Below are 112,483 nucleotides of genomic sequence, written 5' to 3' on the forward strand. Positions count from 1 at the left end.
ACAAGCGCCCACATGAATTACCTGATCGATTGTTAAAGAGCATCTCGCTGTTGCCGTCGTGTCCGGCCAACTTCTTGCGAAGCGGCGGTCTCGCCGGCGCCCTGCGAGGAAGGCGTATTCTACCTGATCGGCGTTTCTTGTCAACCCTGCGAGGCGTTCCGAAGAAGCGAAGCGGGCGACCGAAACCTCGTTGCGCCGAAGCGCTTCGAATGCCGATCGAGTGGCGTGCATTCTACCGAATGCGGCGAGTTCGTCAAGCGGGAATTTTCAAAGCATCTTCGAAAAACCCAAATGGAAACAAGCACTTCTGCCACCATCACCGCCTGCAACGTTTGCCCGTCGCCGGCAGCGGATGCGTACTTTACGGATTTCCCGGGGGCCGTGCAAGGCCTTCGTGAAGAAAAATGTCAGGGGCGTGTCGCGAGCGTGACGCGGCGATGACAACCACCTTATCCACAGCGCCTTGCGGCGCCCGCTGCGACGACCGGCTGTGGATCGATTGTTCGCCCTCCAGAGACACGAACGCCCGCGCTAGGCGGGCGTCGTGACGGAGCGAGTCTAACGACTCAGCTGGCGGGAGGCGAGTGCCTCAGCTTGCGCATCAGTGCCATCACCGGGCCGGAGGCCACGTAGGTGCCGAAGAGCAGCAGCAGCATCACCGAGGGCTCGATGGAGATCACCACGAAGCCCAGCACGATGGCCAGCAGGAAGACAAAGGGCACCGGCCCCTTGAGGTCGACATCCTTGAAGCTGTAGTAGCGGATGTTGCTGACCATCAGCACGCCGGCGGCGCCCACCACCACGAGCATCAGCAGCTTGAAGCCGAAGGCCTCGGCATCGAAGCTGTGGAAGGTCCAGACGCTGGCCGCCACCAGGGCCGCGGCCGAGGGGCTCGGCAGGCCGATGAACCACTTCTTGTCGACGCTGCCGATCTGCACGTTGAAGCGCGCCAGGCGCAGGGCGGCACAGGCCACGTAGAGGAAGGCCACCACCCAGCCGGTCTTGCCGATGTCCTGCAGGATCCAGATGAAGGCCACCAGCCCCGGGGCCACGCCGAAGGAGAGCATGTCCGAGAGGGAGTCGTACTCGGCGCCGAAGTCGCTCTGGGTGTTGGTCATGCGAGCCACCCGGCCGTCCAGGCCATCGAGCACCATGGCGATGAAGATGGCGATGGAGGCCGCGGTGAAGTCGCCGTTGACGGCGGCCACCATGGCGAAGAAGCCGGAGAACAGCGCCGAGGTGGTGAACAGGTTCGGCAGCAGATAGATCCCCTTGCGGCGAATCTTCTTGCCGCCCTCCTCGGCCTCCTCGATGACCTCCGACTCGCGCACGAAGGTCGTCGCCAGGTCCTCCTCGCCCGTCTGGCCTGGCTCATGCTCGCTGCTGTGCGGATCCCGACTCATCTGTCTCTTCCATCGCCTTGGGTGTCATTCCATTCTACACACACCGTGACAAAACACTCACGGGGGACCGCCCTCGCGGCCCGATCCGGCCTCTCCCGGGCCCCAGACGCAGCGAGGGCGCGGATGTCCGCGCCCTCCTGTCTGTCGAGACGAAACGTCGCGATCAGTTCTTCGACTTGTCGACCAGCTGGTTGGCGGCGATCCACGGCATCATGCCGCGCAGCTTCTCGCCGACCTGCTCGATCGGGTGCTCGGCGTTGAGGCGGCGACGCGCGGTCATCGAGGGGTAGTTGGTGTTGCCCTCGTTGATGAACATCTTGGCGTACTCGCCGGTCTGGATGCGCTTGAGCGCGTTGCGCATGGCCTCGCGAGACTGCTCGTTGATCACCTCGGTGCCGGTCACGTACTCGCCATACTCCGCGTTGTTGGAGATGGAGTAGTTCATGTTGGCGATGCCGCCCTCGTACATCAGGTCGACGATCAGCTTGAGCTCGTGCAGGCACTCGAAGTAGGCCATCTCCGGCTCGTAGCCCGCCTCGGTCAGGGTCTCGAAGCCGGCCTTGACCAGCTCAACGGCACCGCCGCACAGCACGGCCTGCTCGCCGAACAGGTCGGTCTCGGTCTCGTCCTTGAAGGAGGTCTCGATGATGCCGCTGCGACCGCCGCCGATGGCCGCCGCGTAGGAGAGCGAGAGCTCCTTGGCGTTGCCGGAGGCGTCCTGATGGATGGCGATCAGGTCCGGGATGCCGCCGCCGCGCACGAACTCGGAGCGCACGGTGTGGCCCGGGGCCTTGGGCGCGATCATCACCACGTCCAGATCCTGGCGCGGCTCGATCTGGTTGTAGTGGATGTTGAAGCCGTGGGCGAAGGCCAGGGTGGCGCCCTGCTTCAGGTTCGGCTCGATCTGGGTCTCGTAGATCGCCTTCTGGTTCTCGTCCGGGGCCAGGATCATCACCACGTCGGCGCTCTTGCTGGCGTCCTCGACGGAGGCGACCTTGAGGCCGGCGGCCTCGGCCTTGGCGGCGGAGGTGGAGCCGGCGCGCAGGGCGACGGTGACGTCGACCCCGGACTCCTTGAGGTTGTTGGCGTGGGCATGGCCCTGTGACCCGTAGCCCACGATGGCGACCTTCTTGCCCTGGATGAGGGAGAGATCGCAGTCCTTGTCGTAGTAGACGCGCATGACGTGCTCCTGAAGCGAAAAGTGGTGTCGTTCGATGTTCGAGTTAACGTTCAGCGTTGATGGCCACCCGTGCCGTCTGACGCGGCACTGGGATTCGATGCAGCCGATGGAGTCACCTTACGCCAGGGGTCGCGTTGCGTAAAACGCGATATTTGCAATACCACATGCCGATTTGTGCAATAATGCCAGCCATGGACATGCGCCCCCTCAAGCACTTCCTCGCCCTGGCCGAGACCCTGCACTTCGGCCGCGCCAGCGAGGCCTGCCACGTCAGCCCCTCGACCCTCTCCCGCACGATTCGCCAGCTGGAGGAGAGCCTCGGCGTCGCCCTCTTCGAGCGCGACAACCGCCATGTCGCACTGACCCGCCAGGGGCGCACCTTCCAGGCCTATGCCCGCGAGGCCCTGGAGGAGTGGGAGGCCCTGCGCCAGTCGCTGATGAGCGAGGCGCGCACCCTGACCGGCGAGATCAGCATCTACTGCTCGGTGACCGCCAGCTACAGCTTCCTCTACGAGCTGTTGAGCGAGTTTCGCACCCGCCACCCGGGCATCGAGCTCAAGCTGCACACCGGCGACCCGGCCCAGTCGCTGCAGCGGGTGCTGGCCGGCAACGAGGACATGGCGATCACCCCGCGGCCACGCCAGTCCCCCGACGCGCTGGGCTTCAAGTCGCTGACCCGCTCGCCGCTGGTGTTCATCGCCCCCCACGCCGCCCACGACTGGATCCCCACCACGCCCGAGTCCCCCTCGGCGGAGCAGTGGCGCGAGGTGCCGATGATCCTCTCCGAGGCCGGGCTCTCCCGCCAGTACAGCGACACCTGGTTCCGGGCGCTGGGCGTGGCGCCCCGCATCTACGCCCAGGTGGCCGGCCACGAGGCCATCGTCAGCATGGTGGGGCTGGGCTTCGGCCTCGGCGTGGTGCCGCGGATCGTGCTCGACACGAGCCCCCTGGCGGAACGGGTGCGGATCCTGCCGGTCAAGCCGGAGCTGCCCCACTACGACGTCGGCCTCTGCGTGCTCGAGCGCCGACTGAAGAGCCCGCTGATCGCGGCGCTGTGGAACGAGGTGGCGGAGCGCTTCTGAGCCGCGGCCAGGCGGCCGGCCCTGCGAACGAAAAAAGCGCCGCCCCGAGGGGCGGCGCTTGGATCGAGCAGGCGGCATCGCCATCCGCTCCGGGACGTGCCGAGGCTAGAGGGAGAGCACCTTGTCGCCCCGGGCGATGCCCGAGACCCCGGTGCGCGCCACCTCGAGCAGGCCCACCGGCGCCATGGCCTGCAGGAAGGCGTCGAGCTTGCCCGCATCGCCGGTGATCTGCACCGTGTAGAGGCTCGGCGTCACGTCGACGATCTGCGCGCGGAAGATGTCCACGGTGCGCTTCACCTCGTCGCGGGCCGCGCCCAGGGCCTTGACCTTGACCAGCATCAGCTCGCGCTCGATGTGGTTGCCTTCGGTCAGGTCCACCAGCTTGACCACGTCGATCAGCTTGTTGAGGTGCTTGGTGATCTGCTCGATCACCCGATCGTCCCCCACGGTGGTCACGGTCAGCCGCGACAGGCTGGGGTCGTCGGTGGGCGCCACGTTCAGCGTTTCGATGTTGAAGTTGCGCTGCGAGAACAGCCCCACCACGCGAGACAGGGCGCCCGGTTCGTTTTCCATCAGAATCGAGATGATATGGCGCATCAGGTCCGCTCCGTCTTGGAAAGCAGCATGTCACGCATGGAGCCCAGGGGCACCTGCATCGGATAGACGTGCTCGTGCGGGTCGACGATGACGTCGAGGAACACCAGCTCGTGCTTGTCGGCAAAGGTCCTTTCCAGTGCCGGCTCGAGATCCGCCAGTGTCTCCACCCTCAGCGCGGTGAAGCCATATGCTTCGATCAACTGCTGGAAGTCGGGCAGCGACTCCATGTAGGAGTGCGCGTGGCGGGACTTGTAGTTCAGGTCCTGCCACTGGCGCACCATGCCCAGCGAGGCGTTGTTGAGGTTGATGATCTTCACGCCGCCGCCGAACTGCTTACAGGTCGACAGCTCCTGCATCATCATCTGGAAGCTGCCCTCCCCGGTCACGCAGATCACCTGCTCCTCCGGGAAGTTGTGCTTGATGCCCATGGCCGCCGGGAAGCCGAAGCCCATGGTGCCGAGCCCGCCGGAGGTGATGAAGCGATTGGGCTTGTCGAACTTGTAGTACTGGGCCGCGAACATCTGGTGCTGGCCCACGTCGGTGGTCACGTAGGCCTCGCCGCGGGTGGCCCGGCAGACCGCCTCGATGACCTCCTGGGGCTTGATCGGCTCGTCGGGCTTGGAGGGCTCGTAGAGCCGGCCGCGGCGCTCCTCGCGCCAGCCGTCGATCTGCGTCCACCAGTCGGCCAGCGCCTCGGGGTGGGCGATCTCCTGGCCCTGCACCAGGCTGATCATCTCGTTGATCACGCTCCCCGCCGGGCCGACGATCGGCACGTCGGCGCGCACCGTCTTGGAGACCGAGCTCGGGTCGATGTCGACATGGACGATCTTGGCGGTGGGGCAGAACTTCGAGGTGTTGTTGGTGACGCGGTCGTCGAAGCGCGCGCCGATGGCGATGATCAGGTCGGCGTGGTGCATGGCCATGTTCGACTCGTAGGAGCCGTGCATGCCCAGCCACCCCAGGCACTGTCGATCACTCTGCGGATAGGCGCCGATGCCCATCAGCGTGGTGGTGATCGGATAGCCCAGCCGCCGCACGAGGTCGGTCAGCCCCTCGCAGGCGTTGCCGGTGACCACGCCGCCGCCGGTGTAGAAGACCGGGCGCCGGGCCTTGAGCATCAGCTCCACGGCCTTCTTGATCTGGCCGGTATGGCCGCGGGTGACCGGGTTGTACGAGCGCATCTTGACCTTCTTCGGGTAGACGTACTCATAGCGTTCGGTGGGCGCGGTCATGTCCTTGGGAATGTCCACCACCACCGGACCGGGACGCCCGGTCGCGGCCAGGTAGTAGGCCTTCTTGAGGACTTCGGGAATCTCGGTCGGGTGCTTGATCGAGAAGCTGTGCTTCACGATCGGCCGGGTCACGCCGACGATGTCGGTCTCCTGGAAGGCGTCGTCGCCGATCAGGTGGCTCATCACCTGGCCGCACAGCACCACCATGGGAATCGAGTCCATGTAGGCGGTGGCGATGCCGGTGACGGCATTGGTCGCCCCGGGCCCGGAGGTCACCAGCACCGTGCCGGGCTTGCCGGAGGCCCGGGCATAGCCGTCGGCGGCATGCGTGGCAGCCTGTTCGTGGCGCACCAGGATGTGCTTGACCTTGTCCTGACGAAACAGCGCGTCGTAGATGTGCAGCGCCGCCCCGCCGGGATACCCATAGATATATTCGACGCCCTCATCTTGGAGGAAGCGGGCAATCATGTCTGCGCCGGAAAGCAGTTCCACAGATGTATCTCCCCTGGAGGTCTCGAGTGCGATCCGTGCCCGCCGTCGGGACACGAAGTCGAGTGCGGCGGTATGCCGCTGCCGGCCGTGCCGGCACCTGATGCCAAACCCTGGCAGTAAGGGCCCTGTTGGGGCCTGCACTCTCATCACGGCGGGTCGCCGCGTCGGGGCGTTGGCCAGGCCGGGCGGTTGGCCCGGACCCGGAAGTCCTTCGGCGGGTAGAGGCACTCGGCCTACCCTTCGCGCGGGGATGGGGGATTGCCCGCTGGCATCCGCGCCCGTTATCAGGAAGGCTCAAGATTCCATTAGCGTTGTTGGCGTGTCAACCGCGGAAACTGCGTGAGTAGCCCATGACGGGCCATTAGGCAAGTCGGGGCGATCACGGTGGCGTCCCTCGCCTGGCGGCCAAAAAAAGAGCCCGTCGGCTCGCGGGGAGCGACGGGCAATGGGGGTTACAGGACGCAACCTGATAATCATTCTAGTCCGTTGCCGCCCGCGCGCCGGGCGACAACGGTAACGGTTTGTGGCGGTTTGTGGCGGTTTGTGGCGCCCGGCGAGGCCCGGTTATCGGGGCTCGTCGGGCCCCGCGCCTCAGCTCTGGAACACCAGCTGGTCGCCTTCCGCCTCGACGTGGATGACGTCGCCGGGCGAGAACTTGCCGGCCAGCAGGTCCTGGGCCAGCGGGTTCTCGATGCGGCTCTGGATCGCCCGCTTGAGCGGACGCGCGCCGAACACCGGATCGAAGCCGACCACGGCCAGCTGCGCCAGGGCCGCGTCGCTGACCTCGAGCGAGAGGTCGTGCTCGGCGAGCCGCGCGCGCAGCCGCTCGAGCTGGATGCCGGCGATGGCCTGGATCTGCTCCTGACCGAGGGCGTGGAACACCACCACCTCGTCGATGCGGTTGATCAGCTCCGGGCGGAAGTGGTCGGCGACCACCGCCATCACCATCTCCTTCATCTGCGCGTAGCTGCTCTCCGCATCGCCGCTCTCGTCGCCGCCCATGCGCTGGATGATGTCCGAGCCCATGTTGGAGGTCATCACGATCACGGTGTTGCGGAAGTCCACGGTACGCCCCTGGCCGTCGGTGAGGCGACCGTCCTCCAGCACCTGCAGGAGGATGTTGAAGACGTCGGCATGGGCCTTCTCCACCTCGTCGAGCAGCAGCACCGAGTAGGGCTTGCGGCGCACCGCCTCGGTCAGGTAGCCGCCCTCCTCGTAGCCGACGTAGCCGGGAGGGGCGCCGATCAGCCGGGCCACGGAGTGCTTCTCCATGAACTCGGACATGTCGATGCGCACCATCGCCTCCTCGGTGTCGAACAGGAAGTTCGCCAGCGACTTGCACAGCTCCGTCTTGCCCACCCCGGTCGGGCCGAGGAACAGGAAGGAGCCGTTCGGCCGGTTGGGGTCGGCGAGGCCGGCTCGGGAGCGGCGCACGGCGTTGGCCACGGCGGTGACCGCCTCGTCCTGGCCGATCACCCGCTCGTGCAGCGCCTCCTCCATGCGCAGCAGCTTGTCGCGCTCGCCCTCGAGCATCTTGGCCACCGGGATGCCGGTCCAGCGCGACACCACCTCGGCGATCTCCTCCTCGGTGACGTTGGAGCGCAGCAGCTGGTGCTTGGCCGTGTCGGCCTCGGCCTCGGCGCTCTCGGCGATCTTCTTCTCCAGGCCGGGAATGACCCCGTACTGGATCTCGGACATGCGCGCCAGGTCGCCCTGGCGGCGGGCCTGCTCCAGGTCGACCCGGGCGCGATCGAGCTCATCCTTGAACTGCGCCGCCCCCTGGATGCTGGCCTTCTCGGCCTTCCAGATCTCGTCGAGGTCGGCGTACTCACGCTCGAGCTCGCCGATCTGCTCCTCCAGCCCCTCGAGGCGCTTCCGCGAGGCCTCGTCGGTCTCCTTCTTGAGGTGCTCGCGCTCCATCTTCAGTTGGATCAGCCGGCGATCGAGGCGATCCATCTCCTCGGGCTTGGAGTCGAGCTCCATGCGGATGCGCGAGGAGGCCTCGTCGATCAGGTCGATGGCCTTGTCGGGCAGCTGACGATCGGTGATGTAGCGAGTCGAGAGCTTGGCCGCGGCGATGATCGCGCCGTCAGTGATGTCGACGCCGTGGTGCACCTCGTAGCGCTCCTTGAGGCCGCGCAGGATCGCCACGGTGTCCTCCTCGGAGGGCTCGTCGACCAGCACCTTCTGGAAGCGCCGCTCCAGCGCCGCGTCCTTCTCGATGTACTTGCGGTACTCGTCGAGGGTGGTGGCACCGACGCAGTGCAGCTCGCCGCGGGCCAGAGCCGGCTTCAACATGTTGCCGGCATCCATGGAGCCCTCGGCCTTGCCGGCGCCGACCATGGTGTGCAGCTCGTCGATGAACAGGATCACCCGGCCCTCCTCCTGGGCCAGCTCCTTGAGCACCGACTTCAGGCGCTCCTCGAACTCGCCGCGGAACTTGGCCCCGGCCAGCAAGGCGCCCATGTCGAGCGACAGCACGCGCTTGTCCTTGAGGCCCTCCGGCACCTCGCCGTCGACGATGCGCTGAGCCAGCCCCTCGACGATGGCGGTCTTGCCGACGCCGGGCTCGCCGATCAGCACCGGGTTGTTCTTGGTGCGCCGCTGCAGCACCTGGATGGTGCGGCGGATCTCGTCGTCGCGTCCGATCACCGGGTCGATCTTGCCGCTGGCGGCGCGCTCGTTGAGGTCCAGGGTGTACTTGGCCAGCGCCTCGCGCTGATCCTCGGCGTTGGGATCGTCGACGCTCTCGCCGCCGCGCACGCTGCTGACGGCGGTCTCGAGCGCCTTGCGGGTCACGCCGGCCTGAGTCAGCAGCTTGGTCACCGCGCCGCCCATCTCCAGCGCGGCGAGCAGCACCAGCTCGCTGGCGATGTACTGGTCGCCACGCTTCTGGGCCTCGCGGTCGGTGAGGTTGAAGAGCTTGATCAAGTCGCGGGAGGGCTGCACCTCGCCGTCGAAGTTGGCGACCTTGGGCAGGTCGTCGAGATGGCCAACCAGGCCGTCGCGCAGCCGCGCAGCATCGGCGCCGGCCTTCTGCACCAGCGCCTTGACGCCGGTATCGGTGGCGTCCAGCAGCGCCAGCAGCAGGTGGCCCGGCTCCAGCTGGTTGTGACCGCGGCCCACGGCCAGGGACTGGGCGTCGGCCACGGCGTTCTGCAGCTTGGCGGTGAACTTGTCGAATCGCATGGGGGATTCCTCCATCGGGATGGCGGCGCGTTCGGACGCGCCGCGTGGCCCTGTCAATGTGTCTTGAGGGCTTCAATGGAGTCAGCGTGGCCGGCTTTCAAGTCGCCGACCAGGGAAAGGAAGACAGGAGTTGACGGTGATCAAGGCGACACCAAGCCGCTCAGCGCAGCCAGATCACGCTGGCCATGCGGCCGGTGACGCCGTCGTCGCGGCGGTGGGAGTAGAAGCGCGGCTCGCAGGCGGTGCAGAAGTGGCCGCCGCTGATGTGCGACACGCCCAGGCGCTCCAGGCGCAGGCGGGCGAGCTTGTAGAGGTCGGCCATGTAGTGCCCCAGCCGGTAGGGGCTCGGGTCGAAGGCCGCCTCGGCCTCGGGGTGCACGCCGACGAAGGCCTGCTGCACCTCGGGCCCGACCTCGAACTGGGCGTTGGAGATCGCCGGGCCCAGCCAGGCCATCAGCGCCTCCGGGGGCAGCCCCATGGCCCCGACGGTCGCCTCGATCACGCCACCGGCGAGCCCGCGCCAGCCGGCATGGATGGCCGCCACGCGCGTGCCGTGGCGGTCGCAGAGAAAGATCGGCAGGCAGTCGGCGGTGAGCACTACGCAGGCGTAGTCGCGGCTCGTGGCCACGGCGGCGTCCGCCTCGGGCCGCGCATCGGAGTAGGCCTGCTGCACCCGGGCGCCGTGCACCTGGTCGAGCCACAGCAGCGGGCGGTCGTCGCCGACCTCCTTCTCCAGCTGACGTCGGCACAGCGCCACGTGGTCGGGGTTGTCGCCCACGTGATCGGCCGCGTTGAAGGCGGCGAAGGCGCCCTGGCTGGGGCCGGTCTCGCGGGTGGTGACGAAGGCCCCGACGTTCTCCGGGGCGGGCCAGTCGGGCAGGATCGGCGTCGGGCGCAGGTCGAAGGTATCGCTCATCACGGGGTCCTTGGCACGCAGGCCTCAGCGCATGGTCTCGCCGTCTTCACGCAGGAAATCGAGCAGCATCAGCAGGTCGTCCGGCAGCGGCGCGCGAAAGGCCATCCGCTCGCCGCTCTCCGGGTGCACGAAGGCGAGCTTGCGGGCATGCAGCGCCTGGCGGGGAAACTCGCGCAGGATCTCCTTGAGCCGCTCGTCCGCACCGGCCGGCAGCTTGAGGCGACCGCCGTAGACCGGATCGCCGATCAGCGGATAGCGCGCGTGGGCCATGTGCACGCGGATCTGGTGGGTGCGCCCGGTCTCGAGCTTGCAGCGCACGTGGGTGTGGGCGCGGAAGCGCTCGACCACTCGGTAGTGGGTCACCGCCGGCTTGCCCGAGGCGTTCACCGCCTGGCGCTTGCGGTCGCGCGGGTGGCGGCCGATGGGCGCATCCACGGTGCCGCCGGCGGTCATCACCCCGACCACCACGGCGTCGTACTCCCGGGACACGCTGCGCGCCTGGAGCTGCTCGACCAGCGCCGTCTGGGCGGCCAGGGTCTTGGCCACCACCATCAGGCCGCTGGTGTCCTTGTCCAGGCGATGCACGATGCCCGCCCGGGGGATCGCCGCCAGCGCCGGATCGTGGTGCAGCAGGGCGTTGAGCAGGGTGCCGTCGGGATTGCCGGCCGCGGGATGGACCACCAGGCCCGGCGGCTTGTCGATCACCAGCACCGCCTCGTCCTCGTACACCACCGTCAGCGGGATGTCCTCGGGCTCGAAGCGGGTGTCGTCCTCGATCTCGGCGGCGAGGGCCAGGGCCTCGCCGCCGTAGACCTTGTCCTTGGGCTTGGCCGGCTGGCCATCGAGGGTCAGGGCGCCGCTCTTGATCCAGGACTTGAGCCGCTCCCGGGAGAAGTCGGCGAAGAGCTCGGCGGCGGCCTGGTCGAGGCGCAGGCCCGCCATGCGTTCGGGAACGCGCTGCTGGGCTTCGAGGGTCTGGGACATGGGTCGGAACGGGGCTCCGTGCGCACCGGGTGCGATGACTGCGTTTCGCCGCAAGGTGCTTTATAGTGGGCGGATATCGGCCGATTCTATCACGGCCGCCCGGGTTGTTAGACACGAGGATCACGATGCGCGTTATCACCTCCCCCGCTCGCCTGGCCGTTCTGATGCTGGCCGGCGCCCTGCTGGCCGGCTGTGCCGGCACCCCCGAGGAAGAGGAACTCGACGGCGTCGCCGAACGCCAGCTCTACGAGGAGGGGCGCGAGGCCCTCGAAGAGAGCAGCTACACCACGGCGATCAACCGGCTCGAGGCCATCGATACCCGCTTCCCCTTCGGCGAGCACGCCGAGCAGGCGCAGCTGGAGCTGATCTACGCCTACTACCAGACCGACGACTGGGAGAACGCCCGGGCCGCGGCGAGCCGCTTCATCCGCCTGCATCCGGATCATCCCCAGGTCGACTACGCCTACTACATGCGCGGCCTGGCCGCCTGGCAGGCGGGCCGCTTCAGCCTGGAGCGGCTGCGGGTCATCGACATCTCCAAGCGTGACCTGGGCGCCACCCGCGACGCCTACGCCGACTTCAGCGAGCTGATCCAGCGCTATCCGAGCAGCCAGTACGCCCCGGACGCCCGGCAGCGCATCGTCTACCTTCGCAACGTGCTGGCCCGCCATGAGCTGCACGTGGCCGACTTCTACCTCCGCAAGGGCGCCTATCTCGCTGCCGTGGAGCGCGGTCGCTGGGTGCTTGAGCACTACCCGCAGACGGAAGCCAGCCGCGACGCCCTGGCGACCATGGTCGAGGGCTACCTGGGCCTCGGCATGCGCGACCGGGCCAGCGAGACCCTGCAGGTGCTGATCGACAACGCCCCGGACCATGACCGGCTGCGCGGTCGCACCTTCCGGCCGCAGCACGTCAAGGCCGAGGCGCTCTCGGCCTGAGTCACGCCTGACACTGCCAGTAGTCGCCAGAACCCACAACGCCACCGCCCTCTCGGGCGGTGGCGTTGCGTTAGGGGGGAGGCAGACTGGCCGATGCGGCGCTATTCGCCGGGCTGCCAGCCGTTGACGATGGGATAGCGGCGATCGCGACCGAAGCCGCGGCGGGTGACGCGCACCCCCACCGGCGCCTGGCGGCGCTTGTACTCGCAGCGATCCACCAGCTTGACCACCTTGTAGACGTCGTCGCGGTCGAAGCCCGCAGCGATGATCGCCTCGGCGCTCATGTCGCCCTCGATGTAGCGCACCAGGATGGCGTCGAGCACGTCGTAGTCCGGCAGGCTGTCGCTGTCCTGCTGGTCGGGGGCGAGCTCGGCCGAGGGCGGCCGCTCGATGACCCGCTCCGGGATCGCCGGCGACTCGCTGTTGCGCCAGCGGGCCAGGCGGTAGACCCAGGTCTTGTAGACGTCCTTGATGGCGTTGTAGCCGCCGACCATGTCGCCGTAGAGGGTGGCGTAGCCGACCGCCATCTCGCTCTTGTTGCCGGTGGTCAGCACCATCAGGCCCTTCTTGTTGGAGATCGCCATCAGCAGCACGCCGCGGCAGCGCGACTGCAGGTTCTCCTCGGTGGTGTCGCGCTCGGTGCCGGCGAAGCTCTCGGCCAGCGTCGACATGAAGGCCTCGACCATCGGCTCGATGGGCATCACCTCGTACTCCACGCCGAGCAGCTTCGCCTGCTCGGCGGCGTCCTGCTTGGAGATGTCCGCCGTGTAGTGATAGGGCATCATCACCGCGTGGACCCGCTGCGGCCCCAGGGCATCGACCGCGATGGCCAGCGACAGCGCCGAGTCGATGCCGCCGGAGAGCCCCAGCACCACGCCCTCGAAGCCGCTCTTGTTGACGTAGTCGCGCAGCCCCGTGACCAGCGCGCAGTAGAGGTTCTCCTCCGGCGCCACCTCGGGCTCGGTCTCGCCGGCGCGCGGCACCCAGCGCTTCTGCTCGCGCACGAAGGCGACCGGCATCAGGCCCACCGCCCAGTGGGGCGCCTGGACCATCAGCTCGCCCTGGGCGTTCACGCAGGCCGAGCCGCCGTCGAAGACCAGTTCGTCCTGGCCGCCGATCTGGTTGACGTAGACGATGGGCCGCTCTACCTCGCGGGCCCGCGCCTCGAGCAGCGCCAGGCGTTCGGCGGGCTTGTCCTGGTGGAACGGCGAGGCGTTCAGGGTGACGAGGATCTCGGCACCGGCGTCGCGGGCCTGGCGCACCGGCGCCTCGCTCCAGATGTCCTCGCAGATCAGGATGCCGAGCTTGGCGCCCTTGTGCTCGATCACCAGCGGCTGGCTGCCGGTGGCGAAGTAGCGCTGCTCGTCGAACACCTCGTAGTTGGGCAACGCCTGCTTGGCGTACTCGCCCAGCCACTCGCCGTTGTAGAGCACGCCGGCCAGGTTCCAGTTCTCGCCTTCCCGGCGCCCGGGGTAGCCGACGATGACCATGACGTCACGGGCCATCTTCTCGGCCATGCGCGCGCGGGCGTGACGCAGGCGGGTCTCCATGGAGGGGCGCAGCAGCAGGTCCTCCGGCGGGTAGCCGGTCAGGAAGAGCTCGGGCAGCACCACGATGTCGGCACCATGCTCGATGCGTGCCTCGCGTACCGTCTCGATGGCGCGGTCGGCGTTGCCGGGAACGTCACCGACCAGCGGGTCGAGCTGAGCCATCACCAGGGTCAGGTCTTGCATGGGCTTGGAAATCTCTCGAGAATCGATGGACAGTCGCCATTGTCCCGCAAGGGCGGCCGAGTGGCAAAGCCGGCCACCCCCACCTGGGAGACGCACAAGGAATGAACCTGTTGCTGATTCGCCTGATCATCTTCGCCGTGCTGTTCTTCGCCGGCCTCAAGCTCTACCGGATGTACCGCGAGTGGAAACTGGACCGGGAAGGCCCGCAGCAGGAGGGTGACGCCTCGGGCAACCGCATGGTGCGCTGTCGCTGGTGCCAGGTGCACCTGCCCGAGGACGATGCCCTGCGTGTACAGGGCGACTGGTTCTGTTCCGGCGACCACCGGGACAAGTACCTGTCGGAGCAGACGGAAGAACAGCACAAGGACGACTAGGAGCCACCCAAGCCGCGCGCTGCGCCTACCCTCCCCTCACGGGCGACCACTCTAACGGCGGCGAGAAGCGAATCGCACATGGAGGAACACGCCGCCCTCCTAGACCTTCTGGCGCACAGCACCTGTCCGAGATCGCCTACGGCGGAGATAGACCGCCCGGCTAGCCTCAAGAGTGAATCTATCGCTCAGGCCATCGCCGGGAGGCCCCATGCGCCCTGCCGTCCGCTCTGCTTCTCGTCACCCCTCGCCTTCCCTTGAGCACGGCCTGACGCTAATCGAGCTGCTCGTTGCCATCGCGGTGCTCGCCGTCATCGCGACGATCGGCGTGCCCAGCTTCCAGAACTTCACCGCCCGAAATGAGGTTGCCGCCGAGGTGATGCGCATCAGGACGGCATTGGCACTGGCGAGGAACACGGCGGTGACGAGGCGGACGACGGTCTCAGTTTGTCCGCGTCAGGCGCCAGACAGCGCGGCGTGTGATTTCAAAGACTGGTCCTACCCTCTCGTAGTAGTGGACGGCCAAGTTGACAGCGGAAACCTCGCCGATGGCAAGTTGCTCAAGTTGCTGGAAGGAAGCGGCGGACCTACCGTGACCTTCAATCGAAACTATCCCATTCGTTACCAAGCCACAGGCTGGGCAAGAGGACATAACGGTACCTTCGAGATCTGCGGACGCCATGGTGATGGAGTAAAAGTCATCGTCAACAACATGGGGCGCGTCAGGACTGGTGATGAGGCCGATGGTGAGACCACGTGTTGAGCACACGTTAACAAGGCTGGGAAATCTCGACCCCTCACTCTAAATACCCTCCAAGAATCGTCGAGAACGCACCAACACCCACCACGAGCAGCACGCGAAGTGTCTATGTAGCTCAGTACGAGGACAGCGAGGAAGAGCAAAGATGCAAATAAAAATAACCCACCAGCGGCGGGTCTTTTGGTGCAAGGGAAATAGCATATATCAGTTTACAAACCCAGCAAGGTCTGAAGTATCACCTGGATCTTCCAGTTCAGCCCAGCCTTCCAAACGACCCGAGACAGGTTGATAAAGCGTGCTAGAATCAACTGACGAGAATTCTATTCCACCGTTATTGACAATTGATCCACCTGCGACGATTGATCCATAAATTGCAGAATTACCATTCTGGGTAAAGTCTCCAACAGACCAAAATGCTGCGTAAGTCTCGGTATCAGTAGCACCATTCAGCTCGATAGCACCGCCCGACACAACGAGAGTGTCCACGCCAATCGGGTTACCATCAGCATCAACAATTGGATTACCATCAGCATCAACAAGAGCTTCTGCAGCGACAGTGGCAGAACCCCGATGAGTAATATTACCTGCCGCCATCACGGTGACACCTACAAAATCGTCACCGGTATCAAGATTCCCCGGGCAATAATAGATATAATTCTTGTTGATAATTTTAACATTATTATCCAACTCTATTTGATACTCATCAGCCACAAACCCATCCGGCTTAACGAGAGGACTACCTGTGGAAGAGCAATCGCCCGTCACAGGATCATGCGGCAAAACTTCTATCGCACCAGCAGCTGAATCAACAACCTTCCAACCACCATTAACATCATCCACCTCAATAAAACCACCTCCTATCAATTCACCCGCATCGTCGAAGGCACCATCAGTGATGTAGTCAATATAAGATTGAGCATCAGGCACAGGGATCTCGGGAACACCAGAAGCCGTGCAAACATAGGTTGTACAATCCTCTCCATCGGCAGCGGCCGGAACTTCAAAATCAGCCGTTCCACTTGCGGTTACGCTTCCGGAAGACTCCACTTTTATATTCCCTTGGGTCCTGATCGCTAGACTCAGATCGCCATTAGAGTGAACATCGCCATTGATCACTGAATTACCTTGTATATCTATATTCCCATCGGCAAGCATGGATTTAAACGCATCATAACCAGGTGGCACAATTTCCACCTTGACCAGTCTTGCAGTTTCATAATCACTATCAGGATCACCATCCGGCACAACGCCCCTGCTGTAGCCAATCACATGAGCGCTGTCCACGCCGGCGGACTGGCACTTCATGATAGCACTATATGTTTTTGTCAAACCCCCGCCAGATATTTCCCCAGCAGTAGCATATGCACCTGAGCCCGAAGGAGACTCAGACCAGTCGTCTACCGAAAGGGCTGACCCTATAGAATCACAGAACGTGGCACCACCGGCCACATAATTGAATGCAAGAACGGCATCCAGCATATCGTTAACACCTGCTTCAGCTGCTTGCAAAGCACTTACGGAAAAACGATGATTACCTGCCATCCTTTCTTCAAGTTGGGCTGACTGAAAACTTGACACTCCAAACAAAGCTGCAACCAGAAGCACCACCATGCTGACTATTAAAGCTATTCCTTTTTGAGTTTTCATGACCCATTCCCCCACAATTCCAGCGCCCGCCCTACCGCTGAACGATTTGCAATCGTGAAACGATAGACTTGATCCTCGAGTCTACCCCGCTCATCCACCATCGTTATGGTAACGCGAACGCCAAGCCCGAAATCAATGTACCCAAAGTTTATACTGGCAACACCAAGCACAATAGAATCACCAGATGCAACGTCATTTATATCATCACTTCCACAAGCCGACTTTACGTAAATAGCCTCACTTCCATCCGGCTGATAATATTGAACAGTATATTCATCCACTGGATCACAGATGGAGTTTTTCTTATCAAAGTTCAACGTTATTTTCGCATCATCACTCAACACCACTCCACTATCGTCCAGCATATCAGTCGCGGCTGAACTCCGTATATCATACGAAAGCGAATCAACGATAAAACGTAATGTCTCCTGCCTCTCAAGAACTGCAAGCGAGTGATTAAAGGTCTTTTGGCTTGTCACGAACAGCTGAAAAGCTCCAAGCGTGATCATCAACCCAATCACCAAGGCGATCATCAACTCGACAAGAGAAAACCCTCGAGACCTCTTGCTTGCTTCAAATGGATGATACAACTCCATGATGTTTTCTCCGATGAACCCATCAGGACCCACTGATTATACTCGTCTTGTACACAAGCTGGGAGACGTCTTCACCTGCAAACCTTTCATCTCCCCAAACCACTGTAATCGTATACCTGCAAGTGGCACTTTCTTTGACAACTTCTGTAGAGGCCTCAACCAAGGTGGGCAATATCTGAACCCACTCTTCATACCAATAGTCGAAAACAGTTTTTACCGGCTCCACTGGCTCAGTCGGATTTTCGCCCGCAACATCAGGGTCGTAATCAGGATTCTTGATCAGCAAGGTATCGCCATCATCTGGACAAGTCACTACGTCTGAGCCGACTCCTTGCATACCCAGTTGAATCCATAACCTCTCAACCATGTCCTGTGCCGCCATGGTCGCCACTGATCGCTGATAGGAAACATGTGCCCCCTGCATCGCCTTAAGTTGCATCGACGCCAGCCCAAGAACCCCAACCACTAGCACAACCAGAGCAACGAGAGCCTCTACAAGAGTGAACCCAAGATAACGCCGAGGAAACAATAATTTCATGATCCTGGCCTCACGATATTTCCTGCGGCATTGATCTCAATCTCTTTATCACCAACCGATATGCTGCATGAGGGAAAAGTACATGAACCTCTTCGACCCAAGCCGTTAAATTCAACTGCACCAGAATTTCCATCATTGACCGCGATACTTCCGTTAGTCGATGAAAAGGTTCTCAAAACATCCGCTCCAACCTTCACATCCATCCCCCATCGCCCAGAGTCAGTGCTTATCTCGGCTATCACAACACCTCTTCTTTTGACAGCCTCGCTTCTTGCAAAATGCAGACCCGTCAGCACGTTATTGTACTCGGCAGCTAAGCGATTCCTTTCGATGAGAGAACTGAAATTGGGTATAGCAATAGTCGCCATGATAACAATAACGGCAATCGTCACCAGAAGCTCTATTAGTGTAAAGCCTCGACTATTCATGGTCACCAGCAGTCTCCTGGATCGGAGGAAAGCCCGTCACCTGATCCTTTTTCACCATTGCTTTTCACCCAAAGCACATCACAGCCTTCAAGAACCCTAGTCCCTCCAGATGCTTTCAAGGTAAAGGATGCGCCACTCGCCGCCAGCGCAATAGTCGGATATACGCCTTCGGGTGATGATGTCGTTACCAGGCAACCCGTGGCTGGATATGTGCTTGATACCGTATAACAACGTTCCATTTCAGATGCCGCCTGCATCAGACCGGACTTGCCGTCCGTAACCCTCGCTCGCTCCACGTATCCTTGATAGCTGGGGATGGCAATCGCCGCCAGAATCCCTATCACGGCGACCGCAATCAGCAGTTCGATCAGTGTGAAGCCTGCGATTGGCCGGGTGGGTCCTGTCTGGCGCAGAGGCCTGCGTTGGGGGGTGTCGAAGGTCACGCGTGACGTCTCCCTACGGGACGATGCATTTGTTTCAGTATGTATCAAGACGTGAGACTCCGGTAGGGTACGGGACCAAAAATGCCATGCGGCCGAGGTGAGCAGCCTCCTGAGCACCTGCCACTACGTGCTGGTCAACGATGTATCGCCAGCTAAAGAGGTTCACCATCGCAACGCGGCGATGGCGCTGCAACGACAGCAACAAAAACGCCGCCGTCAGGCTCCTGACGGCGGCGTCTTCGTGTCGGCGTGGTGAGGAACGCCCTACTCGCTGGCGATGACCCGCTCGCGGAGCTCCCGCGGCATGGAGAAGGTGATGGTCTCCTCACGGCCGGCGAGCTCCTCGGGGGCGGTGGCGCCCAGCGCCTGCAGCCGCTCGATCACGCCCTCGACCAGCACCTCGGGAGCACTGGCGCCCGCGGTCACGCCGATCGCGCTCACGCCCTCGAGCCAGGTGGGATCGACCTGGTCGGCGCTGTCGATCAGGTAGGCCGGGGTGCCGACCCGCTCGGAGAGCTCGCGCAGGCGGTTGGAGTTGGAGCTGTTAGGGCTGCCCACCACCAGCACCAGGTCCGCGCCTCCGGCCAGCTCGCGCACCGCGTCCTGACGGTTCTGGGTGGCGTAGCAGATGTCGTCCTTGCGCGGCCCCTCGATCTCGGGAAACTTGGCGCGCAGGGCATCGATGACCCGGGCGGTATCGTCCATGGAGAGCGTGGTCTGCGTGACGAAGGCGAGCCGGCTCGGGTCCTTGACCTCGAGCTTCGTTACGTCCGCCTCGTCCTCGACCAGGTAGATCTGCCCGCCATAGGAAGTGTCGTAGCGTCCCATGGTGCCTTCCACCTCGGGGTGCCCCTCGTGGCCGATCAGGATGCACTCCTGGCCGCGGCGGGCGTAGCGCAGGACCTCCATATGCACCTTGGTGACCAGCGGGCAGGTGGCGTCGAACACCTTGAGGCCCCGCTCCTCGGCCTCCTGCTGCACGGCGCGGGAGACGCCGTGGGCGGAGAAGATCACGATGACGTCGTCGGGCACCTCGTGAAGCTCCTCGACGAACACCGCGCCCCGCTCGCGCAGGCTGTCCACCACGAAGCGGTTGTGCACCACCTCGTGGCGCACGTAGATCGGCGGGCCGAAGACGTCCAGGGCGCCGTTGACGATCTCGATGGCCCGGTCGACGCCGGCGCAGAAGCCGCGCGGGTTGGCCAGCTTGATCTGGATGGGATTGGGTTGCATGGGGCCTTGCCTTGATGCGTGCGCATCGCGTCGGTGAAACGTCAGTGGGTAGTGGCGGGCTTCACGTCCAGCACTTCCACCTCGAAGGTCAGGGTACGCCCCGCCAGCGGATGATTGAAATCCACCTCGACCTGCTCGCCCTCGATGCGCTTGATCACGCCGGGCAGCTCACCGCCGGCGGCGTCGGCGAAGGACATCACCATGCCCACTTCCGGCGCGTCGCTCTCGAAGTCCTCGCGCTTGAGCAGCTGGATGTTCTGCGGGTTGTGCTGACCAAAGGCGTGCTCCGGGGTGATCTCGAAGGTACCGCTCTCACCGGCCGAGAGCCCCTTGAGCGGGTACTCGAAGCCGGGCGGCAGGTTGCCGTCGCCCACCTGGAAGGTCGCGGGCGCCTTGTCACGGGTGGAGTCGACCACGGTGCCGTCTTCCAGGCTGAGGGTGAAGTGAAGGGTCACTTCCATGCCCTCGTCGATGCGAAGTTCCGGGGATTCCTGGTTGCTCATGGCGTGTCTCTCTGGTGTTCGTGCACTGGGTGCGGGCGCAGCGTGGTCGAAGGTCGCGGTGGTCTGCGTGTCGATGATCGGGACATCGGGGCGCCGGGCCGGCTTCTCAACCGCGCCGCCGCGCCCGGCGCCGCTCGGCGAAGAGCGATTCCCAGATCAGCCCGATGGCGCCGAGGGTGATGCCGATGTCCGCCACGTTGAAGGCCGGGTAGTACCAGCCGGCCACGTGGAAGGAGAGGAAGTCCACCACGTAGCCGTGCACCAGCCGGTCGTAGAGGTTGCCCAGGGCGCCGCCGATGATCAGCCCGAGCGAGATGCCGAGCAGCGTCTCGTCGGCCTTCAGGCGGCGCATCCACAGCGTCAGGCCGATGCTCGCCCCCACGGCGATGGCGGCGAACAGCCAGCGCTGCCAGCCGGGGTGGCCGGCGAGGAAGCTGAAGGCCGCGCCGGTGTTGTGCAGCAGCGTCAGGTTGAAGAACGGCAGCACCTCCACCGGCCGGGCATAGTCGAGCAGCCCGCTGGCCAGGTACTTGGTACCGAGATCCAGTACGATCACCGCCACGGCCAGCCACAGCCAGCGCAGCGGCTGGCGCATGGGCGCCGTGTGATCCTGACCTGCCTGCCGCTCGCTCATGCGCGCCTCGCCTTGCTGGGACATCGACCTTTCTCCTGGGTGGACCTTAGGCAAACCGGCGCGTCTCGCCGGGACCGTCCGGCAGGTTGCTGATGCAGCGACCGCAGAGGTCCGGGTGCTCGGCGTGAGCGCCCACGTCCTCGCGATGGTGCCAGCAGCGCTCGCACTTGCCGTTGGCGCTCTCGGCCACGGCCACCTTCAGGCCCGCAAGCTCGGTGGCCTCGGCCGCCTCGCTCGCCTCGGCGAGGGGCGCCAGGCGCACGTCGCTGGTCAGCATCACGAAGCGCAGCTCGTCGCCCAGCCGGGTCAGGGTCTGGTGCAGGGCGTCGTCGACGTAGAGGGTGACCTCGGCGGCCAGGCTGCCCTTGATCGCCTTGGCGTTGCGGGCGTCCTCCAGGCACTTGTTGACCGCCTGCTTGACCTCGAGCACCCGCTCCCAGAAGTCGCGGCCCATGGCGGCGTCATCCGCCAGGGTGTCGAGCCCGGTGTAGTACTCCTCGAGCAGCACGCTGTCGCCGCGCTTGCCGGGGATGTTCTCGTAGATCTCCTCGGCGGTGAACGAGAGGATCGGCGCCACCCAGCGCACGAGGGCCTCGACCACGTGGTAGAGCGCGGTCTGGGCGCTGCGGCGCGCCACGGAGTCGGCCTGGGTGGTGTACTGGCGATCCTTGATCACGTCCAGGTAGAAGCCGCCGAGCTCCCGGGCGCAGAAGCCGTGCACCTGCTGGTAGACGTCGAGGAAGCGATACTCCTTATAGGCGACCTCGATGCGCGCCTGCAGCTGGGCGGCGCGATCCACCACCCACTGGTCCAGGGCCAGCATCTCGTCGAAGGGCAGCACGTCACGCTCGGGGGCGAAGCCGTTGAGGTTGGCCAGCAGAAAGCGCGAGGTGTTGCGGATGCGCCGGTAGACGTCGGCGGTGCGCTTGAGGATCTCGTCGGAGACCGCCATCTCGCCGGAGTAGTCGGTGGAGGCGACCCAGAGGCGCAGGATGTCGGCGCCGAGCTTGTCCATCACCGCCTGGGGGGCGACCACGTTGCCGAGCGACTTGGACTGCTTGCGGCCCTTCTCGTCCACGGTGAAGCCGTGGGTCAGCAGCTGCCGATAGGGCGCGTGACCGTCGATGGCGGCGCCGGTGAGCAGCGAGGAGTGGAACCAGCCGCGGTGCTGGTCGGAGCCCTCCAGGTAGAGATCGGCGATCGGTCCCTCGGCGTGGCCATGGGGGTGCGAGCCGCGCAGCACGTGCTTGTGGGTGGTGCCGGAGTCGAACCAGACGTCCAGGGTGTCGGTGACCTTGTCGTAGTCGGCGGCCTCCTCGCCCAGCAGCTCGGCGGGGTCGAGGCGGAACCAGGCGTCGATGCCCTCGGCCTCGACGCGCTGGGCGGCCTGTTCCATCAGCTCGACGGTGCGCGGGTGCAGCTCGCCGGTGGCCTTGTGCAGGAAGAACGGGATCGGCACGCCCCAGTTGCGCTGGCGCGAGATGCACCAGTCCGGGCGGTTGGCGATCATGCTGTGCAGGCGCGCCTGGCCCCAGGCCGGGGTGAAGGCGGTGGACTCGATGCCCTCCAGCGCCTTCTCGCGCAGGGTGCGGCCGTCCTTGCCCGCCACGTCCATGCCCACGAACCACTGGGCGGTGGCGCGGTAGATCACCGGCGTCTTGTGGCGCCAGCAGTGCATGTAGCTGTGCACGATCGGCGTGTGGAGCATCAGCGCGCCGACCTCCTCGAGCTTGGCGACGATCTGCGGGTTGGCCTTCCAGATCATCTGGCCGCCGAAGAACAGCAGGTCATCGACGTAGACGCCGTTGCCCTGCACCGGGCTCTCGATCTCGTCGAAGGTCATGCCGTGGGCGCGGCAGGTGACGAAGTCGTCGACGCCGTAGGCCGGGGCCGAGTGGACGATGCCGGTGCTGCCCTCCTCACTCTCCACGTAGTCGGCCAGGTAGACCGGCGACAGGCGATCGTAGAAGGGGTGGCGGAAGCGGATGCCGTCGAAGGCCTCGCCCTTGGCGGTGGCGAGCACCTCGCCCTCGAGGCCGTAGCGCGACAGGCACGACGCGACCAGCTCCTCGGCCAGCACCAGCAGCCGCTCGCCGGTGTCCACCAGGGCGTAGGTGAACTCCGGGTGCATGTTCAGCGCCTGGTTGGCCGGGATGGTCCAGGGGGTGGTGGTCCAGATCACCACGGCGGCGGCCTTGGGCAGCTCAGCTAGGCCGAAGGCGGCCGCCAGGCGGTCGGCATCTTCCACCGGAAAGGCGACGTCGATGGCGTCGGAGGTCTTGTCCTGGTACTCCACCTCGGCCTCGGCCAGGGCCGAGCCACAGTCGAAGCACCAGTTGACGGGCTTCAGCCCCTTGAAGACGTAGCCTGCCTCGACCATGTCGGCCAGGGCGCGGATCTCGCCCGCCTCGTTGGCGAAGTCCATGGAGCGGTAGGGGTTGTCCCAGTCGCCGATCACGCCCAGGCGGATGAAGCCCTGCCGCTGGTCCTCGATCTGCTCGGCGGCGTACTCGCGGCACAGCGCGCGGGCCTGCTCGGGCTCGAGGTGCTTGCCGTGGGTAGTCTCGACCTTGTGCTCGATGGGCAGGCCGTGGCAGTCCCAGCCGGGCACGTAGGGGGCATCGAAGCCGGCCAGGTTCTTCGACTTGACGATGATGTCCTTGAGGATCTTGTTGAGCGCATGCCCCAGGTGAATGCTGCCGTTGGCGTAGGGAGGGCCGTCGTGGAGCACGAAGAGTTCCCTGCCCTGGCGCGCCTCGCGCAGGCGATGGTAGAGGTCCATCTCCTTCCACTGTGCCACCCGTGCGGGCTCGCGCTTGGGCAGCATCCCGCGCATGGGGAAGTCGGTTTCTGGCAGGTTCAGAGTGTGCTTGTAGTCGCTCATATCCTGGGGGTCAGCCGTCGTCGTGGTCGGCGGGCTCACCCGCCGAGGAATCGGAAGTCACGGCCTCGCGCGCCAGCGGCGCCGATGCCAGAGGAAGAGAATCGTCGTGCGTGTCGCCCGCCGGAGCGTTCGAGGCCGCGTCTGCCGCCAAAGGGGCACCGGCAGCAGGGTGTCGTAGATAGTCGTCACCGGCCGCGGGATGGCGCAGGAAGTAGTCCCGGGCCCGCGCGAGGTCGGCGCGGATCTGCGCCTTCAGCGCCTCGAAGTCCGCGAACTTCACCTCGCCGCGCAGCTTGGCGCAGGGCAGCACCGTCAGGCGCTGGCCGTAGAGCTCGCCCTCGAAGTCGAACAGGTGCACCTCGAGCACCGGCCGCTCGCTGCCCACCGTGGGGCGCCAGCCGATGTTGGCCACGCCGTTCAACCGCCGGCCGTCGGGCAGCTCGGTCACCACCGCGTAGACGCCCTGCAGGGCCAGCGCGTGGGTCGGCTGGGGCAGGTTGGCCGTGGGCACGCCGATGGTGCGGCCGAGCTGGCGGTCCGGCACCACCCGGCCACCCAGCCGATAGGGGCGACCCAGCAGGCGCGCGGCGGCGGCGAAGTTGCCGCTCGCCAGCAGGGTGCGTACCCGGGTGCTGGAGACCCGCTCGTCGGCGATGGTGAAGGTGCGGGTGTGCTCGACCTCGAAGCCCCGCGCCCGCCCCACTTCGGCGAGCAGGTGGAAGTCGCCGCGCCGGTCGCAGCCGAAGCGGAAATCGTCGCCCACCACCAGGTGGCGCACGCCCAGCCCGTCGATCAACACGCGGTCGATGAACTCGCCGGCGGTGAGGCTACGCAGGGCGTCGTTGAAGGGCAGGCAGAGGATGCGATCGACGCCGCACTCGCCGAGCAGCGCCACCTTGTCGCGCAGCCGGGTCAGCCGAGGCGGCGCCTGGGCGCCGGCGAAGAACTCCCGCGGCTGGGGCTCGAAGACAACCACGGTCACCGGCAGGCCGAGCCGGGCGGCCTGCTCGCGGCACTGCTCGAGGATCGCCCGGTGCCCGCGGTGCACGCCATCGAAGTTGCCGATGGTGGCCACGCAGCCGCGATCCTCGTCGCGCAGGTTGTGCAGACCTCGAATCACTCGCATGGGCGTCATCACGCTGGGAAATAAAGTGTTCGATTATAACGGACCGAGGGCCCCTTGACAGCCGGCGCGGCTTGGTCTTTCCCTGTGACCACGTGGCGACGCCGAACGCGCCGCGCTAGCCCCGCATCCGGAAATGGCGCAGGCGCATCCCGAAGGCCGCCAGCCAGGCGAAGTAGACCACCGCCCCGGCCGCCACCAGCCCCGCCATCCAGGCGGCGCGGGTCCAGACGCTCCAGCCGAGCCAGGCCTGCCAGTCCGGCGCGAGCCACCAAAGCCCGGCCCCCATCACCGCGCAGCCGCCAAGCAGCTGCACCGCGTAGCGCCCCCAGCCCGGCTGGAAGACCAGCACGCCCTGCTTTCTGAGCAGCCAGCCGAGCAGCCCGGCGTTGAGGAAGGCCGAGAGCGCCGTGGCGAGCGCCAGGCCGGCGTGGGCCAGCGGCCAGATCAGGATCAGGTTGAAGACCATGTTGGCGACCATGGCGATGATGCCGACCTTGACCGGCGTCTTGGTGTCCTGGCGGGCGAAGAAGCCAGGCGCCAGCACCTTGATCAGCATGAACGCCACCAGGCCGACGGCATAGGCGCGCAGGCTCATGGCGGCCATGGTGATGTCGCGCTCGGTCATGGCGCCGTAGTGGAACAGCGTGACCAGCAGCGGCTCGGCCAGCACGGAGAGCGCCAGGGCGGCGGGCAGGCCGAGCAGCAGCACGGTGCGCAGCGCCCAGTCGAGCATCGCCGAGAAGTGCTCGCCGGACTGCTCGGCGTGGCGCCGCGAGAGCGCCGGCAGGATCACCGTGCCGATGGCGATGCCGAACACGCCGAGCGGCAGCTCCACCAGGCGATCCGAGTAGTAGAGCCAGGAGACGCTGCCGGCGGCCAAGAGCGATGCCAGCACGGTATCGAGCAGCAGGTTGATCTGCGACACCGAGACCCCGAACAGCGCCGGCGCCATCAGCCGGAGGATGCGCCGCACCCCGCTGTGGGCGAAGTCGGGCCAGGGCCGCGGCAGCAGCCCCAGCCGCGCCAGGAAGGGCACCTGAAAGGCCAGCTGGGCGGCCCCGGCGATCAGCACGCCCCAGCCCAGGGCCATGGCCGGCTCGGCGAACAGCGGCGTCAGCAGCAGCGCGGCCCCGATCAGCGACAGGTTGAGCAGCACCGGCGTGAAGGCCGGCACGGCGAAGCGGTTCCAGGTATTGAGCGTGCTGCCGGCGAAGGCCGTCAGCGAGATCAGCAGCAGATAGGGGAAGGTCAGCCGCAGCATGTCGGCGGTCAGCGCCAGCTTCGCCGGGTCGCGACCGAAGCCGGGCGCGAAGACCCACACCAGCCAGGGGGCGGCCAGCATCGCCAGCGCCGTGATCAGCGCCAGCACCGCCGTGAGGCTGCCGGCCACCGCGTCGAGCAGCTCCTTCACCTCGCGCTTGCTGCCCCGGGTCGCATATTCCGACAGCACCGGCACGAAGGCCTGGTTGAAGGCGCCCTCGGCGAACAGCCGGCGCAGGAAGTTGGGGATCTTGAAGGCGACGAAGAAGGCATCGGCGCCGTCGCCGGCCCCGAAGAGGGTCGCGATCACCACGTCGCGCACCAGCCCCATGACCCGTGAGAGCATGGTCATCACGCTGACCACCAGGCCGGAGCGCATCAGGCCGCCCGCCTTGGGCGCCACGGCGCGGTCGTCGTCGGCGACCGCCGGGGAGGCGGGCTTTTCGTCCCGGGACTCGGGGGGCTGCTCGTGATCCATCACCGTCGGCTCCTCGTACGGCGCTTGGCAGGAATAGCGGACACAAAAAAACCGGCCGCAGCCGGTTTTTCTGCTGGCGCTCGACCGGCTTACGCCGCGAGTGCCTTGATGCGCTTGTTCAGGCGGCTCTTCATGCGAGCGGCCTTCTTCTTGGACATCACGTCCTTGTCGGCGATGCGGTCGATGACCGGCTGCGCCGCCTTGAAGGCGTCCATCGCCTGGCCGTGGTCACCGCTCTGGATGGCCTTGATGACGCGCTTGACGTAGGTACGAACCATGCTGCGCTGGCTCGCCTTCAGGACACGACGACCTTCTGCCTGACGGGCACGCTTGCGGGCTTGCTTGCTGTTAGCCACTGACTGTCTCCTTGGAGAAAGTTGTAACCACCGACTGCGGGTGGCATTTGATAACGATTTGATCCAACAGGGAAATAAAAAATCCCCGCCGGCCTGGCCATCTTTCCCGACGGCGCGCTTGAGCGCCATCGTCTACGGGCCGTGTCTGAGAGGATGGAGTATCCTATCACGCGCCCCCTGGGCTTGCCAGCCCCGAACGCCTCCGGGCCGACGGCCGCCAGCCCGCGCCGGGCGCGGCCCCTAGAGCACCACCAGGTTGTCGCGGTGGATCAGCTCCGGGGCCTCCATGTAGCCGAGGATCGCCTCGATCTGGTGGCTCGGCTTGCCGACCAAGAGGCGGGCCTCGTCGGCGCCGTAGTTGACCAGCCCCTTGGCCACGCGATGCCCCTGCTCATCGACGCAGAGCACCATGTCGCCGCGGCGGAACTCGCCGCTGACGCCGGTCACGCCCACCGCCAGCAGGCTGGAGCCGCTGCCCTTGAGCACCTTCACCGCCCCGGCATCCAGGACCAGGCTGCCGCGCACCTGCAGCTGCCCCGCCAGCCAGCGCTTGCGCGCCGCCATCGGCGCCTGCTCCGGCAGCAGCAGGGTGCCCAGCCGCTCGCCCTCGGCCAGCCGCGTGAGCACCGCCGGCTGGCGTCCGCTGGCGATCGCCGTGACCGCCCCGGAACGGGCCGCCAGCCGCGCGGCCCTCACCTTGGTGGTCATGCCACCGCGGCCCAGCGCCCCGCCGCCGCCGGCCACCGCGGCCAGGCTCGGATCGTCGGCGCGCCCCTCGGCGATCAGCGTCGCTTCGGGGTTGCTGCGCGGGTCGGCATCGAAGAGCCCCTCCTGGTCGGTGAGGATCACCAGGGCGTCGGCCTCGAGCAGGTTAGCGACCAGGGCGCCGAGGGTGTCGTTGTCGCCGAAACGGATCTCGTCGGTGACCACGGTGTCGTTCTCGTTGATCACCGGCACCACCCGCAGGCCGACCAGGGTGCGCAGCGCCGAGCGCGCATTGAGGTAGCGCTTGCGGTTGGAGAGGTCGTCGTGGGTGAGCAGCACCTGGGCGGTCAGCAGGCCGTGGCGGGCAAAGTGGCCCTCGTAGCACTCGGTGAGGCCGTTCTGACCCACCGCCGCCGCGGCCTGCAGCTCGTGCACCGCCGAGGGCCGCACCTGCCAGCCCAGGCGTACCATGCCGGCCGCCACGGCCCCGGACGAGACCAGCACCACCTCGATGCCGCGACGGTGCAGCGCGGCGATCTGGTCGACCCAGCCGCCGATGGCCGCCTCGTCGAGGCCGCGACCGTCGTTGGTCAGCAGCGCGCTGCCGATCTTCACCACCACCCGGCGGGCGCGCTTGAGCGCCTCGCGACCGATCACCTGCTCATTGCGTTCCATCCGACCCTCGGTTCACCGTCGGCAGGCGCTGGCCCGCCTCTCGCCCTCAGGGCGCGTACTCGATCTCGACGTCGTGATCGTCGTCGTCATCGAAGTCATCGTCCTCGTCGACGCGCGGGCGCTTGCGCCCCAGGCGGGCCTCGGTGCGCGCCACGGCCTCTTCCTCCATGCGTTCGCGCATCTCGCGCGCCCGCTCGGCGGCCTCCTCGTCCTCGTGCTCCAGCCGGCGCTGCTCGGTGAGCCAGCGGTAGGCGGCCTGCACCAGGGCGTCGGTGCCGTCGCCGGAGATCGCCGAGACCCGAAACACCGGCCCCTGCCAGCCGAGCCGGCGCACGATCTCGTCGGCCGTCGCCTCGCGCTCCTCGGCCGGCAGCAGATCGAGCTTGTTGAGCACCAGCCAGCGCGGCAGTTCGGCCAGCGCCGGCGAGAACTCGCCGAGTTCGTGGATGATCGCCTCGGCGGCCTGCACCGGGTCGGACTCGTCGAAGGGCGCGACGTCCACCACGTGGAACAAGAGCCGGGTGCGGGTCAGGTGCTTTAGGAAGCGCAGGCCCAGGCCGGCGCCGTCGGAGGCGCCCTCGATCAGGCCGGGCACGTCGGCCATCACGAAGTGCTCGTGCATGCCGAGCTTCACCACGCCGAGGTTGGGCACCAGGGTGGTGAAGGGGTAGTTGGCGACCTTGGGCTTGGCCGCGGAGACCGAACGGATCAGCGTCGACTTGCCGGCGTTGGGCAGGCCCAGCAGGCCCACATCGGCCATCACCTTCATCTCCAGGCGCAGGTTGCGCCGCTCGCCCTCGGTGCCCGGGGTGGTGCGCCGCGGCGCGCGATTGGTGGAGGACTTGAAGTGGATGTTGCCGAGCCCGCGGCGTCCCGCCTGGGCCACCAGCACCACCTGGCCGATCTCGGTGACGTCGGCGATCACCTCGAGGGTATCCTCGTCGATCACCGTGGTGCCCACCGGCACCTTGACGTGCAGGTCCTCGCCGGCGCGCCCGCTCATCTGCCGCCCCTGGCCGGGCTGGCCGTTCTGCGCCTTGTAGAAGCGCTGGTACTTGAAGTCGATGAGGGTATTGAGGGAGTCGTCACCGATCAGGTAGACGCTGCCGCCGTGCCCGCCATCGCCCCCGTCGGGGCCACCCTTGGGCACGTACTTCTCGCGGCGGAAGCTCAGGCAGCCATTGCCGCCCTTGCCGGCTTCCACGATGATCGAGGCTTCGTCGACGAACTGCATCTGTCACTCTCCAGGCGGCCTGTGCCGCCATGATACAAGAAGGCCCCGCCTGGGCGGGGCCTTCTCGATGCAAATGCCGGCGGTCTCAGGCAGAGACGACGCTGACGAACTTGCGGTTCTTCGGGCCCTTGGTCTCGAACTTGACCACGCCTTCGTCCAGGGCGAACAGGGTATGGTCCTTGCCGATACCGACGCCGGTGCCGGCGTGGAACTTGGTGCCACGCTGACGCACGATGATGTTGCCCGGGTTGACGACCTGGCCGCCGAAGAGCTTCACGCCGAGGCGTTTGGATTCGGAATCGCGACCGTTACGTGTGGAGCCCGCTGCCTTCTTATGAGCCATTGCAAATACCTCGCTCGTTCAGGGGGTCAGCCGCTTACGCGGAGATCCCGGTGATCTTGACTTCAGTGAACCACTGACGGTGGCCCTGACGCTTCATGCTGTGCTTGCGGCGACGGAACTTGAGGATGGTCACCTTGTCACCGCGGCCGTGGGACACAATCTCGGCCGCCACCTTGGCGCCCTCGACGGTCGGGGCGCCGATCTTGACGTCCTCGTCGCTACCCACCAGCAGGACCTCATCGAACTCGATGGTGTCGCCGGTCGGCACTTCCAGCTTCTCGAGCTTGAGAGTCTGGCCTTCCTGAACGCGGTACTGCTTGCCGCCGCTCTTAATCACTGCGTACATGCTTTTCTCTCCAGGACTCATCGGGTGTTGGCTCTTCATCGACCTGCTGCGAGTGGCGCCGCTCTTGGCAGCCATCTGACAGGGAGCATGATGAGTGGGGTCGCGGATTATAACCGTGCGCGAGATCGCACACAACCCGCCCCGCGCGCCTCTCGCCGTGCCGCCGCGCCCCGGCCAGGCCCCGCCTCCGGCGCGCCTTGACGCCCCCATGGGGGGCCCATAGCATGGCCGGCAACCCAAGGCCACCTGGGCCCTCTCGCCCCGGCCCCACCTACTCGTCGATACCGCCTCCATGCCAGCCAACGCCCCGCCCCCGTCAGCCAGCGCCAACGCCCACTCGTCGCTTCACGCGGTCGTCGCCGACGACTTCGCCGCCGTGAACCGGACCATCCTGGACCAGCTCACCTCGCGCATCCCGCTGGTGGAGACCATCGGCCAGTACATCATCGAGAGCGGCGGCAAGCGGCTGCGCCCGCTGCTGGTGCTGCTGGCGGCGCGCTCGCTGGGCTACGCGGGCGACAAGCACGTGACGCTCGCCACCCTGGTCGAGTTCATGCACACCTCGACCCTGCTCCACGACGACGTGGTCGACGAGTCGCACATGCGCCGCGGCAAGGCGACCGCCAACGACTCCTGGGGCAACGCCCCCTCGGTGCTGGTCGGCGACTTTCTCTACTCGCGCTCCTTCCAGATGATGGTCAACGTGGGCTCGATGCGAATCATGGAGGTGCTCTCGGCGGCCACCTGCACCATCGCCGAGGGCGAGGTGCAGCAGCTGACCAACGTCGGCAATCCCGACGTGGACGAGGCCGCCTACTTCGAGACCATCCAGGGCAAGACCGCCATGCTCTTCGAGGCGGCCTCCCACAGCGGCGCCCTGCTCGCCGGCGCCACCCCGGAGCAGGAGGCCGCGCTGCGCGACTACGGCCGCTACCTGGGTCTCGCCTTCCAGCTGGTCGACGACCTGCTCGACTACCAAGGCGACGCCGAGGCCATGGGCAAGAACGTCGGCGACGACCTGGCCGAGGGCAAGCCGACCCTGCCGCTGATCCAGGCCATGGCCGCCGGCACCGCCGAGCAGGCCAAGGTGATCCGCCAGGCCATCCGCAAGGGCGGCCTCGAGCGCCTCGAGGAGGTACTGGCCATCGTGCGCGACACCGGCGCCCTGGACTACACCCGCGCCAAGGCCGAGGAGATGTCCGCCAAGGCCCTGGCGCAGCTCGACGCCCTGCCCGACAGCCCCTTCCGCGACAGCATGGCGCACCTCGCCCGCCTGGCGGTGGATCGCCAGAGCTGAATCGACGGCCACGACGGAAAGCCGCGCGAAGGGCTTGCACGTGGCCGCGGTTTGCGTATAATGCCGATCCGTCGCCAGGCATTACGGCGAACAACGGAGTATAGCTCAGCTTGGTAGAGCGCTGCCTTCGGGAGGCAGAGGTCGTAGGTTCGAATCCTGCTACTCCGACCATAGAATTCCGTAGAAACGGCCACTTAGCTCCTCGGAGCGGTGGCCGTTTTTCGTTGCGCGGTGGGTTCGCTCAGGCGCGATAACCCTGTGCCCGCACACCCTCCTTCCTCCCACCTCCGGCATCAGCGCCACATACAGCGCGCCACGCGGCAGCTCCTGTCTCCTGCGTTCCCATGCACGCCTTGCCCGCCCTCTCTGGAGCCATCACAAGCCATGCTAGTCTGTTGATACTCGCGCCCGACAGGAGTCACGCCGATGTTTGATCCACAGAATTTCCGCCTGGACGGTCAGGTCGCCCTGGTGACCGGTGCCGGCGGCGGGATCGGCCGCGCCATCGCCGAGACCTTCGCCCAGGCCGGCGCCGCGGTGCTGGTCACCGACCTGCATGCCGAGGCCGCCGAGCAGGTGGCCATGGAGATCACCGACGGCGGCGGGCGCGCGGTGGGCGCCGCCTGCGACGTCACCCGCGAAGCGGATCTCGCGGCCATCGTCGAGCGTGCCGTCGCCGAGTTCGGCGCGCTGACGCTCTTGGTCAGCAACGCCGGCGGTGGCGGCCCCAAGCCCTTCGACATGCCGATGGAGGAGTTTCGCCGCGCCTACGACCTGAACGTCTTCTCGCTGTTTCGCCTGGCCCAGCTGGCCGTGCCCGAGATGGAGAGGGCCGGCGGCGGCGCGATCCTCGCCATCACCTCGATGTCGGCCGAGAACAAGAACCAGCGCATGGCCTCCTACGGCTCCTCCAAGGCAGCGGCGAGCCACCTGGTGCGCAACATCGCCTTCGACCTCGGGCCGAAGAACATCCGGGTCAACGGCATCGCCCCCGGGGCGACGCGCACCGAGGCCCTGAAGTCGGTGCTCAACGACGAGATCGAAGCGAGGATGCTGACCCATACCCCGCTCAAGCGCCTCGGCGAGCCCGAGGACATGGCCAACGCGGCGCTGTTCCTCTGCGCGCCGGCCTCGAGCTGGATCAGCGGCCAGATCCTCACCGTCTCCGGCGGCGGGGTACAGGAACTCGATTGAACGCAGGCCGCCGCCGGGGCATGACAGCCGCGATGGGGCGGCACCGGTGGCGGCGGTGGATGGCAAGGACACCGCCCGGGACGGCGCGAACGCCGTGGGCACAGCGAGGCACGTCATGACACACACCCGGACCACGGCACGCTCCACGACACTCTTGGCGGCCCTCTCCACCATCCTGCTGCTCGCCGGCACCGCCGTCGCAGGGCCGCCACCGGCCGATGCCGGCTGGATGCAGGGCTTCCCGCCGCCTGAGGAGCGCACCATTCGCTTCACCGACGAGGACTACTTCGCCGGCGACAAGCTCCGCTGGACGGTCTGTCACTTCCGCGAGCTGATGCCCACCGCGGGGGTACGCAGCGGACCCGGCGCCGCCCGCGCCCTCCCCTACGCCCTCGACCCGGCGATCGACGAGGTGAGCTTCCAGTCCACCGACGGCGACGCGCCGATGACCTGGGACGAGGCCTTCGCGGTCAATCGCACCGACGGGCTGCTGGTGCTGCATCGCGGCCGGGTCGTCTACGAGCGCTACGCCGGCTGCCTGGACGAGACCACCCTGCACGGCGTGATGTCGGTGACCAAGTCGATCACCGGGCTGATCGGTGAGATCCTCGTCGCCGAGGGAAAGCTGGACGAGCGCGCCCTCGTCGGCGAGCTGGTGCCGGAGCTCGCCGACAGCGCCTTCGGCGACGCCACCCTGCGCCAGGTGCTCGACATGACCACCGCGCTGGACTACTCCGAGGACTATGCCGACCCCGAGGCCGACGTCTGGACCTACGCCCGCGCCGGCAGCCCGCTGCCGCCGCCCCCCGACTATACCGGCCCGCGCAGCTATTTCGCCTTCCTCGAGACGGTCGAGAAGGCCGGCGAGCACGGCGAGGCCTTCGGCTACCGCACCATCAACTCCGATGCGCTGGGCTGGATCATCGCCCGCGCCACCGGACAGAGCGTCGCCGACTGGCTGGCCGAGCACGTCTGGACGCGCCTGGGCGCCGAGCGCGAGGCCTTCTACACGGTCGACTCGATCGGCACGCCCTTCGCCGGCGGCGGCTTCAACGCCACCCTGCGCGACCTCGGCCGGCTGGGCCAGCTGATCCTCGACGAGGGACGCCTGAACGGCGAGCAGCTGCTGCCCGCCGCCGCCATCGCGCGCCTCCGCGAGGGCGGCGACAAGGCCGCCTTCGCCAGGGCCGGCTACGCCGCCCTCGACGGCTGGAGCTATCGCGGCATGTGGTGGGTCAGCCACGACGACCACGGCGCCTTCGCCGCCCGCGGCGTGCACGGCCAGACGATCTGGATCGACCCCACCGCCGAGATGGTCATCGTGCGCCTGGCCTCCCATCCCATCGCGGCCAACGCGGCCACCGACCCGACCTCGCTGCCCGCCTACCGGGCGGTGGCCGACTACCTGATGGCACAGGACCAGGCCCGCTGACCGACGGCACGCGCTCGCAACGCCGGTAAGGCCACTTCCCGGCTATCCTAGGAGGCACGGCCTCGTCCAACGCGGCGAAGCGCCGGATCACGGAGGGAGTGCCGGGGCCATGGAGCAGATCCATTTCGTGCCGCTGCTGCTGTCGGAGATCGAGCAGTACCTGCGCGGGCTGATCGAGGCCAGTCCGCGAATCATCGCCGCCCTGGTACTGATCTTGATGACCTGGGTCCTGGCGAAGCTGCTGGGAAGCCTCGTCACCCGTCTGGCGCGACGGGCCCGCTTGCGTCGCAACCTGACAGAGGTGCTGGTGATGCTGACCGGCCTGCTTGTCTGGCTGGTCGGGCTGCTCGTCGCCATCACCCTGGTCTTTCCCACGGTCACCCCGGCCAAGGCGCTGACCACGCTCGGGCTCGGCTCCCTTGCCCTCGGCCTGGCCTTCCGTGACGTATTCGAGAACTTCCTGGCGGGGCTTTTGATCCTGTGGCGCGAACCGTTCAAGATCGGCGACCATATCGCCGTGGAGGAGAAGGACGTCGAGGGTCTGGTCGAGCTGATCACCGTCCGCGACAGCCATATCCGCCGCACCGACGGTCAGCGGATCGTGGTACCTAACGCTCTGCTATTTCAAAATCCGGTGATCGTGCGCACTGACCGCGATGTGCGCCGCACCTCGATCATCGTCGGTATCGCCTATGGAGAGGACGTCGATGTTGCCCGCAGCGTGATCGAAGACGCGGTGCGTTGCGTCGACTCGGTGCGCGACGATGTTCGCGACATCCAGGTCTTCGCCCAAGCCTTCAGTGAGAGCTCGATCGATTTCGAGGTCACCTGGTGGACCGGCTCCAAACCGGTGGACATTCGCTCTTCTCGGGATCAAGTGGTCGCGGCGATCAAGCGAGCTCTCGATGAGCACGGCATCGAGATCCCCTTCCCCTACCGCACCCTGGTGTTCAAGCCCGCCGCGCCGATGACCCTCGCACCTGCCCGCCCCGAGGACGACGACTGAGGCTCGCTGCTCCGCCGCTCCCCCCTGCCGCATTCCCTGCACGCATCCCCCCATTCCCAGATAGCGCTTGCCGAAAGACCCGCATCAGCCGCTATGGTACGCAGCCATGCGCCCGGTGCATCGCCGGGAAATAACGATAACGGGAGCGATGACTATGCAGAGTTCGATTCGGCCGCTGGTGTTCTGGCCGACCTTTCTGGTGCTGATGGGCGCCGTGATCGCCAGCTATCTCGACCTCGAGACCTTTCTGGCCACCACCAGCGCGCTTAACGATGCCATCCTCGATCACTTCTCCTGGCTGTTCAGCCTGAGCAGCCTCTACCTGCTGGTGCTGGCCGTGGTGGTCTACGTCTCGCCGCTGGGCCGGCTGCGCATCGGCGGTGAGCACGCCGTGCCGCTGCTCTCCAAGCTGCGCTGGTTCTCGATCACCCTGTGCACCACCCTCGCTGTGGGCGTGCTGTTCTGGACCACCGCCGAGCCGCTCTATCATCTGATGGGGCCGCCGGAATCCCTGGGCATCGAGGCCGAGTCCAGCGAGGCGGCGCTGTTCGCCATGTCGACGATGTTCCTGCACTGGACCTTCACCCCCTACGCCATCTATGCGGTGCCGGCGCTGATCTTCGCCCTGGCCTTCTATAACCGCCGCCTTAAGTTCTCGATCTCCAGCATGCTCGAGCCGGTGTTCGGGCCGCGTATCCTGCGCTACGCCGGGATCATCGACGCCCTGGCGCTCTACTCGTTGGTGGCGGGCATGGCCTCGACCCTGGGCACCGGCGCGCTGACCCTGGCCGGCGGGACCGGTCAGTATCTGGAGGGCGATACCAGCCCGTTGCGCCTCGGGGTGATCATCGCGGTGATCGTGGTGACCTTCGTTCTCTCGGCGGCCAGCGGCTTGAAGAAGGGCATCGCACGACTCTCGGCGCTCAACGCCTGGCTGCTGCTGGCGCTGGGCCTGTTCGTCTTCGTCTTCGGCCCCACGGTGTTCATGCTGCAGATCGGCACCGAGTCGTTCGGCGTCTTCCTGGACCACTTCTTTACCCGCAGCCTGTTCACTGGCGCCGCCGGCAACGACCAGTGGCCCTACTGGTGGTCGATCTTCTACTGGGCGATCTGGTTCGCCTGGGCGCCGGTTGCCGCGCTGTTCCTTGGCAAGATCTCATTGGGCTACACCGTGCGCGAGTTCCTGCGCGTCAACCTGCTCTACCCGGCGCTGTTCGCCGCGGTGTGGATCACGATCTTCTCCGGCGCGGCACTCTACTTCCAGCTGCGCACCGGCATCGATCTGCACGCGGTGCTCGACGAGCGCGGGGTCGAGCACGTGCTCTATACCCTGTTCCGCGAGCTGCCGCTAGCCGGGATCTGGATACCGCTGCTGCTGTTCATCGCTTACGTCTCCTACGTCACCGCTGCCGACTCTCAGACCGACGCCATCGGCAACCTCTGCACTCGCGGACTGACCGCCGACTCCGACCTCAACGCCGGCCTGCGCATGAAGGTGATGTGGGGCGTGATCGTCGGCATCGTCTCCTGGGTGATGGTCAGCTTCGTCGGCATCGACGGAGTCAAGATGCTCTCCAACCTAGGCGGTCTGCCGGCGATGCTGATCATCCTGCTGGCCAGCGGCTCGCTTTGGGTCTGGCTCAAGGCGCCGGAGTCCCTGCACGCGCCCCAGGCTTCGCCGCGTCCGGCCGCCAGCGCCAGGAACACCCTCTCATCCTCCGCACAGGACGCTCCTTGATCATGCACGTGAAGCACGACTTTCCCCACGCGGTGCGCGAGATCCCGCACCTCGAGATTCCGCTCGCCGATGGCACACGCCTGGCGGCCCGGCTGTGGCTGCCCGAGGGCGCCGAGCAGACGCCGGTACCGGCGATCCTCGAGTACCTGCCCTACCGCAAGCGCGATGGCACCGTGGTCCGCGACGAACTGACCCATCCCTACTTCGCCGGTCACGGCTACGCCTGCCTGCGGGTCGATATCCGCGGCAACGGCGAGTCAGAGGGGCTGATGCTGGACGAGTACCTGGCCCAAGAGCAGGCTGATGGGCTCGAGGTGATCGACTGGCTGGCCCGCCAGCCCTGGTGCAACGGCAGGGTCGGCATGATGGGCATCTCCTGGGGTGGCTTCAATTCGCTGCAGCTCGCCGCGCACCGGCCCGAGCCGCTCAAGGCGATCATCACCCTGTGCTCCACCGACGATCGCTACGCCGACGATATCCACTACAAGGGCGGCAACCTGTTGCTCGAGAACCTCGGCTGGGCGGCGACCATGCTCAGCTTCTCCGCGGCAGTCCCCGACCCGGCGCTGGTCGGCGACAGTTGGCGGGAGCGCTGGAAGCATCGCCTGGACAACATGCCGCTGATGGCCGAGACCTGGCTTAACCACCAGACTCGCGACGCCTACTGGCGGCACGGCTCGGTGGCGGTCAACTACGCCGACATCGAGGCCGCCGTCTACTGCGTGGGCGGCTGGGGCGACGCCTACAAGAACAGCATCCCTCGGCTGATGGAGCAGCTTCACGGCCCGAAGAAGGCGCTGATCGGCCCCTGGATCCACAAGTATCCGCACTTCGCCGTACCCGATCCGGCCATCGGCTTCCTCCAGGAGGCGCTGCGCTGGTGGGATCACTGGCTCAAGGGCGAGGAGACCGGAGTGATGGACGAGCCGGCGGGCACCTTCTACCTGCAGGACGGCCTGCCCCCCAAACCCATGCATCGCGAGCGCCCCGGCGACTGGGTGCGCACCGAGGGCTGGCCAAGTCGCCACGTCGAGCCGCACCGCTACTCGCTGACCGATGCCGGCCTGGTCGAGGGAGAGGCCGAACTGACGCACCCGCGGATCGTGAACTCGCCGCTGACCGCCGGCAGCCAGCAGGGCGAGTACTGCGCCATCTGGTTCGGCCCCGACCTGCCCGCGGAACAGAGTCGCGACGACGCCTATGCCCAGGTCTTCGACGGCGCGCCGGTCACCGAGCCGGTCTCGATCCTCGGCAAGCCACGAGTGCGCCTGAGGCTCGCCAGCGACCAGGCCGGCGGCCAGCTCACCGTGCGCCTCAACGACATCGGCCCCGACGGGCGGGTGGCGATGATCACCTACGGGGTGCTCAACCTGGGGTTGCGTGAGGACCTGGGCCGGCTCGATCCGCCGACCCCGGGCGAGCCCCTCGACGTCGAACTGGAGCTCGACATGGTGGGTTACCGGCTGCCGGCCGGTCACCGGCTGCGGGTCTCGGTCTCCTCGGCCAACTTCCCGCTGCTGTGGCCGAGCCGCCGGCGCACCGCCCTGACTCTGCTGCCCGGCGCCCAGCGCCTGGAGCTGCCGGTGTTCCACGGCGAGACGGTGGCCAACCCCTTCGCGCCGCCGGAGTCAGCGCCCCCGGCGCGCCTCGAGACCCTGCGCCAGCCGGCGCCGCGACGCACTGTGCAGGAGGACGTGGCTAGTGGCGCGGTCACCACCATCGTCGAGGACGACCTCGGTGCCGTGCGCCTGCTCGACCACGGCCTGTGGGTCGACCAGCACTGCCGCGAGACCTACACCGCCCACCCCGAGGATGCCGACCTGGCCCGCGCCGAGATCGTCTGGCACTACCGCGCCGGCCGCGACGAGGGCGAGGGCCGGTTCGCGGTGGAGGTGGATAGCCGCTACTGGCTGAGTGCGGATGCCGACACCTTCTTTCTGGAGGCCGAGCAGGTGGCCCGCGACGACGGCGTGGAGGTACATCGCCGACGCTGGAAGACCGAAGTGCCGCGCGGCGCGGTCTGAGGCCTGGCATGACGGGGCACCAAAGCGAGCATGGTATCCTCGGGGGCAACGCCCTGTTGCCCTGCACCGAGACCTCCATGCCGAGTCGCGACGCCCTGCCACCTCTGACGTGCCTGCGCGCCTTCGAGGCGGCCGCCAGGCACGGCAGTTTCACCCAGGCCGGCGGCGAGCTCAGCCTGACCCAGAGTGCGATCAGCCGCCAGATCAAGCGCCTCGAGAAGGACCTGGGGCGCCCGCTGTTCGAACGCACCGCCGATGGGCTGCGGCCGACGCCGGCCGGCGCGCACTACTTCCGAGTGGTTCAGCGCCTGCTGCGCGAGCTGGGTGACGAGACCGCCCGGCTGCGCCGCCACGGTGACGATCACCAGCTGACCCTGGCATCGAGCCCGACCATCGCCTCCCACTGGCTCGCACGGCGGCTGCCCGACTTCCAGCGTGCCCATCCCGAGATCGAAATCCGCATCCTGACCGTCGAGGACCCCTACCGCCTCAATCTCGACGAGTTCGACCTGGCGTTCTACTACCACCTGAAGGGCGAAGTCGACCCGCCCGGCCTCCTCGCCGAACCGCTGTTCGGCGGCGAGGAGGTCATCGCCGTGTGCAGTGCCGCCTATCTGGAGCGCCATGGCGCGATCCACGACGCGGCTGACCTGCTGGCGCACCACACCCTGCTGGTGGTCGAGGACCACTATAACGATTGGCTGACCTGGGAGGCCTGGTATCGCGCCTTGGGGCTCGACTGGCACCCTCCGGCCCACCGCCTGCGAGCCAACAGCTTTCAGCTGCTGATGAACGCCACCCTGGCCGGCCAGGGTGTGACCCTCGGCTGGGCCAAGCTGCTCGAAGCCGATCTGCGTCAGGGCACCCTGGTACAGGCGCTGCCTCAGTCACTGCCAAGCCCCGGCACCCTCTCGCTGCTGACTCCGCAACACCGCCATCTGCGTGCCGCACCACGTACCTTTCGCGACTGGTTGCTGGACGATCAGCATGGCGACGAATGCCAGGTCCACTCGAGAGATGCCGCCCCCTGACGTCGCCTTGCCAAAAGCCGGCGACGAAAAAATCGCCTCCCAAATGGGTTCACCTCACCCGGCCCTAACACCCCGCAGCCGCTGCCCCAAGGTCACCGCGCCCAGCAGCAGCGCGCCGACCAGCAGGCCGAAGAGCATGTTGAGCAGCGACGGCCCCAGGCCGTGGACCACGGCATCGAGGCCTGGCACGTCGAGCCGGGCCTCGGCCACGCCCTGCACCAGGTGGTGCAGCGCGGGAATGCCGTGGGTGAGGATGCCGCCCCCGACCAGGAACATCGCCACGGTGCCGATCACCGACAGGGCCTTCATCAGGTAGGGCGCGCCGGCCAGCAGGCCACGCCCGACCGGCGCCGACAGCCCCTCGCGGCGGCTCAGGTAGAGCCCCAGGTCGTCGAGCTTGACGATCGCCGCGACCAGCCCGTAGACGCCGACGGTGATCAAGAGGCCGATGCCGATCAGCACCGCGACCTGCATCCCCAGGGGCTCACCGGCGACCGTGCCCAGGGTAATCACGATGATCTCGGCGGAAAGAATGAAGTCGGTGCGCACCGCCCCCTTGATCCGCTGCGCCTCGAAGGCGCGCATGTCGACCGTCTCGTCGGCCACGGCGGCGAGACGCTGGCGGTGCTCCTCCTGCGCCTCTTTGGCATGCAGGAACTTGTGCGCCAGCTTCTCGACGCCCTCAAAGCAGAGGTAGGCGCCGCCGAGCATCAGCAGCAGGGTGACCGCCCAGGGTAGCAGGGCGCTGACCGCGAGCGCTGCCGGGATGAGGATCAGCTTGTTGACGAGCGAGCCGCGGGCCACCGCCCAGACCACCGGCAGCTCGCGGTCGGCCTGCACGCCGGTGACCTGCTGGGCGTTCAGCGCCAGGTCGTCGCCCAGCACGCCGGCGGTCTTCTTGGCCGCCACCTTGGTCATCAGCGAGACGTCATCGAGCAGCGTGGCGATATCGTCGATCAGGGTCAGTAGGCTGCTGCCGGCCACGCAGGAGCTCCTTCTTGGGAGGTAGGGAGAGGCGGCGAACAGAGGGGCGGTAGCGCGAGCGAGCCTCGCCGCGCTAAGGGCCGACGCAGGGCGCCGGCCCCAAAGGCCAATTCACTCAGGTCACGGTGATCACGGTGCAGCCGGCGGTGTGGCTGACCTTGTGGGAGACGCTGCCGAACACCATGCCGCGCATGTCGCTGACCCCGCGGCTGCCCATGATGATGGCATTGACGCCGAGGCTCTCGGCCGCCTCGTTGATGCACTCGGCCGGACGCCCCTGGCGCACCACCTCCTCGACCTCGATGCCCTCGAGGTCGACCGCCGCACGGGCCTTGTCGATGACCTTGCCCGCCTCCTCCTTCATGCCGGCGGCCAGCTTCTCGCGATCCTCCTCGGAGAACGGCTCGGCGGTGCCGCCGGTGAACAGGCCGATGTTGTCGGGCGGAAACTCGGCCACGGTCATCAGGTGCAGGGTCGCCCCGGCGCCGCGAGCCAGCTGGGCCGCCACGCCGAGCGCCTTCTCGGCATGGGAGGAACCATCGAGGGGGACAAGGATTGAGGTATACATGACGGGTCGGTCCTGTGCGGGTGGGAAGCGGGCCGTGACCGGCCCTTTACCCTCAGACTAGACGCTACCCTCAGTTCGGCAAACCACGATATACGCGACGCGCCCTGGCCTCAGGGGACGGCGAGCGTCTCCGCGCGCAGCGACTCGATGACGAAGGCCTCCATGGCCTGGGCCGCCGGGGAGAGGCTACGCTTCCCGGGGCGCAGCAGGCCCAGCTCGCGCTCCACCATCGGGTCCACCAGCGGGATGAAGCGCAGCCGCTCGTACTCCTGGGGGAAGGCGAGCCGCGGCAGGGTGGTGATGCCGATCCCCGCCACCAGCATGGCGGTCAGCGAGATCATGTTGGAAATGTCGAAGGCACTCTCCTCCAGCAGCGGCTCGGCCTCGGTGCCCTCCAGCAGCCGCGAGGTGCCGTTGCGGATCAGCACCTGGCCCTGCAGCGCCTCCCAGCCCAGCTCAGCCCGCTCGGCCAGGGGATGGTCGTCCCGGCACACCACCCCGACCTCGTCGCGCATCAGAGGCATGAAGGAGAGCTCGTCGTCCTCCCGCCACAGGCTGGTGAAGCCCAGCTCCACCTCCCCGCCGGCCACCAGGCGCCGGACGAAGTCCGCGCTGCCGTCGTGCAGGCTCACCTTGAGGTCGGGATAGCGCAGGATGAAGTCGCTGAGCAGTTGCGGCATCAGCCGGCTGGCCACCGAGGGCACCGCGGCCATGTCGACGTGCCCGGCCTGCTTCTGCACCTGCGCCCAGAGCTCGCGGCTCAGGCGGTCGTGCTGGGTGATCAGCTCGCGAAAGCGCGGCAGGCAGTAGCGACCGAAGGGCGTGAGGGTCGCCTTGCCGCCCTTCTCGAACAGCGGCTCGCCGAGCCGCTGCTCCAGCTCGCGCACCGCCATGGAGACCGCCGGCTGGGTGCGGTGCAGCTGGCGCGCCGCGGCGTGGAAGCCGCCCTCGTCGACGATGGCCAGCACGCAGCGCAGCGGTTGAATCTTCAGCTCCGGCAGCATGGCCACCTCCTCTCCTCATGGTAAGAAAACCTGATCATCGGATCTTTTTTATTGATTATCCTTATCTTGGACTCTCACCTAGGATGACGCCAACGTCACTAAGGAGGTTTCCATGTCACACGTTCATTCCCTCTACATCGATGGCCGCTGGGTCGACGGTCAGGACAGCATCGCCAACGTGAACCCGTCCGACACCAGCGACGTGATCGGCCACTACGCCCAGGCCGGCGTCGATCAGGTCGGCGAGGCCATCGCCGCGGCGCAGCGCGGCGTGAACGAGTGGCGCAAGAGCGGCCTGGAGCAGCGCTACGGCGTGCTGATGGCCATCGGCGACGAGCTGATCGCCCGCAAGGACGAGCTCGGCCGCCTGCTGGCCCGCGAAGAGGGCAAGGCCCTGGCCGAGGGCGTGGGCGAAGTCTATCGCTCCGGGCAGTTCTTCCACTACTACGCCGCCGAGGTGCTGCGCCAGATCGACGAGCGGGTCGACTCCGTGCGCCCGGGCGTCGAGGTCGACACGCGCCGCGAGCCGGTCGGCGTGGTGGGCATCATCAGTCCCTGGAACTTCCCCATGGCCACCGCGGTGTGGAAGATCGCCCCGGCACTGGCCTTCGGCAACGCCGTGATCTTCAAGCCGGCCAACCTGGTGCCGGCCAGCGCCTGGGCGCTGACCGAGATCATCAGCCGCCAGGCGCTGCCCGCCGGCACCTTCAACCTGCTGATGGGCCCGGGCTCCAGCGTCGGCGATGCGCTGATCTCCAGCCCCGACATCCACGCCCTGAGCTTCACCGGCTCACTGGACGTGGGCCGCCGCGTGGCCGCCGCCACCGCCGGCAACCTGGTCAAGTGCCAGCTGGAGATGGGCTCCAAGAATGCCCTGATCGTCGCCGACGACGCCGACCTGGACCTGGCCGTGGAGGCCGCCTTCGCCGGCGCCTACTCCGGCACCGGCCAGAAGTGCACCGCCTCCTCGCGCCTGATCGTCACCGAGGCCGTCCACGACGCCTTCGTCGAGAAGCTGATCAAGAAGCTCGAGACCGTCCGCGTCGGCCACGCCCTGGAAGACGGCGTGCACATCGGCCCCGCCGTGGACGCCCGCCAGCTGGAGTCCAACCTGGCATGGGTCGAGCGCGCCCGCGCCGACGGCGCCACCCTGGCCTTCGGCGGCGAGCGCCTCGAGCGCGACACCGACGGCTTCTACATGGCGCCGACGCTGTTCGTCGACACCACCAACGACATGGCCATCAACCGCGAGGAGGTCTTCGGGCCGATCGCCTGCGTGATCAAGGTCCGCGACTACGAGGAGGCCGTGGCCACCCTCAACGACACCAACTTCGGCCTCACCGCCGGCATCATCACCGACTCCCTGAAGCTCGCCAGCGACTTCAAGGCCCGCGCCGAGACCGGCTGCGTGATGGTCAACCTGGCCACCGCCGGCACCGATTACCACGTGCCCTTCGGCGGCCGCAAGGACTCCAGCTTCGGTCCCCGCGAGCAGGGCCGCTACGCCCGCGAGTTCTACACCGTGGTCAAGACCTGCTATGTGAAGGCCGGCTGAGCCGAGGCCTGAGGAGAGCGTCATGTCAAAAGAGCTGCTGATCGTCGACGGCCTGCAGTACTCCAACTGGTCGCGGGAGATCTTCGAGCAGATGCGCGAGGGCGGCGTCGATGCCGTCCACGCCACCCTCGTCTATCACGAGAACATCCGCGAGACCCTGACCCGCCTTGGCGAGTGGAACCGCCGCTTCGAGGCCGATGGCGACCTGATCATGCCGGTGAAGGAGGCGGGCGACATCGAGCGCGCCCGCCAGGCCGGCAAGGTGGGGATCTTCCTGGGCGCCCAGAACTGCTCGCCCATCGAGGACGACATCGACATGGTCGCGGTGATGCGCGACCTGGGGCTGCTGATCATGCAGCTGACCTACAATAACCAGAGCCTGCTGGCCTGCGGCTGCTACGAGGCCGAGGACAGCGGCATCACCCGCTTCGGTCGCCAGGTGATCCGCGAGATGAACCGGGTGGGCATGGTCATCGACATGTCGCACAGCGCCGAGCGCTCGACCCTGGAGGCCGTGGAGCTCTCCGAGCGGCCGGTGATCATCTCGCATGCCAACCCGAGCTCCTTCCATCCGGCCAGGCGCAACAAGTCGGACAAGGTGCTCGAGGCGATCGCCGAGTCCGGCGGCCTGCTGGGCTTCTCCGCCTACCCCTTCCACCTGAAGAACGGGCCGGACTGCTCCCTCGAGGACTACTGCGACATGATCGCGCGCACCGCCGACCTGATGGGCATCGAGCACATCGGCATCGGCACCGACCTCTGCCAGGAGCAGCCGACCTCGGTGCTGGAGTGGATGCGCAACGGCCGCTGGTCCAAGGAGATGGACTACGGCGAGGGCAGCCAGGCCAACGCCGGCTGGCCGCGCCCGCTCGCCTGGCTGCGCGACAGCCGCGACTTCCCCAACCTGGTCACGGGACTGCGCCAGCGCGGCTTCGACGAGGCCTCGGTCGCGCGCATCATGGGCCAGAACTGGGTCGAGCTGCTGGAACGGGCCGCCACGCCGGCCCGGGCCGAGGGGGCGGCCGCCTGATCACGACACGCGCTTCGGGACAATAACAAGGGCCCCCCAGGGGCCCACCGCAAAGGCCACCGACATGACACAACACAACGCCACTCACTCCGCCGCGCCGACGCGCCGCGAGCACCGCCTGGGCGACCCCGTCGTCCTCACGCTCAGCGTCGGCTTCATCCTGCTGTTCATCGCCCTGTCGCTCTACGACGTCGACTGGGTGGCCGAGGTCATCGGCGCCGGCTTCGCCTGGACCGCCGCCACCCTCGGCTCCTACTTCCAGCTACTCCTGCTGCTGACCTTCTTCATCGGCATCGGCGTGGCCCTCACCCCCGCCGCCAACGCCCGGATCGGCAACCTCGCCACGCCGGAGATCAGCACCTTCAAGTGGCTGTCGATCATCATGTGCACCCTGCTGGCCGGCGGCGGCGTCTTCTTCGCCGCCGGTGAGCCGGTCTACCACTTCGTGGTCACCCCGCCGGCCTTCGACAGCGAGGCCGGCACGGTCGACGCTGTGGCCGGGGCGCTTGCGCAGTCGTTCATGCACTGGGGTTTTCTGGCCTGGGCGGTGCTCGGCTCGCTGACCGCGGTGGTGCTGGCCCACGCCCACTACGACAAGGGCCAGCCGCTGCAGCCGCGCACCCTGCTCACCCCGATCCTCGGCGAGCGGATCATCCGCGGGCCCGTCGGCGGCGTGATCGACGCCCTGTGCGTGATCGCCGTGGTCGCCGGCACCGTGGGGCCCATCGGCTTTCTGGCCACCCAGGTGAGCTTCGGCCTGCACGAGCTGTTCGGGATCTCCGAGGGCTATGGCACCCAGCTCGCCATTCTCGTCGCGCTGGCCGTGGTCTACGTCACCTCGGCGGTGACCGGCATCCACCGGGGGATCCAGATCCTCAGCCGCTTCAACGTCTTCCTGGCGCTGGTCATCGCCGCGGTGATCTTCGTCTTCGGCCCGACGCTGTTCCTCACCAACGCCTTCACCCAGGGCTTCGGCACCTACCTGACCTCGTTCTTCTCGATGGCCACCATGACCGCCGAGACGGCGCCCGCCTGGTGGATGCAGTGGTGGACGGTGTTCTTCTTCGCCTGGTTCATCGGCTACGGGCCGCTGATGGCGATCTTCGTGGCGCGCATCTCGCGGGGCCGCTCGATCCGCCAGATGATCCTGGCCGTGGCCGTGCTGGCGCCGATCGCCACCACCGTCTGGTTCACGCTGCTCGGCGGTTCGGGGATCCACTATCAGCTTACCGGGGTGATCGACCTCACCGAGGCGCTCAACAACTTCCAGTTCGACGTGGCGACCCTCACCGTGGCCCAGGCACTGCCCGGCGGCACCCTGATGGCGGTGGCGATCCTGGTGCTGACCACCATCTTCGTCGCCACCACCGGCGACTCCATGAGCTACGCCATCGCCGTGGTGGGCTCCGGCCACGACCGCCCCAGCTCGCTGATTCGCGCCTTCTGGGGCATCGCCATGGCCATCATGGCGGGCATCCTGCTCTACATGGGCGCCGGCCAGATCAGCGTGCTGCAGCAGTTCATCGTCATCACCGCCATTCCGGTCTCGCTGGTACTGCTGCCCTCGCTGTGGACCGGCCCCCAGGCCGCCTATGCCATGGCCCGCGACCAGGGCCTGATCCCCCGCCGCTCAGTGGAGTCCCGCGATGCTTGAGTACCGCTACCCGATCGCCGGCACCGTGCCGCTGCGTGACGCCGGCGAGGTCATGGACCTCGAGCGGCTGGGCAGCCTGCCGGCCAGCCGCCTGAGCTTCGTGCGTAGCCTGGTCCGCCAGATGGCGCGCCAGCGCTGGCAGATCAGCACCGCGCGCTTCGACCTGAACGAGCAGGGGCACGGCGTCGCCATCTATCGCCTGCAGACCCCCCAGGGCCGCTACCACGGGGTGATCTTCTCCCAGCAGCTGGCCGACGATCAGCGCTCCGACCGGGTGATCGCCCAGGCCTGGGACGTCACCTTCGGCGTCGTCGAGGGCGACGTCGACGACGCCCTGCTCGAGCAGATGGCCGCCAACGTGCCGCTGCAGGAGGCCGGTCGCCAGCATCCGCGGCTGCTGGTGCTCTCCCGCGCCAACCGCAGCCTGCGCAACTTCGCCCACTTCGTGGAGGCGCTCTCCTCCGGTCAGCAGCCCGAGCCTGCCTGGCTGACCCGGGTCGGCTACCTCTACCGGACCACGGCGGTCTACGGCAACGGCAAGTTCGGCATCGCCGACTTCGTGCGCCTGCAGGACAACCCCGATTTCCACCGTCCCTTCTCGGCCCAGATGCTGGCGGTCTACCTGCTGCGCCACTTCTCCATCGAGCAGGTGGAGCACATCGCCCGCTGCCAGGCCCCCGAGCGGGCGGTGCCCCTAGGCACCGAGCTGCGCCGCTACCTGGGCATCGGCAACTCCACCGGGCTCGGCATGGCGCCCTTCCTGATCAACCACCCCCAGCTGATCCAGCAGTGGGTGACCTGCCGCGAGACCGCCCTGGCGCTGGTGCTCGGCCAGGCGCCCGACGAGGAGCGTCGCCAGCGGCTGATCGCGCTGACCCGCCGCGCCATGCGCCACCTCGACCAGACGGTCACCGAGGACGCCGAACAGGGCGAGCGCAACGCCGCCGTGGTCGCGGCGCTGCCCGAGGTGATCGCCTGGCTCGAGGAGGTGCCGCTGGAGGAGACCCTGTGGCCGCAGCTGGTGGCCTGGAGCGCGCGCACCCTGCCGCTGGAAGCCCAGGAGCTGGTCAACACCCTGCTGATCGAGCTCTACCCCGAGCATGTCGACCCGCTGGAGGACCAGATGGGCACCGAGGAGCGCCTCGAGCTGACCCCGGACATGCCGCTGGTGCGCCTCAAGCAGCTGATCGAGACCCACTACGACTGGGCGCTGGCCGAGGACTTCGAGGCGCCCGAGGCGCGCTACTGGTTCTGGTACCGCTCCGCCGAGAAGGAGGAGCCGCGGCTCGGCGTGCGCGGCGTCGAGCCGGGGGCCGAGAAGGAGCTGCCGCTGGCCATCGCGCCACGGGTCCACCACACCCACGGCGTGCTCTCCGAGTTCCTCGAGGCCAACCCCCGCGCCCTGGTGGTGGAGTTCCTGATCGCCCATCCGCGCCACAAGGACATCGTGCGGCGCATCCAGACCATGGCCGAGACGCCCTACGGCGAGATCCGCGCCAACCTCTGGCATCGCGACATGAAGCCCATGCACCTGCTGCGCACCAAGCTCGCGTTCTTCGGCGCCGGGCGCTTCGATCCCAAGTCCGACCGCTGGGTGCGCATCACCCTCTTCCAGGGCGCGCCCCTGGTCGAGGAGCTCAACGCCGAGCCCCGGGACCTAGCCGAGGTCGACGACTGGAGCTTCCCGCTGGAGCCCGAGGGGATCAGGCACGCACCACGACACGAGGTAGGAGAGACATCATGAAGGCGTCCTACAACGAGCTGCAGGGCCTGTGCCGCAAGGCGTTCATCGGCATGGGCTTCGAGGAGGGCGATGCCGCTGACGCCGCCGACATGGTCGCCTGGATGCAGTGCTTTGGCCTGGGCGGCCTCGCCGCCCTCAACCGCGGCCTGGACTTCCTGCTCGAGGACGACCCCGACGAGCTGCCCAGCGTCCTCTACCAGGACGGCGACCTGGCAGTGGTCGACGGCCACGGCCAGAGCGTTCTGCGAAGCTCCACCCTGGCGCTGGAGCTCGGCTTCGCCAAGGCCCGGGCGCGCGGCCTCTCGGTGATCAAGATTCGCCACTGCCACAACCGCCAGCTGATCATGGGCTACCTGGCGCGCCTCGCCGGGCGCGGCATGAACGTCACCGCCTTCTGGCGCAACGCCGAGCACCCGCCGACCGAGCAGGTCGTCGGCTTCCAGGCCAACAGCGCGGTGCCCGAGATCCGCGTCTACGCGGTCAAGGAGGTCCCGGAGGAGCACGAGCCCAACGACGGCATCACCCTGGTGATGGCCAACCACGTCGACCTGCTGCCGGCGATGCGCTCGGACTACCGCTACGACCTGCTGGCCCGCCACAACGAATCCGACCTGCTGGCCTGCCGCCACCGGTCCCTGGCCGAGGGCATCGAGGTCGACGAGGCCGTCTGGGAACGCCTCAAGCACCTCGCCACCCGCATGCTGGTGGAAGCCACCGAGGCCTCCCGGGAAGGGGCCGGCGCCGGCACCAACGATAACGACTGAGACAGAGACGAGACCCACGACATGATTCACCCCGTACGCACCGACCTCTTCGCCTCCAAGGCGCCCCTGGAATGGGCCGTCGTCGGTAACGGCATCCTGTTCACCGCCCAGATCCCCATCGGCGCCGACGGCCAGGTGGTCCAGGGCGGCATCGAGGCCCAGACCCGCCAGACCCTGGACAACCTCGTCCACACCCTGGAGAAGGCCGGCGCCGGCGTCGAGGCCCTGACCCAGGTGCTGATCTACGTGACCGCCCGCGAGGACCTGGCCACGGTCAACAAGGTCTACGCCGAGTACGTGCGCGAGCCCTACCCCAACCGCGCCGCCATCATCGTCTCCGGCTTCGCCCGGGAGGAGATGCTGGTCGAGATGGTCGCCTACGCGGCCGTGGATGCCGCCGCGTCCTGAGAAGGGGCCTACCACCAAAGCGGGGACGGCGTCTCGCGCCGTCCCATCTAGTCGATTAGCTCACCACCTGGCTGGCCTCCTGGCTTCTCAGGCCGAACGCCTCCGCCACTGCCGCATGGGTGATCCGGCCGTCGTGGACATTGAGTCCCGCCAGGAAATGGGGGTCATCGGCCAGCGCCTGCCGCCAACCCTTGTCGGCGAGCGCGATGATGTAGGGCAAGGTGGCATTGGTCAGCGCCTGGGTAGAGGTGCGAGCCACGGCACCGGGCATGTTCGCCACGCAATAGTGCACCACGCCATCGACCAGGTAGGTCGGCTCAGCATGGGTCGTCGCCTGGCTGGTGGCGAAACAGCCGCCCTGATCGATGGCCACATCCACCAGCACACTCCCCGGCTTCATGTCGGCCAGCATCTCGCGGGTGATCAGCTTGGGCGCCGCCGCCCCCGGCACCAGCACGGCACCGATGACCAGATCGGACTCCCTCACCACCTGCTCCAGCGCATCGGCGGTGGAATAGACCGTCTTCATGCGCCCCTGATAGCGATCATCGAGCTGCTCGAGGCGCGGGATGGAAGTGTCCAGCACGGTGACCTCCGCCCCCAGTCCCAGGGCCATTCGCGCGGCATTCTCGCCGACCACGCCCCCACCGATCACCGCCACCCTAGCCGGCGCGACCCCCGGCACCCCGGGCAGCAGGATACCGGCGCCGCCCTGAGCCTTCTCCAGGCTGTGGGCGCCGGCCTGCACCGCCATGCGCCCGGCCACGGTGCTCATCGGCGCCAGCAGCGGCAGCCCGCCTTGACGATCGGTGATGGTCTCGTAGGCGATGCAGGTGGCCCCACTCTCCATCAGCCCCTGGGTGAGGCGCTCCTCGGCCGCCAGGTGCAGATAGGTGAAAAGCGTCTGGCCGGCGGACAGGCGGGCCACTTCCTCCGGCTGAGGCTCCTTGACCTTGAGGATCAGCTCGGCGTCTCGCCATAGCGCCTCCACGTCGTGCTCGATCCGCGCCCCGGCCGCCTCGAAGGCCGCATCCGGAAAGCCCGCGCCGTCCCCGGCGCCGGCCTGAAGCGTCACGTGGTGGCCACGACCGGCCAGTTCACGGGCCCCGGAGGGGGTCAGGGCCACACGGTACTCATGATTCTTGATTTCCTTCGGGACGGCGATGTGCATATGCGCTCCTTGTTGTCGTTATTGACGGGCAGGTTGCCGACCTCAGCCTGAGCCCGACCACCACGGGATTAAACCCATGAATCGTTAATCTCATGACAGCAAACGCTTACCTTTCCACAGCCCATCGCCCGCAAGACCCGCCGCCGTTCGACCACGAAGGGGACCGCCCAAAAAAGTTTGACCAAGTGGAAAAAAATGCTCTAGATTGAAATTTACCAGTTGGTAAAAACGCGAATCGCGGAAGGCCAGCCGGAACACCAAAAAAGCGCACAACAATAACAGGAGGCGCTGCTTATCATGCTGACCCGTCGGCAGGCGTTGGCGCTGGAAACGGCGTCCGATAGCGAATTCCGTGCTCTCTCCGCTCGTGCAGCCCAGCTGCGTGACAAGCACTGGGGCGAGACGCTCACCTACTCCCGCAAGGTCTTCGTTCCGCTGACCAACATGTGTCGCGACGACTGTGGCTACTGCACCTTCGTGCAGAAGCCGGGCTCGGCTGCGGCCCGGGTGATGAATCCCGAAGAGGTCATGGCGGTGGTGCGCGAGGGCGAGCGACTGGGCTGCAAGGAGGTGCTGTTCAGCCTCGGCGAGAAGCCGGAGCTGCGCTATCCCGAGGCCCGGGAGGCCCTGGCGGCGCTGGGACACGACAGCATGATCGACTACCTCGCCGAGATGTGTGCCCGCGTGCTGGACGAGAGTTCGCTGCTGCCCCATGTCAATGCCGGCACCCTGTCGGACGCGGACGTGGCGAGGCTCAAGCCGGTCAGCGTCAGCATGGGCATGATGCTCGAGAACGTCAGCCGGCGCCTGCTGCAGCGAGGTGAGGCCCACTTCGCCTGCCCGGACAAGGTGCCCGTGCAGCGCCTGCGAACCCTGGAGCGTGCGGGCCGCCAGGGCGTGCCCTTCACCACCGGCATCCTCATCGGCATCGGCGAGACCTGGGCTGAGCGGGTCGACAGCCTGCAGGCCATCAACGACCTGCACCGCCGCTACGGCCATATCCAGGAAGTCATCGTCCAGAATTTTCGCGCCAAACCCGGCACGGCCATGGCTGGCCACCCGGAGCCCAGTCTCGACGACATGGTGCGCACCCTGGTGCTGGCCCGCCTGCTGCTGGACCCCTCGATCAGTCTTCAGGCCCCGCCCAATCTCGCGGAGCGCTTCGCGGCCTATATCGACGCCGGGATCAACGACTGGGGAGGCATCTCGCCGGTCACCATCGATCACATCAATCCCGAGCGCGCCTGGCCCCAGATCGCCTCCCTGCGCCAGGCGACGGCCCGCTGCGGCTTCGGGCTCGAGGAGCGCCTGGCGGTCTACCCCCGTTACCTGAGGCAGTCACCGGAGCCGTTCTTCACCCCCTCCATCGCCTCTCGGCTATCCGGCATCGCCCGTGCCGATGGCCTGGCACTGCAGCAGTGCCACTGACCCCATGCCTTTGAGCAGGAGTGCCTCCATGAACAGCACAACCCTGAATCTCCACGCCCCTTTCCCCGCCGAGCTGTATCGGGCCGGCGTGGGAACCTCGACACGCCAGGTCCTGGAGCGAGTCCTGGGCGGGCAGGAGCTGAGCGAAGCCGATGCCGTCCGTCTGTTCGGTGTCGAGGGAGCCGAGCTCGATGCCCTGACCGCCACCGCGGACCGGCTGCGGGCACAACGGGTCGGCGATGCCGCCACCTTCGTGATCACCCGCAACATCAACTACACCAACGTCTGCTACATGGGCTGCCGCTTCTGCAACTTCGCCAAGCGCAAGGACGATGCGGACGCCGAGTTCTTCAATCTCAAGGAAATCACGCGGCGGGCCCAGGAGGCCTGGGACCGCGGGGCCACCGAGGTGTGCATCCAGGGCGGCTTGCACCCGGACATCCCGGGCCACTTCTATCGCGACATGCTCAAGGCCATCAAGGGCGCCCTGCCGGACATGCACATCCATGCCTTCTCGCCCTTCGAGATCTGGTTCGGCGCCCGCAAGAGCCGTCTCGGCTACGACGACTTCATCCGCGACCTGGTCGATCACGGCCTCGGATCCATGCCCGGCACCGCCGCGGAGATCCTCGATACCGAGATCCGCCAGCAGTTGACCCGCGACAAGCTGACCACCGCCGAGTGGGTCGAGATCATCAAGACGGCTCACCGCCAGGGCCTGCCCACCACCTCAACCATCATGTACGGGCACATCGACGGGCCGGAGCACTGGGCCGCCCACCTGGCCCTGCTCCGCGAGATCCAGAAGGAGACCGGCGGCTTCACCGAGTTCGTGCCGCTGGGCTTCGTGCACTACAAGACCCCGCTGTTCCTGGAGCACGAAGGGGTCCGTCCGGGGCCCAGTCGTCTCGAGCATATCCGCATGCACGCGGTGGCCCGACTGATGCTGAACGGCTGGATCGACAACATCCAGGCCTCCTGGGTCAAGCTGGGGCCCGACCTGGCCCGCGAGATGCTGGCCGCCGGCGTGAACGATCTCGGCGGCACCCTGATGAACGAGAGCATCTCCCGCGCCGCGGGCGGCGATCATGGTCAGGAGATGCGGCCCGACGACCTGGCCGGCATGATCCGCCAGATGGGCCGCCAGCCGGTGCGCCGCAACACCCTCTATCGGCATCTCGAGGTCGTCGATGCCCCGGCATCGCACCTGCCCCGGGTGGCGGGAGGCCTGGAATGAACGGGGGCCAGCCACGCATCACGCTGCTGGCCGGCGGCGTGGGGGGCGCCAAGCTCGCCGTCGGCCTGGCCGCCGTCTGCGCGCCGGAGCAGCTGACGGTGATCGGCAACGTGGCCGACGACCAGGAGTTCCATGGCCTGTGGGTCTCGCCGGACATCGACACCCTGACCTACAGCCTGGCCGGGCTCATCGACCGCGAGAAGGGCTGGGGCCTGGCCAACGAGAGCCACCGCGTGCTCGACGGCCTCGCACGGCTGGGCCGCGACACCTGGATGTACCTCGGGGACCAGGATCTTGCCACCCACATCTACCGCACCGAGCTGCGTCGCCAGGGGATGCGGCCGAGCGTCATCGCCCAGCGCATTGCCCAGCGCCTGGGCGTGACGCTCGACCTAGTGCTGCCCACCGATGACCGTCTGCAGACCCGGGTCAAGACACCGGCCGGCTGGCTGGCCTTCCAGGAGTATTTCGTGCGCGAGCAGTGCCGCCCCGAGGTCCTCGAGATCCACGTCGACGGCCTCGCCGAGGCTCGTCCGACGCCCGAGGCCCTGGCCGCCATCGAGCAGGCCGACCTGCTGCTGATCGCCCCGAGCAATCCCGTGGTCAGCATCGCCCCGATCCTGGAGATTCCCGGCATGCGCCAGGCCGTGGAGCGCAGCCGCGCCCGACGCATCGCGGTCTCGCCGCTGATCGGCGGGCGCACGGTCAAGGGCCCCGCCGACCGCATGCTGGTCGCAGCCGGCGTCGCCTGCAGCAACCTGGGCGTGGCCGAGCGCTATGCCGGACTGATCGACGGCCTGGTGATCGACGCACAAGACGCTGACGACGCCACCGCCCTGGCCAGGCGTGGCCTCGCGGTCAGGGTCACCGAGACCCTGATGCGCGATACGGCCGACAAGGCACGCCTGGCCCGGGAGGTCCTGGCGTTCGCCGGAGAGCCGCTCCCGCACGAGGAGGCCCCGTCATGTCTCTAGACACCCTGATCGTCATCCCGGTCAAGGATTTCGGCGAGGCCAAGAGCCGTCTCGGCCAGGTCCTGGCCCCCGATCGCCGCTCGGCGCTGGCGCGCCGACTGTGCGAGCGCACCCTGGCCTTCTTTCGCCAGCGCCTGCCCGAGCATGACCTGCTCGTGGTCACCGCTTCATCGACCATCGCCGATCTGGCGCGCCGCTACGATGCCAGCGTGCTGATGGAACCCCGTCCGCGGGGACTCTCCGCCGCGGCCACCCTGGCCGCCGAATGGAGCCGCCGGCAAGGCTATGCGGCCCAGCTGCTGATCCCGGCGGATATCGCCCATCTCGACGAGGCCGAACTGCGTCAGCTGCTCGACGCCCCGCGGCCCGGGCCTTCGGTGCTGATCTGCCCGGCCAGCGACGGCGGCACCAACGCCCTGCTGACCACGCCTCCCGACGTGCTGCCGTTCCACTTCGGGAGGAACTCGAGCGAGGCACATCGCCAGGCGGCACAGCAGCAGGGCGTGCCCTGCCGGATGCTGGACCTCGAACATCTTCGCTTCGACCTCGATACCCCCGAGGACCTCGACACCCTGGACTCTCTCGTTCGTCAACGCAGCGGCGACGCGCCGCAGGAGCTGGTGAAGCTATGGAATCTCTGCTCGACACGCCACCCGACCCCATCCTCGATGACGCCCTGGGCCACCTGGCTGACGATCCCGTGAGCTCGCCCTGCCACGCCGACGTCACCATCGGGACGGTGCCCGGCATCCCCGACATCGTGCCGGGGGACGATCTGGCGCAGATCCTGATCGAGACGCTGTCGCGTCGTGGCCAGTCGCTGCGGGACGGCGACATCCTGGTGGTCGCCCACAAGGTGATCTCCAAGGCCGAGGGGCAGGTCGTGGCCCTGGCCGATATCACCCCGAGCGCCGAGGCCGAGGAGCTGGGCCGCCAGGTCAACAAGGACCCGCGCAAGGTCGAGGCGATCCTGCGCGAGTCGACCCGGGTGGTGCGGGCCGTGAAGCGACCCGAGCAGGACGAGGGCACCCTCATCGCCGAGCATCGCCTGGGGTTCATCTGCGCCAACGCGGCGGTCGACGAGTCCAACGTCGGTGCCGAGGAGACCATTATCCTGCTGCCGAAGGATCCCGATGCCAGCGCCCTGCGACTCTGCGAACGCCTCGAGGCGGCCTTCGGGGTACGCCTGGGCATCGTGGTCACCGACACCTTCGGCCGCCCCTGGCGCATGGGCCTGGTCAACGTGGCCATCGGCCTGGCCCGGGTTCCGGCGCGCATCGACATGGTGGGCGAGCGCGACGCCTTCGGCCGCGTGCTGTCGGTGACTATGCCGGCCCTGGCCGACGAGCTGGCCGCGGCCTCGGGACTGGTGATGGGCAAGAGCGACAAGACGCCGGTCGTGCTGTTTCGCGGCATCGACTGGCACCCCTGCGAGAGTTCAGCGAACGAGCTGATAAGACCCCAACAAGAGGACCTGTTCCGATGAGCATTGCAATTCTTGGTGGTACCGGCCCCCAGGGCCGAGGCCTGGCCCTGCGCTTCGCCCGCGCCGGCATGCCGGTGGTGATCGGCTCACGGGACGCCGAGCGCGCCCAGGCGACCGCCGACGAACTCCAGGCCAAGCTGTCCCCGGGGGCCGCGGCCATCGGGGGCCACGACCTGCGCGGGGCGGTGAGCGCCGCCGACGAGATGGTCATCCTCGCGGTGCCCTACGCGGCCCACGACGCCACCCTCGAGGCGATTCGCGACCTGCTGCCCGGCAAGATCCTGATCGACATCGTGGTACCGCTGGCCGATGGCGACCCGAAGAAGGTCGACATGCCCGCCGCCGGCTCGGCCACCGAGGCGGCCCAGGCCCTGCTCGGCGACGCCATCCCGGTGGTCGGCGCCCTGCACAACGTCTCGGCGACCACTCTCAACGACCTCGACCACGGCATCAACTGCGACGTGCTGGTGTGCGGCAACGACCTGGCCGCCAAGGAAGCGGTCATCGACCTGATTCGCAAGCTGGATGTGCAGGCCTACAACGCCGGGCCGGCCGTCAACGCCCGCTGCATCGAGGCCATCACCCCCATCCTGATCCGCCTCAACATCTCGAAGAAGGTGCCCTTTACCCATGCGGGCATTCGCATCTGGGCCCCCGGCGCCTGAAGTGCCACGCACCGAGACGAGCAAGACCAACAATCACAACAGAAGGAACACCACGATGGAATTCGGCATCTGTTTCAAGGGATTCGTCAGCCCCGACCGCGCCCGCAACCTGGTCAAGCAGGCCGAGGAGGCAGGCTTCGACTACTGCTGGTTCTACGATTCGCACATCCTCTGGCGCGAGTGCTACCCGGCCATCGCCATGTGCATGGAACACACCACCCGGATGCGCTTCGCGCCCTGCGTCACCAATCCCAATGCCCGCGACTGGTCGTTGGCGGCCAGCCTCTTCGCCAGTCTGGCCAAGCAGAGTGGCGGGCGCTTCGACGTCGGCCTGGGCCGCGGCGATAGCTCCGTGCGGGTAATGGGCAAGAAGCCGGCCACTCTGGCCCGCGTGGCCGAGTTCACCCACAAGGTGAAGGCCATGGTGCGCGGGGAGGAAGTGATCTATGGCGAGTGCCCGGAACCGGTCAAGTTCCCCTGGGCAGATGGCTACGAGCTGCCGGTCCATATCGGCGCCTATGGTCCCAAGGCCCTCAAGACCGCCGGCGAGGTCGGCGATGGCGTGATCCTGCAGATCGGCGATCCCTACCTGGTCGAATGGCTCGGCAACCAGGCCGTCAAGGCGGGGGAAGAGGCCGGTCGCGACATGGCCGACTACAAGGTCATCGTCGCCGCCCCCGCCTATTTCGGTGACAAGGCCAGCTGTATCGAGTCCACCAAGTGGTTCCCGGCGATGGTCGGCAACCACGTGGCCGACATCGTGGAGAAATACGGTACCGACAGCGGCCTGGTGCCCAAGAGCCTCACCGACTACATCGAGAAGCGCAAGGGCTACGACTACTCCAAGCATGGCCAGAGCGACAACCCCTACCTCGACTTCATCACCCCGGAGATCGTCGAGAGCTTCTGCGTGCTGGGCCAGCCCGAGGACCACGTCACCAAGCTCAGCCATCTCAAGGAAGCGGGCATGACCCACTTCAATATCTACCTGGACAACGGCGACGAGGAAAACATCATCGCCCAGTACGGCGAGCACATCATCCCGCGCTTCCGCGACTGACCCCAGGTGGCCGGTGGCGATGCCACCGGCCTCTACGCCAACCCAAGATACGACGGGGCCAGCCTCTCCACAGGCCTGGCGGGGACCCCTGCGCCCTGTTCACGACTTAGGACCACATTTCGCGAGGCACATCATGCAAGACATCCGCACCAACAAGCAGCGCCTGTGGGACAGCCTGATGGAGATGGGCGAGATCGGCGGCACCGACAAGGGCGGCTGCTGCCGCCTGGCGTTGACCGATCTCGACAAGCAGGGGCGCGACCTCTTCGTGCGCTGGTGCGAGGCGGCCGGCTGCACGATCAGCGTCGACAAGATGGGCAATATCTTCGCGCGTCGTGCCGGCCAGGACGACTCGCTGCCGCCGGTGGTCATGGGCAGCCACCTCGACACCCAGCCCACCGGCGGCAAGTTCGACGGCGTCTATGGCGTGCTCGCCGGGCTCGAGGTGATCCGCACCCTCAACGACCACGGCATCGAGACCCGGGCGCCCATCGAGGCCTCGGTCTGGACCAACGAGGAGGGATCCCGCTTCCCGCCGGCCATGGTCTCCTCCGGCGTCTTTGCCGGCGCCTTCGACCTGGAGTATGGCCTCAGCCGCGCCGACCTGGACGGCAAGACCATGGGCGAGGAACTGGCGCGTATCGGCTATGCCGGCAGCGACGAGGTCGGCGGCCGCCCCTTCAAGGCCTTCTTCGAGGCCCATATCGAACAGGGCCCGATCCTCGAGGCGGAGAACAAGCAGATCGGTGTCGTGACCGATGCCCAGGGGCAGCGCTGGTACGAGGTCACGCTGACCGGCCAGGAGTCCCATGCCGGCCCGACGCCCATGCCGACCCGCCGCGATGCCCTGGTGGGCGCCGCCCGCATCGTCGATATGGTCAACCGCATCGGCATGGAGAACCAGCCCAATGCCTGCGCCACGGTTGGCCTGATGCAGGTCTTCCCCAACTCGCGCAACGTCATTCCCGGCCAGGTGTTCTTCACCGTCGACTTCCGCCACCCCGATGCCGCGGTTCTCGAACGGATGGACCAGGCGCTGCGGGAAGGCGCCCGGCGCATCGTCGAGGACCTCCGGCTGGAGATGGACTTCGAGCAGATCTGGTACTCGCCGCCGGTGCCCTTCGACCGTGACTGCGTGGCCTCGGTCCGCAAGGCCACCGAGTCCCTCGGCCTCAGCCATCGGGAGATGGTCAGCGGCGCCGGCCACGACGCCTGCTACATCGCGCGGGTCGCGCCCACCTCGATGATCTTCGTGCCCTGCGAGGACGGGATCAGTCACAACGAGCTGGAGCGCGCCGATGCCGACGATCTGGCCGCCGGCTGCGATGTGCTGCTCAAGGCGGTGCTGGAACGCGCCAACGACTGAAGACGAGTCCCAAGGGACCCTGGAGAACAACAATGCGACTATCCGTCATGCGGGAGCGTCATCCTGGCGAAGCCAGGGTGGCCCTGACCCCCGCGAACGTCTCGGCCCTGGCCGACCGCGGCTGCCAGGTCTTCGTGGAAACCGGCGCCGGCGACGCCGCCGGCTTCACCAATGCCAGCTATCGCGAGGCGGGCGCCGAGATCCTCGAGACGCGGGCCCAGCTGCTGGACAAGGGCGAGATCATCCTCTGCGTCGATGCCTCCCACGCGGAAGGTCTGGCCGACCTGAGGGAGGGCCACGTCTGTATCGGCCTGATGGATCCGCTCAGCCAGTCCGACCGCTTCAGTGACCTGGCCAGGCGCGGCATCACGACCCTCGCGCTGGAGCTGGTGCCGCGAATCAGCCGCGCCCAGAGCATGGACGCACTCTCCTCGATCGCCACCCTCGCCGGCTACAAGGCCGTGCTGCTGGCCGCCGCCCAGGCGCCGCGCATCTTCCCGATGATGATGACCGCCGCCGGCACCCTGAATCCCTCCCGGGTCTTCATCATGGGCGCCGGGGTCGCCGGGCTGCAGGCCGCCGCGACGGCCAAGCGGCTGGGTGCCGTGGTGGAGGCCTACGACGTCCGCCCCGCGGCCCGGGAACAGATCCTTTCGGTGGGCGCCAAGCCCGTCGAGCTGGACCTGGACACCTCGGCCGCCGAGGGGCAGGGCGGGTACGCCAGCGAGCAGGATGATGCCTTCCTCGATCGTCAGCGCGCCCAGATGGGAGCGGTGCTGGCCCAGCAGGACGTGGTCATCACCACGGCGGCGATCCCCGGCGCCAAGGCGCCGGTGCTGATCACCGAGGAGATGGTCAAGGGCATGAAGGCCGGCGCCGTGATCGTCGATCTCGCCGCCGAACGCGGCGGCAACTGCGCGCTGAGCCAGCCGGGCGAGGTGGTCAGCGTCTATGGCGTCACCATCATCGGCCCGCGCAATCTCGTCGCCACCCTGCCCCACCATGCCAGCCAGATGTATGGCCGCAATCTCGAGAACCTGCTGCGCCACCTGCTGGATGACCAGGGGGACCTGTACCTGGACTTCGAGGACGAGATCCTCGACGAGACCGTGGTGACTCACGCGGGCGAGGTTCGCGCCACACGCATTCGCGAGCGCCTCTCCCTTCCCGTCAAGGCCAGCGAGGAGGTGGCGTAATGGACATGATCATCATGCAAGTGTCGCTGTTCGTGCTGGCCGTGATCCTGGGGGTCGAGCTGATCACCAAGGTCCCGGCCACCCTGCATACCCCGCTGATGTCAGGGAGCAACGCCATTTCCGGCATCACCCTGGTGGGGGCCCTGCTCGCCGCCGGGTCCGGGGAGGTCGGCGGCCTCTGGGTATCGGTGCTCGGCATGATTGCCGTGACCCTGGCCACCATCAACGTGGTGGGTGGGTTCATGGTCACCAACCGCATGCTGCGCATGTTCAGTCGGAGGGGCTAAGCCATGAGCCTGTCATTCGTGAATCTCTGCTACCTGCTCTCCGCCGTGCTGTTCATCGGCGGCATCAAGGGCCTGACGCGGCCGCGCACCGCGGTGCGCGGCAACCTGATGGCGGCCATCGGCATGCTGCTGGCCGTGGTGGTAACCCTGCTGGACCAGTCGATCCTCTCCTATGGCTGGATCCTCACCGGCGCCATCCTCGGGGCCACGATCGGCGTGCTGTTGGCCACCCGCATCCAGATGACCGCCATGCCGCAGATGGTGGCGCTGCTCAATGGTTTCGGTGGCGGTGCCTCCCTGGCCGTGGCCGTGGCCAGCTTCCTCTCCACCAACGGTCCGGTGGCCGCGTCCGGCATCGTCGGCCTCACGGCGATCGGCCTGACGGTACTGATCGGTGCCGTGACCCTGACGGGCAGCGCGGTGGCCTTCGGCAAGCTGCAGGAGCTGCTGCCCGGCAGCCCCATGGGCTTCAAGGGCATCACGCTGTTCAACGGCGTGCTGCTCGTCGCCGCACTGGCCATCGTCGCCAGCCTGGCCGCGGGGCATGGCGGCATCGGCCTCGTGCTGGTGCTGACCGCCATCGCCCTGGTCCTGGGGGTGACCCTGGTCGTACCCATCGGCGGGGCCGACATGCCGGTGGTCATCGCCCTGCTGAACTCCTACTCGGGCATCGCCGCCGCCGCCGCCGGCTTCATCATGGGCAACACCGTGCTGATCGTCTCCGGGGCCCTGGTGGGCGCCTCCGGCCTGATCCTGACCCGCATCATGTGCGTGGCCATGAACCGCTCCCTGGCCGGCGTGCTGTTCGGCTCGCTGTCCGAGGACGGCGGTGAGGCCATGGATGCCGACGAGGTCTATGCCGGCAAGGTCAAGTCCTCCTCGGCGGAGGAAGTCAGCATGCTGCTCGAAACCGCCCAGCGGGTGGTGATCGTCCCGGGCTTCGGCCTGGCCATGGCCCAGGCCCAGCACGCGGTCCGTGACCTGGCCGATACGCTGGAGCGCCGCGGGGCGGAGGTGATCTACGGACTGCACCCGGTGGCGGGACGCATGCCGGGACACATGAACGTGCTGCTCGCCGAGGCGGAAGTCGACTACGACAAGATGCAATCCATGGAGCAGATCAACCCGCACTTCGCCCAGACCGACGTGGTGATCGTGATTGGCGCCAACGACGTCACCAACCCCATGGCTCGCGAGGACAAGGGGAGTCCCATCTACGGCATGCCGATCCTCGACGTCGACCAGGCGCGCACCGTGGTGGTGGTCAAGCGCAGCCTCAGCCCTGGCTTTGCCGGCCTGCCCAATCCGCTGTTCGCCAAGGACAACACCCTGATGCTCTTCGGCGATGGCAAGCAGGCGATCCTCGACCTCACGGGGGCCCTCAACGAGGCCGCCTGAGACGAGTCGTCACACGTGCGGGGGCCTCGGCCCTCGCCTTCCTTCCGTGAACCTCCCATGCGGGATCCTTCACGACAATAACGACAAGAGACGCACCATGACGCACTGCAAGCGCGGTATCGCCATCGCCTGCCTGACGATCGCCGGTATCTCCTCGGCTCAGGCAGAGAAACTGTTCTCCGACTCGAGCATCTCGCTGTTGCACAGCGACCAGTACCAGGCCTTCGGCAGGGAGCAGCAGGAACAGACGTTCTTTACTTTCGAGAACGTGACGGCCCACGACTGGGGCGGCACCTTCTTCTTCGTCGACGTCAATCAGGGCCACGGCCGCTCCAGCGGCCAGGACGATGTCTACGGTGAATTCTCTCCCGCCCTCAGCCTGAGCTGGCTGAGCGGGCGCGACCTGGGCCTGGGGCCGATTCGCGACCTGTCGCTGGCGGCCACCTACGAGTTCGGCGGTGAGACCGACCTCAACAACTACCTTACCGGTATCAGCCTGGCGTGGGATGTTCCCGGCTTCCAGTACGTCAACACCACCTTCTACTACGTCAACAACAGCGAGGTCTCGGATGACCTCCAGCTGACGCTGACCTGGGGCTCGCCCTTCGAGATCGGGCCGGCTCGCTTCCTGTTCGATGGTTTCCTGGACTACTCCACCGGCGAGTCGGATCACGCGTCGGAGCTCAACTTCACGCCCCAGCTGAAACTCGATCTAGGCCACTTCAACGGCCATCCCGGGGTGCTCTACGCCGGCATCGAGTACGCCTACTGGCGCAACAAGTACGGCTTGCGCGATGAGGTCATGGACACCGAGAGTTCGGTCAGCGCGCTGGTCAAGTTCCACTTCTGAGCCACGGCGACTCGCCGAAAAAAGGCGGTGTCCCGAGGACACCGCCTTTTTCGTACGGTCATGTCTCATGCCATCAGGCCTGGCTAGGCGGCGCCTGCCAACCACTCAGGACTCACGCTCCAGCAGGCCCGTGCCCTTGAGAATCACATGGACCAGGAAATCGCCGGCTCGCTGGAAGTCCTCCTCGTCCAGGGTTTCCTTGTCCAGCGCCATCACGATCTGCGTGGAGAAGTCGGCGTAGGTCTGGGTGGATGCCCAGATGGTGAAGAACAGGTGTTCGGGATCGATAGGGTCCATCAGGCCCTCGGCGATCCAGCTTCTCACCAGTGCGATATCGGAATCGAGCTGCGGGAGCAGGTTGTTACGCATGTACTCCTGCAGGTGGGAGGCACCGCTGATGATCTCGTTGGCGAACACCTTGGAACCGTTGGGCCGGGAACGGGACATCTCCAGCTTGCCACGGATGTAGTTTTCGAGCATGGCTCGGGGGCTGTCGCCTTCCTGTTCGAGCAGGGCCATCTTCTCTATCCAGAGATCCAGGGTATTGCGGATCACCTGGTGGTAGAGGCTCTCCTTGGAGGGAAAGTAATAGAGCAGGTTCTGCTTGGAGAGGCCGGCCCGCTCGGCGATCGCCTCGAGAGAGACCCCATGGTAGCCCAGATGGGCGAAGGCCTCCTCGGCCGCGGCCAGGATCTTCGCCTCCTGGGCCTCACGGGCGGGCGATGGCTTTCTGGGTCGAGCCCTATGCTGGTGTTCAGTCATCCGGTGTCCAACTCCCTGTGCAGCGGCTCCATGGGCAAGAAGCCAACGCGCCCTCAAGCATGCCCCGTCCTGGGGCTGCTGACTCGTCGATTATGACCAATGCTACCATAGCCCCTCACTATCATTGGGGCGCAGCAGCGACGAAGGGCAACGGGACGGAAGACCGCAAGGAGCCATCAGGAAGGAGGGAAAGACCTACCGGAAGGGAGAAGCGACTGGCGGGGAGGCATCCCCGCCAGGGTAGGGACGATCAGCGTTCGACCGCCTGGGGCTCGTGGAGGGCGCGCTGCTTGGCCATGGCCTCGAACACCGGGGCAAAGGGCGGACGGTGCAGGTAGCGACCGGCCCCCCGCTCGGCCCTCAGCTCGCCGTTGCACCAGACGATGCGGCCATGGCTGAGCGTGTGGGAGGGAATACCGGTGACGGTACGGCCCTCGAAGATGTTGAAGTCCACGTTCATGTGATGGGTCTCGGCGGAGATGGTACGGGAGCCTTGCGGATCCCAGACCACGATATCCGCATCCGCCCCCACCGAGATGCTGCCCTTGCGCGGGTAGAGGTTGAACAGCTTGGCGGTGTTCGTCGAGGTGACGGCGACGAACTCGCTGGGCGTCAAACGCCCCTTGTTGACGCCTTCGTCCCAGAGGATCGCCAGGCGGTCCTCGACGCCGGCCGTGCCGTTGGGGATCTTGGTGAAGTCGTCGCGACCCGCCGCCTTCTGCTCGGTACAGAAGCAGCAGTGGTCGGTGGCCGTCGTCTGCAGGTTACCGCCCTGCAGCCCCTGCCAGAGCGCCTCCTGGTGCTCCTTGGGACGGAAGGGGGGGCTCATGACATGGGCGGCGGCAAAGTCGAAATCCTTGCTGCGATAGACACTGTCATCGATGGTCAGGTGACCCGCCAGCACCTCGCCATAGACGCGCTGGCCGGAGGTTCTCGCCCGGGTGATGGCATCCAGGGATTCCTTGCAGGACACATGGACCAGGTAGATCGGGACATCCATGGCGCGGGCGACCTGGATAGCGCGATTCGCCGCCTCGCCCTCGACCAGCGGGGGGCGTGACAGGGGATGGGCCTCCGGGCCGGTGATGCCCTTCTCCAGCATCTCCTGCTGCAGCTGGTAGACGAGCTCTCCGTTCTCGGCATGCACGGTGGGCATCGCGCCGAGCTCGACCGAGCGCCGGAAGCTTTTCACCAGCGTCTCGTCGTCGGCCATGATGGCGTTCTTGTAGGCCATGAAGTGCTTGAAACTGTTGACCCCATGGTCGCGCACCAGGGTCCCCATGTCCTCGCGGACCGAGTCGTCCCACCAGGTGATGGCCACGTGGAAGCTATAGTCGGCGGCGGCTTTCTCGGCCCACTCTCGCCACTGCTCGTAGGCTTCCATCAGCCGCTGTCCCGGCTTGGGGATGACGAAGTCGATGATGCTGGTGGTGCCGCCGGCGAGGGCGGCAGCGGTACCGGTATAGAAGTCGTCGCTCGCCACGGTCCCCATGAAGGGGAACTGCATGTGGGTGTGAGGATCGATGCCGCCCGGCATCACGTACTGCCCGGCGGCGTCGATCACCTCGGCCGAGGCCGGCACGGTGAGATCCTCTCCGATGGCGGAGATCCGGCCATCCTCGCAATAGACATCGGCCCGGAAGCTGTGGTCGGCGGTGACGACGGTGCCACCCTTGATCAGAACGGACATATGCTTCTCCTTGTTATTAGAAGGCTGGGTGAGGGTCACGACGTGGCACTGACCACGGCGGGGCGACTCAGTCGCATGAGCGTCAGGTAGACCGTGGCGCCGACGGCCACCCCGACGAACCAGGCATAGTTGTAGAGCGTGGAGAACAGGCTCGGCACGCTATCGATCAGACCGGCGGCGGACAGGAAGCCCGGCAGGTTGGGAAGCACGGCGATACCGAAGGCCAGGAAGGCGTTCGGGTTCCAGCCGTTGCGGTAGCTGTAGCAACCGTTGTTCTTGAACAGATCATCGGCGGACAGCTCGGTCTTTCGCAGCAGCAGGTAGTCCGCCAGCATGATGCCGGCCAGCGGGCCCAGCAGCGCGGAGTAACCGATCAGCCAGGTGAAGATGTAGGCGCCGGTCGATTCCAGCAGCTTCCAGGGCATGATGGCGATACCCAGTCCGGCGGTGATGTACCCCCCCATCTTGAAGGAGATCTTGCCCGGGCTGAGGTTGGAGAAACCATTGGCCGGCGCCACGACATTGGCGGCCAGGTTGGTCGTTACCGTCGCGATCAACAGGGCCACCAGGGCGATGATGACCGCGAACCCACCCATGCGCTCGGTGATGGCGACCGGATCCCACAGCGCCTCGCCGTAGATCACCACGGTAGCGGAAGCCACGGCAACGGCGATGAAGGCCAGCAGCGCCATGGGGATCGGCAGGCCCACTGCCTGGCCGATGAACTGGTGCTTCTGGTCCTTGGCGAAGCGGGTGAAGTCCGGAATGTTCAGTGCCAGGGTGGCCCAGAACCCCACCATGGCGGTCAAGCCCGGCCAGAACACCTGCCAGAACTCCCCCTCCCGGGCTCCACCCTCGACGAACTGGGACGGCGTGGACAGCATGGGACCGAGACCGCCAGCCTTCACCACGGCCCAGACCAGCAGGCCCAGCGACATGGCGATCAGGAAGGGAGCGGCATAGGTCTCGAGGGCGCGGATCGATTCCGTGCCGTTGGCGATGAAGTAGACATGCATGGCCCAGCACGCCAGGAAGGAAAGGAACTGGGCCATGTCGATCCCCAGACCGGGAATCGGCTCTCCGACCAGCGCATGATCGGTGAGGATATTGAGAATGACATAGATGGCCGAGCCGCCGACCCACGTCTGGATGCCGAACCAGCCACAGCCCACGACCCCGCGCATCATGGCCGCCAGTTTCGCGCCGGAAGTGCCGAAGGAGGCGCGCAGCAACACCGGGAAGGGAATGCCGTGCTTGGTACCGGCATGCCCGATCAGCAGCATGGGGGCCAGCACGATCAGGTTGCCGAGGAACACGGTCAGGACCGCCTGCCACCACGACATCCCCTCGGGCACGAGACTCGCCGCCAGCATGTAGGCCGGCACGCAGACCACCATGGCGACCCAGAGACCGGCGATGTTCTGCCAGTTCCAGGTTCGCTGTGAACTCTCCACGGGAGCCAGGTCGGCGTTCCACAGATCGGGACAGTACTCGCTACGGCGATCGGCCACCCCACCGACCACCGTCTCTTCGCTTGTATGGTTCATCGTGTCTTACCCATAGAGTTGTTGTTGTATTCCTGGGGCAATCCAGGCTTGGACGTCATGTGACGACACCTAGATACATGAACGATCCGGTGTCTATTGCTCGATCAATTCGTCATAGGACTCCGGACGCCGATCACGGAAGAATTGCCAGCCGTTTCTCACTTCACGAATCAGGTCCAGATCGATCTCGTGCACCAGGAGTTCATCCTGATCCTCGCTGGCCTGTGCCTCGATCTTTCCCAGCGGATTGACGATGTAGCTCGAGCCGTAGAATTCACCCATCTGCTCATCCCAGGGCGCTTCTCTTCCGACGCGGTTGATCGCCCCGATGAACACGCCATTGGCGGCCGCGGAGGCGGGCTGCTCCAGCTCCCAGAGGTAACGGCTCTTGCCCGACACCGTGGCCGAAGGATTGACAATGTATTCGGCACCGTTCAGGGCAAGCGCTCGCCATCCCTCCGGAAAATGTCGGTCATAGCAGATGTAGACGCCGAGCTTGCAATAGGCCGTGTCGAAGACCGGATAGCCACTATTGCCCGGTTTGAAATAGAGCTTCTCCCAGAAGCCCGGTGCCGTATCGGGGATATGGTTCTTGCGATATTTGCCCAGGTAGGAGCCATCGGCATCGATGACGGCCGCGGTGTTGTAATAGACACCGGTGATATCTTCCTCGTAGATCGGCACCACGATCACCATCTGATGCTTTTTCGCATATTCCTGCATCAGTCGAGTGGTCGGCCCCTCGGGAATTCGCTCCGCGGCGTCGTACCATTTCCTGTCCTGGCTAGGGCAGAAATAAGGCTGGGTAAAGACTTCCTGAAAACACAGGACCTGGACGCCCTGCTGGCCGGCCGCATCGATCAACGGAAGATGAGCCTCGATCATCCGCTCCGTGATCTGCTCGGGACGCATCGAGGCGTCGCCCTTGAGGCCCATCTGGATCAGGCCGCACTTCAACTTTCGCATTTGGATACCCTCTTGTTCTTATGAGCCTTACCTTATCCATCCGGATCATTTCTCTCTAACTGACCCAGGGTATTATTAGGAAAACATCATCCTCATATTGATACATGAGCAACCAGGAGATGATGAAGGGAGACGGCACCCCGTCCGGACAAGAGAGCAGGCTTATCCTTGCGACTCCAAGCTCGGTAGCAAGCTCATTAGTCAATGAAAGACAGGACGTTATCGCCTGACTACCTCGACCCTTACCTCGCCACACCATCTTTTACCACTTGGTAAAGGTAAGAGCCGATTTTCGGCGGGTCAAGGACAAATTTTCCCAAAAGGTAAAACTCTTCCGAGGTGCCCCAACATGGCAATGGGATCGTCGGCGTCGCACCATGGTGAGGCAGGACCCGGCACATTCATTGATGCGTTACAGCGCAATGGCCGGGCGACTGAACACGGGATCAGCGGGCGCTTTCCCCTCCCACCCGCAGTCCGAGCTCCTCGAGATAGCTCTCCAGCACCAGGTTGGGCGGGGCTCCCTTGCGGGTGATGGCGCTGTAGCGGGTGACGTAGCGGTAGGTCTCGGGCTTGAGGGCGCGCATCCTGCCATCGCGCACCCAGCGCTCGGCGACATGGGTCGGCAGGTAGCCGATATAGCGCCCGGTGAGGATCAGAAAGGCGATGCCCTCGCGATCCGTGGCCGAGGCAGTCGCCATGAGCGACTCGTGCTGGGCCTTGATCTCCGGACTCTGGGCATAGGCCGGCGTCACGGCATCGCTGCCCGCCAGCTCCTCCTCCGTCACGGTCCCGGCATCGAACAGCGCATGGCCACGGGCGCAGTAGAGCTGTGACGTCTCCTCGTAGAGCGAGAGGTAATGCAGCCCGGGCAGGGTCTTGATGGCGGGCACCACCCCGGTGTGCAGGCGGCCATCCAGCACGCCGAGCTCGATGTCATGGGGCGGAATCATGCGGATGTTGATGCGTACCCCGGGGCCGCGCGACTTCAGGGCGCTGAGCGCATCGGTGATGTGCATCTCCGGCATGGTCACCAGGTTGTCGGTGATGCCGATGTTGAGCTCCCCCTTGAGCCAGGCGTGAAGGCTGTTGACGCGGGTGCGAAACCCCTCCGTCGCCGCCAGCAGCTGCAGCGTGGCCTCATAGACCTCGGCGCCCTCGTCGGTCAGGGCGAAACCGCTGCGCCCCCGCTGGCAGAGGCGCAGGGCCAGGCGCGTCTCCAGGTCATTCATCGCCATGCTGATGGCGGCGCGGCTGATATTGAGCTCCACCTCGGCGGCGGAGAAGCCACCGCACTCCACGACCTTGCGATAGATTCTCAGCAGCCGAAGGTCCGCATCGCTGAGCTGTCCCGTCAGGGCCTCCTTGCGACGTGCCATTGCCTCTCCCTCGCGGTGATGTGTCTCCCGAGACTATGCCGGGCACGGCGAAAAGTTAACTCAACGCTTACATGAGATTAAACAAGCCTGGATTTAACTTAGCTCGACCCTGAGCCACGCTTTCCCCATACAGCCGCCAACAAGACGATGACAACAAGAGGGTGCTGCCATGTCAGATCGTTCTCCCCAGCAGACCGCGGGCCTGACCGCCGAGCAGCTGGATGCCTACTGGATGCCCTACTCCGGCAACCGCCAGTTCAAGCGCGACCCGCGGATCATCATCGGCGCCGAGGGCAGCTACTACACCGCGGCCGACGGCCGCCGGATCTACGACGGCCTCTCGGGCCTCTGGACCTGCGGCGCCGGCCACTGCCGTCCGGAGATCGCCGAGGCGGTGTCCCGACAGCTGCGCGAGCTGGACTACGCGCCGGCCTTCCAGTACGGCCACCCCAAGGCCTTCGAACTGGCCCACCGCATTCGCGAGCTGACCCCGAAGGGACTCGATTACGTCTTCTTCACCGGTTCCGGCTCCGAGAGCGCCGACACCTCGCTGAAGATCGCCCGCGCCTACTGGCGCAAGAAGGGCAAGCCCACTAAGACCAAGCTGATCGGCCGCGCCAAGGGCTATCACGGCGTCAACTTCGGCGGCATCAGCCTGGGCGGCATCGGCGCCAACCGCATGATGTTCGGCCAGGGCATCGATGCCGACCACCTGCCCCATACCCTGCTTCCGGAGAACGCCTTCACCCGCGGCATGCCCGAGCGCGGCGCCGAGCGGGCCGACGAGTTGCTGGAGCTGATCGCCCTGCACGACGCCTCCAACATCGCCGCGGTGATCGTCGAACCCATGGCCGGCTCGGCCGGGGTGATTCCGCCGCCGGTGGGCTACCTCAAGCGGCTGCGCGAGATCTGCGATGCCAACGACATCCTGATGATCTTCGACGAGGTGATCACCGGCTTCGGGCGCATGGGGTCGATGACCGGCGCCGAGGAGTTCGGCGTGGTCCCGGACATCATGAACGTCGCCAAGCAGCTGACCAACGGAGCAGTGCCCATGGGCGGGGTCATCGTGAAGGGCGAGATCTACCACACCTTCATGGAGCAGGGCGGCCCCGACTACATGATGGAGCTGCCCCACGGCTACACCTACTCGGGCCACCCAGTGGCCTGTGCCGCGGCCCTGGCCGCCCTGGGCGTGCTCGAGAACGAGCGCCTGATCGAGCGCGTGCGGGAGATGGCACCGATCTTCGAGAACGCCCTGCACTCGCTGCGGAGCGACCCCAAGGCCAGCCGCTACATCACCGACATCCGCAACTATGGCCTCGCCGGCGCCCTGCAGATCGCGCCCTACCCCGGCGAGCCGGCCCGCCGCCCCTTCGAGATCGCCATGAAGTGCTGGGAGAAGGGCTTCTACGTGCGCTACGGCGGCGACACCATCCAGCTCGGCCTGCCCTTCATCGTCGAGCGCGAGGAGATCGACCGGCTGATCAACGCCCTGGGCGACGCCCTCGGCGAGCTGGACTGACGCCTTGTCTGCGCCCCTCGTCGAAGCGGAGTGGGCGCACTCGGCAACAAGACGCCGCGAGGGCGCTGTGAACCCTTCCCTGGGCGCTACTTTTGCCATCCCTGGCAAAAGACCCTCGCTCTGTCTTGTTCCCGATGCTCGTTATCGCAGGCTCACCGCATCAACACCCGATATCTATCTCTGGAGAGAACCAACATGACCACCCTTGGCCACCTGATCAACGGTACCCGCGTCGACGCCGACGGGCGCACCCAGGACATCTTCAATCCCTCCACCGGCGAGGTCGGAGGCCAGGTCGGCCTGGCCAGCCAGGCCACCGTCGAGGCGGCGATCGCCGCCGCCCAGGCCGCCTTCCCGGCCTGGCGCGACACGCCGCCCGCCAAGCGGGCTCGCGTCATGTACCGCTTCAAGGCGCTGCTGGAGCAGCACGCCGACGAGATCTGCCGGCTGATCGGCCAGGAGCACGGCAAGATCGTCCACGACGCCCAGGGCGAACTCGCGCGCGGCATCGAGAACGTCGAGTACGCCTGTGGCGCCCCGGAGCTGCTCAAGGGCGAGCACAGCCGGAACACCGGCCCCGGCATCGACTCCTGGAGCGAGTTCCAGCCCCTCGGCGTGGTCGCCGGCATCACGCCGTTCAACTTCCCGGCCATGGTGCCCCTGTGGATGTATCCCATGGCCATCGCCTGCGGCAACACCTTCGTGCTGAAGCCCTCCGAGCGCGATCCCACTTCGGCACTGTTCATCGCCGAGCTGGCGCTGGAGGCCGGCCTGCCCGCCGGGGTGCTGAACGTGGTCAACGGCGACAAGGAGGCCGTCGATACCCTGCTCGACGACGAGCGCGTGAAGGCCGTGAGCTTCGTCGGCTCCACGCCGATCGCCGAGACCATCTACAGCCGCGCCAGCGCCAACGGCAAGCGCTGCCAGGCGCTGGGCGGCGCCAAGAACCACGCCATCGTGATGCCCGATGCCGACATGGACAACGTGGTCAGCTCGCTGACCGGGGCGGCCTTCGGCTCCTCCGGCGAGCGCTGCATGGCACTCTCCGTAGCGGTGGCGGTGGGCGACGCTGCCGCCGACACCCTGATCACCAAGATGCAGGAACAGATGAAGACCCTGAAGGTCGGCCCCTTCCATGACGACGAGAACGACTTCGGCCCGGTGATCACCAAGACCCACCAGGAGAAGGTGTGCGGCTACATCGACAGCGCCGAGGCCCAGGGCGCCGAGATCGTGGTCGACGGTCGCGGCGTGCAGGTGCCGGGCCACGAGCACGGCTTCTACGTGGGCGGCACTCTGATCGACCGCGTGACTCCGGACATGACCTGCTACCTCGAGGAGATCTTCGGCCCGGTGCTGCTGGTGGTGCGGGTCGAGACCATGGAAGAGGCCATGCGGCTGATCGACGAGCACGAGTACGGCAACGGCACCTGCATCTACACCCGCGACGGCGAAGCGGCCCGCTACTTCAGCGACCGCATCCAGGTGGGCATGGTGGGGATCAACGTGCCGCTGCCGGTGCCGGTCTCCTACCACAGCTTCGGCGGCTGGAAGCGCTCGCTGTTCGGCGACCTCGCCGCCTACGGCCCGGACGCCGTGCGCTTCTACACCAAGCGCAAGACCGTCACCCAGCGCTGGCCGTCGGCCGGCATCCGCGAGGGGGCCCAGTTCTCCTTCCCCTCCTGATGCCCTGACCGGCAGCAGACGACCCCCGCCTCTCCACAGCCGAACCGGGCCTCCCGGTTCGGCTGTTGACGTTGGAAACCAACCGGCATCTCGCCTCCCTCGCCCGACCTAGAGCGCCAGACCGTCGTGGGCGAAGTGGACGCCGGGGGGCAGCGGCGTGGTCGCCTCCAGCCGTTCGGCATCCAGGTCGTGGCCGATATGGGTCAGGTAGGCGCAGGGCACCGCGAGCCGTTCGAGGATCTGAAGCGCCAGGGGCAGGTTGTTGTGGTTGCGCGGAGCGGCGTGGGCGGCGGGATGGGTGGCGTCGAGCACCACCACGTCAGGCCGCCAGTCGCGCAGGAAGCGCTCGGTCTCGGCGGGCAGTCCCAGGGTGTCGGTGAGGTAGGCGAGCCGCCGGTCGCCGTCGTCCAGGCAGTAGCCCAGGGTCGGCTTGCTGTGGTTGAGCGGCACCGGGGTGACCGTCAGGCCCTCGAGCGCGAGCGGCCGGAACGGCTTGAGCCCGGGCCGGAAATCGAGCACGCCGGGGTTGCGGTAGAGGTCCGCGCAGCCGTGGGCATCCTTGGGACCGTAGACCGGAATCGGCTCGCCGGTGCCCCAGCGCAGGTGGAAGAGCCCCTGCACGTGGTCGGCATGGTAGTGGGTGACCAGGATCGCCGCGGGCCGCTCGGCCTCGCAGCTGTCGGCCAGGTCGGTGCGCCCGGCGTCGAGCAGGATGCGTCGGCCGTCGAGGCGCACCTCGGCGCAGCAGGCGCCGCGCCGGTGGCTGGTCAGCACCCGGGCCCGGGCGCAGGCCGGGCAGTCGCAGCCGAAGCGCGGCACCTGGGCACTGTCGCCGGTGCCGACGAAGCGGAACTTCATGCCCGGCACTCCTCGCTCAGCCGCGCGCGCAGCGCCGCCAGGGTCTCGGTCAGGGCGCCGCCATTGTCGACCCGGGCCACCTCGGGCAGCGCGGCGGCGAGCTCGCGGTGGCGCGCCAGGCGGGCCGCGATCTGCGCCTCGTCCTCGCGCCCGCGCCGGCGCAGCCGCTCGGCGATCACCGCCTCGGGGGCGGTGACCAGCATCGGGTATAGCGCCTCACCGAAGCGCGCCCGGGCGGCGGGCAGGGCCCGGCGGCTGCCGTTGACCAGCACCGTCTGGCCCCGGGCCAGCCAGGCCTCGAGCTCGAGGCCGAGGCCGTAGTCGAGCCCGTGGGCCTGCCAGGTCAGGCAGAAGAGCCCCAGGCGCCGCCGCGAGGCGAACTCCTCCGGGGTCAGCGCCACGCCGTTCTCGCTGCCGCCGCTGTCGCGGGTCACGTAGCGGTGGGCCACCAGCCAGTCGGGATGGCGGGCCCGGGCGGCGTCGAGCAGCGAATCCTTGCCGACGCCGCTGGCCCCCATCAGGTAGACCAGGCGGCCCATCAGTGCACCTGCCTGCCGCGGCTCCACACCCGCTGCACCAGGGGGTGGCCGTCCACCAACCGCGTGCGCAAAAGATCGGCGCGCAGCCCCTCGGCCAGCCGGCCGCGATCCTCGAGGCCCACCGCGGCGGCGGGGGTGCTCGTCGCGGTGGCCACGGCGCGGGGCAGCGAGTAGCCCCCCTCCATCTCGGCGACCCGGAACACCGCGTCGAGCAGCGCCGCCGGGTAGTAGTCCGAGGAGAGGATGTCGAGCACGCCCAGGCGCACCAGCTCGGCGGCGGCGATATTGCCGGAATGCGACCCCCCTCTCACCACGTTGGGCGCGCCCATCATCACCGCCATGGCGTGGCGGTGGGAGGCCTCGGCGGCCTCGCGGGTGGTCGGGAACTCCGCCACCCGGGTGCCGTACTCGCGGCTCTCCGCCACGTGGGCGATGGTGGCGTCGTCGTGGCTCGCCAGCGCCAGGCCGCGGGTGCGGCAGCGCTCGGCGATCAGCCGGCGGTGCTCGGCGCTGTAGCGCTCGCTGTTGGAAAGCTGGGTGGCGATGAAGGCCTCCAGCGCCCGGTCGTCGAGTCCGTGCTTGCCCTGGTAGTAGGTGCGGTAGGCGTCGAGGCTGACGAACTGGCGCTGGCCCGGGGCGTGATCCATCAGCGAGACCAGCCCCAGCAGCGGCGCGTCGGCGAGCTCATCGAAGCGCGTCAGGGTCTCGGGGTGGCAGACCTCGCAGCGCAGGTGCAGGCGGTGATCGACTCGAGCCAGGCCGTCGTCGACGATGCCGGAGAGCGCCCCGACCATCTCGTGCAGGGCGCCGTGGCGCATGCTCTGCTCGTCGACGTCGCCGATCGAGACCGCGTCGAACACCGTGGTGATGCCGCTGGCGGCCATCTGGGCGTCATGGGCGAGCGCCGCCTGGCGGCTCGGCCAGGCCACCTTGGGGCGCGGCTGGAAGTACTTCTCCATGTTGTCGGTGTGCAGCTCGACGAGCCCCGGCAGCAGGAAGTCGCCGTCGCAGTCGATGGCACCGGGCGCGCGGCTCGGCGCCGCGTCGAGGCCGGCGATCAGGCCGTCGCGCATCACCAGGCTGCCGGTGATCACCTCGTCGTCGAGCACCAGGCGGGCGTTGGTCAGGATCTGTTCGTTGGCACTCATCAGGGCGTCTCCTGAGGATCGGATTCGGCGGCCCGGGTGCGCGCCGACATGTGGCGGTCCAGCGGCAGCAGGCGGTCGGCGACCCGCTCTCGCACGTCGTCGTCGTGGAAGATGCCGAGCATGGCGGTGCCGCGGGCCTTGGCCTCCTGGATCATCGCCACCACCACGTCGCGGTTCGCGGCGTCGAGCGAGGCGGTGGGCTCGTCGAGCAGCAGCAGCGGGTGCTCGCCGATGAAGCCCCGGGCGATGTTGACGCGCTGCTGCTCGCCGCCGGAGAAGGTGCCCGGGGGCAGCGACCAGAGCCGCTCGGGCAGGTTGAGCCGCTCAAGCAGCGTCTCGGCCTTCGCCCGTGCCTCGCTGGCGTCAGCGCCGCGGGCCAGCAGCGGCTCCATCACCACCTCCACGGCGGGCACCCGGGGCACCACGCGCAGGAACTGGCTGACGTAGCCGATCACGTCGCGGCGCAGCGGGTGCCAGGCGTGGGCCGGCAGCGACTCGAGTGCCAGCTCGCCGTCATCGAAGTGCAGGCGCAGGCGGCCGCCGGAGACCCGGTAGCTGCCGTGCAGCATCTTCAGCAGGGTGCTCTTGCCGATGCCGCTGCGCCCGGCCAGCACCAGGCACTCGCCCGGCGACAGGGTCAGCGAGAGGTCGCGCATCACCTCCAGGCGCAGGCCGTCCTGGCCGTGCAGCACGAAGGTCTTGTCGAGGGATTCGACGCTCAGGAAGGGTTGGGTCATCACGGTCATCTCGGGCTCCTCAGGGCGTCAACACCGACGACACCAGCAGCTGCGTGTAGGCGTGCTGCGGGTCGTCGAGGATCTGGTCGGTCAGGCCGGCTTCCACCACCCGGCCGCGGCGCATCACCATCAGCCGGTCGGCGAGCAGCCGGGCGACGGCCAGGTCGTGGGTGACCAGCACCACCGAGAGGCCGAGCTCGCGCACCAGGGTGCGCAGCATGTCGAGCAGCCGCGCCTGCACCGAGACGTCCAGCCCGCCGGTGGGCTCGTCCATGAACACCAGCCGCGGCCGGGTGACCAGGGTGCGGGCGATCTGCAGGCGCTGCTGCATGCCGCCGGAGAAGTGCTGGGGGGCGTCGTCGATGCGGCCCGGATCGAGCTCGACGCGGCCCATCCAGTCCTGGCCGGCGGCGCGCAGCTGACCGTAGTGGCGCTCGCCCAGGGCCATCAGCCGCTCGCCGATGTTGGCGCCGGCGGAGACGCCCAGGCGCAGGCCGTCGCGGGGATTCTGGTGGACCAGGCCCCACTCCATGCGCAGCAGCGCCCGGCGGCGCGCCTCGCCGATGGCGTAGAGGTCGAGCTCGCCCTCATGCGCGTGGTAGACGACCCGGCCGGCGTCGGGGGCCTCCATGCCGCAAAGGGTGCGCAGCAGGGTCGACTTGCCGGAGCCGGACTCGCCGACGATGCCCAGCACCTCGCCGCTGCGCAGCGCGAAGTCGATGCCCTCACAGCCCTTGCCGGGGCCATAGAGGCGGGTGAGGTCGCGCGCCTCGAGCAGGGTGGGACGATCGAGCTGGGGGCACTTCATGCCACCTCCTCCTGACGGTTCTGGCAGTAGTCGGTATCCGAGCAGACGAACATGCGCCCGCCGCGGTCGTCGGTGATCACCTCGTCGAGGAAGCTGTCCCGGGCGCCGCACAGCGCGCAGGGGGCGTCCCACTCCTGGATCTCGAAGGGGTGGTCCTCGAAATCCAGGCTCTCCACCCGGGTGTGCGGCGGGATGGCGTAGAGGCGCTTCTCGCGGCCAGCGCCGAACAGCATCAGCGCCTCACTCATGTGCAGCTTGGGGTTGTCGAACTTGGGGATCGGCGAGGGATCGGTCACGTAGCGGCCGTCGACCTTCACCGGGTAGGCGTAGGTGGTGGCGATATGACCGTGGCGGGCGATGTCCTCGTAGAGCTTGACGTGCATGACCCCGTACTCCTCCAGGGCGTGCATCATCCGCGTCTCCTCCTCGCTGGGCTCGATGAAGCGCAGCGGCTCGGGGATCGGCACCTGAAAGACCAGGATCTGCCCGGCGGCGAGCGGCGTCTCGGGGATGCGGTGGCGGGTCTGGATGACGTTGGCGTCGGCGGTGGCGGTGGTGGTCTCCACCCCGGCCACCCGCTCGAAGAAGGCGCGGATGCTCACCGCGTTGGTGGTGTCGTCGGCGCCCTGGTCGATCACCTTGAGCACGTCCTCCTCGCCAAGGATGCTGGCGGTGAGCTGCATGCCACCAGTGCCCCAGCCGTAGGGCATGGGCATCTCGCGGCCGCCGAAGGGGACCTGGTAGCCGGGGATCGCCACCGCCTTGAGCAGGCCGCGACGGATCATGCGCTTGGTCTGCTCGTCGAGGTAGGCGAAGTTGTAGCCGTTCATGCCTGGGGCTCCTCTGCGGGCGTCTCGGCGGGGGCGCTGGGTGCACTCTCGTGGCGCGCGACGTGGTCGCGGCGCAGCCGGCGCAGCAGCTCCAGCTCGGACTGGAAGTCGACGTAGTGGGGCAGCTTGAGATGGGAGACGAAGCCCGAGGCCTCGACGCTGTCGGCATGCGCCAGCACGAACTCGGCCTGCTGGGCCGGGCCCTGGACCGGCTCGCCGAGCTCCTCGGCGCGCAGCGCCCGGTCGACCAGCGCCATGGCCATGCCCTTGCGCTCGTTGCGCCCGAAGGCCAGGCCGTAGCCGCGGGTGAACTGGGGCGCGGCCTCCCGGGAGCCGCCGAACTGGTTGATCATCTGGCACTCGCTGAGGGTGATCTCGCCGAGGCAGACCGGCGCCTCGCGCTCCTCGACCACGATCTCCACCTCCACGGCGCCGATGCGGATCTCGCCGGCGAAGGGGTGGTTGCGGCCGTAGCCGCGCTGGGTGGAGTAGCCCAGCGCCAGCAGATAGCCCTCGTCGCCCCGGGCCAGCATCTGCAGGCGGGTGGCGCGATCCACCGGGAAGTCGGGCGGGTCGCGGGTGATGTCGTAGGGCGCGGCGCCGTCGTCCACCTCGCGCTCGACCAGCCCCTCGTCGTCGAGCAGCTCGAGGATCTGCGGGCAGGCCTCCAGGGCCTGCTCGGCCCGGGCGGGCTCGGGGGTCTCGCCCTCGGCCAGCTGCATGAAGTCGAGCAGCCGATGGGTGTAGTCATAGGTCGGCCCGAGCACCTGGCCGCCGGGGATGTCCTTGTAGGTGGCGCTGATGCGCCGCTCGACGCGCATGGCATCGGTGTCGACGGGCACGGTCTCGGCCAGGCGCGGCAGGGTGGTGCGGTAGGCGCGCAGCAGGAACACCGCCTCCACCAGGTCGCCGCTGGCCTGCTTGAGGGCCAGGGCGGCGAGCTCGGGATCGTAGAGCGAGGCCTCGGCCATCACCCGGTCCACGGCCAGGTTGAGCTGGCCGGCGATCTGGTCGACCGAGAGCTCGGGCCGGTCGCGCTCGCCGCGGCGGCGATCCGCCAGCCAGCGGTGGGCGTTGGCGATGGCCTGCTCGCCGCCCTTCACTGCGACATACATGCGCTGTCCTCCTGTGGCTGACCGAGGGCCTGGGCCTCGAGTCGGGTGCTGCGGGGAATCGCCGCCAGGCGCTCGCCGCAGGTGAGAATGGCGTCCAGGCCTCGGGGGAAGCGGGCCCGGTTGGCGGCCAGGCGCCGCATCAGCGGCGCCGCCGCGCCGACCTCCAGGGTGCGGGTGCCGGGGATGCCGGGCCCGGCGAGCCGCCAGGGGCCCTCCTCGGCGAGGGCGTCGAGCACCACCAGCAGGGTGGTGCTGCGATCGGGGTAGGCGTCGCTGCCCTCGGCGAAGGCCGGGGCAGGTGCGCTCAGGCTCGCCGGGGTGACCAGGGCGAAGTCGGCCTCCTCGGGGGCCGCGGTGACCCGACAGCCGGTATGGAAGCCGAGCGCATCGATGAGCCCGCCGGCCTCGAGGCCCGGGGCGATCCACAGCCGGGTCTCGAGGTCGCACAGCGCCAGCAGGGTGCCCCAGAGGGCGGCGCCGATGGCGGCGTCATCGGGCACCGCGGGCGCCTCGGCGACCTGCAGGGTGCCGGGCTCGGCCATGGCGGCGAGCACCCGGCGGAACTGGCGTTGGCCGTCGTGGACGGGATCGGGGAAGGCCTTCCAGCGCATCGTCATTCGCCTCTTACCAGGGTGAAGAAGTCCACGCGGGTCGCCGCCGCCGTGCGCGAGGCCGCCTCGCGGCCCTCGGCCAGCGACGCGGCCAGCGGGTCGATCAGCTCGACGTCGATGCGCGCGGCCCAATCGGGGCGCTGGGCGCAGGCGTCGACCAGGGCGATCAGCTCGGCGTGGCGGTGGTCGCGGCCGGCCACCCAGCCGTGGCCCATCGCCTCGTCGTCGTCCAGCGCCACGCTGGCGCGGCTCAGGGTCATCTCGCCGAGATTGAAGGCGTTGCCGGTGCCGCCCATGCGGCCGCGCACCATCGCCATACCTGTCTCGGGGCCGCGCACGCAGCGGTAGTCGGCGGCGAGGGCCAGTTCGGCCCAGCGCGCCTCGAGGCGCTCGCGGGGCGTCAACGCGAGGACGCGCTGGCGCTCGGCCGGGGTCCGTCGGGAGGGCGTCTGCTTCATGAAAAAACCTCGTCGGGGGTCATCGAAGAAGGGGGAGCGTCGAAGTCGATGTGGTAGGCCAGGCGGTCGGCCCGGGCGCGGCCCTCCGAGACCTCCACCAGGGCGCCCTGGGCATCGACGTTGTCGCTGGTCAGCGCCAGCAACGGCGCGCGATGGGCGCACTGCAGCAGCCGGCTGTCGTCGGGGTCGGCGGCGAGCGCCTCGATGCGCACCCGACGACGGCTCAGGTGCAGGCCGTAGTGCTGGGCGAGCAGCGCCCGAGTGGAGCCGCCGCGGTAGCGCTCGCTGAAGCCCGGCACCCGGTCCGGATCGAACCAGTGGCGAATCCGCAGCAGCGGGGCGTCGTCGACGTGGCGCAGCGTCTCCACGCAGAGCAGGGGCTCGCCGGGGGCCCGCGCGAAGCGCCGGGCGATCGCCTCGGGCGCCTCGCGCAGGCCCTGGGCGAGGCAGCGGGTCTCGCTGGCCAGGCCCTGCTCGGCGAGGTTGTGGGTGACCTTGCTGCCGGCGGTGAGGGCGTAGTCCAGGCGGCGGTCGACCACCTGGGTGCCGCGCCCCTGGTGGCGGGTGACCATGCCGGCGGCGACCAGCTCGTCCAGGGCCCGGCGCACGGTGTGGCGATTGACGGCGAAGCGCCGGGCCAGCTGCGCCTCGCCGGGCAGCAGCTCGCCGGGGGCATAGTCGGCACGCACCTCCCGGGCCAGGGTCTCGGCCAGGGTGCGGTAGCGGGGCTCGCGGACGACTTGTCTAGACATGTCGGCTCCTGGAAAAAAGCGCTTCAGATGAAGCGCTTGCGTACGAACTGGGAGGCCATGTCGAGCAGCGTCACGGCGACGATGATCACCAGCATGATGGTGGCCGTCTCGGCGTACTGGAAACCGCGCATGGTCTCCCACAGCGCCACGCCGATGCCGCCACCGCCGACCATGCCGAGCACGGTGGCCGAGCGGATGTTGGACTCGAAGCGGTAGAGGCTCACCGAGATCCATAGCGGCAGCACCTGGGGGATCAGCCCGAAGACGATCTCCTCGATGCGCCCCGCCCCGGTGACGCGGATGCCCTCCATGGGGCCGGCCTCGCTGGCCTCGACGGCCTCGGAGAAGAGCTTGGCGAGCACGCCGGTGGTGTGGACGAACAGCGCCAGGGTGCCGGCGAAGGGGCCGAGGCCGACCGCCACCACGAAGAGCATGGCGAAGACCAGCTCGTTGATGGCGCGGCAGGCGTCCATCAGCCGGCGCACGGGCTGGTGGACCCACCAGGGGGTGAGGTTCTCCGACGACAGCAGGCTGGCCGGGATGGCCACCAGCACGGCCAGCAGGGTGCCCCAGATGGCGATCTGGATGGTCACCATCATCTGGTCGACGTAGTGGCCGAGGTTGCCGAACTGCAGCGGGAAGAAGTCGCCGACCAGCTCGCCCATGTTGTCGGCGTTGGTGACCAGCAGCGAGGGCTGCATCTCGGCGCCCTGCCAGGCCCAGGAGAGCACTCCCAGGGTGATGGCCCAGCCCAGCAGGGTGGTCCAGCCACGCTTGCCGGCCGCGGCGTCGCTCAGGGTGGAGGTGTGATGCATGACGCGTTGCTCCAGGGGGAGGGCACCGCCCTCCCCGGTTCCGGTGGATCGGCTCAGCTGGCCTGGGCGTGGGTGGCGTCGGCCTTGGCGGCCTCGGCCGCCTCGAGGCGCGCGTTCAGCTCGTCGAGGCGAGCGTCGAACTCGGCCAGGGCGGCCTCACGCTCCTCGGCGGAGAGGCTCTCGTCGGCGGCCACCTGGGCGCGCTCCTTGAACAGCTCGAGCTGGCGGATCGGCAGCAGCTGGTCGTTGGTCGAGGGGTCGAAGCCGGACCACTGCAGGGCCTCGAGGATCGCCTGCTCGCCCTCGCTCTCGCCGTAGGCGTAGAAGAAGTCGCGCAGCTCGCCCTTGAGTGCCTCGGGGAGGTTCTCGCGCCACACCAGCGGGTCGGAGGGGATCAGCGGCGACTTCCAGATCACCTTGAGCTGCTCGGCCTTGTCCGGGTGCACCTGCTCCAGGCGCTCCATGCTCTCGGTGTTGAAGGTGGCGACGTCGACCTGGCCGTTGGCCACCGAGAGGGCGTTGGTCTCGTGGCTGGAGTTCAGGGTGCGCTCGAAGGCCGTGGCGGCATCGACGCCGTTCTGGGCGAAGACGTAGTAGCCCGGCACCAGGAAGCCGGAGGTGGAGTTCGGGTCGCCGTTGCCGAAGATCAGCTCGTCGGCGTTGGCCAGGACGTCGTCGACGCTCTCGAGGTCGCTGTCCCGGTGAGTGATCATCAGGCTCCAGTAGCCCGGCGCGCCGTTGGCGGCCACGGTCTGGGCGAAGATCTCGCCGCCGGCACGGTCCACGGCCTCCATGGCGGACTTGTTGCCGTACCAGGCCAGGTCGATCTGGTCGAAGCGCATGGCCTGGATCACCGCCGCGTAGTCGGTGGCGAAGAAGGGCTCGACCTCGCGATCCAGCGCCTCGGAGAGGTCGTCGAGAAAGGGATCCCACAGCGGCGTCTGGTTCTGGCTCGACTCGGTGGAGATGATGCCGAACTTCAGCGGCGCCTCGGCGGCGACGAAGGGGCTGGCCAGCAGGGTCGCGCCGGCGATCAGCGGCAGGGACAGGCGGCGCAGGGACGGGAATGACATGGGAGTTCTCCTCGGGTGGTGAAGCCTGGCGAAAGTCAGCCCAGGGCGCCGACGGGCGCCGTGAGGTCGACAGAGGGGGTGCGCGCCTTGAGCTCGTCGAGCCCGGCGTTCTCGTAGAGGGCGGTGAGTCGGGTGTCGGTGAGCGCCTCGATGGGGCCATCGAAGTAGAGGCGGCCATCCTTGAGGGCGATGGCGCGCCGGCAGAAGCACCGCGCGACCTCGACCTGGTGCAGGGTGATCACCACGGTGCGGCCGTCCTCCTCGTTGATGCGCGCGAGGATCTGCATCACCTCCTGGGCGCTGCGCGGGTCCAGCGAGGCGATGGGCTCGTCGGCGAGGATCACGTCGGCGTCCTGCATCAGTACCCGGGCGATCGCCACCCGCTGCATCTGGCCGCCGGAGAGGGTGTTGGCGCGCTGGTCGGCCAGCGCCTCGATGCCGACCCGAGCCAGGGCGCGGCGCGCCATGGCCCGCTCCTCCTCGGTGAAGCGCCCGAGCAGGGCGCGGCCACGGGGCATCGAGCCCAGGCGTCCCACCAGCACGTTGGTGAGCACGCTCAGCCGCCCCACCAGGTTGAACTGCTGGAAGATGTAGCCGGTGCGGCAGCGTTCGGGGCGGGTGGCCCGCGCCAGCCGGCCGCCGGCCTGGACCTCGCGCCCCTGCAGGCGGACGCGGCCGCCGTGGCGGTCGCCCCGGGTCAGGCCGATCAGGTGACGCAGCAGGGTGGACTTGCCGGAGCCGGAGGGCCCGATCAGGGCGACCATCTCGCCGGGGTGGATCTCGAAGTCGATGTCGCGCAGCACCGCATGCTGCCCGAAGGTCTTGCTCAGTCGCTCGACGATGATGCTGGGAATCGACATGACGCCTCTCCTCTTGGAATGGCATCAGTGTCGCGGCGGCAGATGAAGGCCACTTGTCTAGACAATGGCAGTCTGGTGACAATTTCGACCGCCCGCGCCGGCACCGGGGCCGGTGTCGGCGAATCAAGGCCTATACAATCAGAGGGTTAGCAAGGCATGTCATCCGGCCGACACGCCGATGACACCGCGCCGTCATGGAATGGCGAACGGCCTCGGGAAGGATAGGGGGCGGAGAAAGGCCGCGTACGGCCGGGGGATTCGCGGGCAGAGAGAGGCGAGGTGCGAGCGGCGGCTACTCCTCGCCGCGTTGACGGGCCAGCGCCTTGCGCGCCTTGTTGCGCCGGTAGAGCCGCACCAGGGCGATGCCCAGGGCGAAGACGATCATCGCCGCCAGGGTCCAGCCCTGCCAGGGCCGCGCCGCATCGCCCATCACGGTCTCGAGGGTGAGGATCAGGATGAAGCCCAGGGCCTGGCTGGCGATGGCCAGGGCGCGCAGGGTATCGAAGGCCGGTCGTGACATGCTTGCTCCCGCTGGATGACAGCCCTGCCCGCCGGCAGTAGGCTTGGCGAAACGAATGCGCCCAGTGTAACCGCTGCGGCCCCCGCCGCCGACCTCTCGGAGCCACTACCACGACATGGATGCCATCGCCCTGGGGCCGCTGCTGATCGCCCTGCCGCGCCTCTATGCCTTCCTCGCCGCCCTGGTGCTGCTCGGCGCCAGCGCCCTGCTCCTCGGCCTGCCGCGCCGCCGCCACGCCCGCTGGTTCAACGGCCTGCTGGTGGCCTGGCTGATCGGCGCCCGCCTCGGCCACGTGGCGCTGAACGCCGGCCCCTACCTGGAGGCGCCGCTGGACGCCCTCAAGCTCTGGCAGCCCGGCTACCACGGCCTCTGGGGGCTACTCGCGGCGCTGGCCTGGACGGGCTGGACGCTCCGCGACCGGCTGGGGGCGATGCTCGGCGGCATGGGCCTGGCGCTCGGGGTCTCGCTTTTATGGCTCGCGCTGGTGACCCTGGCACCGCTGGGCGGCGGCATGGCCCTGCGCGAGCTGCCGGACCTCACGCTGGAGAACCTCGAGGGGGAGCCCGTGAACCTCGCCGCCCTCGAGGGCGAGACGGTGATCGTCAACCTCTGGGCCACCTGGTGCCCGCCCTGCCGGCGCGAGATGCCGATCCTGGCCGAGGCCGATGCCCGGGAGGACGTGAGCGTGGTGATCGTCAACCAGGGCGAGACACTGCTTGAGGCGGTGCGCTACCTCGACGAGCAGGGCCTGGACTTCCGCCATGCGCTGCTCGACCCGCGCCAGCAACTGATGGTGCTCGCCGAGTCGCCGGGGCTGCCCACCACCCTGCTCTTCGACGCCGAGGGGCGCGCCCGCGAGCAGCACGTCGGCGAGCTGACCCGCGCCCAGCTCTCGGCCTGGCTGGACGAGCGCTGAACCGCCGCGGGGCGATCGCCCAGTGATCGGTGCCTGGACGCTTAAGCCGCGTCGGGCTTTGCTGTAAGATACCGCGCCCTGTCGCCGCCGGGCCGGGTGTGGCCAGCGGCAACGAACCGATCCCAAGCATCCCCCGAGGCATCATGAGCGACTTCTCTCCCGGCCAGCGCTGGATCAGCGACGGCGAGGCCGAACTCGGCCTGGGCACCATTCTCAACGTCGACGCCAGAAGCGTCACCGTGCTCTTCGGCGCCAGCCAGGAAACCCGCACCTACAGCAGCCGCAATGCCCCCCTGACCCGCGTGGCCTTCGGCAGCGGCGACCGCATCCAGTCCACCGAGGGCTGGCAGATGACCGTCGACGACAGCAAGGAGGTCGGCGGCCTGATCGTCTACATCGGCGAGGACGACGCCGGCGAGCTGTGCGAGCTGCCCGAGGCGCGCCTCGCCGACACCATGCAGTTCGACCAGGCCCGCGACCGCCTGCTGACCGGCCAGGTCGACCGCAACGACTGGTTCGACCTGCGCTTTCGCACCCTGCACCACCATCACCGGGTCGAGCAGAACCCGGCGCTGGGCCTGGCCGGCCCGCGCATCGACCTGATTCCCCACCAGCTCTACATCGCCGACGAGGTGTCGCGCCGCCACGCCCCGCGCGTGCTGCTGGCCGACGAGGTGGGGCTCGGCAAGACCATCGAGGCCGGGCTGATCCTGCACCGGCTGCTGCTCACCGGCCGCGCCGAGCGGGCGCTGATCCTGGTGCCGGCGAGCCTGACCCACCAGTGGCTCGTGGAGCTGCTGCGCCGCTTCGCTCTCGAGGTCACCCTGCTCGACGAGCAGCAAAGCCTCGCCCACGGCAGCGCCAACCCCTTCGAGGCCGGCCAGCTGGTGCTGGCGAGCCAGGACTGGCTGTTCGCCAACGCCCATCGCCAGCAGCAGGCCCAGGCCTGCGACTGGGACCTGCTGATCGTCGACGAGGCCCACCACCTCGACTGGAGCCCCGAGCAGAGCGGCCCCGGCTACGCCTGCGTGGAGCAGCTGGCCGGCCAGGTGCCCGGCATGCTGCTGCTCACCGCCACCCCGGAACAGATGGGCCTCGAGAGCCACTTCGCCCGCCTGCGCCTGCTCGACCCGGACCGCTACCACAGCCTCGAGGCCTTCCGCGAGGAGGAGGCCCACTACGTGGAGGTCGCCGAGGCGATCGACGCCCTCGAGCGGCTGCCCGGCGAGGCGGCCGACCGCGAGCGGGTCGCCGCGGTGATCCAGGAACCCGACAGCCTGGCGCTGCTCGACACCCTGGCCGACCCGGAGCGCGGCGACGACCAGCGCGCCGCGGCCCGGGCGCAGCTGCGCGACCAGCTGCTCGACCGCCACGGCACCGGCCGGGTGATGTTCCGCAACGGCCGCCGCCACGTGGGCGGCTTCCCGGAGCGGCGCCTGCATATCGCCGAGCTCGAGGCGCCCTCCGCCTACCGGCGGGTGCTGCGCCGCCTGGCCCGAGACGAGGACTACCTCGACGAGCTGCTGATCGAGACCGGCCTGGATCACCCCGAGGTGCTGATCTACCCCGACGCCATGTACCGGGCGATGACCGACGACCCGCTCAACACCGAGCCCTGGTGGCAGTTCGACCCGCGCGTGAGCTGGCTGTTGGAGCGCCTCGCCGACGACGGCGAGGCGGGCTTCGCCGGCGACAAGGTGCTGGTCATCGCCCACGATCGCGAGACCGCCCAGGGCCTCGCCGAAGGCCTTCGCGTGCTCGGCGGCTACCAGGCGCCGGTATTCCACGAGGGACTCTCGCTGGTCGAGCGCGACCGCGCCGCGGCGGCCTTCGCCGACGAGGAGGAGGGCTGCCAGGTGCTGGTCTGCTCGGAGATCGGCTCCGAGGGGCGCAACTTCCAGTTCTGCCGTCACCTGGTGATGTTCGACCTGCCTCTGCACCCGGACCAGCTGGAGCAGCGCATCGGCCGCCTCGACCGCATCGGCCAGCGTCACGCCATCGAGATCCACGCGCCGGTGTTCACCGGCAGCCCCGGCGAGAAGCTGCTGCGCTGGTACCACGAGGGACTGGACGCCTTCAGCGCCCCCCACGGCCTCGGCAGCGAGATCCACGCCGCCTTCGGCGACACCCTGGCCGACAGCCTGCTCGACGATGAAGACCTCGACGAGGTGATCGCGGAGACCCGCGCCCTCTTCGAGGCCAAGCTCGCGGAGCGCGACGCCGGCCGCAACCGCCTGCTCGAGCTCAACGCCTGCCGCCACGACCGCGCCGAGGCGGTCGCCGAGGCGATCCGCGAGCTCGACGCCGACAAGGCCCTGGCCCGCTACCTGGACCAGGCGCTGGACATCTTCGGCGTCGACAGCCAGGACATCGGCGGCGGCATCCAGCACCTGCAGCCCAGCCCGCAGATGCTCGACGGCCTGCCGGGTCTGGTGAAGGGCGAGGAGGGCTTCTCGGCCACCTTCTCCCGGGAGCGCGCCCTGGCCCGGGACGACGTCCAGCGCCTCTCCTGGGAGCATCCGCTGCTGCGCGAGATGATGGGGCGGATCCTCGGCGGCGCCATGGGCAACACCGCCCTGGCGCTGCTCAAGCACCCGGCCATCCCCGCCGGCCGGCTGATGGTCGAGCTGGTCTTCCGCACCCACTGCCCGGCGCCCAAGCGGCTGCACCTCAACCGCTTCCTGCCGCCCACCGCGGTGCGCGTGCTGCTCGACGAGTCGGGGGCCAACCTGACCGCCAAGATCTCCTTCACCGGCCTCTCCAAGGCGGTGCAGAAGGTCAAGAAGGCGGTCGCCCGGGACCTGATCAAGAGCCGCCACGACCAGCTGCGCGAGCTGCTCGACGGCGCCGAGGCCGAGGCCCAGCGGGAGCTGCCGAGCATCGTCGAGGCGGCCCAGGGGCGCATGCGCGCCGAGCTGGACGCCGAGCTCGCCCGCCTCGAGGCGCTCTCGCGGCTCAATCCCGCGGTGCGCGAGGACGAGCTCGAGGCCCTGCGCCGCGAGCGCGCCGAGCTGGACGCCGCCATCGAGGCCACCCGACTGCGCCTGGACGCGGTGCGAGTGATCGTCACGGTGGGCGACGACGCGCGCTGATCGAAAGCGCCCTACGACGCACAGGGGCCCCGCCGGCAGCGCCGGCGGGGCCCCTGTGCGTTGGGCGTGGAGCCCTCGGCCAAGACTGGGTATAGAGCCTTCAGCCGAGGATATCGGCCAGGGCCTTCTCCAGGGTCGGGAAGCGGAACTCGAAGCCAGCCTCCAGCAGCCGCGCCGGGCGCATGTCGGCGCCGGTCAGCAGCAGTCGCGACATCTCGCCGAAGGCGACCTCCAGGGCGATGGCCGGCACCGGCATCAGCGCCGGGCGCCCCAGCTGCTTGGCCAGGGTGCGGGAGAACTCGGCGTTGGTGACCGGGTGGGGCGCACTGCCGTTGAAGGGGCCCTCCAGGTCGTCGCGCTCGAGCAGGAAGAGGATGGCGCGCACCAGGTCCTCGCGATGGATCCAGGGCATGAACTGCGTGCCGTCGCCGAAGCGCCCGCCCAGGCCCAGCTTGAAGGGCGGCAGCATCTTCGCAAGGCTCCCGCCGCCGACATCGAGCACCAGGCCGATGCGCAGCAGGGCGACCCGCACGCCGTAGTCCTTCGCCCCGCCGGCGACCTCCTCCCAGCGCTTGCAGAGCCTATGGGCGAACTCGTCGTGGGGCGGCGTCTCCTCGGTGACCTCGCGGTCGCCCTGATCGCCGTAGTAGCCCATGGCCGAGGCCGAGACCATCACCTTCGGCATGCGCCCCTGGCTCGCCTTGAGCTGCTCGCAGAGCATCACCAGGTCGCCGGTGACGTTGACCCGCGAGTCGATCAGCCGCTCCTTCTGCGCCTCGCTCCAGCGCTTGGCGGCGATCGGCTCGCCGGCCAGGTTGACGATGGCGTCCGGCGGGGTGTCGACGAAGTCCAGCACCGAGCGCCGGATGTCGCTGCCCTCGGGCAGGCGGTCGCGCACCTCGTCGGGCGATCGCGAGACCACCAGCAGCTGGTGGCCCGCCTCCTTCAACCGCCGGCAGAGCCGCTGCCCGACGAACCCGCTGCCGCCCGTGATCAGCACTCGCATCCGGAATCCCTCCCAAGCCAACTGTGGCCAGCCGTGACGGCCGGTCATCATGAGTTATACAGCCGTTGTACACTTCTGCTAGTCTAGCGATGAACGCCGTTGACTGCACGAGAGGCCCATGTCCCACGCCCCCGCTACCACCGCCATCATCGGTGCCGGCATCGCCGGCCTCGCCTGTGGACAGGCCCTCGAGGCGCACGGCTTGCCGGTGCGCATCTTCGACAAGGCCCGCGGCCCCGGCGGTCGCATGTCCAGCCGCCGCCTCGAGAAGGCCACGGTCGACCTCGGCGCGCAGTTCTTCAGCGTGCGCGACCCGGCCTTCCGCCGCGCGGTCGCGGCCTGGCGCAAGGCGGGCGTGGTCGCCCCCTGGCCCGACTCCCTCTGGGAAGCCGGCACTTCCGGCTGGCGGCGCCACCGCGACGACGTCGAGCGCCTGATCGGCACGCCCCGCATGAGCGCGGTCACCCGCCACCTGGCCACGGGCCTCGAGGTGGCGACCGGCACCCGCATCGAGCGCCTCGAGCCCAAGGGCGAGGCGTGGTGGCTGATCGACCAGCACGACGTGCGCCACGGCCCCTTCGCCCGGGTAGTGCTCGCCCTGCCCTCGCCCCAGGCCCAGGCGCTGCTGGAACCCCACGCGCCGAGCCTCGCGGCCGCCTGCGAGGCGATCATCCAGCGCCCCTGCTGGGCCGCCTGGGCGCGCTTCGAGTCGCCGCTGCCGGCCCTGCCGGGGGTCGACGACGACTGGCAAGCGGTGCGCCTGGCGCCCGAGCCGAACCGCGCCCCGGCCGAGCCGCCGCTGCGCTTCGTCAGCCGCAACGACCACAAGCCCGGACGCCACGGCCAGGGCGAGAGCCTGAGCCTCCTGGCGCGGCTCGAGTGGAGCGAGGCGCATCTGGAGCGCGACGCCGGGGACGTCGCCCGGGCGCTGCTCGACGCCTTCCGCGCGCGGCTGCCGGACGGCGTGACGCTTCCCGAGCCGACCGCGCTGGGCGCCCACCGCTGGCGCTACGCCCAGCCCGACGTCTTCGCCGGCGGCGAGGCAGTCAACCTCGACCACCGCCGAACGCCCGAGGGGCTTTCGCTGTGCGGCGACGGCTGGCGCGGGCCGCGGGTCGAGGACGCCTGGCTCTCCGGTCATCATCTCGGCGAGGCCCTGGCGGCCGACGCTTCCTGACTCCCTTTCGCGACTGGAGACATCCATGTCCTATGCCCTGATCCTGCTCGCCCACGGCTCCAGCGACCCGAACTGGCGAGCCCCCTTCGAACACTTCGCCAAGGCGCTGACCGAGCGGCTGTCGACCCCGCTGCGCCTGGCCTACATGGAGCTCAGCGAGCCCTCGCTCGAGTCCACGGTGGCCGAGCTGGCCGCGGCCGGCGTCGAGCGCGCCGAGGTCCTGCCGCTGTTCTTCGCCGCCGGTCGCCACCTGCGCCGCGACGTGCCCGGTCAGGTCGAGGCGCTGACCGCCGCCCACCCGGGCCTCGAGCTTACTCTGCTGTCGCCGGTCGGCGAGCATCCGGCCTTCGTCGAGGCGCTGGCGGCGGTGGTCGCCGAGCAGGCAGGGGAGTCGGCACGCTCATGAACGACGAGGCACGGCGCCCGGCCGACACCCCGCTCTACCCGATTCGTGAAGTCTCCCGGCTGACCGGCGTGAACTCCGTGACCCTGCGCGCCTGGGAGCGCCGCTACGGGCTGATCCAGCCCCAGCGGACCCCCAAGGGTCACCGCCTCTATGCCCGCGAGGACATCGAGCGCGTCGAGCGCATCCTGCAGTGGCTCAACCGCGGCGTCCCGGTCAGCCAGGTGCGCGAGCTGCTCGACCAGCCGGAGACGGTCGAGACCCCGACGCCGGCGGCCGGCGACTGGCCCGGCCAGCGGCGCCAGCTGATCGGCGCCCTCCAGGCGCTCGACCTCGACCGCCTCGAAGCGCTCTTCAACCAGTCGCTGGCCCTCTACCCGGTGCCGGTCTGCCTGGCCGAGCTGTGGCAGCCGGTGGTGCGCCAGCTCGAGGAGGGCTGGGGCGACCAGCTGGGCGACACCCTGCAGCGCCGCACCCTGGAGGCCTTCCTACGCACCCGCATCGGCACCCGGCTGCTGCACGCCAACCGGCTCAGCAGCGGCCCGACACTGATCGTCGCCCCGCTGCCGGACGACCCCTCGCCGCTCTGGGTGCTGCTCGCGGCCCTGGCCGCCAGCGACCGCGGCTACCGCATCCGGCTCTTCGATGCCCCGCTGCCCTTCGCCGAGGTGCCGCTGGCGGTGGAGCGCTTCCAGGCCGCCGGCCTGCTGCTGGCCAGCGGCAAGGCCGAGAAGGCCGAACTGGTGCGCCGCCAGCTGCCGCGCCTGGCCGAGCAGCTCGAGGTCCCGCTGATGGCCTGCGGCCCCATGGCCCGCATCCGCGAGGCCGACCTGGAGGAGACCGAGGTGGAGCTGCTCGGCGACGACCTCGACGAGGCCATGCAGGGCCTCCAGGCCCGACTCCCCGCCCGCTGACCCGGAGCCGTCCATGTCCACTCCCGCGATCGTCTGGTTTCGCAGCGACCTGCGCCTTCAGGACAACACCGCCCTGGCCGCGGCGGCCCGCCAGGGCCCGGTGGTCGCCGTCTTCCTGCGCTGCCTGCCCCACTGGCAGCGCCACGGCCACGGCGCCAACAAGCTCGACTTCTGGGGCCGCGGCGTGGCCGCCCTGGGCGACGACCTGGCGGGCCTCGGCATCCCGCTGCTGCACCGCGATATCGACGACTTCAGCGAGGCCCCGGCCACCCTGCTCGCGATCGCCCGCGAGAACGGGGCCCACGCCCTGCACTTCAACCACGAGTACCCGCTGGACGAGCAGCGCCGCGACCGCACGGTGATCGACGCCTTCGAGGAGGCGGGCCTCGCGGCCACCGGCCACCACGACGCCGTGGCCTTTGCCCCGGGGGAGCTGCTCACCGGCAAGGGCGACTACTACGGCGTCTTCACCCCCTTCGCCAAGGCCTGGCATCGCCAGCTGACGCCGGAGCGCCTCGCCCTGCGCGACACCCCCGCCCCCCAGGCGGCGCTGCCGATCGCCTCCGATCCGCTGCCCCCGCTGCCCGACCTCGACGACACCCCGATCGACGGGCGGATCTGGCCCGCCGGCGAGGGCCCCGCCGCCGATCGCCTGGAGCGCTTCCTGCGCTTTCGCGGTCGCCACTACCAGCGCCAGCGCGACTTCCCGGCGATCCGCGGCACCAGCGAGCTGTCGCCCTACCTGGCGCTGGGCATGATCTCCCACCGCCAGTGCCTGCAGGCGGTGCTGGCCGAGAACGATGGCGCCCTGGCCGAGGGCGACGCCGGGCTCACGGCCTGGGTCAGCGAGCTGATCTGGCGGGAGTTCTATCGCCATGTGGCCGTCGGCTTTCCCCGGGTCTGCCGCCACCGTGCCTTCCAGACGCACACCGAGGCGCTCGCCTGGCGCGACGACGAGGCAGGCTTCGCCGCCTGGTGCGAGGGGCGTACCGGCTACCCCATCGTCGACGCCGCCATGCGCCAGCTGGTGACCACCGGCTGGATGCACAACCGGCTGCGCATGGTCACCGCCATGTTCCTCAGCAAGCACCTGCTGATCGACTGGCGCCGCGGCGAGGCCTTCTTCCTGCGCCACCTGGTGGACGGCGAGTTCTGCGCCAACAACGGCGGCTGGCAGTGGGCGGCCTCCACCGGCACCGACGCCGCGCCCTACTTCCGCATCTTCAACCCCACGACTCAGTCCACGCGCTTCGATCCCGACGGCACCTTCCTCGCGGAGTGGTTGCCGGCGCTGGCCGAGCTGCCCAGGAAGGCCCGCCACGCGCCCGAAGGCGACCTGCTCGGCGGCGTCGACTACCCGGCGCCCATCGTCGAGCACCGGGCCGCCCGGGCGCGGGCCCTGGACGCCTTCAAGGCCCTCAAGACGGACTGACGCGACCCGATCCACGACGGGAGGCCCCTGGATGCAGCGGACACCGGACCTGGAGGCCTTCTGCGCCTTCTTCAATAAGCTTGACAAGACCTGTACAAATCGACTCAGCGAGGTATACACTGCGGAGGTGAGCTTCACCGACCCGCTGCACCACATCGAGGGCATAGAGGCGCTCGAGGGGTACTTCCAGAACCTGTACGACAACGTGACATCGTGCCGATTCAACTTCCACGAGCGGTGGCAGCAGGAGGACAAGGCCTTCGTCACCTGGACCCTGCACCTGGAGCACCCGAGGCTCGACGGAGGGCGCGGCATCGAGGTCGAGGGCTGCTCGCACCTGAACTTCGCCACGGACGGCCGGGTGGCCCGCCATCGCGACTACTTCGATGCCGGCGCCCTGCTCTACGAGCGCCTGCCCCTGCTGGGCGGGGTGATACGCCGGGTGAAGCGACAACTGGGCCGGTGACGGCCCGCCACGACGGGGAGAGCGCATGACCAACGCGAGCGACACAAAGCGCATCTGGCTGACCGGCGCCACCTCGGGCATCGGCCGCGCCCTGGCCGAACGGCTGCTCGAGCAGGGGCACCGGGTGGCGCTGAGCGCGCGCAGCGCGCAGGCCCTGGACGAGCTCTGTGAAGGCCACGACAACGCCCTGGCGCTGCCCCTGGACGTGGCCGACCGCGATGCCGTCGCCCAGGCCGGCGAGCGGCTCGCCGAGGCGTTCGGCGGCCTGGATCTCGCGATCCTCAACGCCGGCACCTGCGAGTACCTGGACGCCCGCGACTTCGAGGTCGAGCTCGTCGAGCGGGTCTTCGCCCCCAACTTCTTCGGCGCCGTGTACTGCGTCGATGCGGCCCTGCCGCTGCTGCGCCGGGCCCGCGCGGCGGGCGGCCATCCGCTGCTGGCCGCCACCTCCAGCGCCGCGGCCTACCTGCCGCTGCCCCGGGCCGAGGCCTACGGCGCCTCCAAGGCGGCGCTCAGCCACTTCCTGGAATCGCTGCGCCTGGACCTGGCCGGCGAGGGCATCGGGGTCAGCCTGATCCATCCCGGCTTCGTGAAGACGCCGCTCACCGACCGCAACGACTTCGACATGCCCATGCGCATCTCCCCCGACGCGGCCGCCGAGGCGATCCTCACGGGCCTGGAGCGCCGCCGGCTGGACATCCACTTCCCGCGCCGCTTCACGCTGCTGGTCCGGCTGATGGGCATCCTGCCCCCCACCCTGCGCCACCGCCTGGGCCTGCGCATGACCCGCCAGGAATCGCCCGTGGAGGCCCACCGATGAACGCCCCGATCCGATCCCCTCATGAGGCCCAGCACGGTGCCGCCCAACGCATCGCCGTGATCGGCAGCGGCATCGGCGGCATGGCCGCCGCCTGGTACCTGTCGGGCCGCCACGAGGTGACGCTCTTCGAGGCCGAGGAGCGTCTCGGCGGTCACACCGCGACCATCGACGTCTCCCTCGACGGCCGCGACTACGCCATCGACACCGGCTTCATCGTCTTCAACGACTGGACCTACCCGCACTTCCAGCGCCTGCTGGAACGCCTCGGGGTCGCCGCCCAGCCCACCGAGATGAGCTTCTCGGTGCACGAGACGGACCGCGACTTCGAGTACAACGGCCACACCCTGGCGAGCCTCTTCGCCCAGCGCAGCAACCTGCTGCGCCCGCGCTTCCACCGGCTGCTGCGCAACATCCTGCGCTTCAACCGCGAGGCGACTCGGGCACTGGAGGAGGGCCGGCTCGACCCGACCATGACGCTGGGCGCCTGGCTCGACGCCGGCGGCTACGATGCCGACTTCCAGCAGCGCTACCTGCTGCCCATGGGCGCGGCCATCTGGTCGGCGAGCATCCGCGACCTGCGAGACTTCCCGCTGCTGTTCTTCGTGCGCTTCTTCCGCCACCACGGCCTGCTGTCGGTCAACGACCGGCCCCAGTGGTACACCCTGGTGGGCGGCTCGCGCGTCTACATCCCGGCCCTGACCGCGCCCTACGCCGAGCGCATCCGGCTCGCGACCCCGGTGCGCGGCCTTCGCCGACACGCCGATCGGGTCGAGGTGAGAAGCGACGCCGGCGTGGAGGCCTTCGACCAGGTGGTGCTGGCCTGCCACGCCGACCAGGCGCTGGCGATGCTCGACGACCCGAGCGACGCCGAGCGCGAGATCCTCGGCGCCCTCCCCTACCGAGACAACGAGGTGGTACTGCACACCGACACCCGCCTGCTGCCGCGTCGGCCGCGCGCCTGGGCGAGCTGGAACTACCGGCTCGACGGCCGCGGCGACGACGCCCGGGTCTCGGTGACCTACGACATGAACATCCTGCAGCGCATCACGGCCCCGCACACCTTCTGCGTGACCCTGAACGACAGCGCCGCCATCGACCCCGCCCGGGTGCTGGGCCGCTTCACCTACGCCCACCCGCAGTTCACCCTGGCCGGCCAGGCGGCCCAGGCCCGCCACGAAGAGATCTCGGGGCCCTCGCGGCGCACCCACTACTGCGGCGCCTACTGGCGCAACGGCTTCCATGAGGACGGCGTCTGGAGCGCCCTGCGGGTCGCCCGGGACCTGGGCTGCGACGAGCGGGGGCCGGGTGCCGAGCGCCCCGCCGTCCGGGAGCCGGCCATCGAGGAGAGCCCGGCATGAAGCGAACGCCGCGCTCGCGCATCTACCGGGGCAGCCTGCGCCACCGCCGCTTCCTGCCGCGTCCACACGCCTTCGAATACCGCGTGTGGATGGCCTGGCTGGACCTCGACGAGCTGCCCGAGCTCTTCGACGGCGTGCCCGCCTTCAGCGCGCGGCGACCGGCCCTGGCGCGCTTTCGCCGCCGGGACTACCTCGGCCCCCACGACCGCCCCCTCAAGCAGGCCGTGCGCGAGGAGCTCGAGCGCCAGCTCGGCAGCGCCCCGGACGGGCGCATCTGCGTGCTGACCCAGCTGCGCACCCTGGGGCTAGGCTTCAATCCGATCTCGCTCTACTACGCCTTCGATGCCCGGGGCGAACTGCGCGCCCTGCTCGGCGAGGTGAGCAACACCCCCTGGGGCGAGCGCACTCACTACGCCTGCGCCGTGGAGCCCCGGCGCCACGGCCACACCGCCGAGTTCGACAAGGCGATGCACGTCTCGCCCTTCAATCCCATGGACATGACCTATCGCTGGCGCTTCGACACCCCCGGCGAGTCGCTGTCGATGCACATGGAGAACTGGAAGGCGGGCCAGCGCCACTTCGACGCCACCCTGACCCTCGAGGGGCGTCCGGCGACCCGCGGCGTGCTGCTCGCCACCCTGGCGCGCCAGCCCTGGATGGGCCTGAAGACGCTCGCCGGCATCCACGTCGAGGCGCTGCGCCTGTGGCTCAAGCGCCTGCCGGTCCATGACCACCCCGGACAAGACCATCCGTCCCGTGAGGAGAGCTCGTCGTGAACACGCTTCGCTCCGCCACCGCCCGCCCCCTGGCCCCCGAGGGCGATCGCCTGACTCGCTGGCTCAAGCCGCGGGTGATGGCCCAGCTCGACCGCCTGGAGGGCGGCACCATCATCCTGACCGACGGCCACCAGCGCCATCGCCTGGGCCGGGGCGGCGCGCTGCGCGTGACCCTGGTGGTGCGCCACCACCGGGCCTGGAAGCGCCTGGCCCTGGGCGGCACCGTGGGCGCCGCCGAGGCCTACATGGACGGCGACTGGGACGCCGACGACCCGGTGGCCCTGGTGCGGCTGTTCGCCGCCAACCTCGAGCGGGTCAACGGCGAGATCGAGAACGGCACCGCGCGACTCGGCCGCTGGCTGCTCGGCGCCCTCTACCGCCTGCAGCGCAACAGCCTGAACGGCTCGAAGCGCAACATCGCCGCCCACTACGACATCGGTAACGCGCTCTTCTCCACCTTCCTCGACCGCGAGCACCGCATGTACTCGAGCGCGGTCTTCCCCCACGCCGAGGCGAGCCTCGAGGAGGCCTCGACCCACAAGCTCGACCTGATGCTCGACAAGCTCGACGTCCAGCCCCACCACCACCTGCTGGAGATCGGCACCGGCTGGGGCGGGCTCGCCATCCATGCGGCGAAGACCCGCGGCTGTCGCGTCACCACCACCACCATCTCCGCGGAGCAGCACGCCTTCACCGCCCGGCGCATCGAGGAGGAGGGGCTCGGCGATCGCATCACCCTGCTGCAGCAGGACTACCGCCAGCTCGAGGGGCGCTACGACCGGCTGATCTCGGTTGAGATGATCGAGGCGGTAGGGCACCAGTACCTCGGCACCTACCTGGCGACCCTGGACCGACTGCTCACCGAGGACGGCCAGGCGATGCTGCAGGCGATCACCATCCGCGACCAGCGCTACGAGGAGGCCAAGCGCGAGATGGACTTCATCAAGCGCTACATCTTCCCGGGGGGCTTCCTGCCGTCGCACCGCGCCATCCTCGACGGCGTGGCCCGCCACACCTCGCTCAACCTGACCGACCTCGACGAGATCGGCCTGCACTACGCCCGAACCCTGCGCGAGTGGCGCCACCGCTTCGAGGCGAGCCTGGAGACCGTGCGCAAGCTCGGCTACGACGAGCGCTTCATCCGCATGTGGCGCTACTACCTCTGCTACTGCGAGGGGGGCTTCATGGAGCGCACCATCGGCACCTGCCAGCTGCTGCTGGCCAAGCCCGGCGCCCGGCCGGCGCCGCTCACCGGGGAGGCGTGACCCGCGATGGCCGCCCTCTCCGCCGCTCCCGTGAAGCTGCTGGCCAACCTGGCCGCCTTCCAGGCGGGCTGGTTCGCCTGCGTGCTGGGCGGCTCGCTGATCGGAGGACTGGTCGTGGCGCTGATCCTCGCCCTGCACCTCGCCTGGCTGGGCCGCCGCGGGGAGTGGCGCTGGCTTCTGGCCTTCGCCGGCCTGGGGCTCGCGGTCGACGGCAGCCTGGCGCTCGCCGGCGGCTTCGCGTTCCCCGCCGACACCCTCGCCATCGCCGGCATGCCGCCCTGGCTGTGGCTGCTCTGGCCGCTGTTCGCGACCCTGATCCACCACTCGCTGGCCTGGCTCTGGTCGTATCCCTGGCTCGCCGCGCTCGGCGGCGCCACCAGCGGTCCGCTCTCCTACCTCGCCGGCGCCCGGCTCGCCGGCGTCGAGCTGGCGCCCTGGCTGCTGCCCGTCGAGGCGATGACCTGGGCGCTGATCTGCCTGGCGCTAAGCCGTCGCCTCGGCCATGCGCCGGCCATCGAGGGGCGCGCCCGCTGAGACCCGAGCCTGCCACTCGGCCTCCAGCCCCGCGGCCGGCTGGGGCCTGGCGTAGAGGAAGCCCTGCACCTCGGCGCAGCCATGGGCGAGCAGGAAGTCGCGCTGCGCCTCGGTCTCCACCCCCTCGGCCACGACCGCCAGGCCGAGCCCCTCGGCCATGGCCAGCACGGCGCAGACGATGGCGGCATCGGCACGATCATCGGGCAGCGCCCGGATGAAGGCGCGATCGAGCTTGAGCTTGTCCAGCGGCAGGTGCTTGAGGTAGCCCAGCGACGAGTAGCCGGTGCCGAAGTCGTCGATGGCCACGCGGTGCCCCTGGGCACGCAGCCGCTCGAGCCGGGGGGCGACGTCCCCGGCACGCTCGTCGAGCAGCACCGATTCGGTCAGCTCCAGCCCCAGCCGCCGCGCCGGCACCCGATGACGGGCGAGCCCGCTGGCGAGCGCGGTCTCGAGATCCCCCTGGAAGAACTGCATCGCCGAGATGTTGATCCACACCACGGCCTCCGGCAGGCCCTTGCGCTGCCAGTGGGCCAGCTGGGCCAGGGCCTGGTCGATCACCCAGTCGCCGAGGGTCGACATCAGGCCGTGGCGCTCGGCCAGCGGGATGAAGTCGCCGGGCGAGATCATGCCGTCCCGGGGATGGCGCCAGCGCAGCAGGGCCTCGAGCCCGACCAGGCGATCGTCCCCCAGCCGATACTGCGGCTGGTAGTGCAGCTCCAGCTGGCCGCCCACGGCCAGCGCCTGGCGCAGGTCGTTGAGCAGGCCCAGCTGCGGACTCTCCTGGACGTCGAGGGCGGGCCGGAAGCGCAGGCTATGGTTGCAGCCGTGGCGCTTGGCGCTGAACAGCGCCGACTCCAGCCGCTGGAAGAGCTCCCCGGACTGCCGGCCGTCCTCGGGACAGCGGCAGCTGCCGATGGTCAGCCCCAGCCGCAGGCTGTGCGTGTCGATCTCGAAGGGCTGCCCGAGGTGCTCCTGCAGCCCCTTGATCCAACGGTCGTGGTCGTCGTGGGTGGTGGTGCGCATCACCATGAACTCGTCGCCGCCCAGTCGCCCGACCACACCCCCCGCCACGTGCCGGGCCAGCCGCTCCCCGAAGCGCACGAGCAGCCGGTCGCCGAGCTCCACCCCGATGCCGTCGTTGATCTCCTTGAAGCCGTCGATGTCGATCAGCGCCATGTCGAGGCTCTCGCCCGCCCGCAGGTGGCGCAGACGCGAGGCCAGCAGGTCGCCCAGCCGCCGACGGTTGGGCAGGCCGGTCAGCGGGTCCTCGAAGCCGATCCGCTGCAGGTCCCGCTCGCGGGCCTTGCGCACCGAGATGTCGGTGAACAGGCAGACGTGGTGGGTGATGCGGCCCGCCTCGTCGGTGACGACCCGCGCCCGCAGCCACTCGGGGTACTCGTCACCCTGCTTGCGGCGGCTCCAGACCTCGCCCTCCCAGCGGCCGGTGCTGTGCAGCACCTGCCAGTAGTGCTCGTAGAATGCCTTGTCGTGGCGCGGGGCGGAGAGCGAGCTCGCGGCGCGGCCACGCACCTCCGCGAGGGTGTAGCCGGTGATGCGGGTGAAGGCCGGATTGACCGCCTGGATGCGGTTGGCGGCATCGGTGATCACGACCCCCTCGTCCGAGAGCGAGAGGGCCTCCTCCCCCAGGCGCGAGCGCAGGTGCTCCAGGCGCACCTGGCGCCAGGCGTCCAGTAGCCCGAGGGCCACCAGCACGGCCGCACCCAGGCGCAGCGGGATGCCGGGCAGCCAGATGCTGGCCGAGAAGGCCGACAGGGCCATCCAGATCATCGGGCGGTTGAGGGAGAAGGCTGGCCACATGGGCTGACGCTCACTTGACGAGTGGACGAACGCCCCGGCATGCGCCGGGACCCTGGAAGGGTTATCGGCCGTGGCGGCGACAGCTTGACCCCGCCGCGACGAGCCAGTCCGGGGGCCGGCGGCCATCGGCGCGGGCGGGCCCGGCGCGACGCGGCCCGGTCGGCGTGCATTCGTCGAGTGTGGACAGTAGACTAGGCACAGCCGCCCGGCGGCCTCAGGCCGCTTTCGGCAGACAATAATCCCGACACTCGGAACGATTCAGTGACCAAGCAACACTCCTTTGATCGCGAAGAACTGCTGGCCTGCTCGCGCGGCGAGCTGTTCGGTCCGGGCAATGCGCAATTGCCGGCCCCCAACATGCTGATGCTCGATCGCATCATGCACATCCACGAGGAAGGCGGGGATCACGGCAAGGGCGAGTTGATCGCCGAGCTGGATATCCGGCCCGACCTGTGGTTCTTCGACTGCCACTTCCCCGGTGATCCGGTGATGCCCGGCTGCCTGGGCCTGGACGCCATGTGGCAGCTGGTCGGCTTCTACCTGGGCTGGCTCGGCCACCCCGGTCGCGGCCGCGCCCTGGGCTGCGGCGAGGTCAAGTTCTCCGGCCAGATCCTGCCCGACGCCGAGAAGGTCACCTACCGCATCAACATCAAGCGCATCATCACCCGGCGCCTGATCCTGGGGATCGCCGACGGCACCGTGTCCGTCGACGGCCGCGACATCTATCAGGCCAACGACCTGCGCGTCGGCCTGTTCACCTCCACCGCGAATTTCTGAACAGGAGGCTCCCATGCGACGAGTGGTAGTCACCGGCCTGGGCATCGTGTCCTGCCTGGGCAACGATGCACAGCAGGTTCTGGAGGCGCTCAGGAACGGGCGCTCGGGCATTCGCTTCAAGGAAGAGTATGCCGAGCGCGGGTTCCGCAGCCAGGTTGCGGGCAGCGTCGACATCGATCTGGACGCCCTGATCGACCGCAAGCTGCGCCGCTTCATGGGCGATGCCGCCGCCTACGCCTACGTCTCCATGGCCCAGGCCATCGAGGATGCCGGCCTCACGCCGGAACAGGTCTCCAACGAGCGCACCGGCCTGATCGCCGGCTCCGGCGGCGCGTCCAGCGCCAACCAGGTCGAGGCCGCCGACGTCATGCGCGAGAAGGGCCTGCGCCGCGTGGGCCCCTACCGGGTCACGCGCACCATGGGCAGCACCGTCTCGGCCTGCCTGGCGACGCCGTTCAAGATCAAGGGGGTCAATTACTCGATCTCCTCGGCCTGCGCCACCTCGGCCCACTGCATCGGCAGTGCCGTCGAGCAGATCCAGCTCGGCAAGCAGGACGTGGTGTTCGCCGGCGGTGGCGAGGAGGAGCACTGGACCCTCTCCTGCCTGTTCGATGCCATGGGCGCGCTCTCGACCCACTACAACGAGACGCCGGAGAAGGCCTCGCGCCCCTATGACCAGGCACGCGACGGCTTCGTCATCGCCGGCGGCGGCGGCATGCTGGTGCTCGAGGACCTGGAGCACGCCCGCGCGCGTGGCGCCAAGATCTACGCCGAGGTCGTCGGCTACGGCGCCACCTCCGACGGCTACGACATGGTCGCGCCGTCCGGCGAGGGCGCGGCGCGCTGCATGCGCCAGGCCATGGCCACGGTCGACGGCGACATCGACTACGTCAACACCCACGGCACCTCCACCCCGGTGGGCGATGTCGCGGAGCTGAAGGCGATCCGCGAGGTGTTCGGCGACCGCACCCCGGCGATGAGCTCGACCAAGTCGCTGACCGGCCACTCGCTGGGGGCCACCGGCGTGCAGGAGGCGATCTACTCGCTGCTGATGATGGAGAACGACTTCATCACCGCCTCGGCCAACGTCGAGCAGCTGGACGAGCAGGCGGCCGGCTTTGACATCGTCACCGAACGCCGCGACGGCGTGGCGGTCGAGCGCGTGCTCTCCAACAGCTTCGGCTTCGGCGGCACCAACGCCTGCCTGGTGCTGGAGAAGTTCAAGGACTGAGGCCAGGGACGGAGCCGGCGACGGCTCCGTCCGACCGCAACGCAAGAAGGCGCCCCGCGGGGCGCCTTCTTGCGTTGGTCATGAGGCTCTCGGGCCGGGTCAGGCAGGGCGCTTCACCGGCTCCGCCGCCGCCTCGGGCCGCGGCACCTCGGAGATCTCGGCCAGGCGCGCCTCGATCCAGGCCTCGGCCTCCGCCATCACCTCTTCCGGGGTGCGCCCCTCGGTCGCGATCGCCGGGCCGACCTCGAGCGTCAGGCGCCCCGGCTTCTTCACCCAGTGGCGGCCCGGCCAGCGCTCCCCGGCGTTGTGGGCCACCGGCACCACCGGCATCCCGGCGCGGCAGGCGATCACCGCCCCACTCTTGTTGTAGCGCACCCGCGTCCCCGGCGAGACCCGGGTGCCCTCGGGGAAGATCAGCACCGAGAGCCCCTCCTCGAGTCGCGCCTTGCCCTGGGTGAGCACCTGCTTCATGGCCCGGGCGGGCTTCGAGCGGTCCAGGGCGATGGGGTGCAGCAGGCGCAGCGCCCAGCCGAAGATCGGGATGTTGAGGAGCTCCCGCTTGAGCACCGTGCAGACCGGCGGGTGCAGCAGCTGCAGGTAGACCGTCTCCCACTCGGACTGGTGGTTGGCCAGTATCACGCAGGGACCGTCCGGCAGGCGCTCGTGGCCACGGAACTCGTAGCGCACGCCGCAGGCCAGGCGGAACCAGGCGATGATGAAATGGTTGTAGAGGTTGAGCAGCCGGTAGCGGGAGGCCAGCGGCAGGAAGGGGGCCGGCGGCAGGAAGAGCACCCCGCAGACCAGCATGGCCAGGAGGTAGCCGACGTAGAAGATCAGGCTGCGGATCACGTTCATTGCGGCGCCGACTCCTCGGCCCGGACCAGGCACCAGGCATCCAGCATGCGGCCCACCTCCAGGCGCCAGGGCTTCTGGTGGACGCCGAACACGTCCAGCACCCGCCGGCAGTTCAGCACCCGGCGCAGCGGCTGGTCGTGGTGGTGCTTGAGCGCCTTGGCGTTACCCAGGGCGACCCGCTCGCCGCGCCCCTCGAGGCGCGTGTCGAGCTGGGTGCGTACCATCGAGACGAAGGTGTAGGCGCTCACCGGCTCGGTGCCGGCCAGGTGATAGCTGCCCCAGGCGTCGGCGCCGCAGTGCTGCTGCTGGAGCATGCCGATCAGCGCCATGGCCACGGCATCCGCCGAGGTCGGGCAGAAGATCACGTCGGACTCCGCCCGCACCTCGCCGCCCTCGATGAAGGTGTCGAGCAGCTCGCCGAGCCAGGCGTGGCTGCCCTCCAAGGCGAACAGCGGCCCCAGGCGCACGATCAGGTGGTGCGGCAGCTCGGCGCGGATGCGATCGCCGGTGCGCACCAGCCGCCGCAGGCCGTCGTCCCGGGGCTCGGGAATCACGTGCTCGTCGATGGGCACGTCGAAGCCGTCCTCGTAGAGCTGGTCGGAGACGCACCACACCAGCGGGATATCCGCCTCGCGACACAGCTCCATGCAGGCCTCGACCGCTTCGGCGTGCGCCGTGACGGCCGCCGGCTCGGCGCTGAGCGGCCGGGAGAGCGGCGGGATCACCAGCGCATCCGGGCGCAGCGACTCGAGGCGCTCCGGCGTGGTCTGCAACGCCGGCTCGATGGTGAGCTCGGTATCGCTGCGCCGGTTGGCCTCGCGGGCCATCGCCAGGCTCAGGCAGTGGCCGGCCTCCAGAATCAGCAGCTTCACGGCATCTCCTCGGCTAGCGCCCGATCAGAACGGTTATTAGCACCTTCCTGCACATCGAGAGATCGAGCGTACCGCCTAAACACATGATTTATCGGATAATTCACAAGATAGACCCACTTCATACGCAACACTATCCACCTGTTTTGTTGAGTTCCGGGCATTTTGGCGCTGTTGGTAGGGCTATGATCAACATTTTGCCCCTGCAAGCCGCTCAACACCCTACTCACGCTGCGAGCATAAGAGTGCTCATCGCGACCGTCACCTAGGCAGGCGGGCTGGATAAATGCTGCGCGACTTAGCGTGCCAGTTGACGAGAGGCTGCACCGCTGCCCGCCAACGTACATACACTCTCTATTGCGGGAGCGCTCCTGTCCCGTAGATAGGGGCTCAGCTACCGCTCAAACTCACTGGATATAGATCGGACACTGTCCTAGCCAGCCAGCTGAATTTTAACAGGCATGGGTCACCCCGGCGACGTCACGGGAATGATGGCTCACAGGGTGTACCCAATGAGTCGTCAGCGGTAAGAGCATCGGAGCATGAGTCGAGTCTGTGGAAACGATAAGGGCGACAAAACTGATTTCTTGTCGGCCATACTCTGTCTGTTGAAGACCCGTCGTTTCCGGAGCGGTGCCATATTGCGGTTTCTAGCACGTTCCTCCCCTTGGCTATAACAAGCTTACGGGGTGGAGTGGCTTAGGTAAGTTCGTCGCTGACGCACCAGCCCTGCTTCAGGCGCTCCACGGTGTGCGACCACTTTGGCGTGGTGGGCTTGCAGACGGTGTTTTGGTTGCCGAACAGGCCGACCTCGCTGAACGCTTCCTTTCGACTGACGGTGTGCAGCCAACGCACCGGCACCAGGAATTCGGCCTCTTCCTCGTCATCGCCTATCTGACGGTAGAGCTGGTGATACTCCTCCCTGGAGGCAATCTCCATCAGGGTCTTGCTGCCTTCCTCGGTATCGAAGCGATACTTGTTTGCCCGGCAGCGCTCACCGATCACCTCACCGACGCCCACGTAACCGGTCTTGGGGATGTTGACCCAGACACGATCGCCTTCGGACAGCATGGAGAGCGTCTTGGAGTACCAGGCCGCACCGCCGCCGGCGATGAAGCCGTAACGACGAGCGAGCTCCCAGGGGCGGTCGTCGCCGAAGGAGGCGTAGAACTCGCCGTTCCAGGGCTCCTTCCCCGCCTTGCGGCTTGTGGGCTGGCTGGGCTCATCCGGGTCGATCATCCAGGCGCGGCTCAGGTAGCGGTTGCCGCCATCCTCGAAGGCCGCGAAGAACATCGCGTTGATCGATAGCTGGGCGTGCGCGTTGAGGTAGGTGATGATGCGCTCGCTGCTGGCATCGAGCCGGGTGGCCACGACCACCAGCTGATGGCTTTCGTTGAGGGTAACGCTGTCCAATGCGATGCCGAACTTGGCCTCGAAGGCCTCGTCCAGGGTGGCGTGGGGCCGATCAAAGCGCTCGGCAAACGCCTGGTAGATCTCGATCAGCTGATAGTCGGCCAGGGTGACCACCCAGGAGGCGTAGTCGATGGCCTGGGCCACCACGTCCCGCGGGGTCTTGTCGCGCTTGAGCTCGATGATGACGACGTTGCCGTTGGCATCGATCGCCAGCAGGTCGATGAACTTGTCGAAGGCGGTGCGCACCTGGCGGCCGATCAACAGCCAGTCGCGGTTGAGGATCGAGACGTCCTGCATGATCTGCTCTTCCAGTAGCCCCTCGTCGGCCAGCCCCGTTGGCTGCAGCTTCTGCGGTGTGTCTCCCAGCTTCCAGATCCCTTGTTCGATCGCCATATCTACTCCTGATGCGCGAGTACTCGAATAATTATCAACAGCTTAAAACGGGGCTTTTCGATGGAAAATACTTGCCTTCTACTTTATTTCTAACAACTCAGAACTACTCATATTAGTTATTGTGTGTTTTAGTGGAAATCAAAGACTGTCTTTTCCGAAATGACTGCGACGACATCCCTGAATATCAAGCCTTTATCTATGCAACAAGCTACCAAGAAACCTGTGTAGGAGAGAATTGATTGCAGAATGGGCATCTGGCACCCTGCTCGTGACGCATCAGTGTGACTGTGAAATCACGATTGCATCTGTCGCATTGTTGCATGATAGTCTTGACTACCTTGAAGCCATCCAATCGGCTTTTCTCACGCCTTTCGAAGTCCTCGCGCTCTCTCTGCAGTCTTGCCTTCCTTTCCTCTTCCCTGCGCAGCTCTCTGAGTTCCTCATTTTTCTCATATTCAAATAGCTTCCTGTGCCTTTCGGCTTCGGCTTTTGGATCTACTTCCTCTCTCTCTGGGTAGACATACCAGTCAATATCTGGTGAGAAAGGCTGGCGGTTTTCCTCGCTGCCAGCATGATCCTGAGCACCTTTGGTTGACGTCATCAAGTCTAAAAGTGAATCCGCGAAGTGTTTGATAACTACCTGAGCGACTTTCGGGTCCACCCTGAAGAACTCGCGGCTTTTGTCAACACGTAACTCCGAGAAATATCGGTGTGTACTCCACTCTACCCAGCGGCAATCCATGACCCACAACTTGTAGTTAACACACCAGTAACCAGGCACTCCCGTGCCGGAAATGTCTCTTGCACGTTGTTCTGGACTTCCTTTAGTCATTCCTATCTTAACCATGTTTTTCATAGCATGGTTCGTCATGATATAGACATGACCTGACTTTTCGGGAGTGATAGATTCATTCATAACACAGCCTGTTCCACCACCGCCTCGGCTAGCTGAGCGCGGGTTCCGCCCGCCTCGCCCAAGCGAACCTTGAGTTCGTCGCAAAGGGCCATCAATTCGTCGGCTTTTTCAACGATGCGTTTCTGTTCTTCCAGTGGTGGAAGAGCTATATGCATTGCTAGCCAAGCCGGGTAATAGATGGTTTGGTGAACGGCTCCCTTACTAAACCTTCCCATTGCAGGCCTCTCTGCAATTAAGACAAGCCTGAGCCAGTTCGAGGATATTGCATCTGAAGGAACCCAGTTAACAAAGTCTTGGCTTGTTGCCATGGCTTTACCCATGATAACTACATAGCCAACAGATGCAGTTCGACTGAAGCAGACCGTTCCTGCTGGCAGCAATCTTGCAGCCGAGTTCTCTAAGCCCTGTTCATTTATTGTCTGTATGGTCTCGTAAATAACGCCATCATTACTAGCCCTGGCATCTTTTATACCAATCCAAGGAATACTTCCACCCCACCACTCGGCATGATTTCTGCTCGGGGTATGGCCACTTTCTAAGCGTGCGATACTGACTAAAGGCACCCACTCCCACCCGTTTGGAACAGGCAAACCTGGATGGTTTATAGAGAGCCCAAAGTTTCCTGCTATTACCTCGTTACTTCTCTTTTTATAGCGTGCAGGTTTGGGCAGTTCTGGCAACTTCTCCAACATTCCAGGTACCGGCTCATCGTTGGGATCTTGCGGCACCAGCCGCCCCATCACCGCCAGCTGGAGGATGGTCTGCTTGAGCTTGTCGATGCTGGCTTCGGTGGTAAAAAGGGTATCGAAGTGCTCGGCGATGCGGACCCAGTTCTCGCCCAGCTCGGCGGCATCCGCGGAGTGGGTCAGGGCATCTAGGAGGGTGTCGACCACCACCTCATGGGCTTCCAGCTGATCCCCGACCTGCTGCTCCAGCCGGTCGCAGAGGGTCATCAGCTCGTCGACTTTGTCGACGATGCGTTTTTGTTCACTCAGAGGTGGAAATGGAAAGGGCTGAACAGAAAACTCATTGAACTTCAAGCTCTCTACTGTCGTGCCTGTTTTTGTAAGACTTTCTAATATGAAGCGCTCAAAGCCCCAAGATAGTATTTGAACATACCTTGCCATCTCTGGCATGTATAGCTTCAGAGCTTTAAGGTCTTGATTGATTGTGCAGCTTTCGCGAGAAATTGCCGTAGGAAACATTCGCCTCAAGATGCCGCTACGCACGACAAATAGCACAGTGTCTTCAGGAAGAAGCTCGAGCCCCCCTGTCATTGTCGCGGAATGGGTTACGTGATCTTCTGTGTTCGTTACCTCGGCCATCTTCATATCTTTGGGAGTGACCCATGGGATATCACCATCCCAAAATTCGCTCTTGGATTTACTTGGTGTCTTACCTCCGCAGAACACACCTAAATGGGATAGTGTCACGGCTTCCCATCCCACTGGCACTGGGGCTGGAAGCTCCTCCAGAGAAACCTTAGGCAACTTCTTAGGTTTCTTGATCTGCCCTTCCTTCACCAGCCGGGCCTTCTCCTCTGTAATACGCTCCAACAGCACGCTGGCGGGCTCGTCATTTGGGTCCTGCTCGACCAGCTTGCCGCGCACGGCCAGCTCCAGGATCAGCTCCCGCAGCTTCTTGATGCCGGTCAGCTCGACCTTCCCGTTGTTGCCCCGCCCGGCGCTGCTCTTGTGGGTGACGGCACCGGTCCATAGGTCGAGGTGGTCGGTGATCAGCTCCCGCACGCTCATGCCTGCTCCTCCTGTTCCTGCTTCTGTTCCTGCTGCTGGGAGGAGTGGCCCAGGGCGTCGTCGAGGATGTCCTTGAGCTGGTCGCGAAGCTCCTGGATCTCGGCCTGCTGCTGGGCGTACTGTGCCAGCAGTTCGTCGGGGTCGTGACTGATCTGCTCGCCTTGGTAAGGATTCTTGATGTCCAGGTTGTAGTGGCGCGCCTGGATCTCCTCGACAGGCACCCGCCAGGCCTGATGGGTCTCTTCCCGGGCGGTGAAGCCGTCGCTTTCATCGCCCCACCAGTCGATCTCGGCCTGGAACTCCTCGACCTTCATGGGGCGGGTCTTGCTGTAGTTCTTCACGCCCTCGGGGTAGGGATGCTCGTAGTACCACACCGCCTCGGTGGGCTGGCCCTTGGTGAAGAAAAGCAGGTTGGTCTTGATGCCGGTATAGGGGTTAAACACGCCGTTGGGCAGCCGGACGATGGTGTGCAGGTTGCACTCGGTGAGCAGCTTCTCCTTGAGGCGAGTCTTCATGCCCTCGCCGAACAGGAAGCCGTCCGGCAGCACCACGGCGGCACGGCCGCCGTCCTTCAGCAGGTGGATGAACAGCGTCATGAAGAGGTCGGCGGTCTCGCGGGTGCGGAAGGCCTGGGGGAAATTGGTCTCAATGCCGTCCTCCTCCATGCCGCCGAAGGGCGGGTTGGCGACGATGACGTCGACCCGCTCCCTGGGCCCCCAGTCGCGCAGCGGCCGGGCCAGGGTGTTGTCGTGCTTGACCTGATCGGGCACCTCGATGCCGTGGAGGATCAGGTTGGTGGTGGCCAACAGGTGGGGCAGCGGCTTCTTCTCCACCCCGTGGATGGTGCGTTGGAGGGTCTGCTCGTCTTCCGGGGTCTTCACGTACTGCTTGCGCTTGTGATCGATGGTGCAGGTGAGGAAGCCGCCGGTGCCGCAAGCCGGGTCCATCACGCTCTCGTCGAGCTTGGGATCGACTCGGTTCACCATGAAGCGGGTCACCGCGCGCGGAGTGTAGAACTCGCCGGCGTTACCGGCGCTCTGCAGGTCCTTGAGGATCTGCTCGTACATGTCGCCCAGCTCGTGGCGCTCGCTGGCCTTGTTGAAGTTAATGCCGTCCTGCAGCTTGTTGATGACCTGACGCATCAGCTGGCCGGACTTCATGTAATTGTAGGCGTCCTCGAAGACGTTGCGGACCACCACGCCGCGGTAGTCGTCGCCGCGGGCCTGGAGCTGCTGCAGGCCGGGGAAGAGCATGGTGTCGACGAACTCCTTGAGCTCATCGCCGGTCATACCCTCCGGATCGGCGGCCCAGTGTCGCCAGCGCAGCGGCTCGGGAATCGGCGAGCGGTAGTCCTCATTGAGGATTTCCCACTCCTGCTCCCGGTCGTCGAAGATCTTCAGGAACAGCATCCAGACCAGCTGGCCGATGCGCTGGGCGTCGCCGTCCACGCCGACGTCCTTGCGCATGATGTCCTGGATGGATTTGATGGTGGTGCTGATGGCCATGAGTCGAGAGCTTCCTTGGTGTCTGTTGCAATGACGCCGGCTCACCCACTGGGAGTGGCCGGCATCAGGGTGTGCATAGCATAACCGCGATCAGCTGCCGGACTGGTAGAGGGCCTCTTCCAGTTCGTGGACTGCGCGGGTATAGCCGGGCTTTCCGCCGAAAGCGGTGACCAGCTCCGTGACCGTGCCGATCTGGCTGAAGGGAGCGACGTTGAGGACGTTGATGTCTTCGATAGGCACGATGCCGGCATCGGCATACTTGTCGACCAGGGATTCCAGCACCTGGCGGGCCTGGCCTTCATAGCGGCCGAAGATGTCGCGCTTCCTCACCTGCTCGGCGCGCTCGCGGCGGGTCAGCGGCGGGCGGTCGAAGGCGATGTGGCAGATCACGTCGAAGGGGTCGGGCTCGTCGCCGAGTCGGTCGCCCAGCTCCTTGATCAGGTCGTCCCAGAAGACGCCGTTCTCCTCCAACTCGTCGAGGATTGCCTGCTTGCGCTCGGCATCCTGCCAGCGGCGCAGGAAGTCATCCAGGGAGGCGAACTGCTCTTTCACTTTCTTGCGGGTGTAATCGCGCAGGCTCTCGGTGATCAGGTCGCCATTCGCATCGAGGTACTGCACCCGCTCGGCCACCACGCTGACCTCGACGTCGTCGACCACGTACTTGACCCGCTTGCCGGGGCCCTCGTCATTACCGAAGTCGGCCCCAGTGATAGTGTCGTCAGTCTGCCAGGTCTCGCCGGGCTCGACCTCGTAGTCGCCTTCCACCTCGGCGACCCCGTCGACCGGCTGGCCGGCGTCCGGGTGATCGTCGTCGCTGATCTCGTCATCCGGCACGATGGGGGCATCGTCGCCCTTGGGCTGGTAGACCTTCACCGGCTCGCCGTCGAAGTCGGGGTCGGCAAACAGCTCGGTGGCCTTCTTGAAGTCGAGGATGGTGAACCAGTGCTTGTGGTAGTCGTCGTTGATGCGAGTGCCGCGGCCGATGATCTGCTTGAACTCGGTCATCGACTGGATGCGCTGGTCGAGCACGATCAGCTTGCAGGTCTGGGCGTCGACGCCGGTGGTCATCAGCTTGCTGGTGGTGGCGATGACCGGATAGCGCGCTTCCGGGTCGATGAAGTTGTCGAGCTCAGCCTTGCCTTCATTCTCGTCGCCGGTGATGCGCATCACGTACTTACGGTTCTCGGCGACTCGCTTGGGGTTCAGGTTCACCAGCGCCTGGCGCATGCGCTCGGCGTGGTCAATGTCCTCGCAGAAGACGATGGTCTTCTGGTAGGGGTCGCTGTTCTCCAGGAACTCGGTGACCTTTCGGGCCACCAGCTCGCTGCGTTTCTTGAGGACCAGCTGCCTGTCGAAATCCTTCTGGTTGTAGATGCGGTCCTCGATCTCCTGGCCCAGCGCGTCACGCTGGCCCTTGCTGGGCCGCCAGCCCTGCAGATCGCGGTCGATATCCACCCGCACCACCTTGTAGGGGGCGAGGAAGCCATCCTCGATGCCCTGCTTGAGCGAGTAGGTGTAGACCGGCTCACCGAAGTAGTCGATGTTGGAGACCTCCTTGGTCTCCTTGGGCGTGGCGGTTAGACCGATGTGGGTGGCCGAGGAGAAGTATTCCAGGATCGCGCGCCAGGCGGAGTCCACGGCGGCGCTGCCGCGGTGGCATTCGTCGATCACCACCAGGTCGAAGAAGTCCGGCGAGAACTGCTTGTAAATGTTCTTGTCTTCCTCGCTGCCGGTCACCGCCTGATAGAGCGAGAGATAGATCTCGTAGGACGGGTCCACCGTGCGGTTGGTGACCTTGGTCATCGCCTGGCCAAATGGCTTGAAGTCGTTGTTCTTGGTCTGGTCGACCAGGATGTTGCGATCGGCGAGAAAGAGGATGCGTTTCTTCTGCTTGGCCTTCCACAGCCGCCAGATGATCTGGAAGGCGGTGAAGGTCTTGCCGGTGCCGGTGGCCATCACCAGCAGGATGCGGTCCTGGCCGCGGGCCACCGCCTCCACGGTGCGGTTGATGGCCACCGTCTGGTAGTAGCGTGGCGTTCGACCACTGCCGTCGTCGTAGAAGGGCTGCTCCACCACTGTGCGCGCGGCCCGGCCGATGCCCTTGTGCTGGCAGTAGCGCTCCCACAGCGCTTCCGGTGAGGGGAAGTCGTCCAGGCCGAGCACGGTTTCGGTCTGCTCGCCCAGCCCGGTGCGGTCATGGAACAGGAAGCCGTCGCCGTTGCTTGCGAACACGAAGGGCACGTCCAGGGCATCGCTGTAGGCCAGCCCCTGCTGCATGCCGTCGCCTAGGCCGTGCTTGTTGTCCTTGGCCTCGATCACCGCGATGGGCTGGTTCTTCTGGAAGCTGAGCACGTAGTCGGCGCGACGCCGCTTGCCGCGGGTGTGCAGCCTGCCTCGCACGATGATGCGGCCATTGGTAAACGACACCTCCTCGCGCACCTGGGACTGGATATCCCAGCCGGCGCGCTCCAGCGCTGGCGTGATGAACTTGGTACAGATATCCCGTTCGCTGAGGGCCTTCTTGTCCATGGCAGCATCCTGCTCGTCGATGGAGGGTGGGCAGCTTTAGTTACCCAAGCTTACGCTACGCTAGAAGGCTAAGCATACTGTGCTAGGCTGGCCTTGCTACCTGTCGAGAACAGACAGCACCAAAACCGGCAGGAACACACAGGATAGGAAACGCGCAATGGATAGCAGCTTACTGGTCAGCCTTCGCCAATATCGCCCTCGTGAGGGTAGGGACTCCCTGGAAAACTTCATCACTGAAGTGTTTGCCTGGCTGTTGCGCAGCAGTAGCGGCATCAGCGAGGCGGTGCTGGCATATCTGCAACGAGCCATGCCCGAAGGAGAGGGATTCGATCTGCCACGGGACAGTGAAGACGTTGAGTGGAGCACTCAGGCACGCCTAGGGAGTCGCCGTCCTGATATGCAGGTGACTTGGCCCGGAATGGCGTTGATCTTCGAGCACAAGGTGTGGTCCGGACTGGGAGACGATCAGATCAATGGCTATCGTGAGCTGGCTTGTCAGCAATTCTCTGCCTCTGAGATCCGCGTCGTGGCGATTACCGCCAGCCGCCATCAGCACAGCGAAGCAGCCGATGCCAACCTGTGTTGGAGTGATATACACAGGACGCTTGAGCAGTACCTGGGTGAGGTAGAGGGAGCCACGGAGCGTTTTCATATCGAGAACTTCCTTGCGTTGCTGGCACATGAAGGCCTTCAGCCTGCGGCCCCCATCGCCCACGAAGCCATTCGCT

103 protein-coding genes and 1 tRNA gene (1 of these 104 cut by a window edge) are annotated in these 112,483 nt (G+C 67.4%); 48 read left to right on the top strand and 56 right to left on the bottom strand.

Annotated elements, in window-relative coordinates; translation table 11 throughout:
- Positions 1-566 precede the first annotated feature (566 nt).
- Complete coding sequence (pssA, locus tag C9F13_RS14265; protein ID WP_108446946.1) at positions 567-1,403, bottom strand: CDP-diacylglycerol--serine O-phosphatidyltransferase; 837 nt, start codon at positions 1,401-1,403, stop codon at positions 567-569.
- 163 nt (positions 1,404-1,566) lie between these two features.
- Complete coding sequence (ilvC, locus tag C9F13_RS14270; protein WP_108446947.1) at positions 1,567-2,637, bottom strand: ketol-acid reductoisomerase; 1,071 nt, start codon at positions 2,635-2,637, stop codon at positions 1,567-1,569.
- A gap of 137 nt (positions 2,638-2,774) precedes the next feature.
- Here ilvC and ilvY point away from each other — a divergent pair, with 137 nt between their 5' ends.
- The gene (ilvY, locus tag C9F13_RS14275; RefSeq protein ID WP_108446948.1) at positions 2,775-3,665 is read left to right on the top strand and encodes an HTH-type transcriptional activator IlvY; all 891 of its coding nucleotides are present in this window, start codon (positions 2,775-2,777) and stop codon (positions 3,663-3,665) included.
- 105 nt (positions 3,666-3,770) lie between these two features.
- Here the strand turns inward: ilvY and ilvN are convergent, their stop codons facing one another.
- The 5 genes from ilvN to rluD all read right to left on the bottom strand — a co-directional run bounded on the left by ilvN (position 3,771) and on the right by rluD (position 11,075).
- On the bottom strand, positions 3,771-4,262 hold the full coding sequence (gene ilvN, locus C9F13_RS14280) for an acetolactate synthase small subunit (RefSeq protein WP_108446949.1): 492 nt from the start codon (positions 4,260-4,262) through the stop codon (positions 3,771-3,773).
- Positions 4,262-5,986: an acetolactate synthase 3 large subunit gene (locus tag C9F13_RS14285; protein ID WP_108446950.1), complete on the bottom strand. Its 1,725-nt coding sequence runs from the start codon at positions 5,984-5,986 to the stop codon at positions 4,262-4,264. Before C9F13_RS14285 ends, ilvN begins: the two co-directional genes overlap by 1 nt.
- A gap of 591 nt (positions 5,987-6,577) precedes the next feature.
- A complete protein-coding gene (clpB, locus tag C9F13_RS14290) occupies positions 6,578-9,175 on the bottom strand; it encodes an ATP-dependent chaperone ClpB (RefSeq protein ID WP_108446951.1) in 2,598 nt (865 codons plus the stop codon).
- A 160-nt stretch (positions 9,176-9,335) separates the two neighbouring features.
- Positions 9,336-10,091 carry a peptidoglycan editing factor PgeF gene (gene pgeF, locus C9F13_RS14295; RefSeq protein ID WP_108446952.1) on the bottom strand — a complete coding sequence of 252 codons (756 nt, stop codon included), beginning with the start codon at positions 10,089-10,091 and terminating at the stop codon, positions 9,336-9,338.
- 24 nt (positions 10,092-10,115) lie between these two features.
- Positions 10,116-11,075, bottom strand: a complete 960-nt coding sequence (rluD, locus tag C9F13_RS14300; protein ID WP_108446953.1) for a 23S rRNA pseudouridine(1911/1915/1917) synthase RluD — start codon at positions 11,073-11,075, stop codon at positions 10,116-10,118.
- 125 nt (positions 11,076-11,200) lie between these two features.
- Here rluD and C9F13_RS14305 point away from each other — a divergent pair, with 125 nt between their 5' ends.
- Positions 11,201-12,013 (top strand): outer membrane protein assembly factor BamD, encoded by an 813-nt coding sequence (locus C9F13_RS14305; RefSeq protein WP_108446954.1) that lies wholly within the window; start codon positions 11,201-11,203, stop codon positions 12,011-12,013.
- Between the two features lie 101 nt (positions 12,014-12,114).
- Here the strand turns inward: C9F13_RS14305 and C9F13_RS14310 are convergent, their stop codons facing one another.
- The gene (locus C9F13_RS14310) at positions 12,115-13,746 is read right to left on the bottom strand and encodes an NAD+ synthase (RefSeq protein ID WP_108446955.1); all 1,632 of its coding nucleotides are present in this window, start codon (positions 13,744-13,746) and stop codon (positions 12,115-12,117) included.
- A gap of 101 nt (positions 13,747-13,847) precedes the next feature.
- On the opposite strand from C9F13_RS14310, the gene C9F13_RS14315 reads away from it, so the two are divergent.
- Positions 13,848-14,120 (top strand): PP0621 family protein, encoded by a 273-nt coding sequence (locus C9F13_RS14315; RefSeq protein WP_108446956.1) that lies wholly within the window; start codon positions 13,848-13,850, stop codon positions 14,118-14,120.
- A 208-nt stretch (positions 14,121-14,328) separates the two neighbouring features.
- A complete protein-coding gene (locus C9F13_RS14320) occupies positions 14,329-14,880 on the top strand; it encodes a GspH/FimT family pseudopilin (protein ID WP_108446957.1) in 552 nt (183 codons plus the stop codon).
- Positions 14,881-15,081: 201 nt separating this feature from the next.
- On the opposite strand, the gene C9F13_RS14325 is transcribed toward C9F13_RS14320, so the two are convergent.
- From C9F13_RS14325 to C9F13_RS17810, 5 genes are read right to left on the bottom strand one after another with little or no spacing between them, the layout of a single operon-like run.
- The gene (locus C9F13_RS14325; RefSeq protein WP_108447084.1) at positions 15,082-16,524 is read right to left on the bottom strand and encodes a pilus assembly PilX family protein; all 1,443 of its coding nucleotides are present in this window, start codon (positions 16,522-16,524) and stop codon (positions 15,082-15,084) included.
- A complete protein-coding gene (locus C9F13_RS14330; protein ID WP_157955205.1) occupies positions 16,521-17,120 on the bottom strand; it encodes a PilW family protein in 600 nt (199 codons plus the stop codon). The genes C9F13_RS14325 and C9F13_RS14330 overlap by 4 nt, the downstream gene beginning before the upstream one ends.
- A gap of 22 nt (positions 17,121-17,142) precedes the next feature.
- Positions 17,143-17,658: a type IV pilus modification protein PilV gene (gene pilV, locus C9F13_RS14335; RefSeq protein ID WP_114446918.1), complete on the bottom strand. Its 516-nt coding sequence runs from the start codon at positions 17,656-17,658 to the stop codon at positions 17,143-17,145.
- A complete protein-coding gene (locus C9F13_RS14340) occupies positions 17,655-18,086 on the bottom strand; it encodes a GspH/FimT family pseudopilin (RefSeq protein WP_108446959.1) in 432 nt (143 codons plus the stop codon). Before C9F13_RS14340 ends, pilV begins: the two co-directional genes overlap by 4 nt.
- 2 nt (positions 18,087-18,088) lie before the next feature.
- Positions 18,089-18,529, bottom strand: coding sequence for a type IV pilin protein (locus tag C9F13_RS17810; RefSeq protein WP_281261078.1), 441 nt, complete (start codon positions 18,527-18,529; stop codon positions 18,089-18,091).
- Between the two features lie 97 nt (positions 18,530-18,626).
- Between C9F13_RS17810 and C9F13_RS17525 the strand changes: the two genes are divergently transcribed.
- Positions 18,627-18,785: a hypothetical protein gene (locus tag C9F13_RS17525; RefSeq protein ID WP_157955207.1), complete on the top strand. Its 159-nt coding sequence runs from the start codon at positions 18,627-18,629 to the stop codon at positions 18,783-18,785.
- An 8-nt stretch (positions 18,786-18,793) separates the two neighbouring features.
- Here the strand turns inward: C9F13_RS17525 and ispH are convergent, their stop codons facing one another.
- The 11 genes from ispH to rplU form a co-directional block, all read right to left on the bottom strand.
- Complete coding sequence (gene ispH, locus C9F13_RS14350; RefSeq protein ID WP_108446960.1) at positions 18,794-19,762, bottom strand: 4-hydroxy-3-methylbut-2-enyl diphosphate reductase; 969 nt, start codon at positions 19,760-19,762, stop codon at positions 18,794-18,796.
- Between the two features lie 41 nt (positions 19,763-19,803).
- On the bottom strand, positions 19,804-20,265 hold the full coding sequence (gene fkpB / locus C9F13_RS14355; protein ID WP_108446961.1) for an FKBP-type peptidyl-prolyl cis-trans isomerase: 462 nt from the start codon (positions 20,263-20,265) through the stop codon (positions 19,804-19,806).
- A 106-nt stretch (positions 20,266-20,371) separates the two neighbouring features.
- Positions 20,372-20,923 (bottom strand): signal peptidase II, encoded by a 552-nt coding sequence (gene lspA, locus C9F13_RS14360; protein ID WP_425432895.1) that lies wholly within the window; start codon positions 20,921-20,923, stop codon positions 20,372-20,374.
- A 22-nt stretch (positions 20,924-20,945) separates the two neighbouring features.
- Positions 20,946-23,783, bottom strand: a complete 2,838-nt coding sequence (ileS, locus tag C9F13_RS14365) for an isoleucine--tRNA ligase (protein ID WP_108446962.1) — start codon at positions 23,781-23,783, stop codon at positions 20,946-20,948.
- Positions 23,784-23,793: 10 nt separating this feature from the next.
- Positions 23,794-24,909: a bifunctional riboflavin kinase/FAD synthetase gene (gene ribF / locus C9F13_RS14370; RefSeq protein WP_108446963.1), complete on the bottom strand. Its 1,116-nt coding sequence runs from the start codon at positions 24,907-24,909 to the stop codon at positions 23,794-23,796.
- Between the two features lie 115 nt (positions 24,910-25,024).
- Positions 25,025-26,548, bottom strand: coding sequence for a murein biosynthesis integral membrane protein MurJ (gene murJ, locus C9F13_RS14375; protein WP_245888799.1), 1,524 nt, complete (start codon positions 26,546-26,548; stop codon positions 25,025-25,027).
- Between the two features lie 188 nt (positions 26,549-26,736).
- Positions 26,737-27,003, bottom strand: coding sequence for a 30S ribosomal protein S20 (rpsT, locus tag C9F13_RS14380; protein WP_108446965.1), 267 nt, complete (start codon positions 27,001-27,003; stop codon positions 26,737-26,739).
- A gap of 240 nt (positions 27,004-27,243) precedes the next feature.
- The gene (gene proB, locus C9F13_RS14385) at positions 27,244-28,383 is read right to left on the bottom strand and encodes a glutamate 5-kinase (RefSeq protein WP_108446966.1); all 1,140 of its coding nucleotides are present in this window, start codon (positions 28,381-28,383) and stop codon (positions 27,244-27,246) included.
- A gap of 46 nt (positions 28,384-28,429) precedes the next feature.
- Positions 28,430-29,617: an Obg family GTPase CgtA gene (gene cgtA, locus C9F13_RS14390; RefSeq protein ID WP_108446967.1), complete on the bottom strand. Its 1,188-nt coding sequence runs from the start codon at positions 29,615-29,617 to the stop codon at positions 28,430-28,432.
- Positions 29,618-29,702: 85 nt separating this feature from the next.
- On the bottom strand, positions 29,703-29,960 hold the full coding sequence (gene rpmA, locus C9F13_RS14395) for a 50S ribosomal protein L27 (protein WP_040183062.1): 258 nt from the start codon (positions 29,958-29,960) through the stop codon (positions 29,703-29,705).
- Between the two features lie 34 nt (positions 29,961-29,994).
- Positions 29,995-30,306 carry a 50S ribosomal protein L21 gene (gene rplU, locus C9F13_RS14400; protein ID WP_108446968.1) on the bottom strand — a complete coding sequence of 104 codons (312 nt, stop codon included), beginning with the start codon at positions 30,304-30,306 and terminating at the stop codon, positions 29,995-29,997.
- A gap of 292 nt (positions 30,307-30,598) precedes the next feature.
- Here rplU and ispB point away from each other — a divergent pair, with 292 nt between their 5' ends.
- From ispB to C9F13_RS14440, 8 genes are all read left to right on the top strand, one after another.
- Entirely contained in the window at positions 30,599-31,603 is a 1,005-nt protein-coding gene (gene ispB, locus C9F13_RS14405; protein WP_108446969.1) for an octaprenyl diphosphate synthase, read from the top strand.
- A gap of 94 nt (positions 31,604-31,697) precedes the next feature.
- Positions 31,698-31,774, top strand: a tRNA-Pro gene (locus C9F13_RS14410).
- 255 nt (positions 31,775-32,029) lie between these two features.
- Positions 32,030-32,797 carry a 7-alpha-hydroxysteroid dehydrogenase gene (gene hdhA, locus C9F13_RS14415; RefSeq protein ID WP_108446970.1) on the top strand — a complete coding sequence of 256 codons (768 nt, stop codon included), beginning with the start codon at positions 32,030-32,032 and terminating at the stop codon, positions 32,795-32,797.
- A gap of 115 nt (positions 32,798-32,912) precedes the next feature.
- The gene (locus tag C9F13_RS14420; protein ID WP_108446971.1) at positions 32,913-34,229 is read left to right on the top strand and encodes a serine hydrolase domain-containing protein; all 1,317 of its coding nucleotides are present in this window, start codon (positions 32,913-32,915) and stop codon (positions 34,227-34,229) included.
- A gap of 109 nt (positions 34,230-34,338) precedes the next feature.
- Positions 34,339-35,235 carry a mechanosensitive ion channel domain-containing protein gene (locus tag C9F13_RS14425; RefSeq protein WP_108446972.1) on the top strand — a complete coding sequence of 299 codons (897 nt, stop codon included), beginning with the start codon at positions 34,339-34,341 and terminating at the stop codon, positions 35,233-35,235.
- 154 nt (positions 35,236-35,389) lie between these two features.
- Positions 35,390-36,973, top strand: a complete 1,584-nt coding sequence (locus C9F13_RS14430) for a BCCT family transporter (protein ID WP_108446973.1) — start codon at positions 35,390-35,392, stop codon at positions 36,971-36,973.
- Positions 36,974-36,975: 2 nt separating this feature from the next.
- Positions 36,976-38,997, top strand: coding sequence for a CocE/NonD family hydrolase (locus C9F13_RS14435; RefSeq protein ID WP_108446974.1), 2,022 nt, complete (start codon positions 36,976-36,978; stop codon positions 38,995-38,997).
- An 8-nt stretch (positions 38,998-39,005) separates the two neighbouring features.
- The gene (locus C9F13_RS14440; protein ID WP_245888794.1) at positions 39,006-40,028 is read left to right on the top strand and encodes a LysR substrate-binding domain-containing protein; all 1,023 of its coding nucleotides are present in this window, start codon (positions 39,006-39,008) and stop codon (positions 40,026-40,028) included.
- 54 nt (positions 40,029-40,082) lie between these two features.
- Here the strand turns inward: C9F13_RS14440 and C9F13_RS14445 are convergent, their stop codons facing one another.
- The 3 genes from C9F13_RS14445 to C9F13_RS14455 form a co-directional block, all read right to left on the bottom strand.
- On the bottom strand, positions 40,083-41,012 hold the full coding sequence (locus C9F13_RS14445) for a DUF808 domain-containing protein (protein ID WP_108446976.1): 930 nt from the start codon (positions 41,010-41,012) through the stop codon (positions 40,083-40,085).
- A gap of 115 nt (positions 41,013-41,127) precedes the next feature.
- On the bottom strand, positions 41,128-41,580 hold the full coding sequence (locus C9F13_RS14450) for a universal stress protein (protein WP_108446977.1): 453 nt from the start codon (positions 41,578-41,580) through the stop codon (positions 41,128-41,130).
- A gap of 110 nt (positions 41,581-41,690) precedes the next feature.
- Positions 41,691-42,584, bottom strand: a complete 894-nt coding sequence (locus tag C9F13_RS14455) for a LysR family transcriptional regulator (RefSeq protein WP_108446978.1) — start codon at positions 42,582-42,584, stop codon at positions 41,691-41,693.
- A 112-nt stretch (positions 42,585-42,696) separates the two neighbouring features.
- Between C9F13_RS14455 and C9F13_RS14460 the strand changes: the two genes are divergently transcribed.
- The 6 genes from C9F13_RS14460 (at position 42,697) to C9F13_RS14485 (ending at position 49,739) form a co-directional block, all read left to right on the top strand.
- A complete protein-coding gene (locus C9F13_RS14460; protein ID WP_108446979.1) occupies positions 42,697-44,139 on the top strand; it encodes an aldehyde dehydrogenase family protein in 1,443 nt (480 codons plus the stop codon).
- A 22-nt stretch (positions 44,140-44,161) separates the two neighbouring features.
- Positions 44,162-45,169, top strand: coding sequence for a dipeptidase (locus C9F13_RS14465; RefSeq protein WP_211310977.1), 1,008 nt, complete (start codon positions 44,162-44,164; stop codon positions 45,167-45,169).
- 64 nt (positions 45,170-45,233) lie between these two features.
- Entirely contained in the window at positions 45,234-46,823 is a 1,590-nt protein-coding gene (locus C9F13_RS14470) for a BCCT family transporter (protein WP_108446980.1), read from the top strand.
- Complete coding sequence (locus C9F13_RS14475) at positions 46,816-48,567, top strand: hypothetical protein (RefSeq protein ID WP_108446981.1); 1,752 nt, start codon at positions 46,816-46,818, stop codon at positions 48,565-48,567. Before C9F13_RS14470 ends, C9F13_RS14475 begins: the two co-directional genes overlap by 8 nt.
- Entirely contained in the window at positions 48,564-49,331 is a 768-nt protein-coding gene (locus C9F13_RS14480) for a DUF3726 domain-containing protein (protein ID WP_108446982.1), read from the top strand. The genes C9F13_RS14475 and C9F13_RS14480 overlap by 4 nt, the downstream gene beginning before the upstream one ends.
- A gap of 21 nt (positions 49,332-49,352) precedes the next feature.
- Complete coding sequence (locus tag C9F13_RS14485; protein WP_108446983.1) at positions 49,353-49,739, top strand: RidA family protein; 387 nt, start codon at positions 49,353-49,355, stop codon at positions 49,737-49,739.
- Between the two features lie 55 nt (positions 49,740-49,794).
- Here the strand turns inward: C9F13_RS14485 and ald are convergent, their stop codons facing one another.
- Positions 49,795-50,910, bottom strand: a complete 1,116-nt coding sequence (gene ald, locus C9F13_RS14490; RefSeq protein WP_108446984.1) for an alanine dehydrogenase — start codon at positions 50,908-50,910, stop codon at positions 49,795-49,797.
- Positions 50,911-51,207: 297 nt separating this feature from the next.
- Between ald and cofG the strand changes: the two genes are divergently transcribed.
- The 12 genes from cofG (at position 51,208) to C9F13_RS14550 (ending at position 62,857) form a co-directional block, all read left to right on the top strand.
- A complete protein-coding gene (cofG, locus tag C9F13_RS14495; protein ID WP_108446985.1) occupies positions 51,208-52,338 on the top strand; it encodes a 7,8-didemethyl-8-hydroxy-5-deazariboflavin synthase CofG in 1,131 nt (376 codons plus the stop codon).
- A gap of 28 nt (positions 52,339-52,366) precedes the next feature.
- Positions 52,367-53,575 carry a 5-amino-6-(D-ribitylamino)uracil--L-tyrosine 4-hydroxyphenyl transferase CofH gene (cofH, locus tag C9F13_RS14500; RefSeq protein ID WP_108446986.1) on the top strand — a complete coding sequence of 403 codons (1,209 nt, stop codon included), beginning with the start codon at positions 52,367-52,369 and terminating at the stop codon, positions 53,573-53,575.
- On the top strand, positions 53,572-54,549 hold the full coding sequence (gene cofD / locus C9F13_RS14505) for a 2-phospho-L-lactate transferase (RefSeq protein ID WP_108446987.1): 978 nt from the start codon (positions 53,572-53,574) through the stop codon (positions 54,547-54,549). Before cofH ends, cofD begins: the two co-directional genes overlap by 4 nt.
- Positions 54,540-55,253 (top strand): 2-phospho-L-lactate guanylyltransferase, encoded by a 714-nt coding sequence (gene cofC, locus C9F13_RS14510; protein WP_108446988.1) that lies wholly within the window; start codon positions 54,540-54,542, stop codon positions 55,251-55,253. The genes cofD and cofC overlap by 10 nt, the downstream gene beginning before the upstream one ends.
- Positions 55,178-56,035, top strand: a complete 858-nt coding sequence (gene cofE, locus C9F13_RS14515; protein ID WP_108446989.1) for a coenzyme F420-0:L-glutamate ligase — start codon at positions 55,178-55,180, stop codon at positions 56,033-56,035. Before cofC ends, cofE begins: the two co-directional genes overlap by 76 nt.
- Complete coding sequence (npdG, locus tag C9F13_RS14520; protein WP_108446990.1) at positions 56,032-56,700, top strand: NADPH-dependent F420 reductase; 669 nt, start codon at positions 56,032-56,034, stop codon at positions 56,698-56,700. The genes cofE and npdG overlap by 4 nt, the downstream gene beginning before the upstream one ends.
- Positions 56,701-56,755: 55 nt before the next feature.
- Positions 56,756-57,760: a TIGR03842 family LLM class F420-dependent oxidoreductase gene (locus tag C9F13_RS14525; protein ID WP_108446991.1), complete on the top strand. Its 1,005-nt coding sequence runs from the start codon at positions 56,756-56,758 to the stop codon at positions 57,758-57,760.
- 133 nt (positions 57,761-57,893) lie between these two features.
- The gene (locus tag C9F13_RS14530) at positions 57,894-59,126 is read left to right on the top strand and encodes a Zn-dependent hydrolase (protein WP_108446992.1); all 1,233 of its coding nucleotides are present in this window, start codon (positions 57,894-57,896) and stop codon (positions 59,124-59,126) included.
- Positions 59,127-59,158: 32 nt separating this feature from the next.
- Entirely contained in the window at positions 59,159-60,322 is a 1,164-nt protein-coding gene (locus tag C9F13_RS14535; RefSeq protein WP_108446993.1) for a Re/Si-specific NAD(P)(+) transhydrogenase subunit alpha, read from the top strand.
- On the top strand, positions 60,322-60,609 hold the full coding sequence (locus C9F13_RS14540) for an NAD(P) transhydrogenase subunit alpha part 2 (RefSeq protein WP_108446994.1): 288 nt from the start codon (positions 60,322-60,324) through the stop codon (positions 60,607-60,609). Before C9F13_RS14535 ends, C9F13_RS14540 begins: the two co-directional genes overlap by 1 nt.
- 3 nt (positions 60,610-60,612) lie before the next feature.
- Positions 60,613-62,007 carry an NAD(P)(+) transhydrogenase (Re/Si-specific) subunit beta gene (locus C9F13_RS14545; protein WP_108446995.1) on the top strand — a complete coding sequence of 465 codons (1,395 nt, stop codon included), beginning with the start codon at positions 60,613-60,615 and terminating at the stop codon, positions 62,005-62,007.
- A gap of 97 nt (positions 62,008-62,104) precedes the next feature.
- Positions 62,105-62,857: an outer membrane protein OmpK gene (locus C9F13_RS14550; protein WP_108446996.1), complete on the top strand. Its 753-nt coding sequence runs from the start codon at positions 62,105-62,107 to the stop codon at positions 62,855-62,857.
- 105 nt (positions 62,858-62,962) lie between these two features.
- Here C9F13_RS14550 and C9F13_RS14555 read toward each other — a convergent pair whose 3' ends face one another.
- From C9F13_RS14555 to C9F13_RS14575, 5 genes are all read right to left on the bottom strand, one after another.
- Positions 62,963-63,619, bottom strand: a complete 657-nt coding sequence (locus C9F13_RS14555; RefSeq protein ID WP_108446997.1) for a TetR family transcriptional regulator C-terminal domain-containing protein — start codon at positions 63,617-63,619, stop codon at positions 62,963-62,965.
- Positions 63,620-63,869: 250 nt separating this feature from the next.
- The gene (gene hydA, locus C9F13_RS14560) at positions 63,870-65,309 is read right to left on the bottom strand and encodes a dihydropyrimidinase (protein ID WP_108446998.1); all 1,440 of its coding nucleotides are present in this window, start codon (positions 65,307-65,309) and stop codon (positions 63,870-63,872) included.
- Between the two features lie 35 nt (positions 65,310-65,344).
- Entirely contained in the window at positions 65,345-66,856 is a 1,512-nt protein-coding gene (locus tag C9F13_RS14565; RefSeq protein ID WP_108446999.1) for an NCS1 family nucleobase:cation symporter-1, read from the bottom strand.
- Positions 66,857-66,949: 93 nt separating this feature from the next.
- A complete protein-coding gene (locus C9F13_RS14570; protein ID WP_108447000.1) occupies positions 66,950-67,822 on the bottom strand; it encodes a nitrilase-related carbon-nitrogen hydrolase in 873 nt (290 codons plus the stop codon).
- A 446-nt stretch (positions 67,823-68,268) separates the two neighbouring features.
- Complete coding sequence (locus C9F13_RS14575) at positions 68,269-69,201, bottom strand: LysR family transcriptional regulator (protein ID WP_108447001.1); 933 nt, start codon at positions 69,199-69,201, stop codon at positions 68,269-68,271.
- Between the two features lie 169 nt (positions 69,202-69,370).
- Between C9F13_RS14575 and aptA the strand changes: the two genes are divergently transcribed.
- The gene (aptA, locus tag C9F13_RS14580; protein ID WP_108447002.1) at positions 69,371-70,726 is read left to right on the top strand and encodes an omega-aminotransferase AptA; all 1,356 of its coding nucleotides are present in this window, start codon (positions 69,371-69,373) and stop codon (positions 70,724-70,726) included.
- A gap of 195 nt (positions 70,727-70,921) precedes the next feature.
- Positions 70,922-72,412 carry a CoA-acylating methylmalonate-semialdehyde dehydrogenase gene (locus tag C9F13_RS14585; protein WP_108447003.1) on the top strand — a complete coding sequence of 497 codons (1,491 nt, stop codon included), beginning with the start codon at positions 70,922-70,924 and terminating at the stop codon, positions 72,410-72,412.
- A 108-nt stretch (positions 72,413-72,520) separates the two neighbouring features.
- Here C9F13_RS14585 and phnP read toward each other — a convergent pair whose 3' ends face one another.
- From phnP to C9F13_RS14655, 14 genes are all read right to left on the bottom strand, one after another.
- Positions 72,521-73,270, bottom strand: coding sequence for a phosphonate metabolism protein PhnP (gene phnP, locus C9F13_RS14590; RefSeq protein ID WP_108447004.1), 750 nt, complete (start codon positions 73,268-73,270; stop codon positions 72,521-72,523).
- Complete coding sequence (gene phnN / locus C9F13_RS14595; protein WP_108447005.1) at positions 73,267-73,809, bottom strand: ribose 1,5-bisphosphokinase; 543 nt, start codon at positions 73,807-73,809, stop codon at positions 73,267-73,269. The genes phnP and phnN overlap by 4 nt, the downstream gene beginning before the upstream one ends.
- The gene (locus C9F13_RS14600; RefSeq protein ID WP_108447006.1) at positions 73,809-74,957 is read right to left on the bottom strand and encodes an alpha-D-ribose 1-methylphosphonate 5-triphosphate diphosphatase; all 1,149 of its coding nucleotides are present in this window, start codon (positions 74,955-74,957) and stop codon (positions 73,809-73,811) included. The genes phnN and C9F13_RS14600 overlap by 1 nt, the downstream gene beginning before the upstream one ends.
- On the bottom strand, positions 74,957-75,703 hold the full coding sequence (gene phnL, locus C9F13_RS14605; protein WP_245888795.1) for a phosphonate C-P lyase system protein PhnL: 747 nt from the start codon (positions 75,701-75,703) through the stop codon (positions 74,957-74,959). The genes C9F13_RS14600 and phnL overlap by 1 nt, the downstream gene beginning before the upstream one ends.
- Positions 75,704-75,713: 10 nt before the next feature.
- A complete protein-coding gene (gene phnK / locus C9F13_RS14610) occupies positions 75,714-76,502 on the bottom strand; it encodes a phosphonate C-P lyase system protein PhnK (RefSeq protein WP_108447007.1) in 789 nt (262 codons plus the stop codon).
- Entirely contained in the window at positions 76,499-77,332 is an 834-nt protein-coding gene (locus C9F13_RS14615; RefSeq protein WP_108447008.1) for an alpha-D-ribose 1-methylphosphonate 5-phosphate C-P-lyase PhnJ, read from the bottom strand. The genes phnK and C9F13_RS14615 overlap by 4 nt, the downstream gene beginning before the upstream one ends.
- Positions 77,329-78,447: a carbon-phosphorus lyase complex subunit gene (locus C9F13_RS14620; RefSeq protein ID WP_108447009.1), complete on the bottom strand. Its 1,119-nt coding sequence runs from the start codon at positions 78,445-78,447 to the stop codon at positions 77,329-77,331. The genes C9F13_RS14615 and C9F13_RS14620 overlap by 4 nt, the downstream gene beginning before the upstream one ends.
- Complete coding sequence (gene phnH / locus C9F13_RS14625) at positions 78,432-79,064, bottom strand: phosphonate C-P lyase system protein PhnH (RefSeq protein ID WP_245888796.1); 633 nt, start codon at positions 79,062-79,064, stop codon at positions 78,432-78,434. Before phnH ends, C9F13_RS14620 begins: the two co-directional genes overlap by 16 nt.
- A complete protein-coding gene (gene phnG / locus C9F13_RS14630; protein ID WP_108447011.1) occupies positions 79,061-79,516 on the bottom strand; it encodes a phosphonate C-P lyase system protein PhnG in 456 nt (151 codons plus the stop codon). Before phnG ends, phnH begins: the two co-directional genes overlap by 4 nt.
- Complete coding sequence (phnF, locus tag C9F13_RS14635) at positions 79,513-80,268, bottom strand: phosphonate metabolism transcriptional regulator PhnF (protein ID WP_108447012.1); 756 nt, start codon at positions 80,266-80,268, stop codon at positions 79,513-79,515. The genes phnG and phnF overlap by 4 nt, the downstream gene beginning before the upstream one ends.
- A 23-nt stretch (positions 80,269-80,291) precedes the next feature.
- On the bottom strand, positions 80,292-81,083 hold the full coding sequence (gene phnE, locus C9F13_RS14640) for a phosphonate ABC transporter, permease protein PhnE (RefSeq protein ID WP_108447013.1): 792 nt from the start codon (positions 81,081-81,083) through the stop codon (positions 80,292-80,294).
- Positions 81,084-81,136: 53 nt separating this feature from the next.
- Positions 81,137-82,156: a phosphonate ABC transporter substrate-binding protein gene (phnD, locus tag C9F13_RS14645; protein ID WP_108447014.1), complete on the bottom strand. Its 1,020-nt coding sequence runs from the start codon at positions 82,154-82,156 to the stop codon at positions 81,137-81,139.
- Positions 82,157-82,191: 35 nt separating this feature from the next.
- Positions 82,192-83,016, bottom strand: coding sequence for a phosphonate ABC transporter ATP-binding protein (gene phnC, locus C9F13_RS14650; protein WP_108447015.1), 825 nt, complete (start codon positions 83,014-83,016; stop codon positions 82,192-82,194).
- Between the two features lie 292 nt (positions 83,017-83,308).
- The gene (locus C9F13_RS14655) at positions 83,309-83,536 is read right to left on the bottom strand and encodes a hypothetical protein (protein ID WP_108447016.1); all 228 of its coding nucleotides are present in this window, start codon (positions 83,534-83,536) and stop codon (positions 83,309-83,311) included.
- 115 nt (positions 83,537-83,651) lie between these two features.
- Between C9F13_RS14655 and C9F13_RS14660 the strand changes: the two genes are divergently transcribed.
- Positions 83,652-84,452: a TlpA disulfide reductase family protein gene (locus tag C9F13_RS14660; protein WP_108447017.1), complete on the top strand. Its 801-nt coding sequence runs from the start codon at positions 83,652-83,654 to the stop codon at positions 84,450-84,452.
- Between the two features lie 143 nt (positions 84,453-84,595).
- Entirely contained in the window at positions 84,596-87,544 is a 2,949-nt protein-coding gene (gene rapA / locus C9F13_RS14665) for an RNA polymerase-associated protein RapA (RefSeq protein WP_108447018.1), read from the top strand.
- Between the two features lie 100 nt (positions 87,545-87,644).
- Here the strand turns inward: rapA and C9F13_RS14670 are convergent, their stop codons facing one another.
- Positions 87,645-88,550: a TIGR01777 family oxidoreductase gene (locus C9F13_RS14670; protein ID WP_108447019.1), complete on the bottom strand. Its 906-nt coding sequence runs from the start codon at positions 88,548-88,550 to the stop codon at positions 87,645-87,647.
- A gap of 118 nt (positions 88,551-88,668) precedes the next feature.
- Here C9F13_RS14670 and C9F13_RS14675 point away from each other — a divergent pair, with 118 nt between their 5' ends.
- From C9F13_RS14675 to C9F13_RS14720, 10 genes are all read left to right on the top strand, one after another.
- A complete protein-coding gene (locus tag C9F13_RS14675) occupies positions 88,669-89,727 on the top strand; it encodes an NAD(P)/FAD-dependent oxidoreductase (RefSeq protein WP_108447020.1) in 1,059 nt (352 codons plus the stop codon).
- Positions 89,728-89,752: 25 nt separating this feature from the next.
- Complete coding sequence (locus C9F13_RS14680; protein ID WP_108447021.1) at positions 89,753-90,133, top strand: sirohydrochlorin chelatase; 381 nt, start codon at positions 89,753-89,755, stop codon at positions 90,131-90,133.
- Positions 90,130-91,044, top strand: coding sequence for a MerR family transcriptional regulator (locus C9F13_RS14685; protein ID WP_108447022.1), 915 nt, complete (start codon positions 90,130-90,132; stop codon positions 91,042-91,044). Before C9F13_RS14680 ends, C9F13_RS14685 begins: the two co-directional genes overlap by 4 nt.
- Positions 91,045-91,057: 13 nt before the next feature.
- Positions 91,058-92,476, top strand: a complete 1,419-nt coding sequence (phrB, locus tag C9F13_RS14690) for a deoxyribodipyrimidine photo-lyase (RefSeq protein ID WP_108447023.1) — start codon at positions 91,058-91,060, stop codon at positions 92,474-92,476.
- Between the two features lie 31 nt (positions 92,477-92,507).
- The gene (locus C9F13_RS14695; RefSeq protein WP_108447024.1) at positions 92,508-92,942 is read left to right on the top strand and encodes a nuclear transport factor 2 family protein; all 435 of its coding nucleotides are present in this window, start codon (positions 92,508-92,510) and stop codon (positions 92,940-92,942) included.
- A gap of 25 nt (positions 92,943-92,967) precedes the next feature.
- Positions 92,968-93,762 carry an SDR family NAD(P)-dependent oxidoreductase gene (locus C9F13_RS14700; protein WP_108447025.1) on the top strand — a complete coding sequence of 265 codons (795 nt, stop codon included), beginning with the start codon at positions 92,968-92,970 and terminating at the stop codon, positions 93,760-93,762.
- Positions 93,759-95,120 carry an NAD(P)/FAD-dependent oxidoreductase gene (locus C9F13_RS14705; RefSeq protein WP_108447026.1) on the top strand — a complete coding sequence of 454 codons (1,362 nt, stop codon included), beginning with the start codon at positions 93,759-93,761 and terminating at the stop codon, positions 95,118-95,120. Before C9F13_RS14700 ends, C9F13_RS14705 begins: the two co-directional genes overlap by 4 nt.
- The gene (locus tag C9F13_RS14710; RefSeq protein ID WP_108447027.1) at positions 95,117-95,896 is read left to right on the top strand and encodes a DUF1365 domain-containing protein; all 780 of its coding nucleotides are present in this window, start codon (positions 95,117-95,119) and stop codon (positions 95,894-95,896) included. The genes C9F13_RS14705 and C9F13_RS14710 overlap by 4 nt, the downstream gene beginning before the upstream one ends.
- Before the next feature lie 77 nt (positions 95,897-95,973).
- On the top strand, positions 95,974-97,161 hold the full coding sequence (locus tag C9F13_RS14715; RefSeq protein ID WP_108447090.1) for an SAM-dependent methyltransferase: 1,188 nt from the start codon (positions 95,974-95,976) through the stop codon (positions 97,159-97,161).
- Between the two features lie 6 nt (positions 97,162-97,167).
- On the top strand, positions 97,168-97,695 hold the full coding sequence (locus C9F13_RS14720; protein WP_108447028.1) for a DUF2878 domain-containing protein: 528 nt from the start codon (positions 97,168-97,170) through the stop codon (positions 97,693-97,695).
- Here the strand turns inward: C9F13_RS14720 and C9F13_RS14725 are convergent.
- Positions 97,645-99,513 carry a putative bifunctional diguanylate cyclase/phosphodiesterase gene (locus C9F13_RS14725; protein WP_108447029.1) on the bottom strand — a complete coding sequence of 623 codons (1,869 nt, stop codon included), beginning with the start codon at positions 99,511-99,513 and terminating at the stop codon, positions 97,645-97,647. The genes C9F13_RS14720 and C9F13_RS14725 overlap by 51 nt on opposite strands.
- Before the next feature lie 261 nt (positions 99,514-99,774).
- Here C9F13_RS14725 and fabA point away from each other — a divergent pair, with 261 nt between their 5' ends.
- The gene (gene fabA, locus C9F13_RS14730) at positions 99,775-100,290 is read left to right on the top strand and encodes a 3-hydroxyacyl-[acyl-carrier-protein] dehydratase FabA (protein ID WP_108447030.1); all 516 of its coding nucleotides are present in this window, start codon (positions 99,775-99,777) and stop codon (positions 100,288-100,290) included.
- A gap of 13 nt (positions 100,291-100,303) precedes the next feature.
- Positions 100,304-101,521: a beta-ketoacyl-ACP synthase I gene (gene fabB / locus C9F13_RS14735; protein ID WP_108447031.1), complete on the top strand. Its 1,218-nt coding sequence runs from the start codon at positions 100,304-100,306 to the stop codon at positions 101,519-101,521.
- 99 nt (positions 101,522-101,620) lie between these two features.
- On the opposite strand, the gene C9F13_RS14740 is transcribed toward fabB, so the two are convergent.
- The 7 genes from C9F13_RS14740 to hsdR all read right to left on the bottom strand — a co-directional run bounded on the left by C9F13_RS14740 (position 101,621) and on the right by hsdR (position 111,755).
- The gene (locus tag C9F13_RS14740; protein ID WP_108447032.1) at positions 101,621-102,376 is read right to left on the bottom strand and encodes a lysophospholipid acyltransferase family protein; all 756 of its coding nucleotides are present in this window, start codon (positions 102,374-102,376) and stop codon (positions 101,621-101,623) included.
- The gene (locus C9F13_RS14745) at positions 102,373-103,248 is read right to left on the bottom strand and encodes a sugar nucleotide-binding protein (protein ID WP_108447033.1); all 876 of its coding nucleotides are present in this window, start codon (positions 103,246-103,248) and stop codon (positions 102,373-102,375) included. Before C9F13_RS14745 ends, C9F13_RS14740 begins: the two co-directional genes overlap by 4 nt.
- 696 nt (positions 103,249-103,944) lie before the next feature.
- On the bottom strand, positions 103,945-105,051 hold the full coding sequence (locus C9F13_RS14750) for an endonuclease NucS domain-containing protein (RefSeq protein ID WP_108447034.1): 1,107 nt from the start codon (positions 105,049-105,051) through the stop codon (positions 103,945-103,947).
- Between the two features lie 208 nt (positions 105,052-105,259).
- On the bottom strand, positions 105,260-105,967 hold the full coding sequence (locus C9F13_RS14755; RefSeq protein WP_108447035.1) for a GIY-YIG nuclease family protein: 708 nt from the start codon (positions 105,965-105,967) through the stop codon (positions 105,260-105,262).
- Complete coding sequence (locus C9F13_RS17315; RefSeq protein WP_114446919.1) at positions 105,964-107,721, bottom strand: restriction endonuclease subunit S; 1,758 nt, start codon at positions 107,719-107,721, stop codon at positions 105,964-105,966. The genes C9F13_RS14755 and C9F13_RS17315 overlap by 4 nt, the downstream gene beginning before the upstream one ends.
- The gene (locus C9F13_RS14765) at positions 107,718-109,226 is read right to left on the bottom strand and encodes a type I restriction-modification system subunit M (RefSeq protein WP_108447036.1); all 1,509 of its coding nucleotides are present in this window, start codon (positions 109,224-109,226) and stop codon (positions 107,718-107,720) included. Before C9F13_RS14765 ends, C9F13_RS17315 begins: the two co-directional genes overlap by 4 nt.
- Before the next feature lie 90 nt (positions 109,227-109,316).
- Entirely contained in the window at positions 109,317-111,755 is a 2,439-nt protein-coding gene (gene hsdR, locus C9F13_RS14770; RefSeq protein ID WP_108447037.1) for an EcoAI/FtnUII family type I restriction enzme subunit R, read from the bottom strand.
- A 157-nt stretch (positions 111,756-111,912) separates the two neighbouring features.
- Here hsdR and C9F13_RS14775 point away from each other — a divergent pair, with 157 nt between their 5' ends.
- On the top strand, positions 111,913-112,483 hold the 5' portion of the coding sequence (locus C9F13_RS14775; RefSeq protein ID WP_108447038.1) for a PDDEXK-like family protein. 563 nt of this gene lie beyond the right edge of the window; 571 of the gene's 1,134 nt are visible here — the first part of the coding sequence; it begins with the start codon at positions 111,913-111,915; its stop codon lies beyond the right edge, outside the window.

This window comes from Halomonas denitrificans, from assembly GCF_003056305.1.
Classification (GTDB): Bacteria; Pseudomonadota; Gammaproteobacteria; order Pseudomonadales; family Halomonadaceae; genus Halomonas; species Halomonas denitrificans.

Excerpts from the sequence above, each read along its gene's own strand:
- pssA (WP_108446946.1), bottom strand. The coding sequence starts at position 1,403 with ATGAGTCGGGATCCGCACAGCAGCGAGCATGAGCCAGGCCAGACGGGC.
- ilvY (WP_108446948.1), top strand. The coding sequence starts at position 2,775 with ATGGACATGCGCCCCCTCAAGCACTTCCTCGCCCTGGCCGAGACCCTG.
- ilvN (WP_108446949.1), bottom strand. The coding sequence starts at position 4,262 with ATGCGCCATATCATCTCGATTCTGATGGAAAACGAACCGGGCGCCCTG.
- clpB (WP_108446951.1), bottom strand. The coding sequence starts at position 9,175 with ATGCGATTCGACAAGTTCACCGCCAAGCTGCAGAACGCCGTGGCCGAC.
- pgeF (WP_108446952.1), bottom strand. The coding sequence starts at position 10,091 with ATGAGCGATACCTTCGACCTGCGCCCGACGCCGATCCTGCCCGACTGG.
- rluD (WP_108446953.1), bottom strand. The coding sequence starts at position 11,075 with ATGTCCCAGACCCTCGAAGCCCAGCAGCGCGTTCCCGAACGCATGGCG.
- C9F13_RS14305 (WP_108446954.1), top strand. The coding sequence starts at position 11,201 with ATGCGCGTTATCACCTCCCCCGCTCGCCTGGCCGTTCTGATGCTGGCC.
- C9F13_RS14310 (WP_108446955.1), bottom strand. The coding sequence starts at position 13,746 with ATGCAAGACCTGACCCTGGTGATGGCTCAGCTCGACCCGCTGGTCGGT.
- C9F13_RS14315 (WP_108446956.1), top strand. The coding sequence starts at position 13,848 with ATGAACCTGTTGCTGATTCGCCTGATCATCTTCGCCGTGCTGTTCTTC.
- C9F13_RS14320 (WP_108446957.1), top strand. The coding sequence starts at position 14,329 with ATGCGCCCTGCCGTCCGCTCTGCTTCTCGTCACCCCTCGCCTTCCCTT.
- C9F13_RS14325 (WP_108447084.1), bottom strand. The coding sequence starts at position 16,524 with ATGAAAACTCAAAAAGGAATAGCTTTAATAGTCAGCATGGTGGTGCTT.
- C9F13_RS14330 (WP_157955205.1), bottom strand. The coding sequence starts at position 17,120 with ATGGAGTTGTATCATCCATTTGAAGCAAGCAAGAGGTCTCGAGGGTTT.
- pilV (WP_114446918.1), bottom strand. The coding sequence starts at position 17,658 with ATGAAATTATTGTTTCCTCGGCGTTATCTTGGGTTCACTCTTGTAGAG.
- C9F13_RS14340 (WP_108446959.1), bottom strand. The coding sequence starts at position 18,086 with ATGAATAGTCGAGGCTTTACACTAATAGAGCTTCTGGTGACGATTGCC.
- ispH (WP_108446960.1), bottom strand. The coding sequence starts at position 19,762 with ATGCAACCCAATCCCATCCAGATCAAGCTGGCCAACCCGCGCGGCTTC.
- fkpB (WP_108446961.1), bottom strand. The coding sequence starts at position 20,265 with ATGAGCAACCAGGAATCCCCGGAACTTCGCATCGACGAGGGCATGGAA.
- lspA (WP_425432895.1), bottom strand. The coding sequence starts at position 20,923 with ATGTCCCAGCAAGGCGAGGCGCGCATGAGCGAGCGGCAGGCAGGTCAG.
- ileS (WP_108446962.1), bottom strand. The coding sequence starts at position 23,783 with ATGAGCGACTACAAGCACACTCTGAACCTGCCAGAAACCGACTTCCCC.
- ribF (WP_108446963.1), bottom strand. The coding sequence starts at position 24,909 with ATGCGAGTGATTCGAGGTCTGCACAACCTGCGCGACGAGGATCGCGGC.
- murJ (WP_245888799.1), bottom strand. The coding sequence starts at position 26,548 with ATGCGCTCCGGCCTGGTGGTCAGCGTGATGACCATGCTCTCACGGGTC.
- proB (WP_108446966.1), bottom strand. The coding sequence starts at position 28,383 with ATGGAACGCAATGAGCAGGTGATCGGTCGCGAGGCGCTCAAGCGCGCC.
- cgtA (WP_108446967.1), bottom strand. The coding sequence starts at position 29,617 with ATGCAGTTCGTCGACGAAGCCTCGATCATCGTGGAAGCCGGCAAGGGC.
- rpmA (WP_040183062.1), bottom strand. The coding sequence starts at position 29,960 with ATGGCTCATAAGAAGGCAGCGGGCTCCACACGTAACGGTCGCGATTCC.
- rplU (WP_108446968.1), bottom strand. The coding sequence starts at position 30,306 with ATGTACGCAGTGATTAAGAGCGGCGGCAAGCAGTACCGCGTTCAGGAA.
- ispB (WP_108446969.1), top strand. The coding sequence starts at position 30,599 with ATGCCAGCCAACGCCCCGCCCCCGTCAGCCAGCGCCAACGCCCACTCG.
- hdhA (WP_108446970.1), top strand. The coding sequence starts at position 32,030 with ATGTTTGATCCACAGAATTTCCGCCTGGACGGTCAGGTCGCCCTGGTG.
- C9F13_RS14420 (WP_108446971.1), top strand. The coding sequence starts at position 32,913 with ATGACACACACCCGGACCACGGCACGCTCCACGACACTCTTGGCGGCC.
- C9F13_RS14425 (WP_108446972.1), top strand. The coding sequence starts at position 34,339 with ATGGAGCAGATCCATTTCGTGCCGCTGCTGCTGTCGGAGATCGAGCAG.
- C9F13_RS14430 (WP_108446973.1), top strand. The coding sequence starts at position 35,390 with ATGCAGAGTTCGATTCGGCCGCTGGTGTTCTGGCCGACCTTTCTGGTG.
- C9F13_RS14435 (WP_108446974.1), top strand. The coding sequence starts at position 36,976 with ATGCACGTGAAGCACGACTTTCCCCACGCGGTGCGCGAGATCCCGCAC.
- C9F13_RS14440 (WP_245888794.1), top strand. The coding sequence starts at position 39,006 with ATGACGGGGCACCAAAGCGAGCATGGTATCCTCGGGGGCAACGCCCTG.
- C9F13_RS14450 (WP_108446977.1), bottom strand. The coding sequence starts at position 41,580 with ATGTATACCTCAATCCTTGTCCCCCTCGATGGTTCCTCCCATGCCGAG.
- C9F13_RS14455 (WP_108446978.1), bottom strand. The coding sequence starts at position 42,584 with ATGCTGCCGGAGCTGAAGATTCAACCGCTGCGCTGCGTGCTGGCCATC.
- C9F13_RS14460 (WP_108446979.1), top strand. The coding sequence starts at position 42,697 with ATGTCACACGTTCATTCCCTCTACATCGATGGCCGCTGGGTCGACGGT.
- C9F13_RS14465 (WP_211310977.1), top strand. The coding sequence starts at position 44,162 with ATGTCAAAAGAGCTGCTGATCGTCGACGGCCTGCAGTACTCCAACTGG.
- C9F13_RS14470 (WP_108446980.1), top strand. The coding sequence starts at position 45,234 with ATGACACAACACAACGCCACTCACTCCGCCGCGCCGACGCGCCGCGAG.
- C9F13_RS14475 (WP_108446981.1), top strand. The coding sequence starts at position 46,816 with ATGCTTGAGTACCGCTACCCGATCGCCGGCACCGTGCCGCTGCGTGAC.
- C9F13_RS14480 (WP_108446982.1), top strand. The coding sequence starts at position 48,564 with ATGAAGGCGTCCTACAACGAGCTGCAGGGCCTGTGCCGCAAGGCGTTC.
- C9F13_RS14485 (WP_108446983.1), top strand. The coding sequence starts at position 49,353 with ATGATTCACCCCGTACGCACCGACCTCTTCGCCTCCAAGGCGCCCCTG.
- ald (WP_108446984.1), bottom strand. The coding sequence starts at position 50,910 with ATGCACATCGCCGTCCCGAAGGAAATCAAGAATCATGAGTACCGTGTG.
- cofG (WP_108446985.1), top strand. The coding sequence starts at position 51,208 with ATGCTGACCCGTCGGCAGGCGTTGGCGCTGGAAACGGCGTCCGATAGC.
- cofH (WP_108446986.1), top strand. The coding sequence starts at position 52,367 with ATGAACAGCACAACCCTGAATCTCCACGCCCCTTTCCCCGCCGAGCTG.
- cofD (WP_108446987.1), top strand. The coding sequence starts at position 53,572 with ATGAACGGGGGCCAGCCACGCATCACGCTGCTGGCCGGCGGCGTGGGG.
- cofC (WP_108446988.1), top strand. The coding sequence starts at position 54,540 with ATGTCTCTAGACACCCTGATCGTCATCCCGGTCAAGGATTTCGGCGAG.
- cofE (WP_108446989.1), top strand. The coding sequence starts at position 55,178 with ATGGAATCTCTGCTCGACACGCCACCCGACCCCATCCTCGATGACGCC.
- npdG (WP_108446990.1), top strand. The coding sequence starts at position 56,032 with ATGAGCATTGCAATTCTTGGTGGTACCGGCCCCCAGGGCCGAGGCCTG.
- C9F13_RS14525 (WP_108446991.1), top strand. The coding sequence starts at position 56,756 with ATGGAATTCGGCATCTGTTTCAAGGGATTCGTCAGCCCCGACCGCGCC.
- C9F13_RS14530 (WP_108446992.1), top strand. The coding sequence starts at position 57,894 with ATGCAAGACATCCGCACCAACAAGCAGCGCCTGTGGGACAGCCTGATG.
- C9F13_RS14535 (WP_108446993.1), top strand. The coding sequence starts at position 59,159 with ATGCGACTATCCGTCATGCGGGAGCGTCATCCTGGCGAAGCCAGGGTG.
- C9F13_RS14540 (WP_108446994.1), top strand. The coding sequence starts at position 60,322 with ATGGACATGATCATCATGCAAGTGTCGCTGTTCGTGCTGGCCGTGATC.
- C9F13_RS14545 (WP_108446995.1), top strand. The coding sequence starts at position 60,613 with ATGAGCCTGTCATTCGTGAATCTCTGCTACCTGCTCTCCGCCGTGCTG.
- C9F13_RS14550 (WP_108446996.1), top strand. The coding sequence starts at position 62,105 with ATGACGCACTGCAAGCGCGGTATCGCCATCGCCTGCCTGACGATCGCC.
- C9F13_RS14555 (WP_108446997.1), bottom strand. The coding sequence starts at position 63,619 with ATGACTGAACACCAGCATAGGGCTCGACCCAGAAAGCCATCGCCCGCC.
- hydA (WP_108446998.1), bottom strand. The coding sequence starts at position 65,309 with ATGTCCGTTCTGATCAAGGGTGGCACCGTCGTCACCGCCGACCACAGC.
- C9F13_RS14565 (WP_108446999.1), bottom strand. The coding sequence starts at position 66,856 with ATGAACCATACAAGCGAAGAGACGGTGGTCGGTGGGGTGGCCGATCGC.
- C9F13_RS14570 (WP_108447000.1), bottom strand. The coding sequence starts at position 67,822 with ATGCGAAAGTTGAAGTGCGGCCTGATCCAGATGGGCCTCAAGGGCGAC.
- C9F13_RS14575 (WP_108447001.1), bottom strand. The coding sequence starts at position 69,201 with ATGGCACGTCGCAAGGAGGCCCTGACGGGACAGCTCAGCGATGCGGAC.
- aptA (WP_108447002.1), top strand. The coding sequence starts at position 69,371 with ATGTCAGATCGTTCTCCCCAGCAGACCGCGGGCCTGACCGCCGAGCAG.
- C9F13_RS14585 (WP_108447003.1), top strand. The coding sequence starts at position 70,922 with ATGACCACCCTTGGCCACCTGATCAACGGTACCCGCGTCGACGCCGAC.
- phnP (WP_108447004.1), bottom strand. The coding sequence starts at position 73,270 with ATGAAGTTCCGCTTCGTCGGCACCGGCGACAGTGCCCAGGTGCCGCGC.
- phnN (WP_108447005.1), bottom strand. The coding sequence starts at position 73,809 with ATGGGCCGCCTGGTCTACCTGATGGGGGCCAGCGGCGTCGGCAAGGAT.
- C9F13_RS14600 (WP_108447006.1), bottom strand. The coding sequence starts at position 74,957 with ATGAGTGCCAACGAACAGATCCTGACCAACGCCCGCCTGGTGCTCGAC.
- phnL (WP_245888795.1), bottom strand. The coding sequence starts at position 75,703 with ATGACCGTGATGACCCAACCCTTCCTGAGCGTCGAATCCCTCGACAAG.
- phnK (WP_108447007.1), bottom strand. The coding sequence starts at position 76,502 with ATGAAGTGCCCCCAGCTCGATCGTCCCACCCTGCTCGAGGCGCGCGAC.
- C9F13_RS14615 (WP_108447008.1), bottom strand. The coding sequence starts at position 77,332 with ATGAACGGCTACAACTTCGCCTACCTCGACGAGCAGACCAAGCGCATG.
- C9F13_RS14620 (WP_108447009.1), bottom strand. The coding sequence starts at position 78,447 with ATGTATGTCGCAGTGAAGGGCGGCGAGCAGGCCATCGCCAACGCCCAC.
- phnH (WP_245888796.1), bottom strand. The coding sequence starts at position 79,064 with ATGACGATGCGCTGGAAGGCCTTCCCCGATCCCGTCCACGACGGCCAA.
- phnG (WP_108447011.1), bottom strand. The coding sequence starts at position 79,516 with ATGAAGCAGACGCCCTCCCGACGGACCCCGGCCGAGCGCCAGCGCGTC.
- phnF (WP_108447012.1), bottom strand. The coding sequence starts at position 80,268 with ATGTCTAGACAAGTCGTCCGCGAGCCCCGCTACCGCACCCTGGCCGAG.
- phnE (WP_108447013.1), bottom strand. The coding sequence starts at position 81,083 with ATGCATCACACCTCCACCCTGAGCGACGCCGCGGCCGGCAAGCGTGGC.
- phnD (WP_108447014.1), bottom strand. The coding sequence starts at position 82,156 with ATGTCATTCCCGTCCCTGCGCCGCCTGTCCCTGCCGCTGATCGCCGGC.
- phnC (WP_108447015.1), bottom strand. The coding sequence starts at position 83,016 with ATGTCGATTCCCAGCATCATCGTCGAGCGACTGAGCAAGACCTTCGGG.
- C9F13_RS14655 (WP_108447016.1), bottom strand. The coding sequence starts at position 83,536 with ATGTCACGACCGGCCTTCGATACCCTGCGCGCCCTGGCCATCGCCAGC.
- C9F13_RS14660 (WP_108447017.1), top strand. The coding sequence starts at position 83,652 with ATGGATGCCATCGCCCTGGGGCCGCTGCTGATCGCCCTGCCGCGCCTC.
- rapA (WP_108447018.1), top strand. The coding sequence starts at position 84,596 with ATGAGCGACTTCTCTCCCGGCCAGCGCTGGATCAGCGACGGCGAGGCC.
- C9F13_RS14670 (WP_108447019.1), bottom strand. The coding sequence starts at position 88,550 with ATGCGAGTGCTGATCACGGGCGGCAGCGGGTTCGTCGGGCAGCGGCTC.
- C9F13_RS14675 (WP_108447020.1), top strand. The coding sequence starts at position 88,669 with ATGTCCCACGCCCCCGCTACCACCGCCATCATCGGTGCCGGCATCGCC.
- C9F13_RS14680 (WP_108447021.1), top strand. The coding sequence starts at position 89,753 with ATGTCCTATGCCCTGATCCTGCTCGCCCACGGCTCCAGCGACCCGAAC.
- C9F13_RS14685 (WP_108447022.1), top strand. The coding sequence starts at position 90,130 with ATGAACGACGAGGCACGGCGCCCGGCCGACACCCCGCTCTACCCGATT.
- phrB (WP_108447023.1), top strand. The coding sequence starts at position 91,058 with ATGTCCACTCCCGCGATCGTCTGGTTTCGCAGCGACCTGCGCCTTCAG.
- C9F13_RS14695 (WP_108447024.1), top strand. The coding sequence starts at position 92,508 with ATGCAGCGGACACCGGACCTGGAGGCCTTCTGCGCCTTCTTCAATAAG.
- C9F13_RS14700 (WP_108447025.1), top strand. The coding sequence starts at position 92,968 with ATGACCAACGCGAGCGACACAAAGCGCATCTGGCTGACCGGCGCCACC.
- C9F13_RS14705 (WP_108447026.1), top strand. The coding sequence starts at position 93,759 with ATGAACGCCCCGATCCGATCCCCTCATGAGGCCCAGCACGGTGCCGCC.
- C9F13_RS14710 (WP_108447027.1), top strand. The coding sequence starts at position 95,117 with ATGAAGCGAACGCCGCGCTCGCGCATCTACCGGGGCAGCCTGCGCCAC.
- C9F13_RS14715 (WP_108447090.1), top strand. The coding sequence starts at position 95,974 with ATGGCCCAGCTCGACCGCCTGGAGGGCGGCACCATCATCCTGACCGAC.
- C9F13_RS14720 (WP_108447028.1), top strand. The coding sequence starts at position 97,168 with ATGGCCGCCCTCTCCGCCGCTCCCGTGAAGCTGCTGGCCAACCTGGCC.
- C9F13_RS14725 (WP_108447029.1), bottom strand. The coding sequence starts at position 99,513 with ATGTGGCCAGCCTTCTCCCTCAACCGCCCGATGATCTGGATGGCCCTG.
- fabB (WP_108447031.1), top strand. The coding sequence starts at position 100,304 with ATGCGACGAGTGGTAGTCACCGGCCTGGGCATCGTGTCCTGCCTGGGC.
- C9F13_RS14740 (WP_108447032.1), bottom strand. The coding sequence starts at position 102,376 with ATGAACGTGATCCGCAGCCTGATCTTCTACGTCGGCTACCTCCTGGCC.
- C9F13_RS14750 (WP_108447034.1), bottom strand. The coding sequence starts at position 105,051 with ATGGCGATCGAACAAGGGATCTGGAAGCTGGGAGACACACCGCAGAAG.
- C9F13_RS14755 (WP_108447035.1), bottom strand. The coding sequence starts at position 105,967 with ATGAATGAATCTATCACTCCCGAAAAGTCAGGTCATGTCTATATCATG.
- C9F13_RS17315 (WP_114446919.1), bottom strand. The coding sequence starts at position 107,721 with ATGAGCGTGCGGGAGCTGATCACCGACCACCTCGACCTATGGACCGGT.
- C9F13_RS14765 (WP_108447036.1), bottom strand. The coding sequence starts at position 109,226 with ATGGCCATCAGCACCACCATCAAATCCATCCAGGACATCATGCGCAAG.
- hsdR (WP_108447037.1), bottom strand. The coding sequence starts at position 111,755 with ATGGACAAGAAGGCCCTCAGCGAACGGGATATCTGTACCAAGTTCATC.